Here is a 111,594-nt window from a genome sequence, read left to right as displayed (position 1 = left end):
GCAAGGCGGGCCGCAAGCGGTGGCTGGGCGTTCGCCCGACCGTCCGTGGTGTGGTCATGAACCCGGTTGACCACCCGCACGGTGGTGGTGAGGGCCGGACCTCCGGTGGTCGCCACCCCGTGTCCCCGTGGGGCAAGAAGGAAGGCCGTACTCGTTCGCCCAAGAAGGCGTCGAACAAGTACATCGTCCGCCGCCGCAAGACGAACAAGAAGCGCTAAGGACGGGTTGAGATGCCTCGTAGCTTGAAGAAGGGGCCCTTCGTCGACGACCACCTGATGAAGAAGGTGGACGCCCAGAACGAAGCGGGCACCAAGAACGTCATCAAGACCTGGTCCCGTCGCTCGATGATCGTGCCGGCCATGCTCGGCCACACGCTCGCGGTGCACAACGGCAAGACCCACATCCCGGTGTTTGTCACCGAGTCGATGGTCGGCCACAAGCTCGGCGAGTTCTCGCCGACCCGCACCTTCCGGGGCCACGTCAAGGACGACCGGAAGTCGAAGCGCCGCTAGTCGGCGGGGTGCAATCGACCATGACAGACACTGAAGGGACAACCATGGAAGCCAGGGCCCAGGCGCGGTACATCCGCGTCACGCCCATGAAGGCCCGCCGCGTGGTGGACCTCATCCGTGGCCTGAACGCCACGGAGGCTCAGGCGGTCCTGCGTTTCGCCCCGCAGGCCGCGAGCGTGCCGGTCGGCAAGGTGCTGGACAGCGCCATCGCCAACGCCGCGCACAACTACGACCACACCGATGTCGACAGCCTCTTCGTCTCCGAGGCCTACGTCGACGAGGGCCCGACCCTGAAGCGGTTCCGGCCGCGCGCCCAGGGCCGCGCCTACCGGATCCGCAAGCGGACCAGCCACATCACCGTGGTCGTCAGCAGCAAGGAAGGAACCCGGTAATGGGCCAGAAGGTAAACCCGCACGGGTTCCGGCTCGGTGTCACGACCGACTTCAAGTCGCGTTGGTACGCCGACAAGCTGTACAAGGACTACGTCAAGGAAGACGTCGCCATCCGCCGGATGATGACGTCCGGCATGGAGCGCGCCGGCATCTCCAAGGTCGAGATCGAGCGCACCCGTGACCGCGTGCGTGTGGACATCCACACCGCTCGTCCGGGCATCGTCATCGGCCGCCGCGGCGCCGAGGCCGACCGCATCCGCGGTGACCTCGAGAAGCTCACCGGCAAGCAGGTCCAGCTGAACATCCTCGAGGTCAAGAACCCCGAGACGGATGCTCAGCTCGTGGCCCAGGCCGTCGCCGAGCAGCTCTCCTCCCGCGTCTCCTTCCGCCGTGCCATGCGCAAGAGCATGCAGTCGGCGATGAAGGCCGGCGCCAAGGGCATCAAGATCCAGTGCGGTGGCCGCCTCGGTGGCGCCGAGATGTCCCGCTCGGAGTTCTACCGCGAGGGCCGCGTGCCCCTGCACACGCTCCGCGCGAACGTGGACTACGGCTTCTTCGAGGCCAAGACGACCTTCGGCCGCATCGGTGTGAAGGTCTGGATCTACAAGGGCGATGTCAAGAACATCGCCGAGGTCCGCGCCGAGAACGCCGCCGCCCGTGCGGGCAACCGCCCGGCCCGCGGTGGCAACGACCGCCCGGCCCGTGGTGGCCGCGGTGGCGAGCGGCGCGGTCGCAAGCCGCAGCAGGCTGCCGGCGCCGAGGCCCCCAAGGCCGAGGCTCCCGCCGCCGCTCCGGCTGAGAGCACCGGAACGGAGGCCTGACCGTCATGCTGATCCCCCGTAGGGTCAAGCACCGCAAGCAGCACCACCCCAAGCGCAACGGCATGTCCAAGGGTGGCACGCAGGTTGCGTTCGGCGAGTACGGCATCCAGGCGCTGACCCCGGCGTATGTGACGAACCGTCAGATCGAGGCCGCTCGTATCGCCATGACGCGTCACATCAAGCGTGGTGGCAAGGTCTGGATCAACATCTACCCGGACCGCCCCCTCACCAAGAAGCCTGCCGAGACCCGCATGGGTTCCGGTAAGGGTTCCCCGGAGTGGTGGGTGGCCAACGTCAAGCCCGGACGCGTGATGTTCGAGCTGTCGTACCCCAACGAGAAGATCGCGCGCGAGGCCCTGACCCGTGCGGCTCACAAGCTGCCGATGAAGTGCAAGATCGTCAAGCGCGAGGCAGGTGAAGCGTGATGTCGGCCGGTACCAAGGCGTCGGAGCTGCGCGAGCTGGGCAACGAGGAGCTTCTCAACAAGCTCCGCGAGGCCAAGGAAGAGCTGTTCAACCTCCGCTTCCAGGCGGCGACGGGTCAGCTCGAGAACCACGGTCGGCTCAAGGCCGTCCGCAAGGACATCGCGCGGATCTACACCCTGATGCGTGAGCGCGAGCTGGGCATCGAGACGGTGGAGAGCGCCTGATGAGCGAGAGCAACGTGACTGAAGAGACCAAGACGGACCGCGGTTTCCGCAAGACCCGTGAGGGTCTGGTCGTCAGCGACAAGATGGACAAGACCGTCGTCGTCGCCGTCGAGGACCGCGTCAAGCACGCGCTGTACGGCAAGGTCATCCGTCGTACGAACAAGCTCAAGGCCCACGACGAGCAGAACGCCGCGGGTGTCGGCGACCGCGTCCTCCTCATGGAGACCCGGCCGCTGTCCGCGACCAAGCGCTGGCGCGTCGTCGAGATCCTCGAGAAGGCCAAGTAATTCCTGCGGGGCAAACCCCGCAGGTCAGTTCCGCCAGGCTCCGGGGGACCGCTCGGTGAGCGGCCCCCGGGGAACCGGCAGACGATCAGGAGATAGACGTGATCCAGCAGGAGTCGCGACTGCGTGTCGCCGACAACACGGGTGCGAAGGAGATCCTCTGCATCCGTGTGCTCGGCGGCTCCGGTCGCCGCTACGCGGGTATCGGTGACGTCATCGTCGCCACCGTCAAGGACGCGATCCCCGGTGGCAACGTGAAGAAGGGTGACGTCGTCAAGGCGGTCATCGTTCGCACCGTCAAGGAGCGCCGCCGTCCGGACGGCTCGTACATCCGCTTCGACGAGAACGCCGCCGTCATCCTCAAGAACGACGGCGACCCTCGTGGCACCCGTATCTTCGGCCCGGTCGGCCGTGAGCTGCGCGAGAAGAAGTTCATGAAGATCATCTCCCTCGCGCCGGAGGTGCTGTGAGCATGAAGATCAAGAAGGGCGACCTGGTCCAGGTCATCACCGGTAAGGACAAGGGCAAGCAGGGCAAGGTCATCGCGGCCTTCCCCCGTGAGGACCGTGTCCTGGTCGAGGGTGTCAACCGGGTCAAGAAGCACACCAAGGCCGGTCCGACGGCTCGCGGTTCGCAGGCCGGCGGCATCGTCACCACCGAGGCGCCGATCCACGTCTCCAACGTCCAGCTGGTCGTGGAGAAGGACGGCAAGAAGGTCGTGACCCGCGTCGGTTACCGCTTCGACGACGAGGGCAACAAGATCCGCGTTGCCAAGCGGACGGGTGAGGACATCTGATGGCTACCACCACCACTCCGCGTCTGAAGCAGAAGTACCGCGAGGAGATCGCGGGCAAGCTGCGTGACGAGTTCAAGTACGAGAACGTCATGCAGATCCCCGGCCTCGTCAAGATCGTGGTCAACATGGGTGTGGGCGACGCCGCCCGCGACTCCAAGCTGATCGAGGGCGCCATCCGCGACCTCACCACGATCACCGGTCAGAAGCCGGCCGTCACCAAGGCCCGCAAGTCCATCGCGCAGTTCAAGCTGCGTGAGGGTCAGCCGATCGGTGCCCACGTCACGCTCCGTGGCGACCGCATGTGGGAGTTCCTGGACCGCACCCTGTCGCTGGCGCTCCCGCGCATCCGCGACTTCCGCGGCCTGTCCCCCAAGCAGTTCGACGGCCGTGGCAACTACACCTTCGGTCTCACGGAGCAGGTCATGTTCCACGAGATCGACCAGGACAAGATCGACCGCGTCCGGGGTATGGACATCACCGTGGTCACCACGGCGACCAACGACGAAGAGGGCCGCGCGCTCCTCCGTCACCTCGGCTTCCCCTTCAAGGAGGCGTGAGCGAGATGGCGAAGAAGGCTCTCATCGCGAAGGCTGCTCGCAAGCCCAAGTTCGGTGTGCGCGCGTACACCCGCTGCCAGCGCTGCGGCCGTCCGCACTCCGTGTACCGCAAGTTCGGCCTGTGCCGCGTGTGCCTGCGTGAGATGGCTCACCGTGGCGAGCTGCCGGGCGTGACCAAGAGCTCCTGGTAATCCCCACTTCAGGGATTCCGGAAGACTCTCGGTAAGCATCTGGGTGGACAGGAGCCCTCCCCGCATGGCTTAGGCTTGTGGGGTTGGGCGCCTGTCGCCGCCCGTACGACTTACTACGCCGTAGGTCCACCGCGCCGCACCCGTCCCGTCTCGGATCGGGGAGAGGGATGGCGCACCAGGAAACCCCGGCGAGAGAGGCCGAAGGCCAATTCATGACCATGACTGATCCGATCGCAGACATGCTTACGCGTCTGCGGAACGCGAACTCGGCGTACCACGACTCGGTGTCGATGCCGCACTCCAAGATCAAGTCTCACATCGCGGAGATCCTCCAGCAGGAGGGCTTCATCACGGGCTGGAAGGTCGAGGACGCCGAGGTCGGCAAGAACCTCGTCCTGGAGCTGAAGTTCGGCCCCAACCGTGAGCGCTCCATCGCGGGCATCAAGCGGATCTCCAAGCCCGGTCTCCGGGTGTACGCGAAGTCCACCAACCTGCCGAAGGTGCTCGGCGGCCTCGGCGTGGCGATCATCTCCACGTCGCACGGGCTCCTCACCGACAAGCAGGCCGGCAAGAAGGGCGTGGGTGGGGAAGTCCTCGCCTACGTCTGGTAGCGGAAGGGAACGGAGGAAACAGCTATGTCGCGCATCGGCAAGCTCCCCATCGCGGTTCCCGCCGGCGTGGACGTCACCATCGACGGCCAGACGGTCTCGGTCAAGGGCCCCAAGGGCACGCTGACCCACACCGTCGTGGCGCCGATCGAGATCGCCAAGGGCGAGGACGGCGTGCTGAACGTCACCCGCCCCAACGACGAGCGTCAGAACAAGGCCCTGCACGGCCTGTCCCGCACGCTGGTGGCGAACATGATCACCGGCGTGACCGAGGGTTACGTGAAGAAGCTCGAAATCAGCGGTGTCGGTTACCGCGTTGTCGCCAAGGGTTCGAACCTGGAGTTCTCCCTCGGTTACAGCCACCCGATCCTGGTCGAGGCGCCCGAGGGCATCACCTTCAAGGTGGAGGCCCCCACCCGCTTCTCGGTCGAGGGCATCGACAAGCAGAAGGTCGGCGAGGTTGCGGCCAACATCCGCAAGCTGCGCAAGCCCGACCCGTACAAGGCCAAGGGCGTCAAGTACGAGGGCGAAGTCATCCGCCGCAAGGTCGGAAAGGCGGGTAAGTAAGCCATGGCATACGGGCAGAAGATCCTCAAGGGCGACGCCTACAAGCGCGCCGCGATCAAGCGCCGTCACATCCGGATCCGCAAGCGGATCAACGGTACGGCGGAGCGTCCCCGTCTGGTCGTGACCCGCTCCAACCGCCACATCGTGGCGCAGGTGATCGACGACTTGAAGGGCCACACCCTGGCGTCGGCGTCCACCCTGGACAGCTCGATCCGCGGTGGCGAGGGCGACAAGTCCGCGCAGGCCAAGCAGGTCGGCGCCCTGGTCGCCGAGCGTGCCAAGGCCGCCGGTGTCGAGGCCGTCGTGTTCGACCGTGGTGGCAACCAGTACGCCGGGCGCATCGCCGCCCTGGCGGACGCCGCCCGCGAAGCCGGGCTCAAGTTCTGAGCCGCTTGTAGCTAGCGGAAAGAGAGAGGTAATCCAATGGCTGGACCCCAGCGCCGCGGAAGCGGTGCCGGTGGCGGCGAGCGGCGGGACCGGAAGGGCCGTGACGGCGGCGCTGCTGCCGCCGAGAAGACCGCGTACGTTGAGCGCGTTGTCGCGATCAACCGCGTCGCCAAGGTTGTGAAGGGTGGTCGTCGCTTCAGCTTCACCGCGCTGGTCGTGGTGGGCGACGGTGACGGCACCGTGGGTGTCGGCTACGGCAAGGCCAAGGAGGTGCCGGCCGCCATCGCCAAGGGCGTTGAGGAGGCCAAGAAGCACTTCTTCAAGGTCCCCCGTATCCAGGGCACCATCCCGCACCCCATCCAGGGTGAGAAGGCTGCCGGCGTCGTGCTGCTCAAGCCCGCGTCCCCGGGTACCGGCGTTATCGCCGGTGGTCCGGTGCGCGCCGTGCTCGAGTGCGCCGGTATCCACGACGTGCTGTCGAAGTCGCTCGGCTCCGACAACGCGATCAACATCGTGCACGCGACCGTGGCGGCCCTGAAGGGCCTGCAGCGTCCCGAGGAGATCGCGGCCCGCCGTGGTCTGCCGCTGGAGGACGTCGCCCCCGCGGCTCTGCTGCGCGCTCGTGCCGGGGCGGGTGTGTGATCATGGCGCAGCTCAAGATCACGCAGGTCAAGTCCTACATCGGCAGCAAGCAGAACCACCGTGACACCCTGCGCTCCCTTGGTCTCAAGGGGATCAACACGCAGGTCGTCAAGGAGGACCGCCCCGAGTTCCGCGGCATGGTGCACACCGTCCGCCACCTCGTGACGGTCGAGGAGGTCGACTGATCATGGCGGAGCAGAACCCGCTCAAGATCCACAACCTCCGTCCCGCCCCGGGCGCCAAGACCGCCAAGACCCGTGTCGGTCGTGGTGAGGCGTCGAAGGGTAAGACGGCCGGTCGTGGTACCAAGGGCACCAAGGCCCGTTACCAGGTTCCGGAGCGCTTCGAGGGTGGGCAGATGCCCCTCCACATGCGCCTCCCGAAGCTGAAGGGCTTCAAGAACCCGTTCAAGACCGAGTACCAGGTCGTGAACCTCGACAAGCTGGCCGCGCTCTACCCCGAGGGTGGCGAGGTCACCGTCGAGGGTCTGGTGGCCAAGGGCGCCGTTCGCAAGAACGCGCTCGTCAAGGTCCTCGGCCAGGGCGAGATCTCCGTGGCGCTGCAGGTGACGGTCGACGCCGTCTCCGGCTCCGCCAAGGAGAAGATCACCGCCGCCGGCGGTTCCGTCACCGAGCTCGTCTGAACTCCACAGGCGTCTCGATGACCTGAGCGATCCCGACCGGGGATACCCCACAAATGGGGTATCCCCGGTTGGTCGTTCCTAGGGCGGCAGTCGCGCCGGTAAGGTGGCCTGCACTGCCCTCTTTTCACAGGGTGCTGCACTTCCGGCACTCTGAGCGGCAGTTGACCGTTACCTATTCGTCGAACCTCAAGACCGTCACCCTTGACGCAGTTGCGCGGGGGTCGCAGGAGGCACCGTGCTCACCGCGTTCGCCCGGGCGTTCAAGACGCCCGACCTGCGCAAGAAGCTGCTCTTCACGCTCGGCATCATCGTGGTCTACCGGGTCGGTACGCACATCCCGATCCCAGGCGTCGACTACCGGAACGTCCAGACCTGCATCGACGCGGCCCAGGCCAACCAGGGCCTGTTCGGTCTGGTGAACATGTTCAGCGGCGGCGCGCTGCTGCAGATCACGATCTTCGCGCTGGGCATCATGCCGTACATCACGGCGAGCATCATTCTGCAGCTGCTGACCGTGGTGATCCCGCGCCTGGAAGCCCTGAAGAAGGAGGGCCAGGCCGGTACGGCGAAGATCACGCAGTACACCCGTTACCTGACGATCGCCCTCGCCGTCCTCCAGGGCACCGGCCTCGTCGCCACCGCCCGCAGCGGCGCCCTGTTCTCGGGCTGCCCGGTGGCCAGCCAGATCGTCCCGGACCAGTCGATCTTCGTCACCGTCACCATGGTCATCACCATGACCGCCGGTACGGCGACCGTGATGTGGCTCGGTGAGCTCATCACGGACCGCGGCATCGGCAACGGCATGTCGATCCTGATGTTCATCTCGATCGCCGCCACCTTCCCGTCCGCCCTGTGGGCCATCAAGGAGCAGGGTTCGCTGGCCGACGGCTGGATCGAGTTCGGCACGGTCGTCGCGGTCGGTCTCGTCGTGATCGGCCTGGTGGTCTTCGTCGAGCAGGCTCAGCGCCGCATTCCGGTCCAGTACGCCAAGCGGATGATCGGCCGCCGTTCCTACGGCGGTACGTCGACGTACATCCCGCTGAAGGTCAACCAGGCCGGCATCATCCCTGTGATCTTCGCCTCGTCCCTGCTCTACATCCCGGCGCTGATCGCTCAGTTCGCCGGCGGGAACTCCGGCTGGAAGATCTGGATCGAGAAGAATCTCGCGCTGCCGGACGCCCCGGCGCACATCGTCCTCTACTTCCTCCTGATCATCTTCTTCGCCTTCTTCTACGTGGCCATCTCGTTCAACCCCGAGGAAGTCGCGGACAACATGAAGAAGTATGGTGGCTTCATCCCGGGCATCCGGGCTGGCCGACCGACCGCTGAGTACCTGAGCTACGTGCTCAACCGGATCACCTGGCCGGGTTCGCTGTACTTGGGTCTGATCGCTCTCGTGCCGACGATGGCGTTGGCAGGTTTCGGGGCAAACCAGAACTTCCCGTTCGGCGGGACCAGCATCCTGATCATCGTGGGTGTCGGTCTCGAGACGGTGAAGCAGATCGAGAGCCAGCTCCAGCAGCGCAATTACGAAGGGTTCCTCCGCTGATGCGTATCGTCCTCGTCGGGCCGCCGGGTGCCGGTAAGGGAACGCAGGCCGCGTTCCTGGCCCAGAACCTGTCGATCCCGCACATCTCCACGGGCGACCTGTTCCGGGCCAACATCAGCCGGCAGACGGAACTCGGCAAACTGGCGAAGTCCTACATGGACGCGGGCAATCTCGTGCCCGACGAGGTCACCATCGCCATGGCGAAGGACCGCATGGAGCAGCCGGACGCCGAGAACGGTTTCCTGCTGGACGGCTTCCCCCGCAACGTCTCCCAGGCCGAGGCGCTCGACGAGCTGCTGGAGTCCGAGCAGATGCAGCTCGACGCGGTGCTCGACCTGGAGGTCCCCGAGGACGAGGTGGTCAAGCGGATCGCCGGCCGCCGCGTCTGCCGCAACGAGTCGGGGCACGTCTTCCACGTGACGTACAAGCCGCCGGCCAAGGAAGGCGTCTGCGACCTCTGCGGCGGCGAGCTCTACCAGCGGGACGACGACTCCGAGGAGACCGTCCGCAAGCGGCTGGAGGTCTACCACACCCAGACCGAGCCGATCATCGACTACTACAAGGCCCAGGGCCTGGTGGTCACGATCTCGGCGCTCGGCAAGGTGGAGGACGTCACGACGCGCGCCATGGAGGCGCTCAAGCGTGGCGAGGGCGACAAGTAGTCGTTCGCACGCAGCTACGGCCGCGGTTCCCCTCGGGGGCCGCGGCTGCTGCGTGGGCGGGGCCACCGCCCGGCCCCGTATCGTTGAAGGCGTTCACCGCCGCCGAAGGTCCAGAAAGGCCGTAGCCCCCATGGTGCAGATCAAGACCCCCGAGCAGATCGCCAAGATGCGTGAGGCGGGGCTGGTCGTCGCAGCCATCCACGCGGCGACCCGTGAGGCCGCCGTCCCCGGGGCCACGACCAGGGACCTGGACCAGGTCGCGCGCAAGGTGCTCGCCGAGCACAACGCCAAGCCGAACTTCCTCGGCTACGGCGGCTTCCCCGCGACCATCTGCACGTCGGTGAACGAGGTCGTGGTCCACGGCATCCCCTCCGACGATGTCGTCCTCAAGGACGGGGACGTCATCTCCATCGACTGCGGCGCGATCATCGACGGCTGGCACGGCGACGCCGCCTACACGGCCTTCGTGGGCTCCGGCCACTCCCCGGAGCTGGTCGAGCTCTCCCGGGTCACCGAGGAGTCGATGTGGGCCGGCATCGCGGCCATGAAGCAGGGCAACCGGCTGGTCGACATCTCCCGGGCGATCGAGACGTACATCCGCCGGCAGCCCAAGCCGGGCGGCGGCAAGTACGGGATCATCGAGGACTACGGCGGGCACGGCATCGGCACGGAGATGCACATGGACCCGCACCTGCTGAACTACGTCGACCGCCGGCGCGGCAAGGGCCCGAAGCTGGTGCCCGGGTTCTGCCTCGCGATCGAGCCGATGGTGTCCCTGGGGACGCCGCGGACGGAGGTCCTGGAGGACGACTGGACGGTCGTCACCACGGACGGTACGTGGTCGTCGCACTGGGAGCACTCGGTCGCGCTGACCGAGGAGGGGCCCCTGGTGCTCACGTCTCCCGACGGGGGCAAGGCGAAGCTCGCCGAGCTGGGGATCCAGGCCGCGCCGGATCCGCTGGGCTGAGCGCCGTTCAGGGCGCGCTTAAAGGTCTTGCGATACGGGCAAGCTTCCTCGATTCGTGTTTCCGAGGGGCCTGACGTAGACTGACTCGTCGGCTCTTGTGTACCCGCATGCCTGCATGCGCTCGCACGGAGTCGATCAAGGTAGTCGATTCGAAGGGCGAAGCGTGGCCAAGAAGCAAGGTGCCATCGAGATCGAGGGCACTGTCGTCGAGTCTCTTCCGAACGCCATGTTCAAGGTCGAGCTCCAGAACGGCCACCAGGTCCTGGCACACATCAGCGGCAAGATGCGGATGCACTACATCCGTATCCTCCCTGACGACCGGGTCGTGGTGGAGCTGTCTCCGTACGACCTCACGCGTGGCCGGATCGTCTACCGCTACAAGTAGATCTTGCCTGTGACCCGGCGCCTCGTGCGTTCGGGCTGCCGGCACTGACCCGGAGAACCTCACCCCATGAAGGTCAAGCCGAGCGTCAAGAAGATCTGCGACAAGTGCAGGGTGATCCGCCGTCACGGCCGGGTCATGGTCATCTGCGAGAACCCGCGCCACAAGCAGCGCCAGGGCTGACGCACGACCGATCCCTCTGCATCCATCGCAGAGATTCGCGCGACGCAAGCTGAATAGTTCATACGCAGGGCCCAGGCGGGCGCCGATCCGCCTGACACCCCCGGTCGGAGGCCGGGGACCCAGTTCGTACCTGGTACGGCGGCTGGGAGTCGGTTCTGTGGAAGACCTCCGACAAGCAACTGGAGCCATTGAATGGCACGCGTTTCCGGTGTTGACATCCCGCGCGACAAGCGCGTGGAGATCGCCCTCACCTACGTGTTCGGCATCGGCCGGACCCTCTCGCAGCAGACGCTGGCCGCCACCGGCGTCGACCCGAACACCCGCGTTCGCGACCTCTCCGAGGAGCAGCTCGTCGCGATCCGCGAGTACGTCGACAACAACATCAAGACCGAGGGTGACCTCCGTCGTGAGATCCAGGCCGACATCCGCCGCAAGGTGGAGATCGGTACCTACCAGGGTCTGCGTCACCGTCGCGGTCTGCCCGTCCGCGGTCAGCGCACCAGCACCAACGCGCGTACCCGCAAGGGCCCGCGTCGCGCCATCGCCGGCAAGAAGAAGCCGGGCAAGAAGTAGTCCACAGCGGACGCCTGTCCACGGTCTTCGCTGTAGGACCGACCACCTCCCGTAGGAGTTATAGATGCCCCCCAAGGGTCGTCAGGGCGCTGCCAAGAAGGTGCGCCGCAAGGAAAAGAAGAACGTCGCTCACGGCCACGCGCACATCAAGAGCACGTTCAACAACACGATCGTCTCGATCACGGACCCGTCCGGCAACGTGATCTCCTGGGCCTCCGCCGGCCACGTCGGCTTCAAGGGCTCCCGGAAGTCCACGCCGTTCGCCGCGCAGATGGCCGCCGAGTCGGCTGCCCGCCGCGCCCAGGAGCACGGCATGCGCAAGGTCGACGTGTTCGTGAAGGGCCCGGGTTCCGGTCGTGAGACCGCGATCCGCTCCCTGCAGGCCACGGGCCTCGAGGTCGGCTCCATCCAGGACGTCACCCCGACCCCGCACAACGGCTGCCGTCCGCCGAAGCGCCGCCGCGTCTGACGCGAGGCTGCTGCACGCAGACTGTGGTTCCGGGCGGTACGGCTCCGTAAAAGGGCCGTATCGCCCGTACCCTTGCAGTACCCGCACTCTTCCCGGTGCGGTTTCCGTCGGGCGTCATATAGCGGGCGTCCACGAAAGAAGGATCTGATCCACACATGCTGATCGCTCAGCGTCCCTCGTTGACCGAAGAGGTCGTCGACGAGTTCCGCTCCCGGTTCGTGATCGAGCCGCTGGAGCCGGGCTTCGGCTACACCCTCGGCAACTCCCTGCGCCGGACCCTCCTGTCCTCGATCCCGGGTGCGGCGGTCACGTCCATCCGCATCGACGGCGTGCTGCACGAGTTCACCACCGTGCCGGGCGTCAAGGAGGACGTCACCGACCTGATCCTCAACATCAAGCAGCTGGTCGTCTCCTCGGAGCACGACGAGCCGGTCGTGATGTACCTGCGCAAGCAGGGCCCGGGTCTGGTCACCGCCGCCGACATCGCGCCCCCGGCCGGTGTCGAGGTGCACAACCCCGACCTCGTCCTCGCCACGCTCAACGGCAAGGGCAAGCTGGAGATGGAGCTGACGGTCGAGCGCGGCCGCGGTTACGTCTCCGCCGTGCAGAACAAGCAGGTCGGCCAGGAGATCGGCCGGATCCCGGTCGACTCGATCTACTCGCCGGTGCTCAAGGTCACGTACAAGGTCGAGGCCACGCGTGTCGAGCAGCGGACCGACTTCGACAAGCTGATCGTCGACGTCGAAACCAAGCAGGCCATGCGCCCGCGCGACGCCATGGCGTCGGCCGGAAAGACCCTGGTCGAGCTGTTCGGTCTCGCCCGCGAGCTGAACATCGACGCCGAGGGCATCGACATGGGCCCGTCCCCCACGGACGCCGCCCTGGCCGCCGACCTGGCCCTGCCGATCGAGGAGCTGGAGCTCACCGTTCGGTCGTACAACTGCCTCAAGCGCGAGGGCATCCACTCCGTGGGTGAGCTCGTGGCGCGGTCCGAGGCGGACCTGCTCGACATCCGCAACTTCGGTGCGAAGTCGATCGACGAGGTCAAGGCGAAGCTGGCCGGCATGGGCCTGGCCCTGAAGGACAGCCCGCCCGGATTCGACCCGACCGCCGCCGCGGACGCGTTCGGTGCCGATGACGACGCGGACGCGGGCTTCGTCGAGACCGAGCAGTACTAAGAGCTCGGGTTCGACGGGTCGTTCCAGGCTGCCGTCCGGCTGTGGCTGGTCGCGCAGTTCCCCGCACCCCTTTGGGGCGCGGATCCTCCGGGGTGTCGAAAGGCGCCCCGGATCTCCGACAGGCGACCGCCTGCTCGGATACTGACCCCGGTACCTGATACGGCCGGGGCAGACACCTAGGAGAAACACCATGCCGAAGCCCACCAAGGGTGCCCGTCTGGGCGGCAGCGCCGCGCACGAGAAGCTGATGCTCGCGAACCTCGCGAAGTCGCTGTTCGAGCACGGTCGTATCACCACCACCGAGGCGAAGGCCCGCCGCCTGCGCCCGTACGCCGAGCGTCTGGTCACCAAGGCGAAGAAGGGCGACCTTCACAACCGCCGTCAGGTGCTCCAGGTCATCACGGACAAGAGCGTCGTCCACACGCTCTTCACCGAGATCGGCCCGCGCTACGAGAACCGTCCGGGTGGCTACACCCGCATCACCAAGATCGGTAACCGCCGTGGCGACAACGCGCCCATGGCCGTCATCGAGCTGGTCGAGGGTCTGACGGTGGCGCAGGAGGCGACCGGCGAGGCCGAGGCCGCGACCAAGCGTGCCGCGAAGGACAACGAGGCTGCCGAGGCCCAGGTCGACACGACCAAGGCCGACGAGGCTTCCGCCGAGGAGTCCAAGGACGCGTAAGCGTCTGCCGGGGACTGACGGTCGGCGGCTTGCGGTACGCCGTGGTCGTTCGCGCAGTTCCCCGCGCCCCTGAAGGGCGTCATGGACGGGTCCGTTCCCTTTCGAGGGGGCGGGCCCGTCTTCGTGTGGGTGAGAGGATCCTGGGGTGAGTGAGGAAGTAGCACCCGGTCACGTCCGGGTACGGCTGGATCTCTCCTATGACGGGAGCGAGTTCTCGGGCTGGGCCAAGCAGGCCGGGGGGCGGCGGACCGTGCAGGGGGAGATCGAGGACGCCCTGCGGACCGTGACGCGGTCCGGGGAGACCTACGAGCTGACCGTGGCCGGGCGGACCGACGCCGGTGTGCACGCCCGGGGTCAGGTCGCGCACGTCGATCTGCCGGAGGCCGTCTGGCGTGAGCACCACCAGAAGCTGCTCAAGCGGCTCGCCGGGCGACTGCCCCGGGACGTGCGGGTCTGGGCGCTGAGGGAGGCGCCCAGCGGCTTCAACGCCCGTTTCTCGGCGGTGTGGCGGCGGTACGCCTACCGGGTCACCGACAACCCCGGTGGCGTCGACCCGCTGCTGCGCAACCACGTGCTGTGGCACGACTGGCCGCTCGACGTGGACGCCATGAACGAGGCCGCCGGCGGGCTGCTGGGCGAGCACGACTTCGCCGCCTACTGCAAGAAGCGGGAAGGGGCCACCACCATCCGCACGCTCCAGGAGCTGAGCCTGGTGCGCGGCGACGACGGCATCATCACGGCCACCGTGCGGGCCGACGCCTTCTGCCACAACATGGTGCGTTCGCTCATCGGGGCGCTGCTGTTCGTGGGCGACGGGCACCGGCCGCCGGACTGGCCCGCGAAGGTACTGGCGGCCGGGGTGCGGGACTCGGCCGTGCACGTCGTACGGCCGCACGGGCTGACGCTGGAGGAAGTCGGCTATCCCGCCGACGAGTTGCTCGCCGCGCGCAGCAGGGAGGCGCGGAACAAGCGGTCGCTGCCGTCGGCCGGGTGCTGCTGAGCGCCCGCTACCCGTTCGCCGCGGCCGAGGCCTGGGCCTCGCCGCGGCGGCGGATCTGGTTGAACGTGAACTGCTGGAGGTCGCCGCTGGTGCGGAACACCTCGGCGTCCTTGGTGGTGACGTCCTCGCCGCTGGTGAAGCCCGCGTTGGCGAAGTAGGCGTAGCGGCCGTAGGAGTTGCTCGTCGTGTTGCAGACGGCGGACTCGCAGAAGCCCTTCACGCCGCCGCCCGAGAGCGACTTCACGAAGCTCTTCCTGTCGGTCTGGCTCTTGGCCCTGAGCGCCTGGGCCTCGGTGTCGAAGACCGCCACGCCCATGGTGACCGCGATACCGCCCTTGACGTACGTCACGCGTATCAGGCGCGTGCAGTCGTTGGCCGTGAGGACCTTGCGGAGGGTGCCGCCGGCGGCCGAGGCGCAGCTCCTGGTGTCGGCGGTGGGTCCCTTCTTGTAGACGGTGTCGCCCATCGTCAGCTGGGTGCCCGGGAAGAGCGTCTCCGGGCTGAGCGGGGCCTTGTCCTTCTTCGCGCTGGCGACGAAGTCCTTCGGGTCCAGCGGGGGAGGGGCGCTGGTCGGGGCGAACGACGGGGCCGAGGCCGTGCCGCTGGGGATGTCCGCCGAGGGCAGGGAGGCCGGGTTGTTGGACCGGTCGTCGCCGTTGGCCGAGACCACGGCCACCGCGACGGCGGTGCCGATCGCGACCGTGGCGAGCGCGCCGCCGCCGACGAGCAGCAGGCGGCGCCGCTTGTTGCGGGCCTCGGAGGCTTCAGCGAGCGCCGCCCAGTCCGGGGACTGGCCGACCCCGCTGCTCCAGGGCTGCTGCGACTGCGGTTTCCAGGGATCCCACTGGGACTGAGGTCCCCCCTGCCCATAGCTCATGGGGCGCATCTTAGACGGGACATGGGGCGTGCTGGTCCGCCTGGACGGGCCGCGCAGCCCCTAGCGTTCCTCCCATGCGCACGGGCAAAGGCGACATCTGCGGGTGGTTGGGGCGACTGCTGCCGGCCGTGCTGCTGCTGGTCTGTCTGGCGGTGGGACCGGCCGCGGCGGCCGGGGTGTGGCCGTCCGTCGTGGTCGGGGCGGTGCGGGCCCTCCGCCGGGCGCGCGGGGGCGTCTCCCCGGCGCGGTGGTGCGCCGGGGTGGTGGCCGATGTGGTGTTCCCGGCCGTGTTCCCGTACGCGCGGCCGGTGCGGCGGCGAACCCTGCGCAGGGCCGTCACGCTGTGTGCCGCGCTGTGCGCACGGAGGAGCGTCCGGCGGCGGTGATCCCGCGTTTTGACCCTTGTCGAACGCCCCGGTATTCTGCTTGTTCGTTGTGTATTGGCTTGCTCATTCTCACGGGACGGGCCCTTACACCGGTCCACCGGGCCGATGACCAGCGACCAGCACGCGGTTTGCGTCACCGCAGTGCGGTCAAGGCTGTCGTGATCGTTTCGGTGACCTGTTCAGGACCATTCACTCGAAGCGAAGGCTACGAACCGTGCGTACGTACAGCCCCAAGCCCGGCGATGTGACGCGCCAGTGGCACGTCATTGACGCTCAGGACGTCGTCCTGGGCCGTCTCGCCTCCACCGCAGCGACCCTTCTCCGGGGCAAGCACAAGCCGATCTACGCGCCGCACGTCGACGCTGGTGACTTCGTCATCATCATCAACGCCGACAAGGTGCACCTCTCCGGCAACAAGCGCACCCAGAAGATGGCGTACCGCCACTCCGGCTACCCGGGTGGTCTGCGCTCCGTCCGTTACGACGAGCTGCTCGACAAGAACCCCGAGAAGGCCATCGAGAAGGCCGTCAAGGGCATGCTCCCCAAGAACACTCTGGGCCGTCAGATGCTCTCGAAGCTGAAGGTCTACAAGGGTGACCAGCACCCGCACGGCGCGCAGCAGCCGCAGCCGTACGAGATCACCCAGGTCGCGCAGTAAGTCCGGCCACCCCCTAAGACTGAAGAGAATCTGAGGAGAATCGTGGCCGAGACCACTGCCGAGCAGCCGCTCGAAGAGCTTGACATCGACAGCTACACCACCGAGTCCGAGGTCCCCGTCGAGGGCGAGTACACCTCGGAGTCCATGGCGTCCCGCTTCGGCGAGCCCCAGCCGGCCGCCGGCCTGGGCCGTCGCAAGAACGCCATCGCCCGCGTCCGGATCGTCCCGGGCACCGGCAAGTGGAAGATCAACGGTCGCACCCTCGAGGACTACTTCCCGAACAAGGTGCACCAGCAGGAAGTCAACGAGCCGTTCAAGGTCCTCGAGCTCGAGGGCCGCTACGACGTCATCGCCCGCATCGCCGGTGGCGGTGTCTCCGGTCAGGCCGGTGCGCTCCGTCTCGGTGTCGCCCGCGCGCTGAACGAGGCCGACGTCGACAACAACCGCGGCCCGCTGAAGAAGGCCGGCTTCCTCCGCCGCGACGACCGTGCGGTCGAGCGCAAGAAGGCCGGTCTGAAGAAGGCCCGCAAGGCTCCGCAGTACAGCAAGCGCTAATCGCGTCGCCCGTCCTCGCGACTGGCTTCGCCTCGATCGCCCCGGCGGCACGGTTGTGCTGCCGGGGCGGTTCGTTTACACAACCCGTACCGGCCCCGGACGGTCTCAGGGGACGTACTCGGGAATGTGAGCCGCATTCCCTTCAGCAATACGGAGGACACCACTGTGGGACGACTCTTCGGCACGGACGGCGTGCGCGGTGTCGCCAACGCGGATCTCACGGCGGAGATGGCCCTGGGCCTGTCCGTGGCCGCGGCGCACGTACTGGCCGAGGCGGGCACGTTCGAGGGGCACCGGCCCACCGCTGTCGTCGGGCGTGACCCGCGCGCGTCCGGGGAGTTCCTGGAAGCCGCCGTGGTCGCGGGCCTCGCCAGCGCCGGTGTGGACGTCCTGCGCGTCGGTGTGCTGCCGACGCCCGCGGTGGCCTTCCTGACCGCGTCGCTCGGGGCCGACCTGGGGGTGATGCTCTCCGCGAGCCACAACGCCATGCCCGACAACGGCATCAAGTTCTTCGCCCGCGGCGGCCACAAGCTCGCCGACGAGCTGGAGGACCGGATCGAGTCCGTCTACGAGGAGCACCGCACCGGCGCCCCCTGGGACCGGCCGACCGGCGCCGGGGTGGGCCGGGTGCGCGACTACGACGAGGGCTTCGACCGGTACGTCGAGCACCTGCTGGGTGTCCTGCCGAACCGTCTCGACGGGTTGAAGGTCGTCCTCGACGAGGCGCACGGTGCCGCCGCCCGGGTCTCGCCCGAGGCGTTCCAGCGGGCCGGCGCCGAGGTCGTCACGATCGGGGCCGAGCCGGACGGGCTCAACATCAACGACGGGTGCGGCTCGACCCACCTGGACAAGCTCAAGGCGGCGGTCGTCGAGCACGGGGCCGACCTGGGCATCGCGCACGACGGCGACGCCGACCGGTGCCTCGCCGTGGACCACACCGGCGAGGAGGTGGACGGCGACCAGATCCTCGCCGTGCTGGCCCTGGCCATGCGGGAGCAGTCCGCGCTGCGGTCCGAGACGGTCGTGGCCACCGTGATGTCGAACCTCGGCTTCAAGCTCGCCATGGAGCGGGAGGGCATCCGGCTGGTGCAGACCGCGGTGGGCGACCGGTACGTGCTGGAGGAGATGAAGGAGCACGGGTTCGCGCTCGGCGGCGAGCAGTCCGGGCACGTGATCATCCTCGACCACGCGACGACCGGTGACGGCACGCTCACCGGCCTGCTGCTGGCGGCGCGGGTCGCCGGGAGCGGGCGTCCGCTGCGGGAGCTGGCCTCCGTGATGGAGCGGCTGCCGCAGGTGCTGGTCAATGTGCCGGACGTGGACAGGTCCCGGGTGAAGACGTCCGCGGAGCTGGCGGCGGCCGTCGCCGACGCGGAGCGGGAGCTCGGGTCCACCGGGCGGGTGCTGCTGCGGCCCTCCGGGACCGAGCCGCTGGTCCGGGTGATGGTGGAGGCGGCCGATATCGAGCAGGCCCGGTCCGTGGCGGGGCGGCTGGCCGATGTGGTGAAGTCCGCGCTGGGGTAGTGGGCCGGGCCGGGGCGGGGGCCGCGGTGGTGTGCGGGCTGCCCGCCGGGTGTGGCTTGCCGCGCCCACGCGGCGGAGCCGCACATCGAGACAGCCCCGCGCCCCTTCAGGCGGTGTCCCCCCGGCGTTGCACCGCCCACAGTCTCTTCTGGACCAGAAGGGTCAGCGTGCCGGCGACGACGATGCCCAGCAGGTTCAGCAGGAGCTGTTCCGTGGAGCCCCAGGTCTGTCTCGTGTCGCCGTAGCTGAGGGCCACGGCCGCGTTGGCGGCGGCGGGGATCGTCGTCACCGAGATGGCCACGCCCACCAGGGCGCCCGACTTGGCCGAGGTCAGGGAGAGGGTGCCGGCGATGCCGGCCAGGACCGCCACGACGAAGGAGAACCAGTCGGGGGCGTAGATGAAGCCGGTGTTGGGGCGGTCGGCTTTCAACTGGGCCTTGCTGAACAGGTCGACCGCGTCCATGAAGAGGCTGAAGGCGACCGTCACCGCCATCGCCGCGGCGAAGCCCACCACCAGGGCGATGAGCGAGCGTGCGGCCAGGCGCGGCCGGCGGCGGACGATCGCGGTGCTGATGCCGGCGAGCGGGCCGAACTCTGGGCCCACCGCCATGGCGCCGACGATCAGGATCGCGTTGTCCAGGACCACGCCGCAGGCGGCGATCATCGTGGCGAGCGTGATGAACGCGAGGTAGGTGACGGAGAGGGTGGACTCCTCGTGGGTCGCGTCGGACAGCTGCTCCCACAGGACCGCGTCCGACCCCTCGCCGGGCGCTTCGGCCTCGGCCTTCTCGGCCCGCTCCGACAGCGACAGGTCGATGGCCTCGACGGCGATGGAGCCGCTCGTGTCGAGTCCGGTCTCCCGCAGCCGGGCGAGGAGTTCGTCCCCCGCCTCGCGTGCCACGTCGCACATCACCACGTCCCCGGCCGGGTCGCGGGCGCAGTCCGGCAGGACGACGAGGTGCGTGGTGCCGACCGTCTCCTCGATCAGCCGCACCACTTCGCCGGTCTTCCGGTGCGGTGTGATCAGGCGCAGATGAAGCATGGCGACCATCTAACCGGTCCTCGCCCGGGTGTCACAGCTTGCGCAGGCTCAGGCGCTGCACCTTGTGGTCCGGGCCCTTGCGCACGACGAGGGTGGCGCGGCCGCGGGTGGGGGCGATGTTCTCCACCAGGTTCGGCCGGTTGATCGTGCGCCACATCGTGCGGGCGTAGTCGAGGGCCTCCTCCTCGGAGACCTGGGTGTACTTGCGGAAGTACGAGGACGGGTTCTGGAAGGCCGTCGCGCGCAGCTTGCGGAAGCGGTTGAGGTACCAGCGCTCGATGTCCTCGACGCGGGCGTCGACGTAGACGCTGAAGTCGAAGTAGTCGGCGAGGCCGACCCGGGTGCGGCCGTCCTTGCCGGGCAGGGCGGGCTGCAGGACGTTCAGGCCCTCGACGATCAGGATGTCCGGGCGGCGCACCGTCAGGCGCTCGTCGGGGACGATGTCGTAGATCAGGTGGGAGTAGACGGGGGCCGTGACCTCGTCCTTGCCGGCCTTGATGTCGGCGACGAAGCGGGTGAGGGCGCGGCGGTCGTAGGACTCTGGGAAGCCCTTGCGGGACATCAGGCCGCGGGCCTGCAGTTCCCGGGTGGGCAGCAGGAAGCCGTCGGTGGTGACCAGCTCGACGCGCGGGTGCTCGGGCCAGCGGGAGAGCAGGGCCTGCAGCAGGCGGGCGACCGTGGACTTGCCGACGGCGACCGAGCCGGCGACCCCTATGACGAACGGGGTGCCCGACTGGGAGCCCTGCTCGCCGAGGAAGGTGTTCAGGGCTCCTCTGAGACCGTCCGTGGCGCCGACGTAGAGGTTGAGGAGCCGGGACAGCGGGAGGTAGATGTCGCGTACCTCGTCCAGGTCGATCACGTCGCCGAGACCGCGCAGCTTCTCGACCTCCTCGGCCGTCAGGGGCAGCGGCGTCTTGTCACGCAGCGCGCTCCATTCGGCTCGGGTGAGGTCGACGTAGGGAGTCGCCTCCGGGCGGGGCCGGTGGGCGCTCCGGGGCATCGAGGAGACCGGAGAGATCACAGTCCATTGTTACGGGCGTACGAACGGACGGTGAGGTGGGATCCGTCACGCGTGCGCTTCAGGCCTCCCGGCGGGGGAGAAATCCGGCCAACGGGAGGAATGTCAGTGGCGTGCGTCACAGTTGTCGGAAGGGTGGGCCCAGTCCGGGGTCCACGGATCCCGAGGGGGTGACCCATGACGTACGCGATCGAGGCGGAAGGCCTGGTCAAACGGTTCCGGGAGACCGAGGCGCTGGCCGGTGTCGACCTCGCGGCCCGCAAGGGCACGGTGCTCGGGCTGCTGGGTCCCAACGGCGCCGGGAAGACGACCGCGGTGCGGATCTTCGCCACGCTGCTGCGGCCCGACGGGGGACGGGCCCGGGTGGCCGGGCACGACGTGGTCCGCGAGGCCGGGCTCGTGCGCTCCCTGGTCGGACTGACCGGGCAGTACGCGGCGGTCGACGAGAACCTCACCGGCACGGAGAACCTGCTGCTCATCGGGCGGCTGCTCGGGTTGCCGCGGCGGGAGGCCAAGGCCCGCGCCGGGGAGCTGCTGGAGCGCTTCCAGCTGACGCACGCGGCCGGGCGGGCAGCGAAGACCTACTCGGGAGGCATGCGCCGGCGCCTGGACCTCGCGGCCAGCCTGGTCGGCCGGCCCAGCATCCTCTTCCTCGACGAACCCACCACCGGCCTCGACCCGCGCAGCCGCGGCGAGCTGTGGGACCTGCTGCGCGGCCTGGTCGCGGACGGGGCGACCGCCCTGCTGACCACGCAGTACCTGAACGAGGCCGATGTGCTCGCCGACGACATCGTGGTGATCGACAAGGGCCGGGTGATCGCCGAGGGCACGCCCGACCGGCTGAAGGAGCAGGTCGGCGGGCAGGTGCTGGAGCTGCGGCCGATCCTCGGCCAGGATCTCGCGCGGGCGCACGCGCTGGTGGCCGCGGCCGCCGGGTCCGAGGCGCGGATCGAGGGCGAGACGGTCACCGCGCCCGTGAAGGACCCCGAGCTGATGCCGGCCGTCGTGCGCGCGCTCGACCGGGAGGGCATCGCCGTGGGGGAACTGGCCCTGCGCCGCTCCTCGCTGGACGAGGTGTTCCTCTCCCTGACCGGCCACCGCGCCGAACCGGGCGGGCAAGGGCAGGACGGTGAGGCGCACGCCCGCAACGAGGGCGAGGGCGAGCTGGAGCGGGCGGTGAGCCGGTCATGACCGCCACGACCGTCACGGCGCCGGTCACCTCCTCGGGCCGGGTGCCGGCCCTCGCCGGGGTGCGGCAGACCTTCACCATGGCCTGGCGGAGCCTGGTCGCCGTCAAGCACAACCCGCTCGAACTGGTCGACTACAGCATCACGCCGATCATGTTCGTGTTCCTGTTCACCTACGTGCTGGGCGGGCAGATGGCCGGGTCGCCCGAGGCGTACCTGAAGTACGCGCTGCCCGGGATCATCGTGCAGAACACCCTGTTCATGACGGTGTACACGGCGATGGCCCTCAACACCGACCTCACCAAGGGCGTCTTCGACCGGCTGCGCAGCCTGCCCATCGCCCGCTCCGCCCCGCTGGTCGGACGCATCACCGCCGACCTGGCCAAGCACGTCTGGGCGATGCTGCTGATGATCGCCCTCGGGCTCGCGCTCGGCTTCCGGGTCACCGGCGGCTTCGGCGGGTTCCTGCTCGGCGTGCTGCTGGTGGTGGTGTTCGCGGCGGCCGTCTCCTGGTGCGCGGTGCTGATCGGGATGCTGGCCGGTGACGCGGAGAAGGTGCAGGCGTTCGCCTTCACGCTGATCTTCCCGATCACCTTCACCAGCAGCGCGTTCGTCGTCGTCGACACCATGCCGGGCTGGCTCCAGGCGTGGAGCGACGTCAATCCGGTCACCCATCTGTCGGACGCGTTCCGCGGGCTGCTGGTCGGCGGGCCGGTGGCCGAGCCGGTGCTGTGGTCCCTGGTGTGGGCGGCCGGGATCGCCCTGGTCTTCTGCCCCCTGGCGATGAGGGCGTATCGCGCGAAGGTCTGACAGTGGGGGGCCGAGCCGTCGTACCCCGGCGGTAATTTCCGATTTCGGGCACGCAACGGCCCTTTCGGCGCGGGAATCGACCCTAAGCTGCCGCCCATGTGTGGAATCGTGGGATACGTGGGGCCGCAGTCGGCGCTCGAGGTCGTGATGGCCGGGCTGAAGCGGCTGGAGTACCGGGGCTACGACTCGGCGGGCGTCGCCGTCCTGGCCGACGGCGGGCTCGCGACGGCCAAGAAGGCCGGCAAGCTCCTCAACCTGGAGAAGGAACTGGACGGCAGGCCGCTGCCGACGGGCACGACGGGCATCGGCCACACCCGGTGGGCCACCCACGGCGGACCGACCGACGCCAACGCCCACCCGCACATCGACAACGCGGGACGCGTCGCGGTCGTCCACAACGGCATCATCGAGAACTTCGCCGCCCTGCGGGACGAGCTGCGGGAGCGCGGCCACGCGCTGTCCTCGGAGACCGACACCGAGGTCGTCGCGCACCTGCTCGCCGAGGAGTTCTCCTCCTGCGCGGACCTCGCCGAGGCGATGCGGCTGGTGTGCCGCCGGCTGGAGGGCGCGTTCACGCTGGTCGCCGTGCACGCCGACGAGCCCGACGTGGTGGTGGGCGCCCGGCGCAACTCGCCGCTGGTGGTGGGTGTCGGCGAGGGCGAGGCCTTCCTCGCCTCGGACGTCGCCGCGTTCATCGAGCACACCCGGTCCGCGATCGAGCTGGGGCAGGACCAGGTCGTGGAGCTGCGCCGGGACGGCGTGGTGGTGACGGGCTTCGACGGCCGCCCGGCCGACGTGCGCTCCTACCACGTGGACTGGGACGCCTCGGCCGCCGAGAAGGGCGGCTACGACTACTTCATGCTCAAGGAGATCGCCGAGCAGCCCAAGGCGGTCGCCGACACCCTGCTGGGCCGGATCGACGGCTCGGGTTCGCTGACCCTGGACGAGGTGCGCATCCCGCCGCGGGTGCTGCGCGAGATCGACAAGGTCGTCATCGTCGCCTGCGGGACGGCCTTCCACGCCGGGATGATCGCCAAGTACGCCATCGAGCACTGGACGCGCATCCCGTGCGAGGTGGAGCTGGCCAGCGAGTTCCGCTACCGGGACCCGATCCTGGACGCGCAGACCCTGGTCGTCGCCATCTCCCAGTCCGGCGAGACCATGGACACCCTCATGGCGCTGCGGCACGCCCGCGAGCAGGGTTCCAAGGTGCTGGCGATCTGCAACACCAACGGCTCGACGATCCCGCGCGAGTCCGACGCCGTGCTGTACACGCACGCCGGGCCGGAGGTGGCCGTCGCCTCCACGAAGGCGTTCCTGACGCAGCTCGTCGCCTGCTACCTGGTCGCCCTGTACCTCGGCCAGGTCCGGGGCACCAAGTGGGGCGACGAGATCCGGGCGGTGATCCGCGACCTGTCCTCCATCTCAGGGGCGGTCGAGCGGGTGCTCGGGACCATGGAGCCGGTGCGGGAGCTGGCGCGCACGCTCGCTTCGAAGAACACGGTGCTGTTCCTCGGACGCCACGTGGGCTACCCGGTGGCCCTGGAGGGCGCGCTCAAGCTCAAGGAGCTGGCGTACATGCACGCCGAGGGCTTCGCGGCCGGGGAGCTCAAGCACGGGCCGATCGCGCTGATCGAGGAGGACCTGCCGGTCGTCGTGGTCGTGCCGTCGCCGCGCGGGCGGTCGGTGCTGCACGACAAGATCGTGTCCAACATCCAGGAGATCCGGGCGCGGGGCGCGCGGACGATCGTCATCGCCGAGGAGGGCGACGAGGCGGTGGTGCCCTACGCGGACCATCTGATCCGGGTCCCGGCCACGCCGACCCTGCTGCAGCCGCTGGTGGCCACGGTGCCGTTGCAGGTGTTCGCGTGCGAACTGGCGACGGCCCGCGGCAACGAGGTGGACCAGCCGAGGAACCTCGCGAAGTCGGTGACCGTGGAGTGAGCGACGGGGGCGAACGGCCGCTGCCGTTCGCCCCCGTCCCAGCCGTCCGGCCGGGTGGCTACCAGTTGATGCAGGTCTTCGGGACCCAGCCGTCGACCTTGTCGCCGCCGTAGTACCACAGGTTGCTCTTCTTGCCGCAGGCCTTGTACGACCCGCCCTTGTAGGCCTTGCCGTCGTTGCAGACGGCGCCGCGCTCGCCCTTGCCCCAGATGCCGAGGGCCGTGGCGGAGGTCTTCGGCGTGGCGCGGACCTTGACGGTCTCCTTGGCCTTGACGTTCACGATGGCCTTGCTGCAGTCCCTCGGCGGCGCCGCGGCGGCGGTGCCGGCGGTGGCGACGGTGCCGGTGAGGGCCGTGGCGAGGAGAGCTGCCGAAGTGGCCGCGGTCCCCAGCGACGTGACCTTCATGGTGGTGCGTTCCTCCCGTTGTGCGCGATGCCGTGTGCACATCGCGGTCATCGCGAACTGTACAAGGGGGAGGGGGAGTTCGGGATCGTGGGTCAGTACGGGTAGGTCCAGAAGTTCCCGTGGTCTCCGTCCATCCGCGAGGTGCCGTTGACGTGCACCGTGTCCGCGTGCAGGCGGTAGCGGCCCGGTGGACATCGCGCGGGAGCGGGGCCACACGCATCTGCTGGAAGGAGCCGCCCGTCCCTGGTGCGCTGTGTGCGCCAGGCGCCGTGCGCGACCAGCCGGGAGACGACCCCGGCCGAGGCGCCGTGCCAGGCGGCCTGGTGCAGCGGGGCGAATCCGGTGCGGTTGCCGGGGCGGGCGGGGTTGACCCGCTCGGGATGGTCCGCCAGCTCCCCGGACACACCGTCCCACTGGGCGTCCCGGGCCAGGTCCGCGGACCGGTCGCGCTCCTTCGGGTTCCAGTCCCCGTAGCGCCCGCGGTCGGTGAGGCCGTCCCATTCCATGCCGGTCATGCCAGGTGGCGGGAAGGGGGCCGGTGCCGGCGGGGAACGCCCCCGGCTGACCGTAGGGTGCTGGGCATGAGCATCATCGGGGTCGGGATCGACGTCGCCGAGATCGATCGGTTCGCGGCGTCCCTGGAGCGTACGCCGGCACTGGCCGAGCGGCTGTTCGTGGAGCGGGAGTTGCTGCTGCCCAGCGGGGAACGCCGCGGTGTCGCCTCCTTGGCCGCCCGGTTCGCCGCCAAGGAGGCCCTGGCCAAGGCGCTCGGCGCGCCCGGCGGGCTGCTGTGGACCGACGCCGAGGTGTACGTGGAGGACAGCGGGCAGCCCCGGCTGCGGGTGACCGGGACGGTGGCCGCGCGGGCCGCCCAGCTCGGCGTACGGTCCTGGCACGTGTCCCTGAGCCATGACGCCGGGGTGGCCTCGGCCGTCGTCGTCGCCGAGGCGTGACGTGGGGCGACGGTCCAGCGCGTCGCCCCCGGGGAGCGACGGTACCCGGTGAGCCCGCCGCGCCCGGCGCCGTGCCCGTCGCCGAAGGTGCCGAGGGCCGGGAAACGCAGACGGGAGGTGTGACATGGTCACGGTGAAAGGGGTCGACCCGCGCGGTGGGCAGCACTGCGAGACGACGGCGCTGGGAGTGCTCCTGCGGCACCAGGGCATCGATCTGTCCGAGCCCATGCTCTTCGGCCTCGGTTCCGGCCTGTCGTTCGTCTACTGGGACGGCAGGAACATGGACTTCCCGTTCCTCGGAGGACGGGTCAAGCCCTTCGAGCTCACCCGGAACCTGGCCCGCAACCTCGGTCTGGACCTCGTGGTGCGGGAGACCGCGTCCGCCCGCAAGGGCTGGGAGAACGTGACGGCGGCCGTCGACGCCGGGCATCCCGTCGGACTCCAGCTCGACAGCCACCACCTGGACTACTTCACCTCCAAGGCGCACTTCGGCGGTCACGTCGTCGCCCTGTACGGCTACGACGACCGCGAGGCCCACCTCGTCGACACCGAGCAGCAGGGGGGTGCGGTGTCCACCTCCCTGGCCGGGCTCGCCCGGGCCAGGGCCGCGCGCGGCCCGATGACGGCCCGGCACCGGTCGTTCACCCTCACCGCCGCCGGGAAGCCGCCGGAACCGCGCGACCGCATCGCCCCCGCCGTCACCGCCTGCGCCGACGCCTTCCTCGCCCCGCCCATCGCCAACCTCGGCCACCGGGGCATCGAGAAGGCCGGCGGACTCGTGCCCGGCTGGCTGCGGCGCGCCCACGACCCGCGGCGGGACCTGCCGCAGGCCGCCCTCCTGATGGAGAAGGCCGGCACCGGCGGCGCCCTGTTCCGCAACCTGTACCGCGACTTCCTCGCCGAGTGCGGCCGGTGGCTCGACAGCCGGCCGCTGCGGACCGGGCACGCGCTCTACACCGAGGCGGCCGCCCTGTGGACGGAGGTGGCGGCGCTGATCGCGCGGGCCGGCGAGTCGGAGGACGGGCAGTGCCTCGTGCGGGCGGGTGCCCTCCTGTCCGACCTCGCCCGCATCGAACGCCAGGCCATGGAGGCGCTGAGCCGCCTGCGCGCGTGAAGCCCTCGCCCGGCGAGGACTTCACGCGGTGTGCGGTGTCAGCAGATCGACTGGCTGGTGTTGACCCGGGTGATGTTGCGGAACGTCGTGTTCTCGCCGCACGGGCTCTCCCTGATGGCCGAGTCGGTGACCGTCAGGTTCTGGATGGTGATGTCCCTGTTGTTCGGGAACTCCGAGCGCGCGGCCAGGCGCAGTTCACCGCCGCCGGTGATGGTGCCGCTCTGGGCGGCCAGATTGACGTTGTAGCAGTTCTCGATCAGGACCGAGTTGTTGCCGGTCCGGGTGAGCGTCAGCCGGTCGATGACGGCCCCGCCGCTCTCCGAGACGCAGAACACGCCGCGTCCGCCGCCGCGCGCGACGACCTCGCCGACCCGGATGTTGGTGGGGTAGCCGCTGCCGACCCGGCCGTTGCGGTTGGCCATGCGGAAGGCGGCGTAGCCGGTGCCCGTGCCCGCGTTCTCCGCGTCCACCTTGCCGACGGTGGCGTTGACGGTCTGGTTGAGCAGCAGGCCGGACTCGCCGACGTTGCGGGCCGTCACGGTGCCCACGGTCAGGCCGTCCACGCCGTACGTCTCGACCGCGTGGCTGGAGGCGCCGGAGACGTAGACGTTGTCGATGCGGACGTTGCGGGTCCACTGGCTGGTGTCGCCGCGGTTGTCGATGCGCACGCCCAGCCCGGCGGACAGGCGCATGTCGATCTGGCCCAGCACGACGTTCTGCACGTTGCGCAGGAAGATGCCGTACAGCGGCGTGCCCGTGAGCTTGAGGTTCTGGACCTCCACGTCCCGCGTGCCGCGCGAGTAGACCGGCGCCTGGTCGCCCGAGCCGCTGCCGGTGACGTTGATCGTGCCGCACACGTCGAGGACGGTGTAGCTGGGCAGCGAGATGCGGGAGCCCGCCGGGACGGAACCCGAGCCGCGGACCACGACCCGTTCCTTCGCGGTGCGCCCGGAGCTGAGGCTGTTGACGGCCGCCTGGACGGCCGCGCGCATGTCGGTGCCGGTGTAGACCGTGCTGCCGCCGCGCCGGGCGGTCCAGGTGCTGCCGCTCTGCACGGCCTCGGCCTGGAAGGAGCCGTCTCCGCAGGCCAGGGCGCGCGTGGGGGCGGCGGTGGCGGGGGTGTTCAGGGTGCCGGCGGCGGTGAGGAGGGCGGTGGCGCCGGCGGCGGCCAGTAATGCGGCTCTGCGTCCCATGGGGGCCTCGGTTTCGTCGAAACGTGGGGGGTGTGCAAGCGCTTTCTGCGCGGCCGGGAGTCTGGCAAAGGCCCGCCGGGGCGTCAATGGAGGCGACACGGAAAGCAGTTGCGCCGGGTGCGCGGGAGTGGCCGGGGGGTCGTACGGGAAACTCGACCCTCATGCGGAGTGCGTACAGCGTGGACACGGTCAGGACCGCCGAACGGGAGCTGATGGCCCGGCTGCCGGAGGGGGCGCTGATGCAACGCGCCGCCGCCGGGCTCGCCGCGGCCTGCGCCGACCTGCTGGGGCGGGTGTACGGCAGGCGGGTGGTGCTGCTGGTCGGCAGCGGGGACAACGGCGGTGACGCGCTGTACGCCGGGGCCCGGCTGGCCCGGCGCGGGGCCGGGGTCACGGCGGTGCTGCTCGCGCCGGAGCGGGCGCACGCGGCGGGGCTGGCGGCGCTGCGGCGGGCCGGGGGGCGGAGCGTCGGGGTCGGTGGGGCGGCCGGGGCCGGTGAGGCCGGAGGCGGTGACGGTGGTGCCGGAGGCGATGGCGGTGGTGCCGGAGCCGACGGCGGTGGTGGCGGTGGTGCCGGGGGTCGTGGGGTCGAGGAGTTGATCGAGCGGGCCGATCTCGTCGTCGACGGCATCGTCGGGATCGGCGGCAAGGGCGGGTTGCGGCCCGAGGCGGTACCGCTGGCCGCGGCCGCCGCGCGGTCGCGCGGGGCCGTGGTCGCCGTCGATCTGCCGAGCGGGGTGGACGCCGGCACCGGGGAGGTGCGCGGCGCCGCGATCCGGGCCGATGTGACGGTGACGTTCGGGACGCACAAGCCGGGTCTGCTCATCGACCCGGCGCGCGAGTACGCCGGGTCGGTGCGGCTGGTCGATATCGGCCTGGACCTGCCGGCGGAGCCGGAGCTGGAGGCGCTGCAGCACGCGGACGTGGCCCGGCTGCTGCCGGTGCCGCGGGCGGAGAGCGACAAGTACCGGCGGGGGGTCGTCGGCATCGCGGCCGGGTCGGCCCGGTACCCGGGGGCCGCGGTCCTCGCCGTCGCGGGGGCGCTGCGGGGCGGGGCCGGTGCCGTGCGGTACGTCGGACCGGCCGGGGACGCGGTGATCGCCCGGTTTCCCGAGACGCTCGTGTCGGACCGGGGACCGAAGCACGCCGGGCGGGTGCAGGCCTGGGTCGTCGGGCCCGGGGCGGGGGACGACGCGGCGACGGTCGGGGAGGTGCTGGCCGCTGACGTGCCGGTGCTGGTCGACGCGGACGGGCTGCGGCTGGCGGACGCGGAGGCCGTGCGGGGGCGCGGGGCGCCGACGCTGCTGACACCGCACGCCGGGGAGGCCGCGGCGCTGCTCGGGGTGGAGCGCCGGGAGGTCGAGGAGCGGCGGCTGGCCGCGGCGCGGGAACTGGCGGGGCGGTACGGGGCGACCGTGCTGCTGAAGGGGTCGACGACGCTGGTGACCGGGCCGGGGGGCGGTGCGGTGCGGGTGAATCCCACGGGCACGCCGTGGCTCGCCACGGCGGGCAGCGGGGACGTGCTGTCGGGACTGGCCGGGTCGTTGCTGGCGGCCGGGCTGTCCGCGGTGGACGCGGGCAGCGCGGGCGCGTACCTGCACGGGCTGGCCGGGCGGCTGGCGGCGGACGGGGCGCCGGTGGGGGCGCACGATGTGGCGGCGGCGATTCCGCAGGCCTGGCGGAACGTGCTGGGGTGAGGGCAGGCACCCGAACCGCCCGGCTTTGGAGGCTGCCGCCCCAGGGAGGTGTCCGGTGCGCGGCCACCCGGTGGTGCGCGTGGACCTCGACCGGCGGCTGACGTGGATGCGGAAGGGCAGGACGGTCGTGTGCGGGGCGGTGCCCGTCCGCAGCGGGCGGGCCGGGTACCGCACACGGGCCGGGTGGCGCAGGACCGACTGGCGGCACAGGCGCCACTGGCCGACGCGGTACCGCAACCCCGATGCCCTCCCTCCCGGTTCTTCAGCGGTGCGCCGCGGCCGGCGCGCGGCGGCCCGGGCGTAGCCGACCTGCTGGCGGGGCCGGTGCCCCGGGCGGGTGGGGGCCCTCTGAGACACTGGGCGCGATGAGCGAGAGAACAGCCCCGCGGACCGCGCCCCTGCGGGCCCGCGCCGAAATCGACCTGGCCGCCCTGCGGGCCAACGTGCGGGCCCTGCGTGCCCATGCCCCGGGCGCGGCCGTGATGGCCGTGGTGAAGTCCGAGGCGTACGGCCACGGGGCTGTGCCGTGCGCCCGCGCCGCCGTCGCCGCGGGAGCGAGCTGGCTGGGCACGGCCACGCCCGAGGAGGCCCTCGCCCTGCGGGCCGCCGGACTGCCGGGCCGCATCATGTGCTGGCTGTGGACGCCCGGCGGGCCCTGGCGCGAGGCCATCGAGGCCGACCTGGACGTCTCCGTCAGCGGCCTGTGGGCCCTGCGGGAGGTCACCGGGGCGGCCCGGCCGGCCGGCCGGCCCGCGCGGGTGCAGCTCAAGGCCGACACCGGGCTCGGGCGCAACGGCTGCCAGCCCGGGGAGGACTGGGCCGCCCTGGTCGGCGAGGCCCTGCGCGCCGAGGCCGAGGGGCTGCTGCGCGTCACCGGCCTGTGGTCGCACTTCGCCTGCGCCGACGAGCCCGGGCACCCCTCCATCGCCGCGCAGCTCGGCCTGTTCCGCGAGATGGTCGCCTACGCCGAGGGACAGGGCGTGCGGCCCGAGGTCCGGCACATCGCCAACTCGCCGGCCACGCTCACGCTCCCCGAAAGCCATTTCGACCTGGTCCGCACCGGCATCGCCACCTACGGCATCTCGCCCAGCCCCGAGCTGGGCACCCCGGCCGACTTCGGGCTGCGCCCGGTGATGACGCTGTCCGCCTCGCTCGCCCTGGTCAAGCAGGTCCCGGGCGGGCACGGCGTCAGCTACGGCCACCGGTACGTCACGCCCGGCGAGACCACCCTCGGCCTCGTCCCGCTCGGCTACGCGGACGGCATCCCGCGGCACGCCTCCTCGGCCGGCCCGGTGCTGGTCGAGGGCAAGTGGCGGACCATCGCGGGGCGGGTCGCCATGGACCAGTTCGTCGTCGACCTGGGCGGCGACGCGCCGGCGCCGGGCGCCGAGGCCGTCCTCTTCGGGCCCGGGGACCGCGGGGAGCCCACCGCCGAGGACTGGGCGCAGGCGGCCGGAACCATCGCCTACGAGATCGTGACCCGGATCGGAACGCGCGTTCCCCGCGTCTATGTGAATGAGGAACAGGACGGGTAACCCGCACCGGTAGGACGGGTCACGCGAGGAACGACAGGCACCCTGGTAACAGGGCCACCATCAGCCACACGGCATCATCCGGCCCGGCGAGTCACCCGACCGGCAGCCCGGCGAAGAGGAGCGGTACGTGAGCGAGAGCAGTGCGGAGGTCGTCGCGGACGTCGCCTCCGCGGCCGTCGCGGCCTCCGCCGCGGGGGCGGCGGGGGGCTGGCGCCGGGCGACCGGCCTCGCCGGCGTCGCGATAGGCGTGGTGGCCACGGGCGCGGCCGCCGGCGTCGCCCTGGAGCGGATGACGGTCGGCCGGGGCATGCGGCAGAAGGCCCGGCTCGCCCTCGACTCCGCGGGGCCCTACGGCTCGCTGCGCGGCATGCCCGGCAAGGCGTTCGCCGACGACGGCACGGAGCTGTACTACGAGGTCGACGACGTCGACCCGGAGGCCGCCCCGGCCATCGGGCCGCGCCGCCGCCGGCTCTTCGGCCGCAAGGCGCCCGCGCCCGTCACCGTCGTCTTCAGCCACGGCTACTGCCTCAGCCAGGACTCCTGGCACTTCCAGCGGGCGGCCCTGCGGGGCGTGGTGCGGACCGTGCACTGGGACCAGCGCAGCCACGGCCGCTCCGGGCGGGGCGTGGCCCAGGCGCGCGGCGAGTCGGTCACCATCGAGCAGCTGGGCCGGGACCTGAAGGCCGTCATCGACGCGGCCGTGCCCGAGGGGCCGATCGTGCTGGCCGGGCACTCCATGGGCGGCATGACGGTGATGGCGCTGGCCGGCCAGTTCCCGGAGCTGATCCGTGAGCGCGTCGTCGGGGTCGCGTTCGTGGGGACGTCGTCGGGCCGTCTCGGCGAGGTCAACTACGGGCTTCCCGTCGCGGGCGTCAACGTGGTGCGGCGGGTGCTGCCGGGGGTGCTGAAGGCGCTGGGACAGCGGGCCGAGCTGGTGGAGAAGGGCCGCCGGGCCACCGCGGACCTGTTCGCCGGGATCATCAAGCGGTACTCGTTCGCGTCCCGGGACGTCGACCCGGCCGTGGCGCGGTTCGCCGAGCGGATGATCGAGAGCACCCCGATCGACGTGGTCGCCGAGTACTACCCGGCGTTCAACGACCACGACAAGACCGAGGCCCTGGCGTACTTCGCGGACCTCCCGGTCCTCGTCCTGGCCGGGGTGCAGGACCTGGTCACGCCGAGTGAGCACAGCGAGGCCATCGCCGACCTGCTGCCGGACGCCGAGCTGGTGCTGGTGCCGGACGCGGGGCACCTGGTGATGCTGGAACACCCGGAAGTGGTCACCGACCGCCTCGCCGACCTGCTCACCCGCACGGGTGCCGTGCCCGCAGGGGCTACCGTGAAGGGCTATGGAAGCACCAGCAGCACCGCACAACCCGGCTGAGCCCGGATCCTCCGTCCAGATCGTCGTCACGTCCCCCGAGCAGATGCGGGAGCTGGGCCGCCGGCTCGCGAAACTGCTGCGCGCCGGTGACCTGGTGATGCTGAGCGGGGAGCTCGGCGCGGGCAAGACGACGCTGACCCGCGGCCTGGGCGAGGGGCTCGGCGTGCGCGGGGCCGTCACCTCGCCGACGTTCGTGATCGCCCGGGTGCATCCGTCGCTGGGCGACGGGCCGCCGCTGGTCCACGTCGACGCCTACCGGCTCTCCGGCGGGCTGGACGAGATGGAGGACCTCGACCTCGACGTCTCCCTGCCCGAGTCCGTGGTCGTCGTGGAGTGGGGCGAGGGCAAGGTCGAGGAACTGACCGAGGACCGGCTCCAGGTGGTCATCCACCGCGCGGTGGGCGACACGACCGACGAGGTCCGGCACATGACGATCACCGGTCTGGGCGAACGCTGGGCCTCGGCGGACCTGAGCGTGCTGACGGTGTGAGCCGGGCCCCGCGACGCGGACGCGTTCCGTCGCCGTGGTCATGCGACGGACGTTCCGACAAGGCGTCGGCAAGATGTTGCGTTCGGCGTCTTGTCCGTGGTCACATGGTACCCAGTCCGTAGTTAGGTGTACCTAACTACGTCCGCCCCCGGCCACCAGGAGGCGTCCATGTCGGCTACAGAGAGCAAGGGGCAGCCGCCGCCGTTCACGGTCGCCGGGGTGTCCATGCGCGAGCTGCTGGCGGCGGGCGAGGCCGCGGCGCTGGTCTCGACGCCCCCGCGCGCTCCCGAGCCGGAGCTGTCCGCGCCGGTGGAGGGGCACCGCGAGGCGGCCTGACCAGAGGGGCGCGGGCCCTAGCGAACCACCACCACCGGGCGGCCGATCGTGGCGAACGTCCACATCGCGTCACCGTCCGCGCGCGACTCGCGGATGCCGCCCGTGCGGATCCTCGGGTCCGGTGCGGTCCTGGTCTCGTCCACGGCCGAGCTGAACCCGACCACCACGCCGTCGACGCTGGTGAACCGCACGACGTGCTCCACGAGGACGCCGTCGGAGCCGGTGACCCGGTTCGAGCGGGACGTCACCGCGTAGCTGCCCGGGGCCGGATCCACCGCGCTCGGGTAGACCTCGAACGTACGGGCGACCTTGCCGTTCGCGCCGACCAGCCACACCCGGTCCCGGCGCAGCGAGTACACCACCCGGGCGCCCTTGCCCGACCCGTCGGGCAGCACGGCCGGGTCCCTCCTGGCCGGGGGCGCCTGCGAGGTGCCGGGCGCCGGGGTGGCGCCTGCCTGGGCCCGGCCCAGTCCCGCCGGGACGGCCGTGGACGCCTGGTGGGCGAGGTAGCCGACGGTCGCGAGGGCCGCGGCGGTGAGCCCGGCCACGACTGACGAGCTGCTGACTGCCACCGGCGGCCACCTCCGACGTTGCGACCCTGCGTACGTGTCTCGTGACGGTAGGCGACGGTAGCAGCAGGCGGCGACCCGGCGGGCGCGGCCGTGCCGGGCCCCGGGGAGCCGTAGGCTGTTTGCGTGCTCTTGCTCGCTCTGGATACCGCCACACCCGCCGTCACCGTCGCGCTGCACGACGGACACGACGTCATCGCCTCGTCGAGCCAGGTGGACGCCCGGCGGCACGGGGAACTGCTGCTGCCCGCGATCGACCGGGTGCTCGCGGAGGCCGGTCTGCGCCTCGACGCCGTCACGGGGATCGTCGCCGGGATCGGCCCCGGCCCCTACACCGGGCTGCGCGTCGGCCTCATGACCGCGGACACCTTCGGGCTCGCGCTCGGCGTCCCCGTGCACGGCGTGTGCACGCTGGACGGCCTGGCCTACGCCGCCGACCTGGAGGGCCCGTTCGTGGTCGCGACCGACGCCCGCCGCAAGGAGGTCTACTGGGCGCGTTACGCCGACTCGCGCACCCGTCTCACCGACCCGGCGGTCGACCGGCCCGCCGACATCGCCGAGCAGGTCGCGGGCCTGCCCGCGGTGGGCGCCGGCGCGCTGCTCTACCCGGACACCTTCCCCAAGGCGCACGCACCCGAGCACGTGTCCGCCGCCGCCCTGGCCCGCCTGGCCGCCGAGCGGCTGGCGGCCGGCGAGGAGCTGCCCGCGCCGCGGCCGCTCTACCTGCGCCGCCCCGACGCCCAGGTCCCCAAGAACTACAAGGTGGTCACCCCCAAGTGACCGATCCCGAGACCGATGCCGTGACGTGTGCGCTGCGCGAGATGCGCTGGTGGGACATCGACCCCGTGCTGGAGCTGGAGCGGGACCTGTTCCCCGACGACGCCTGGTCGCGCGGCATGTTCTGGTCCGAGCTGGCCCACGCGCGCGGGCCCGGGGCCAACCGGCGGTACGTGGTCGCCGAGGCCGGCTCCCGGATCGTCGGGTACGCCGGCCTGGTCTCCTCCGGTGAGCAGGCCGACGTCCAGACCATCGCCGTCGCCCGCGACCTGTGGGGCACCGGCCTCGGCGGCCGGCTGCTGGCCGAACTGCTGCGCGCGGCCACCGCCTTCGAGTGCGCCGAGGTGATGCTGGAGTGCCGCGTCGACAACGTGCGCGCGCAGAAGCTGTACGAGCGGTTCGGGTTCCAGCCCATCGGTGTCCGGCGGGGTTACTACCAGCCGGGCAACGTGGACGCCCTGGTGATGCGCCTGACCGCCCCCGAGAACTCCGTACAAGGAACCGAGATCCATGGCTGACGAACCCCTCGTTCTGGGGATTGAGACCTCCTGCGACGAGACCGGCGTCGGCATCGTCCGGGGCACGACCCTGCTGGCCGACGCCGTCGCCTCCAGCGTCGACGAGCACGCCCGCTTCGGCGGGGTCGTCCCGGAGGTCGCGAGCCGCGCCCACCTGGAGGCGATGGTCCCGACCATCGACCGCGCGCTGAAGGAGGCGGGCGTCAGCGCCCGCGACCTCGACGGCGTCGCCGTCACCGCCGGGCCCGGGCTCGCCGGCGCCCTGCTGGTCGGCGTCTCCGCGGCGAAGGCGTACGCGTACGCGCTGGGCAAACCCCTCTACGGCGTGAACCACCTCGCCTCCCACATCTGCGTGGACCAGCTGGAACACGGCCCGCTGCCCGAGCCGACGATGGCGCTGCTGGTCTCCGGCGGCCACTCCTCGCTGCTGCTGTCCTCGGACATCACCTCCGACGTCCGCCCGATGGGCGCCACCATCGACGACGCGGCCGGCGAGGCCTTCGACAAGATCGCCCGGGTGCTGAACCTCGGCTTCCCCGGCGGCCCGGTCATCGACCGGTACGCCAAGGAGGGCGACCCGGACGCGATCGCGTTCCCGCGCGGCCTGACCGGCCCGCGCGACCCGGCGTACGACTTCTCCTTCTCCGGGCTGAAGACGGCCGTGGCCCGCTGGATCGAGGCCAGGCGGGCGGCGGGCGAGGAGGTGCCGGTGCGGGACGTGGCGGCCTCGTTCCAGGAGGCGGTCGTCGACGTGCTGACCCGCAAGGCCGTCCGGGCCTGCAAGGACGAGGGCGTCGACCACCTGATGATCGGCGGCGGCGTGGCCGCCAACTCCCGGCTGCGCGCGCTCGCCCAGGAGCGTTGCGAGGCCGCCGGGATCCGGCTGCGGGTGCCGCGGCCCAAGCTGTGCACGGACAACGGCGCGATGGTCGCCGCGCTCGGCGCCGAGATGGTCGCGCGCAACCGCGCCGCCTCGGGCTGGGACCTGCCCGCCGACTCCTCGCTGCCGGTGACCGAGCCGCACGTGCCCGGCCACGGCCACGACCACGTGCACGAGGTGAGCAAGGAGAACCTCTACTCGTGACGGTCGCCCTGATGTGGGAGGCGCGGGCCGTGCCCGGGCGGGGCGAGGACCTGCTCGGCTGGGCCCGCGCCCAGGAACTGCCCCGCGCACCGCTGCGCCGCGAGACCCTGCGCGCCCCGCAGGACCGGGTCCTCGTCATCACCTGGTGGGACGCCCCCTACGACGCCGAGCTGCCCGAACTGCCCGACCCGGACGGCGAGCTGGTCACGCGGTCGGTGCACCGCTGGCGGTTCGAGTCGGTGGGCGACGGCTGACCGAGAGCTCCCAGGGCCTGCTGCCGACGCGGCCGCGCCACAGCAGCGGGCCCGTCGCGCAGGAAGCGGCCGGCGGGCAGGAGGCCGCCGGCGTCCTCGACGGGTACGGCCCGCTCGAAGTCCCGCACGTGGCTGAACCACTTGAGCCCGGTCGCCTTCAGGAGGGTCCACACCACCAGGAGGGCGAGCAGGCCGCCGAGGTGCAGCGCCAGTGCGCCGGGCCTGTCCGGTGCGGAGAACCCGCGCACGAGGCCCAGCGCGGTCAGGGCGAGGCCCAGGGCCGCCAAGACCGACAGCACGGCCCGCAACTCGTGGTGCAGCAGCCTGTCCATCCCGCCCCCCTGCGGTTCACCCCGCCTGCGACACCTCCGTCTCGCACCGCAGCCGCCGCCCGGTCCCGGTGACCCGGACCGGGCCGGTGAGCGTGAGGTGCGCCGTGTGGCGCACGTCCGTGCTGGACGCCGCCAACCGTAGTTCCAGCGCTCCCGGCTCGACCACCCTGCGGCCCGAACGGTCGGTGAACGCCGAGAGGTCCGTGTGGAAACGGAACGTCACCCGCGCGGCCTCGCCCGGGGCCAGCGCCACGCGCTGGTAGCCGACCAGCCGGACGTCGGGTCGGGTCACCGACGCCACGGGGTCGTGCAGGTACAGCTGGACGACCTCCGCGCCCTCGCGGTCACCGGTGTTGCGGACTGTCACGGCCAGGTCGTAGGCGCCGTCCGTGCCGATCTCCGTCTCGCCGCCCGTCACGTGCTCCCAGGTGAACGCCGTGTACGAGCGGCCGTGGCCGAAGGCGTACAGCGGCGTCGGGTCGAGGTTGCTGACCTCGCCGGCGAGTCCGAGGGGCGGCTGGAGGTAGGTCCAGGGCTGGCCGCCGGGCTCCCGCGGGACGCTCACCGGGAGGCGGCCGGAGGGGTTCACGCGGCCCGACAGCACTCCCGCCACCGCCGGGCCGCCCTCCTCCCCCGGGAAGAAGGCCTGGACGACCGCGCCCAGGCGGCCCTGCCAGCGGCCGAGCGCGTAGGGGCGGCCGGTCAGCAGGACCAGCACCACCGGCACGCCGGTGGCCACCAGGGCGTCCAGCAGCTCGCCCTGGGCGCCGGGCAGGCCGAGGTCGCTCACGTCGCAGCCCTCGCCCGAGGTGCCGCGGCCGAACAGGCCCGCCCGGTCGCCGAGCACGGCCACGCACACGTCCGCCTCGGCGGTGCGGGCGATGGCCTCCTCGAAGCCCGCGGTGTCCGGATCGGTCACGTCGCAGCCCTGCGCGAAGGTCACCTTCGCGTCGGGCAGTTCGCCGCGCAGCGCGTCGAGGACGGTCGGGATCTCGATGCCGGCCGGCACGCCGGGGTGGTGGGTCAGGACGTGCGACGGGAACGAGTAGCAGCCCAGCATGGCCAGGGCGTCGGCGGCCCGGGGGCCGACCACCGCGATCCGGGTGTCGGGCGCCAGCGGGAGCAGCCCGTCGGGATTGTCCAGCAGGACCACCGACTCCTCGGCCAGGCGGCGGGCCAGGATCCGGTTGCCCGTGGAGTCCAGGGTCACGGGGCCGGCGGGCTCGGGCGTCCAGTCCTCGTCGAGCAGGCCCAGTTCGCACTTCTGGAGCAGCACCCGGCGGGCCGCGCGGTCCACCAGCTCCTCGGGCACCTGCCCGGCGCGTACGGCGTCCAGCAGCGGCTGCCCGTAGCACTTGACGGTGGGCAGCTCGACATCGATGCCGGCGGCGAGGGCCGCGTGGGCCGCCTCGGCCGGGGTACCGGCGACGCGGTGCAGGGTCTGCAGGAAGCCGATGCCGAAGTAGTCGGCGACGACCGTGCCGGTGAAGCCCCACTCCTCGCGCAGCAGCCGGGTCAGCAGTTCGGGGTCGGCGGAGGCCGGGACGCCGTCGGTCTCGTTGTACGCGGCCATCACCGAACGGGCCCCGCCCTCGCGCAGCGCCATCTCGAAGGGCGGCAGGGTGACGTCCGCGAACTCGCGGATCCCGGCCCGCACGGGGGCCAGGTTGCGGGCGCCGGCCGAGGCGGCGTACCCGGCGAAGTGCTTCAGCGTGGCGACGACCCCGGCCGCCTCCAGGCCCCGCACATACGCGGTGCCGATCGTGCCGACCAGGTAGGGGTCCTCGCCGATCGTCTCCTCCACCCGGCCCCAGCGCGGATCGCGCACGACGTCCAGGACGGGGGCGAGGCCCTGGTGGACGCCGACCGAGCGCAGGTCCTCGCCGATGCGCCGGGCCATCTCCTCCACCAGCGGCGGGTCCCAGGCCGCGCCCCAGGCCAGCGGGACCGGGTACGCGGTGGCCTGCCAGGCGGTGAACCCGGCGAGGCACTCCTCGTGGGCGACCGCCGGGATGCCGAAGCGGCCCGACTCGGCGATCCGGCGCTGGGCACGGGCCAGGGCCCGCGCGCCGAGCGCCGGGTCCACGGGGGCGGTGCCGAAGGAGCGCGTGAGCTGGCCCAGGCCCCGGGTGATCAGCTCGGCCCATTCCTCGTCGGAGTAGTCGACGCTCATGTCGTGCTGGTGCGGCGCGACCCCGTCGCCGTCCGTCGCGGCCCCCACCCACACGCCGTACAGCTGGGCTGTCTTCTCCTCCAGGGTCATCCGGGAGAGCAGGTCGTCGACGCGGGCGGCGGCGGGCAGGGCGGGGTCACGCCAGGGCGCGGTGGTCATGAAGCTCCTGTCGGGTGGACGGGACGGCCCTCTCACGAATGGTGCGGGCGAGCACGTGAACGCCGCTGGAGACCGCTCCCGAGCCCGCCGTCTACGAATGTTTCGACACAGATATCGAATGTTCCGGGAACCTATGGCGCCGCGAGGACTTCGTCAAGAGGGTCCGCAGGGTTACGATCGCCGCCATGACATCCCCGGAGCCCGTTGAAAGCCGGACGCAAATCCGGACGCGGGGGCGCACCGCGCAGACCGCCACGCTCGCCGAGATCGCCCGGGAGGCGGGTGTGTCGGCGCCGACTGTTTCGAAGGTCCTCAACGGCCGGGCCGACGTCGCCCCCGCCACCCGGGCCCGTGTCGAGGAACTGCTGCGCGCCCACGGCTACCGGCGCCGACGGGCCGAGGCCACCCGTTCGCCGCTGATCGACCTGGTCTTCCACGAGCTGGAGAGCGCCTGGGCGATGGAGGTCATCCGGGGCGTGGAGAACGTGGCCCGGGACGCCGGACTGAGCGTGGTGCTGTCGGAGAGCGCGGGGCGGCTCACCCCCGGGCGGACCTGGGCCGACCAGGTCGCCGCCCGCCGCCCGCACGGCGTGGTGCTCGTCCTGTCCGGGCTCGACGAGTCGCAGCGGGCGCTGCTCACCAGCCGGTCCATCCCCTTCGTGGTGATGGACCCGGCGGGCGACCCGGGCGCCGACGTGCCCTCGATCGGCGCCACCAACTGGCAGGGCGGCCTCGCGGCCACCCGGCACCTGGTCGAGCTGGGGCACCGCCGCATCGGCGCGATCAGCGGGCCCTCGCAGATGATGTGCAGCCGCGCCCGCGTCGACGGCTACCGGGCCGCGCTGGAGACCGCCGGGCTGCCGGTGGACCCCTCCCTGATCGCGAACGGCGACTTCCACCACGAGGCCGGCTACCGCCGGGGCCTGGAACTGCTGCGCCGCCCCGACCGGCCCACCGCGGTCTTCGCCGGCAACGACCTCCAGGCGCTCGGCCTGTACGAGGCCGCGCGCGAGCTGGGGCTGCGCATCCCCGAGGACCTGAGCGTGGTCGGCTTCGACGACCTGCCGGTGGCCCCGCTGGTCGGACCCCCGCTGACGACCGTGCGGCAGCCGCTGACGGAGATGGCCGAGGCGGCGGCCAGGCTCGTCCTCGACCTGGGGCGGGACGACGACATCCCGGCGGCGACCCGGGTGGAACTGGCCACCAGCCTGGTGGTGCGCAGCAGCACGGCGGCGCCCGCGTAAGTCCTGTTGCTGTATTGACGGGTGGTGCCCACGCCTCCACACTGCACCGAAGCCAATCGGATGCACCACCGAAACTTTCGGAGGCACCCGCACATGAGATCGCTGCGATCGGGCTTGCTCACCTCCCTGCTGACCGGCGTCGTCGCGGCAGGCTCCCTGCTGCTCGCGGCCCCCGCGTCCCACGCCGCCGACACCCCGCTGCGCGACCTCGCCGCGGCCAAGGGCAAGGCCATGGGCACGGCGGTCACCGGCTCCAAGCTCACCGGCACCTACGGCGAGATCGCCGGCCGCGAGTTCAACTGGCTCACCCCCGGCAACGCCATGAAGTGGGGCTCGGTCGAGCCGAGCCGGGGCGGCTACGACTGGACCGAGGCCGACCGGATCGTGGAGTTCGCCGAGGCCCACGGCCAGCAGGTCCGCGGCCACACCCTGCTCTGGCACCAGCAGAACCCGGACTGGCTGACGAGCGGCAGCTGGACCCGCGAGCAGCTCGGCGCCGTCGTCCGGGACCACATCGCCACCGAGGTCGGCCGCTACAAGGGCCGCGTGGCCGCCTGGGACGTCGTCAACGAGCCCTTCAACGAGGACGGCACCCAGCGCCGGACCCTCTTCTCCACCGTCCTCGGCCAGGACTACGTCGCGCAGGCCCTCACCTGGGCCCGGGCCGCCGACCCGGACGCGAAGCTCTACGTCAACGACTACAACGTGGAGGGCGTCAACGCGAAGAGCACCGCCCTGTACAACCTGGTCAAGTCCCTGAAGGAGCGCGGGGTCCCGATCGACGGCGTCGGGCTGCAGGCCCACCTCATCGTCGGCCAGGTGCCCGCCACGCTCCAGCAGAACATCCAGCGCTTCGCCGACCTCGGCGTCGACGTGGCGATCACGGAGCTGGACATCCGGATGCAACTCCCGGCGACCGCGGCCAAGCTGGCCCAGCAGGCCGCCGACTACAAGGCCGTGGTGAGCGCCTGCGTGGCCGTCGCGCGCTGCACCGGCGTCACCGTCTGGGGCTTCACCGACTCCGACTCGTGGATCCCGGACACCTTCCCCGGCGAGGGCGCGGCGACCCCGTACGACGAGAACTACGCGCCGAAACCGGCCTACCGCGCCATCGTGGAGGCCCTGGGCGGGACGACGACGCCGCCGACGGGCGCCTGCACGGCGACGTACAGCGTCACCAGCCAGTGGCGCGACGGCTACACGGGCCAGGTGCGCATCGCCTGCTCGGGAGCCGCGCTGTCGTCGTGGAAGGCGAACTGGACGTTCGGCGCCGGGCAGCGGATCACCCAGGCGTGGAACGCGCACTGCACGCAGTCGGGCGCGGCGGTCAGTTGCGCCAACGCGACCTACAACGGGTCGGTTCCGGACGGCGGTTCGGTGACGTTCGGGTTCAACGCCTCGTGGAACGGGAGCAATCCGGTGCCCGTGGTGACACTGGGGTGAGTCCGGGCCGCGAAATCTGAGAATTTCCCAAGAAAACGCGTCCTGCATCCCCTGCCCGTAATAATTCGGACTTATGTTCCTGTCTGTGACGGGAGACGACGCGAACGGGGACGAGGGCGCGAGGACGGGCCGGCGGTCGATCGCCCTGCGGACCGCCGGCCTGACGCTGGCGGGACTGCTGGTGCTCGCCGCCGGTGCCGCGGGCTGGGCCTACTGGCACCTCAACGACAACATCACCAGTGTCGACATCGACAACGCCCTGGGTGACGACCGCCCGCCGAAGCCGGTGACCACCCCGTCGCCCTCGGCACCGGCCCCGCCCGGCGAGGCGCTCAACATCCTGGTGCTGGGCTCGGACACGCGCAGCGGCGAGGAGAACCGCAGGCTGGGCGGCGGCGACAGCGACGGCGCCCGCTCCGACACGGCGATGGTCGTCCACCTCGACGCCGGACGGACCGGCGCGACGGTGGTGAGCATCCCGCGCGACACCCTGGTCACCCGCCCGTCCTGCCCCCGCCCCGGCGGTGGTTCCACGGTGGTCTCCCGGTACTCGATGTTCAACAGCGCCTACGCGGTCGGAGGCCCGGTCTGCGCGGTGAAGACCGTCGAGTCGATGACCGGCGTCCGCATGGACCACTACATCGAGATCGACTTCTCCGGCTTCGCGAAGCTCGTCGACGCGCTCGGCGGGGTCACCGTCACCACGGACGAGGACATATCCGACGACGACAGCCACCTGCACCTCAAGGCCGGCACCCATCACCTGGACGGCACCCGGGCCCTGGGCCTGGCCCGCACCCGGCACGGCATCGGCGACGGCAGCGACCTCGGCCGCATCGGCCTGCAGCACACACTCGTGAAGGCCCTGCTGGACCGCATCGCCTCCCAGAACCTGCTCACCGACCCGGCCAAGCTCTACCGGGTCGCGGACGCGGTGACCGCCGGCCTCACCACCGACACCGGCCTGGACTCCCTGGGCGAGCTGACGAGCCTCGGCCAGAGCCTGCAAGGCCTGTCGTCGAGCCGGGTCCGGACGGTGACGATGCCGGTGGTCCGGGCGCCGTCCGACCCCAACCGGGTGGTGGCCGACGAGCCCGAGGCACGCGAGCTGTGGGAGTCACTGCGCTGACCTGGGACGACGCGGTCCGGAAAAACTCCTCGAAAAAAATTCGGCACGGGTGTCGATCCGGCGGTCCGCCGTTCGACGCAGGGGTGAGAGCGGGGAGAGGCCCCGCTCCGGCAGCACCGAGGAGTCACCGTGCCGCGCTTTCTCACCCTGATCCGCATCGACGAGAAGAACGCCCCCGCCGAGGGCCCCAGCCCGGAGCTGCAGGAGCGGATGGGCAAGCTCCTGGAGGAGATCACCAAGGCCGGGGTCATGCTCGACACCGCCGGGCTCACCCCGACCTCCGACGGCACCCGGGTGACCTGGGAGGGCGGGCGGTTGTCCGTCACCGACGGGCCGTTCACCGAGACCAAGGAGGTCATCGGGGGCTATTCGATCAGCCAGTGCAAGGACAAGGCCGAGGCCGTGGAGTGGACCAAGCGGTTCCTGTCCCTGCACGAGGACTACTGGACGATCACCGCGGAGGTCCGGCAGATCGCCGAGGCCTGACCGGCCCCGCTTGGCGGGGAGGTGCCAGGGGTGTCTGATGGTGGGCTGTGACACCGCAGCCCCCCGCCGGCCCCGGCACCTCCCGGACCGCCCAGGCGATCGAGACCCTCTTCCGCATCGAGTCGCCCCGGATCATCGCCGGCGTCACCCGTGTCGTGCGGGACGTCGGCATCGCCGAGGAACTCGCGCAGGACGCCCTGGTCGCCGCGCTGGAGCAGTGGCCGCGCGACGGCGTGCCCGACAACCCGGGCGCCTGGCTCATGGCCACCGCCCGCAACCGCGCCGTGGACCTGGTCCGCCGCCGGGAGAACTACGCGCGCAAGCTCGCCGAGATCGGCCGCGACCTGTCGGCCACCCCCGCCCCGGAGGAGCCCGCCGACCCCGACGACATCGACGACGACCTGCTCCGCCTGGTCTTCACCGCCTGCCACCCCGTGCTGTCCACCGAGGCCCGCACCGCCCTGACCCTGCGTCTGCTGGGCGGCCTGACCACGGCCGAGATCGCCCGCGCCTTCCTCGTCCCGGAGGCGACGGTGGCGCAGCGCATCGTGCGCGCCAAACGCACCCTGGCCACACGGAACATCGCCTTCGAGGTGCCCTGCGGCCCCGACCGCGCGGCCCGCCTCGGCTCGGTCCTCGACGTCATCTACCTGATCTTCAACGAGGGCTACGCCGCCACGGCCGGCGACGACTGGCTCCGGCCGGGCCTGTGCGAGGACGCCCTGCGGCTGGCCCGGGTGCTCGGCGCGCTCATGCCGAAGGAGCCCGAGGTCCACGGCCTGACGGCGCTCCTGGAGTTCCAGGCGTCCCGTACGGCGGCCCGCACCGGGCCCTCGGGCGAGCCGGTCCTCCTCGAGGACCAGAACCGCTCCCGCTGGAACCGCATGCTCATCGCCCGCGGCATCGACGCGCTGGGCCGGGCCGAGGCCGCCTCCGCGGGCGGCCCGGGGCCGTACACCCTCCAGGCCGCCATCGCCGCCTGCCACGCGCACGCCCACACCTACGAGGAGACCGACTGGTCCCGCATCGCCACCCTCTACGGCCTGCTGGCCGCGCGTTCCCCGTCCCCGGTCGTGGAGCTGAACCGCGCGGTGGCCGTGTCGATGGCGTCCGGTCCGCAGGCCGCCCTGCCCCTCGTCGACGCCCTGGCCGGCGATCCCGCGCTGCGCGACTACCACCTGCTGCCCAGCGTGCGCGGCGACCTCCTCGCCCGCCTCGGCCGGCGGGACCAGGCCCGGGCGGAGTTCGAGCGGGCGGCGTCCCTGACCCGCAACGAACGGGAGCGGGACCTGCTGCTGCGGCGGGCGGCGGAGCAGGCCTGAACGTCAGACGGGGTGCCCGAGCAGCATCGCCGGCGCTCCGGCCACCCGGGTCAGGAACACCGTCGCCGCGTGCGGCCCCTGCGGCCTGACCTTCCTGCGCAGCTCCTCCGGCTCGACCGCCGAGCCCCGCTTCTTCACCGTCAGCGTGCCGACCCCGCGCTCCCGCAGCAGGGCCCGCAGCTTCTTGACGTTGAAGGGGAGGTGGTCGGTGATCTCGTAGGCCGTGGCGTACGGCGTCGGGCGCAGGGCGTCGGCCGTGACGTAGGCGATGGTCGCGTCGAGGAGCCCGCCGCCGACCTCCTCGGCGACCTCGGCGACCAGGTGGGCGCGGATGACGGCGCCGTCGGGCTCGTAGAGGTAGCGGCCGGGCGGGCGGACGTGCGGGTCGGGCAGGCCCCGGGAGAGCAGGGTGCGCGGGCCCGGCAGCAGCGTGGCCCGGACGGCGCCCGGCGCGGTGCCGAACCACAGCACCGCCTCCTTCACGTCCCCGCCGTCGGAGATCCACTCGGCCTCGGCCTCCTCGGGGACCGCCTCGTGCGGGACGCCCGGGGCGATCTTCAGCGCGGCGTGCGGGGCCCGCAGCGCGGCCGAGACCGCCCAGGACAGTGGCGGCGAGTAGGCCTCCGGGTCGAAGATCCGGCCCCGGCCGCCGCGTCGCGCCGGGTCGACGAAGACGGCGTCGTAGCCGGCCGTGTCCACCTCGGTGACGTCCGCCTCGCGGACCTCGATCAGGTCCGCGAGTCCGAGCGCGTCGGCGTTGGCCCGGGCCGCCGCGGCCGTCAGCGGGTCCCGGTCCACGGCCAGTACCCGGATCCCGGCCCGGGCCAGCGCGATCGCGTCACCCCCGATGCCGCAGCACAGGTCGGCCACCGAGGTCACGCCCGCCCCGGCCATGCGCCGGGCCCGGTAGGCCGCCACGCTCGCCCGGGTCGACTGCTCCACCCCGTCGGGCGTGAAGAACATCCGGCCGGCGTCCTCGGGGCCGAACTTCGCCACCGCCCGCTGCCGCAGCCGCGCCTGTCCGAGCGCCGCCGACACCAGCCGCGCCGGGTGCTCGCGGCGCAGCCGGGTCGCCACGGCCAGCTCCCGTGCCGGGTCGGTGTCGCGCACCTCGTCGAGGAGGGCGCGGCCTTCGGGGGTGAGGAGGAGGGCGAGGTCGTTCACCGGATCATTGTCGGCCACGGCGCGCCGGGGGCGGCGTGTGGGCCAGTCGGTGGATGCCGGTCCGCGGGCCGTTGTGTCGGGGCGGGATCCCCGGGGCGGGCTGCGAGGATCCGGCACCATGCGAGCAGTCGTACAAAATGACAAAAGCCGGGCCTCGGGTGGTGCACGGATCGGCCTGGCCGTGCTCGCCCTCGCCGCCATCGCCTCGGGCTGTGCGCAGGGCGGCGACGACCGGGTCACCCCGGCGGGCGGGCAGCAGCCCCTCGACGCGGCCGAGGCCCGCGCGCTGGACTCCTACGCCTCCAAGCTGCGCGCCGCGCACGCCGCCCGGGTCGCCGCCGCGCACCGCTGGCAGCTGAAGCGGGTGCCGCTGCCCGCCCCGCCGCCCCCCGAGCGCAAGCCGAGGATCAAGACCCGCAAGGGCTTCCAGGTGGCAGGCCACCGGGAGTCCAACCTCCCGCCCGTCTTCACCCGGGTCCCCACCCGCGACAAGGTCGTCTTCCTCACCATCGACGACGGCGCCGAGAAGGACCGCACGTTCCTGCGGATGATGAGCGACCTCGACGTGCCCTACACCGCGTTCCTCAGCGGCTACCTGGTCAAGGACGACCCCCGCTACTTCAAGAAGATGCAGGCCAGGGGCGTCGTCCTGAACAACCACACCCTGTACCACCGCTACATGCCGGGTCTGTCCTACCGCGCGCAGAAGCGTGAGATCTGCGGCATGCAGCGCTACATGGAAAAGCGCTTCGGCAAACGCCCCGCCCTCTTCCGCCCGCCCTACGGCAGCTACAACCGCGCGACCCTGCGCGCCGCCAAGGCCTGCGGCATCACCCACGTCCCGCTCTGGAACGAGGAGGTCTTCGCCGACCACTGGGAGTACCGCGAGGCGGACCGCGAGCTGCGCCCGGGCGACATCGTCCTCACCCACTTCCGGGGCCCCGAGCAGTGGAAGGGCACGATGCCGGACATGATCCGCCGCTTCCTGAACAAGGTCACGGCCGAGGGATACGCGGTGGGGCGGCTGGAGGACTACCTGTGAGGCGGCCGGCCGCCGCGCTGCTGTGCGTGCTGCTGGTCCTGCTGACCGGGTGCGCCGGGGCGGCGGGGGAGCGGCCGGGCACCGCCGACGGCCGGGCCCGGGACGCGGTACCCGCGGCCCGCCGCCTCCCGCCCGTCGTCGACCACGTCCCCACTCGCGAGCCGGTCGTCTTCCTCACCTACGACGACGGCGCCGAACGCGACCCGCGCTTCGTCCGCCTGATCCGCGCACGGCGCCTGCCGGTCAGCATGTTCCTCACCGACAGCGTCGTGGGGCCCGGCTACGGCCACTTCGCCCGGCTGCGCGCGGTCGGCGCGTCCCTGCAGAACCACACCCTCGACCACCCGGCCCTGCGCGGCCTGCCCTACGCCGGCCAGCGCGCCGAGATCTGCGGCCAGCAGCACAAGCTCCACGCCCGCTTCGGCGTCCGCCCCCGCCTCTTCCGCCCGCCCTACGGCACCTACGACACCACGACCCTGCGCGCCGCCGCCGACTGCGGCATCGCGGCGGTCGTGCTGTGGCGCGCCTCCCTGGGCGCCGACGGCCGTCTGGCGTACACCCGCGGCGAGCCCGGGCTGCGCCCCGGCGACATCGTCTCGGTGCCGTCCGGGGACGCGTCCATGACCCTGACGGACCGGACGCTGCGGTTGCTGCGGGAGATCGACGGGAAGGGCCTGCGGGTGGGACGCCTGGAGGACCACCTGTGAGGGTCCGGACGCCCCCGCGCGGCAACCTGCCTGGCCGACGCGCCGCCCGCGATTAGCAGTCCGCTTGACCGAGTGCTAATCGCGGTCATAGTCTCGGCTCTGGCACTCGACGCAGGAGAGTGCCAACACAGCGACGGGCAGGTCCGGCACCCGCGACGACGGATCCACCTGGTCGCCACCTCAGACAGTTAACCCCGTGAGATCTCCGAAGGGGGAGGTCGGATCGTGACGACCACCAGCTCCAAGGTTGCCATCAAGCCGCTCGAGGACCGCATCGTGGTCCAGCCGCTCGACGCCGAGCAGACCACCGCCTCTGGCCTGGTCATCCCGGACACCGCCAAGGAGAAGCCCCAGGAGGGCGTCGTCCTGGCCGTGGGCCCGGGCCGCTTCGAGGACGGTAACCGTCTTCCGCTCGACGTCTCCGTCGGCGACGTCGTGCTCTACAGCAAGTACGGCGGCACCGAGGTGAAGTACAACGGCGAGGAGTACCTCGTCCTCTCGGCCCGCGACGTGCTCGCGATCATCGAGAAGTAATTCACCCGAAGCACCTTGCTTTGAACTGCGCCCCTGGCCCCCGCGATCGCTAAGAAGCCGGGCGCCCGGGGCGCAGTTGCCTTTATCCCAGATTCCGGAAGAGGGCTCACGCTCCCATGGCGAAGATCCTGAAGTTCGACGAGGACGCCCGTCGCGCCCTCGAGCGCGGCGTCAACAAGCTTGCCGACACGGTCAAGGTGACGATCGGCCCCAAGGGCCGCAACGTCGTCATCGACAAGAAGTTCGGCGCCCCCACCATCACCAACGACGGTGTCACGATCGCCCGCGAGGTCGAGATCGAGGACCCGTACGAGAACCTCGGTGCCCAGCTGGTCAAGGAGGTGGCGACCAAGACCAACGACATCGCGGGTGACGGTACGACCACCGCGACCGTGCTCGCCCAGGCGCTCGTGCGCGAGGGCCTGAAGAACGTCGCCGCCGGTGCCTCCCCGGCCGCCCTGAAGAAGGGCATCGACGCCGCCGTCAAGGCCGTCTCGGACGACCTGCTCGCCTCGGCCCGCCCGATCGACGAGAAGTCCGACATCGCCGCCGTCGCCGCGCTGTCCGCCCAGGACCAGCAGGTCGGCGAGCTCATCGCCGAGGCGATGGACAAGGTCGGCAAGGACGGTGTCATCACCGTCGAGGAGTCCAACACCTTCGGCCTGGAGCTGGACTTCACCGAGGGCATGGCCTTCGACAAGGGCTACCTGTCGCCGTACTTCGTGACGGACCAGGAGCGCATGGAAGCCGTCCTGGACGACCCCTACATCCTCATCACGCAGGGCAAGATCTCCGCCATCGCGGACCTGCTGCCGCTGCTGGAGAAGGTCATCCAGGCCAACGCCTCCAAGCCGCTGCTGATCATCGCCGAGGACGTCGAGGGCGAGGCGCTGTCCACCCTCGTCGTGAACAAGATCCGCGGCACGTTCAACGCCGTCGCGGTGAAGGCCCCCGGCTTCGGCGACCGCCGCAAGGCGATGCTGCAGGACATGGCCGTCCTCACCGGCGCCACGGTCGTCTCCGAGGAGGTCGGCCTCAAGCTCGACCAGGTCGGCCTCGACGTCCTCGGCTCCGCCCGCCGCGTCACCGTCACCAAGGACGACACCACCATCGTCGACGGCGCCGGCAACAAGGACGACGTGCAGGGCCGCGTCGCCCAGATCAAGGCCGAGATCGAGACCACGGACTCCGACTGGGACCGCGAGAAGCTCCAGGAGCGCCTCGCGAAGCTGGCCGGCGGCGTGTGCGTCATCCGCGTGGGTGCCGCCACCGAGGTCGAGCTCAAGGAGCGCAAGCACCGTCTGGAGGACGCCATCTCCGCGACCCGCGCCGCGGTCGAGGAGGGCATCGTCTCCGGTGGTGGCTCCGCCCTGGTCCACGCCGTCAAGGTCCTCGAGGGCAACCTCGACAAGACCGGCGACGAGGCCACCGGTGTCTCCGTGGTCCGCAAGGCCGCCGTCGAGCCGCTGCGCTGGATCGCCGAGAACGCCGGCCTGGAGGGCTACGTCATCGTCTCCAAGGTCGCCGAGCTCGACAAGGGCAACGGCTACAACGCCGCCACCGGCGAGTACGGCGACCTGATCAAGGCCGGCGTCATCGACCCGGTCAAGGTCACCCGCTCCGCCCTGGAGAACGCCGCCTCCATCGCCTCCCTGCTCCTCACGACCGAGACCCTGGTCGTCGAGAAGAAGGAAGAGGAGGAGCCGGCCGCCGCGGGCCACGGCCACGGCCACGCCCACTGAGGCACCGACCTCTGCCGCGAGCCCCCGTCCCGCCGCACGCGGGACGGGGGCTCGCGTCGTCCACGGGCCCGTTACCCGGACGCCGGTGTCACAGCTCCAGCGGGTCGAGCGCCCCGAGCCGCTGCATCAGCCCCAGCCGGTCGTACTGCCACCACCCCTCGGCGATCTTCCCGTCCGGGGTGCACCGGTGCACGGTCGTCCCGGTCATGGTGACGTCCTCGCCGGTCGGCGGAATGCCGAGGAACTCGCCCGTGTGACGCCCGTGGAACGTCCACCGGGTGCACACCCGGTCGCCCTGCGCCACCTGGTCCTCGATCGTGAACGTGAAGTCGAACCCGCCCCGCCAGACCTCCACCTCGCGCCGCACCGCGTCCAGCCCGATGACGTCCTGCACGTTCGCCGGGTCGTGGTCGTGGTAGTCCTCGACGAACACGTCGTTGAACGCCGGCGCGTCCCCCTGTCCGGGCGCCAGCTCGAAGAACCTGCGCGCGGTGGCCGCGTTGAGCTGCTCGTCCCGCACCACGTCGAGGTCCGTGAACGTCGGCGTCCCGTCGCAGAGCGCCACCATCTCCTGGAAGATCCGGTCGGTCTCCGGAAGCCCGGAGTTGCGCATCGCGTCCTCGTACGACGGGAACTCCACGATCTCGACGATGTGCGAGGCGTCGGCCCGGTCCTTCGCCACCACGCTGTGCGTCGCGGTCCGTTTCCCCTTGGTCTGCTCGACCCACCGGTCCATCAGCCGGTTCATCTCGTCGAGCCGGCTGGTCCTGCATTCGATGAGCTGTACGAAGGTCATGGTTCCGCCTCCGGGCCCCCCGGGGCTGGTCGGACAGCACCATTGTCCTCGCCCCCGGAACCCCGTGCCCGTCGGGCTCGACCGCGTGGGCCGCATGCGCGCACGGGGGGACCGGTCCCTCTCGGCCGGCGGCCCTCCGTCCTGGTGAGGCGGCTCGTCGGGCCCCGAGGCGGCGGTGGCCCCGGCCCTCCCGGTCCCCCCGGCGCAGCCCGCTCCCCGCTGATCCACGACTGTGCGGTACGGGGAGTGGCGGGCAGCCCTCCCCGCCGTCCTGCGCGGGGAACCCACTGCGGCGCCGTCGCTCACCGGTGCCTTCCGTCCGGCGCCTACTGCGGCCCGTACTTCCGCCCCGTCCTGGAGGACACCGCCCCCAGCACCCCCCGCGGCACCAGCTTCGCCGCCCCCATCAGGGCCTTGTACCGCGGGTCCGGAATGGACAGCGTCTTGCCGCGGGCCAGGTCGTGCAGGGCCGCCGCCACCAGCTTGTCCGCGTCGAGCCACATCCAGGCCGGGATGTTGTCCGTGCCCATGCCGGCCCGCTGGTGGAACTCGGTGCGGACGAAGCCGGGGCACAGCGCCATCAGGCGTACGCCGCTGCCGGCGAGGTCGCGGGCCGCGCCCTGGGTGAACTGCACGACCCACGCCTTGGACGCCCCGTAGGTGCCGCGCGGCAGGAACGCCGCCACGGAGGCGACGTTGACGACGCCGCCGCGGCCCCGCTCGCGCATGGCCTCGGCCGCCGCCGACGTCAGCCGCAGCACCGCCTCGCAGTGCACCTTCAGCATCCGCAGCTCGTCGGCCATGGCGACGTCGAGGTAGCGGCCCTTGTTGCCGAAACCGGCGTTGTTGATGAGGAGGTCGACGGGGTTCCTGCGGTCGCCGAGGCGGTCGGCCACCGCCTCGATGCCCTGGTCCTCGGCCAGGTCGGCCGTGAGCACCTCCGCCTCGATGCCGTGCCGGTCGTGCAGCTCGGTCGCCTGTTCCCGCAGCCGCTTGGTGTCGCGCGCGACCAGCACCAGGTTGTGCCCGTCGGCCGCCAGTCGCCGCGCGAACGCGGCCCCGATGCCTGCCGTCGATCCCGTAATCAGAGCCGTTGTCATGGCAGAAGGGTAGTGACACGGACCGCGTGCATCCGCTTGCCCGCGGGCCCCCGCCCGGTGAAGGGTCGGTGGAGACGGGCGCCCTGAGCGGCTGTCAGCTCCCGGACCGGCCGGCGTACTCCCGCGCCACCCGCAGCGCCTCCGGGTGCAGCGCCTCGCCCGCCGCCAGCAGCCGGGGCAGCAGCGTCCGCTCCGTGGTCAGGGCCCGGAACTGCAGGGCCACCGTCACGTCATGACCCGGGCGGTGCACGATCTCGACGGCGTCGCCGGCCCGGATCTCGCCCGGCTCGATCACCCGCAGGTACGCCCCGGGCGCGCCCCGCCGCGTGAACCGCTTCACCCAGCCCTTTTCCCCCAGATGGCCCTGGAAGGTGCGGCACGGAATGCGCCCGCAGGTGACCTCCAGCACCACCTCGGGCCCCACGCGCCAGCGCTCGCCGATCAGCGCGCCGGAGATGTCGAGGCCCGCGGTGGTGAGGTTCTCGCCGAACGCGCCGTCGGCCAGGGTCCGGCCCAGCTCGCGCTCCCACTCGTCCAGGTCCTCGCGTGCCATCGCGTACACCGCCTGGTCGTCACCGCCGTGGTGCTCCAGCTTGCACACCGCGTCCCCGGCGAGCCCGCTCCCGCCGACGCCCTTGGGGCCCGGCGCCGCCACCCGCACCGGCCCGGCCACCGGCCGCTTGTCGATCCCCGTGACCCCCTCCGGGTTGTCCGTGTACGGCACCGCCCGGGCCTGGCCCAGATTCACAGACAGAAGCCTCATGCCCGCACGGTAGGGGAGCCGCCCCCAAAGCGTCGACGCATTTTTCGGCGGAGATCAAAAGGCTCTCTTATCCTGGCTTATCCTCGAAGGGTGATCGAAGCTCGTCATCTCCGCGTCCTGCGCGCCGTCGCGGCCACCGGCTCCTTCTCCGCCGCGGGGCGGGAACTGGGCTGCACCCAGCCCGCCGTCAGCCAGCAGATGAAAGCACTGGAAACGTCCGTCGGCACCCCCCTGCTGATCCGGACCGGGCGGGAGATGCGCCTGACCCAGGCCGGTGAGGCGCTGGTGCGGCACGCCGCCGGGATCCTCGCCGGGCTCACCGCCGCGGAGGAGGAGGTCGCCGCCATCGCGGGGCTGCGCGCGGGCCGCGTCCGGCTCGTCTCCTTCCCCAGCGGCAGCTCCACGCTCGTGCCCACCGCCCTCGCCGCCCTGCGCGAGGCTCACCCCGGCACCCGCGTCTCCCTGGAGGAGGCCGAGCCCCCCGCCTCCGTCGGCCTGCTGCGCGAGGGCGACTGTGACGTGGCCCTCGCCTTCCGCTACGAGGGTGCGGCGGGTGCCGAGGAGTGGGACGACCTCGTCGTGCGGCCGCTGCTGTCGGACCGGCTCGTCGCGCTCGTGCCGGAGCGGCACCGGCTCGCGGGTGCCCAGTCCGTCGCCATCGGCGAACTCGCCGAGGAGTCGTGGATCGCGGGCTGCCCGCGCTGCCGCGGCCAGCTGGTCGAGGTCTGCGCGGCGGCCGGCTTCGCCCCGCGCATCGACTTCGCCACCGACGACTACCCGGCGGTGGTCGGCCTGGTCGGCGCCGGCCTCGGTGTGGCCGTGCTGCCCCAGCTGGCCGTCGAGTCCGTACGGCCCCGGGGCGTGCGCACCGTGACGCTGGAGCCGGCGGTGCGCCGGGAGATCGTCGCGCTCACACTGCCCGACCTCGCCCAGGTCCCCGCGGTGGCGGCCACCCTCGACCAGCTCGCCCGGGCCGCCCGCCGCTAGCCCCCGAGGGCGACTGCCGCAGACGACTGGCACACGCGCCAAAAACCAACGGCACGCATGCGCGTGCCTCCGAGCAGAAACGTTCCTTCAGTTGTTCGAGGCGGTGTGCCCGCCGGATGTCGACGCCGACACCAGCCGGTTGCGCGCCCGCCCCATCAGCTCCTCGCGCTCGTCCTCGGTCAGCCCGCCCCACACGCCGTACGGCTCTCGCACCGCCAGCGCGTGGGCGGCGCACTCGGCGCGCACCGGGCACCTCATGCAGACCTCCTTGGCCGAGTTCTCACGAGCGCTCCGAGCCGCACCGCGTTCGCCCTCCGGATGGAAGAAGAGCGAGCTGTCCACCCCGCGACAGGCGGCCAGCAGCTGCCAGTCCCACAGGTCCGCGTTCGGTCCGGGAAGGCGGGAGAAATCTGCCATTACGTGACCCCTTGTAGCCGTTCTTGGCGGATCCGGTGTCCACGACCGTATAACTACGATCTAAGGAGATGAAAATATGACTCATTGCGAATCTAGCTCCAGACACCACCAAACCGGAAGAAATAGGTCTGAATGGGGCATAGGTTGTGATGAAAGTTCGAGGGTCTGCGGCGCATATCTGCACCGTGTCCGTGCCCTCACGTACAGTGCCGAAGATGGCAGCCGGCCCCGTAACTCTTTCGAGTGACCGTCGTTGAGAGTGCGAGGCGGTTGAAGCAACAAGCGCTCGGGCAGGCGTCCGAGACGGTCGACCGCACAGGTGACGATTTCGTACCAGCCTGGAGGCTCAAGGTGACGCGCATCAGCTGCGGAGGGCGGCCATGACTTCCGTCCTCGTCTGCGACGACTCCCCGCTTGCCCGAGAGGCGCTCCGCCGCGCGGTCGCGACCGTGCCCGGCGTCGAGCGCGTGACGACGGCGGCCAACGGCGAGGAAGTCCTCCGCCGCTGGGGGGCCGACCGCTCGGACCTGATTCTGATGGACGTACGCATGCCCGGACTGGGCGGCGTCGAGACGGTCCGGCGGCTGCTGTCCGCCGACCCCGGTGCGCGCATCATCATGCTCACCGTCGCCGAGGACCTGGACGGCGTGGCCCTCGCGGTCGCCGCCGGGGCCCGCGGCTACCTGCACAAGGACGCCTCCCGCGCGGAGCTGCGCGCCACGGTGACGCAGGCCCTGGCCGACCCGACCTGGCGGCTGGCCCCGCGCCGGCTGCGCTCGGCCGAGATGGGCGCGGCGCCCACGCTCACGGCGCGTGAGATCCAGGTGCTCGAAGGCATGAGCCACGGCCGCTCCAACGCGGAGATCGGCCGCGAGCTGTTCCTCTCCGAGGACACGGTCAAGACGCACGCCCGGCGCCTGTTCAAGAAGCTGGGCGCCTCCGACCGGGCCCACGCCGTGGCGCTCGGCTTCCGGTGGGGCCTGGTGCGCTAGGGCCTGTCGTTCGGACCGGGCCGGCTCCGGCACGCGGCCTCCGGCACGGACCGGAGAGCGGGGGCACGCGGATGCCCCCGCGCGAGCCGCACCCGCACGGGCGGGAGCCGGCGGCCGACGGCGGCGCCGACGGGGGTCTCCACCCCCGGCCCGGGCGAGGTCGACAGCCGGGACGGGTGCGGGCGAGGGCCCACGTCCCCGGGACGATCCGAACGGCAGGTCCCGGCAGCGGCCCCGCGGGCCGCAGCGGTCGCGGTGAGGACGCGGAACGCCAGGTGGGCGGGGGTGGACCGGCGGTCCGCCCGGTGCCCGCTGCTGGTTTCGCCGCGGATGCCGCATCCTTGAGGGTGTGGAGTTCCTCGGGGACGAGTCGGTCGAGCGGAAGGGGAGGGCGCAGGGGATGAGTTCCGGCGCACCTGCTCATAACGCTTCGGTGCACAACAACGGGCGCGGTGCCGCGGACCCGTCGGCCGCAGGGCACCATGGACCGATGCGCGACGACGAGGCGACCCATGCCCCTGGGGCGATCGGCGCGCTCGTCCACCGCGCCGTCGACGGAGACGAGCAGGCCACGCACGACCTGCTCGCCCACGTCCACCCCCTGGCCCTGCGCTACTGCCGCACCCGGCTGTCCCGCCTCCCGGGCGACGCCCGGCACTTCGTGGAGGACCTCGCCCAGGAGGTCTGCGTGGCCGTGCTCCTGGCGCTGCCCCGCTACCGGGACACCGGGCGCCCCTTCGAGGCGTTCGTCTTCGCCATCGCCGCCCACAAGGTCGCCGACCTGCAGCGCGCGGCGATGCGCCACCCGGGCTCGACGGCGGTCCCCTCCGACGAGATGCCCGAGCGGCCCGACGACTCCCTGGGACCGGAGGAGCGCGCCCTGCTCAGCAGCGACGCGGAATGGGCCAAGAAACTGCTGGCCAACCTGCCCGAGAACCAGCGGGAACTGCTGCTGCTGCGGATCGCGGTGGGTCTCACGGCCGAGGAGACCGGCCAGATGTTGGGAATGTCACCCGGCGCCGTCCGGGTCGCACAGCACAGGGCGCTGAGCCGGCTGCGGGCGCTGGCCGAGCAGTAGGCCCTCGGCGGCCCTTCGTTGAACAGGCGGTGCGCCGCTGCCGTACGAACATACGAAGCCCCGTGCGGGCCGGAACCGTGGAATGAGACAGCCGTGCTTCCCGTTAGCATGGACATCCGCACCGATCAAGGCCATTTGGGGAAGGTGTCATGACTGCCAACGTCGACGGAGTGCCCGGTAAATTCGCGACACTCGGGCTGACCTACGACGACGTGCTGCTGCTGCCGGGTGCATCGGAAGTGCTCCCCAACGCGGTCGACACCTCGTCCCGCATCTCCCGCAACGTCCGGGTGAACATCCCGCTGCTGTCCGCCGCCATGGACAAGGTCACCGAGTCGCGCATGGCGATCGCGATGGCCCGCCAGGGCGGCGTCGGCGTCCTGCACCGCAACCTGTCCATCGAGGACCAGGTCAACCAGGTCGACCTGGTGAAGCGGTCCGAGTCGGGCATGGTCACCGACCCGATCACGGTGCACCCGGACGCCACCCTCGGCGAGGCCGACGCGCTGTGCGCCAAGTTCCGCATCAGCGGCGTCCCCGTCACCGACGGCAACGGCAAGCTGCTCGGCATCGTCACCAACCGCGACATGGCCTTCGAGTCCGACCGCACCCGTCAGGTGCGCGAGGTCATGACCCCCATGCCCCTGGTGACCGGGAAGGTCGGCATCTCCGGCCCCGACGCCATGGAGCTGCTGCGCCGCCACAAGATCGAGAAGCTGCCGCTGGTCGACGACGCGGGCGTCCTCAAGGGCCTGATCACCGTCAAGGACTTCGTCAAGGCCGAGCAGTACCCGAACGCGGCCAAGGACGCGGAGGGCCGGCTGATCGTCGGCGCCGCCGTGGGCGCCAGCCCCGAGGCCCTGGAGCGGGCCCAGGCACTCGCCGCCGCCGGTGTGGACTTCCTGGTCGTCGACACCTCGCACGGCCACAACAGCAACGCCCTCAGCTGGATGTCGAAGATCAAGTCGAGCGTGAACGTCGACGTGATCGGCGGCAACGTCGCCACGCGCGACGGCGCCCAGGCGCTGATCGACGCTGGTGTCGACGGCATCAAGGTCGGTGTCGGCCCCGGCTCCATCTGCACCACCCGCGTGGTCGCCGGCATCGGCGTCCCGCAGGTCACCGCCATCTACGAGGCCTCCCTGGCGGCCCGCCCGGCGGGCATCCCGCTGATCGGCGACGGCGGTCTGCAGTACTCCGGCGACATCGGCAAGGCCCTGGCCGCCGGCGCCGACACGGTGATGCTGGGCAGCCTCCTCGCGGGCTGCGAGGAGTCGCCGGGCGAGCTGCAGTTCATCAACGGCAAGCAGTTCAAGTCGTACCGCGGCATGGGCTCGCTCGGCGCGATGCAGTCCCGCGGCCAGGGCCGGTCGTACTCCAAGGACCGCTACTTCCAGGCCGAGGTCGCCTCCGACGACAAGCTCGTGCCCGAGGGCATCGAGGGCCAGGTGCCCTACCGCGGCCCGCTGGCCAACGTGCTGCACCAGCTCGTCGGCGGTCTGCGTCAGACCATGGGCTACGTGGGCGCGGCCACCATCGAGGAGATGGAGTCCAAGGGCCGCTTCGTCCGCATCACGTCGGCGGGTCTTAAGGAGAGCCACCCGCACGACATCCAGATGACGGTCGAGGCGCCGAACTACAGCCGCAAGTAGCGGCCAGGCCTTCCGAGGGCGGCCCCGGGGCATCCGGGGCCGCCCTCGGCGTGCCCGTCGGCGATACTGGAAGACGCTGAAACGCATCAGGGAAAGGCCACCAACGTGACTGAGATCGAGATCGGGCGCGGCAAGCGCGGCCGCCGGGCGTACGCCTTCGACGACATCGCCGTCGTCCCCAGCCGCCGTACGCGGGACCCGAAGGAGGTCTCGATCGCCTGGCAGATCGACGCCTACCGCTTCGAGCTGCCCTTCCTGGCCGCCCCCATGGACTCGGTCGTCTCCCCGGCCACCGCCATCCGCATCGGCGAGCTCGGCGGCCTGGGCGTGCTGAACCTCGAAGGCCTGTGGACCCGGTACGAGGACCCGCAGCCGCTGCTGGACGAGATCACCGGGCTCGACGCGGAGACCGCGACCCGTCGCCTGCAGGAGATCTACGCGGCCCCGATCAAGGAGGAGCTGATCGGGCAGCGCATCAAGGAGGTCCGCGACTCCGGCGTCGTCACCGCCGCCGCGCTCTCCCCGCAGCGCACCGCCCAGTTCTCCAAGGCGGTCGTGGACGCGGGCGTGGACATCTTCGTCATCCGCGGTACGACGGTCTCGGCGGAGCACGTCTCCGGTTCGCACGAGCCGCTGAACCTGAAGCAGTTCATCTACGAGCTCGACGTCCCGGTGATCGTCGGCGGCTGCGCCACGTACACCGCCGCCCTGCACCTGATGCGCACCGGCGCGGCCGGTGTGCTGGTCGGCTTCGGTGGCGGCGCCGCGCACACCACGCGCAACGTGCTCGGCATCCAGGTCCCCATGGCGACGGCGGTCGCCGACGTCGCCGCGGCCCGCCGCGACTACATGGACGAGTCCGGCGGCCGGTACGTGCACGTGATCGCGGACGGCGGTGTCGGCTGGTCCGGCGACCTGCCCAAGGCGATCGCCTGCGGCGCGGACGCGGTGATGATGGGCTCCCCGCTGGCCCGCGCGACCGACGGCCCGGGCAAGGGCCACCACTGGGGCATGGAGGCGGTGAACGAGGAGCTGCCGCGCGGCAAGAAGGTCGCCCTCGGCACGGTCGGCACGCTGGAGGAGATCCTCACGGGCCCGTCCCACACGCCCGACGGCTCGATGAACCTCTTCGGCGCCCTCCGCCGCGCCATGTCCACGACGGGCTACAGCGAGCTCAAGGAGTTCCAGCGGGTCGAGGTCACCGTGGCGGACTCGCAGCACCGGCGGTAACCCGCTCCGCACGCAAAAGGGCCCGGCCGCTCAGGGGAGTGGCCGGGCCTTTCGCATGCCCAAGTGGCTTTGCCGGGGCGCTTGTTGGCGCCAGGGGGCGCACGGTTGCCTTCGGGCCGTTCGGGTCGGTGAGGGGCGGTGGTGAGCCGCTAATGTCCGTGATCGGCGCCCCGGTTCTTCTGGGTGCCCCCTTCCAAGGACACGGTCCGGACCCCGCCCTCGGGGCCCGGCCCGACACCGACGAGCCGTTCACCGGGCCACTGGGCGGCGTCGTGGAAGGGGGCGCCCATGGGTCGCCACCGCAAGCCCACCCGCTGGGACCGACTCCGTCTTCGGATGGTGCAGTGCCGGAGGAGGTGGATCTTGCGGCTTTTCGGATGGTGAGCGGCCGCCCCCAAGAAAACTAGGGGCGGACACTCCGTGATCCATCCAGGAGCCTGCCGCAGTGGCCCCTGCGGTGGGCTCCACCCTTTTCGGATGGTGAGCGGCCGCCCCCAAAGAACCTAGGGGCGGACACTCCGTGATCCATCCAGGAGCCTGCCGCAGTGCCCCCTGCGGTGGGCTCCGTCTGTTCTCGTAAGGTACCCGGGCCGGGTGCCGCGTGCCAGCAGTCCCCGGCTCCCGCACCTCGCGCGCCCCCCTTCACAACCGGTGCGCCGCCCCCGTCGGAGCCGCTCCCCGGGTGTCCAGCAGGAGCTGGGCCTTCACCGACAGGCCCTGGAGGTCGTACGTGCGGTGCTGCTGGAGCAGGATCGTCAGGTCCGCGTCGGCCGCCGCCTCGTAGAGGGAGTCCGCGCGCGGGACGGGGCGGTCCAGGACGCTCCAGGCGGGGACGTGCGGGTCGTGGTAACTGACCGCGGCGCCCAGTTCCATCAGGCGCTGGGCGATCTCCTGTGCCGGGGTGCCCTGGAGGTCGGCGAGGTCGGGCTTGTAGGTGACGCCGAGCAGAAGCACGCGCGCGCCCCGGGCCGACTTGCCGTGCTCGTTGAGGAGCGTGGCGGCGCGCTGGACGACGTAACCGGGCATGCGGCTGTTGACCTGCTGGGCCAGCTCCACCATGCGCAGGCCGCGGCCGGCCCGGCCGGTCAGGTCCTGGGGGACCGAGTGGCCGCCCACGCCCGGGCCCGGGCGGAAGGCCTGGAAGCCGAACGGCTTGGTCTCCGCGCAGCGGATGACGTCCCACAGGTCGACGCCGAGGTCGTGGCAGAGGACCGCCATCTCGTTCACCAGGGCGATGTTCACGTGCCGGTAGTTCGTCTCCAGCAGCTGCACGGTCTCCGCTTCCCTGAGTCCACGCGCGCGTACCACCTTGTCCGTCAGCCTGCCGTAGAACGCCGCGGCCGACTCGGTGCAGGCCGGGGTGAGGCCGCCGATGACCTTCGGGGTGGTGGCGGGCGTGACGTCGCGGTTGCCGGGGTCGACGCGGCTGGGCGAGTACGCCAGGTGGAAGTCGCGGCCCGCGCGCAGGCCGGAGCCCTCTTCGAGCAGCGGGCGCAGGAAGTCCTCCGTCGTCCCCGGGCGCACCGGTGACTCCAGGATCACCGTGGTGTGCGGGCGCAGGTGCGCGGCCAGGGTGCGGGCGGCCGTCTCCAGCTGGCCGAGGTCGAGCGTGCCGTCCGCGCCCGGCGGGGTCGGCGGGCAGAGCACCGCCGTGCGGACCCGGCCCAGCTCGGCCGGGTCGGTGGCCGGCCGGAAGCCCCCCGAGAGCATCCGGCGCAGTTCGGCGGGGCTGAGGGAGCCGGGCTCGGGGCCGGTCCGGTAGCCCAGGGTGGGGATGCCTGCGGCGACGGCGGCCTGGGCCAGGGGCAGGCCGTACGGGCCGAGTCCGATGACGGCGAGATCTGCGGGCATGGCGTGGCCGTCCTTCCCGATAACCGAAGTGGGACAGGTGCGCAAGCCCGGTGGACAGGACGGGCGAGCGCAATGTCAGACTAGGAGTAAATATGACCGATATGCGGGATTGGTTGGCCGAGTTTCGGTGAGTGTTTCCGTGCCTGTTGTCCACAGGCTGAGGGTCCGTGGTGGCTGAAGTCGGGCATGCCGGTCAGAATTTGGGCAGGGGGATACGGACGGGGCTGCGCCCGACGGGTGCGGTCGGCGCGACCGATGAGCGGGAGGCAGCGGTGAGGACAGCGACACTCGGACCGGCGCAGCGCGCCGAGTCACTCGCAGCGATGGCCGAGCGCGAGCTGGACGTGCTGGTCGTGGGTGCAGGCGTGGTCGGCGCGGGCACCGCCCTCGACGCCGTCACCAGAGGTCTGTCCACGGGCCTGGTCGAAGCCCGGGACTGGGCGTCCGGCACCTCCAGCCGGTCCAGCAAGCTGATCCACGGCGGCCTGCGCTATCTGGAGATGCTGGACTTCGCGCTGGTCAGGGAGGCCCTCAAGGAGCGCGGCCTGCTGCTGGAGCGGCTCGCCCCGCACCTGGTGAAGCCCGTGCCGTTCCTGTACCCGCTGCAGCACAGGGGCTGGGAGCGGCTGTACGCCGGGTCGGGCGTGGCGATGTACGACGCCATGTCCATGGCGCGCGGGCACGGCCGGGGCCTGCCGATGCACCGGCACCTGACGCGTGGTCACGCCCTGCGGGTGGCGCCCTGTTTGAAGAAGGACGCGCTGGTCGGGGCGTTGCAGTACTACGACGCCCAGATGGACGACGCCCGCTACGTCGCGACGCTGGTGCGCACGGCGGTGGCCTACGGCGCGAAGGCCGCCAACCGCGCGCGGGTGACGGGATTCCTGCGCGAGGGCGAGCGGGTCGTCGGCGCGCGGGTGCAGGACGTCGAGGGCGGCGGCGAGTACGAGATCCGCGCCAAGCAGGTCGTCAACGCCACCGGTGTGTGGACGGACGACACGCAGGCCATGGTCGGCGAGCGCGGGCAGTTCCACGTCCGGGCGTCCAAGGGCATCCACCTGGTGGTGCCCCGCGACCGGATCCACTCCACGACCGGTCTCATCCTGCGCACGGAGAAGTCCGTGCTGTTCGTCATCCCCTGGGGCAGGCACTGGATCGTCGGCACCACGGACACCGAATGGGACCTCGACAAGGCCCACCCGGCCGCCTCCAGCGCGGACATCGACTACCTGCTGGAGCATGTGAACTCGGTCCTCGCGGTGCCTCTGACCAGGGACGACGTCCAAGGCGTCTACGCGGGCCTGCGGCCGTTGCTGGCGGGCGAGTCGGACGCCACCAGCAAGCTCTCGCGCGAGCACACCGTGGCGCATCCGGTGCCCGGGCTGGTCGTCGTGGCGGGCGGCAAGTACACGACGTACCGGGTCATGGCCAAGGACGCGGTGGACGCGGCGGTGCACGGACTGGACATGCGGGTCGCCGAGTGCGTCACCGAGGAGGTGCCCCTGCTGGGTGCCGAGGGCTACCGGGCGCTGTGGAACGCGCGGGCGCGGATCGCCGCCCGCACCGGCCTGCACGTGGTGCGCGTGGAACACCTGCTGAACCGGTACGGGGCGATGACGGAGGAACTCCTCGCGCTCATCGCCGAGGACCCGTCGCTCGGAGAGCCGCTGCCGGCGGCCGACGACTACCTGCGTGCCGAGATCGTCTACGCGGCCTCGCACGAGGGGGCGCGCCATCTGGACGACGTGCTGACGCGGCGCACGCGCATCTCGATCGAGACCTTCGACCGGGGCACGCGCAGCGCGCGGGACGCCGCCGAGCTGATGGCCCCGGTCCTCGGCTGGGACAAGGACCAGATCGAGCGCGAGGTGCAGCACTACGAGAAGCGGGTGGAGGCCGAGCGGGAGTCGCAGCGGCAGCCGGACGACCTGACGGCGGACGCGGCGCGGCTGGGGGCGCCGGACATCGTGCCGTTGTAGGCGGCCCGTCCCGGTGTGCGTCCGTCCGTCGCACATCACCCGAACGAGTGTCGGAGGGCGGGATCTCCGTTCGGTGCCCGGTCGTTTCACCAGGTGCGGGGGCAGAACTCGGCCGCGAGCACCGCGGGTTCGAGACCGGGATCGGCTATCGCGTCCGTGTTCACGCGGAAGGTGAGGACACGCCGGCCGTCGACGGTGGCCGCGCTGCGCACGTAGCTGCCGGATATGTGCCCGTTGTGCCCCCACACCGTCGTGCCGCACGGCAGCCTCTCGGATACAGCCCCATGCCGTACGCGCCGTGTGCGGCACGGGTGTCGAGCATCTCGCGCAGCCGCTGCGGGGACAGCAGCCGGCCGCCGAGCAGGGCCGCGTAGAAGCGGTCCAGGTCGGCCAGCGTGGTCACGATCTCGCCCGCGGCTCCGGCCGCCCGCGGGTCGAGATCGGTGACGTCGGTTCCGTCGGCGGCGTAGGAGCGGCCGTGCGGGGAGGGCAGTGAGGAGCGGGATCCGGGGAAGGAGGTGCCCGTCAGACCCAGGGGAGTGAGGATGCGGCGCTCCGTCTCGGTGGCGTACGAGGCGCCGGTGACCTGCTCGACGACCATGCCGAGCAGCACGTAGTTGGTGTTCGAGTAGGAGAAGCGGCCGCGTTCGGCCGGAGGGTGGGTGAGGGCTATGCGTACGGCCTGATCGGGTGTGAGGGGCACGGCTCCGTCGGTGACCGCGGTGAAGTCGTACAGGCCGCTGGTGTGGGTGAGCAGGGAACGCAGGGTCAGCGCGCGGCCGTCGTTGCCCGCGCCCGGCACCAGACCGGGCAGGTGCTGCTCCACCGTGTCGGACAGCGACAGCCGGTGTTCGTCGGCCAGTTGCAGCACGACCGTCGCGATGAACGTCTTCGTGACGCTGCCGGCGCGGAAGTGGTCCCACCGTGAGATGCCGTGCCCGGCCCCGGCATAGCGGGTGGTGGCCCCCTCCCGGGCCAGCAGGGCGGCGGCGGGCGCCCGGCCCCGGGTCACCAGCGACGGCAGTACGGCGTCCGCGGGCGGCACCGACAGGGCCGAGGAGTCGGCGGGCGGCAGTCCGAGCAGGGCCACGGACAGCGGCAGGGCCAGCAACGTCCGCAGCGACGGCATGCGGGCACCTCCCTCGTCGGGGCGTCGGGGCGTCGGGGCGTGGGCGGTTGGGGTGCGGTGTGGTCGAACCTCGCGGACGCCGGTGAGGGCGTCGAGGCGTGGGGTACCCGGGCACCGGGGCCGGAGAGGCCCTCGACGGCGGGGCCGGGGGCCCCATCATGCAGGGCGGTGCCGGGCGGGGCGCAGCCGGGTTCCGGTGGGGTGGGCCGGTGCGCCGCCTCGCCAGGGGGCCCCTGGGCACTGGGCACTTGTCGGGTGAGGGACAATGGAGGCTCTGTCAGGGCGGGTTGTATGAGGGGACGCATGTCGGAGGCGGAGCGGGCGGGCACATCTCGTCAGGACACTCGTCAGGACAGCAAGGAGCGTCTCCTCGCGGGGCGTTACCGGCTGGGCAAGGTGCTGGGCCGCGGGGGCATGGGCACGGTCTGGCGGGCCCAGGACGAGACCCTGGGACGGACGGTCGCCGTCAAGGAACTGCGGTTCCCGTCGAACATCGACGAGGACGAGAAGCGGCGGCTGATCACACGGACGCTGCGCGAGGCCAAGGCGATCGCGCGGATCCGCAACAACAGCGCCGTGACGGTGTACGACGTGGTCCAGGAGGACGACCGGCCCTGGATCGTCATGGAGCTCGTCGAGGGCAAGTCGCTCGCCGAGGTCATCCGGGAGGACGGCCTCCTCGAACCGAAGCGCGCCGCGGAGGTCGGGCTCGCCGTCCTGGACGTGCTGCGGTCCGCGCACCGCGAGGGCATCCTGCACCGCGACGTGAAGCCGTCCAACGTGCTGATCGCCGAGGACGGCCGGGTCGTGCTCACCGACTTCGGCATCGCCCAGGTCGAGGGCGACCCGTCCATCACCTCGACCGGCATGCTCGTCGGCGCGCCCTCCTACATCTCCCCGGAACGGGCGCGCGGGCACAAGCCCGGTCCGGCGGCCGACCTGTGGTCGCTCGGCGGGCTGCTGTACGCGGCGGTGGAAGGCGCGCCGCCGTACGACAAGGGCTCGGCCATAGCGACGCTGACGGCCGTGATGACCGAGCCGCTCGAGGAGCCGAAGAACGCCGGTCCGCTGAAGGACGTCATCCACGGTCTGCTCACCAAGGACCCCGCCCAGCGGCTCGACGACGCGGGCGCCCGGGCGATGCTGAACGCGGTCATCAAGGCGCCCGCCAAGGCGGAGGCCGAGCCGCTGGACGCGACGAAGGCCGTGCCGTTGCCCGCGCAGTCGGACAGGTCCTCGGGCAAGGGGAGCCCGGCCGGCTCCGGCGGCAAGCGGGGCGAGGAGGCGGGGGAGCGGCTGCGCGGAGCCCTGCGCTCCGTGCGCAAGGCCGCGACGGGATCGGCCGCCGCCGCGGCCAAGTCCGGGACCGCCGAGGCCGCTCCCGGCCCGGACGGCCGTGCGGAGCGGGCCGGTACCGCCGGCACGACCGCGGGCGCCACCGCCGGGTCGTCGTCGAGTCCGGTGCCGGGTCCGGCGCCGACCTCGAAGTCCGCCGCCGGGTCCGGTGAGAAGGAGACGAAGACGGGTTCCGCGGGCCGGAGTTCGGGGTGGCCCGTGGTGCCGCCGCCGGACCTGCCGCCGCGTCCCGCGCCCCGGGCGCCGCTCACCGACGTGGTGCCGCGGCGCACGCTGGTCATCATCGCGGTGGTCGTGGCGCTCGCCGTGATCGGTACCGTGCTCGCCCTCACGCTCGGCGGGGACGACAAGGGCTCGCAGGGCGCGGGCGAGGGCGGCGGCAAGACCGCGGCCACCGCGCCGGGCGGCGCCGACACCAGGGGCGACGAGAGCGACGGCACGCGCACGGACGGCGCGGAGAGCCCGGCCCCGTCCGGGCCGGCCTCGAACAGCACCCCGAGCGGCGGCTCCGGCGCCTCGGCCGGGAGCGGATCCTCCGACGGGGACGGCACCGCGGCCGAGTCGACGCACCAGGGGAACCAGGGGTACTCGATCGGTCTGCCGAAGGGCTGGAAGTACCAGTCCACGGGTGCGGCCGGTGACCGGTTCACCGGCCCCGGCGGGCAGAAGCTGCTCATCGCCTGGACGTCCACACCCAAGGGCGACCCGGTGGCGGACTGGGAGAGCCAGGAGCGCTACATGCAGCGCGCGCAGTACAAGAGGATCCGGATAGAGAAGGTGGACTACCGCGGCTGGAACACCGCCGACTGGGAGTTCACCTACACGGACGGCGGCACCAAGTACCGGACGATCGACCGCGGTTTCGTCGTCGACGACCGGCAGGGGTACGCGCTGATGTACACGGCGAAGGCGGCCGACTGGGACGGCGAGCTGCGCAAGGAGACCTGGCGGACGCTGACGAAGACCTTCGAACCCAAGTCCTGAGCATGAGCGGCCCCGGGTTTGGGGAGGCAGATCTGGCATCCCCGCATTGCGGGTTGCCTGCGGCACGTATCGTAAATGTTTGCGGACCGTGCGCAGCCGGAACGGACCGTGGGGCGAACGGATGTGACCGGCCGGGCCGACGGGGGAGGCAACGTGGACGACTATGCGGGACGGGTTCTCGCCGACCGCTACCGCCTGCCGCTGCCGCCGTCCGACGAGTACGAACTCACCGAGACCCGGGCCTTCGACACCTACAGCGGACAGGAAGTGCTGGTCCGGCAGATCCCGTTGCCCGAGGTGGTCGAGGCGGAGGTCCTGGACGCGGAAGGGCTGCCCGACGGTTTTACGGCACGTGACGGGGGAGCGCGGCGGCCCGGAGGGCGCGCGGGCGGGCGGCGGCCCGCGGATCCGGTGGTGCGGCGCGCGGTCGAGGCCGCGCAGGCGGCGGCCGCCATCCCCGACCATCCCCGGCTCGACCAGGTCTTCGACGTGTTCGCCGAGGGCGGTTCGCTGTGGATCGTCAGTGAGCTGGTGGCCGCGCGTCCGCTGGCGGCGCTGCTGGCCGAGAAGCCGCTGACGCCCTACCGGGCGGCCGAGGTGGCCTCCGACGTGCTCATGGCACTGCGCGTCCTGCACGCCCACGGCTGGGTGCACCGGAACGTCACCGCCCGGACGGTGCTCGTCTGCGACGACGGCCGGGTGATGCTGACCGGTCTCGCGGTGGGAGCGGCGGAGGAAGCGCTGTGCGGGTACGACCCGGTGCCGCCTCCGGCCTTCGAGGAGTCCGGGCCGGGGCAGGGCCCGGAGGACGGTAGCTCCCGGACCGGGCTGCTCAACGGCGCGGGTGGCCCTGGCCGCCACGGCGGCCCCGGGGGTTTCGCCGGCCCCGGTGGGCGGGGCGGTGCCGGCGGCCCTGGTGGGCCGGGGGGCATCGGTGCCTCGGGCGATCCCGAGGCGGCGCGGCGGGCCGCCATAGAGGCGCGGGAGGCCAGAGGACTGCCGGCGGCCGGGCTGGAGGCGGCGGGCGGCGGCCCGGCCGTGCCGGCGCGGCGGAGCCCGGACGACAGCGACCCGCGGGCCGCGCGCGCCGGGGCCATCGCGGCCTACCGGGCGGGCGCGCGGGCCGCCGCACGGGTCCAGGAGGCCCAGCAGAACACCCGGGCGCTGCCCGGCGCCCGGCCCGCCCCCGGCGGCGGCCCGGGTTCCCGCGGCGACGGCCCGGCGCACTCCCCGTACGTCCCCGGGCAGGGCACGCCGCCCGACGCGCCCCCGCCGGGGCGGATAGCCGACCCCTACGGCGTGGCGGGCAAGCCCCGCACCACCGCCTGGCACGGCGCCGCACCCCGCGGCGGAACCGGCGGCGCCCCCGCGCCGCGGGGCCAGGAGCAGACGGCTCTCCCGCCGTCCCCGGACCCCTCCGAGCCCGCCCGGTGGGACGACCTGGTCGCCCACAGCCCCGCACCCCGGCGCGGCCCGGCCACCGCCCTGGCAGCCGAGCGGGCGCGGCAGGCGCGGATGGCGGTCGTCGGGCCCGTCACCGAACGCTGGGCACCGGAGCAGGCCGGACCCGTCCACGAGAACTGGCAGCTGGCCGCGCCCATCGGCCCGGCCACCGACCTGTGGGCGCTGGGCGCGCTGCTGTTCCGCGCCGTGCAGGGCCACGCGCCCTACCCGGAGGAGTCGACGGCCGAGCTGGTGCAGATGGTGTGCGCGGAACCGCCCGCGTACGCCGAGGAGTGCGGGCCGCTGCGGCCGGTCGTGGAGTCGCTGCTGCGCCAGGACCCCACCGAGCGCCTCGACTTCGAGGAGCTGCGCGGCTGGCTGCGCTCGCTGGTGCGCTCGGCACCGGAGCCGGAGGCCGGGCTGCACGTGGTCCCCGCGCCCCCGGCCGACGCCGGCAGGCTGCCCGTCGTGCGCCGCCGGGGCGAGCTCGTGCGCAGGCGGCGCGCCGGGCTGCCCGCGCACCACGGGCGGCACAAGCGGGCCAGGCAGTCCGGCTCGCCGCACCGCCTGGGCCGCACCCTGCTCGTGCTGGTGCTGCTCGCGATGGCCGCGGCGATCGCCTACGCCATGCTCTTCATGCCCAAGTCGGACACCGGCGACGGGCAGGGCACGGACCGCACCGGTGTCGCCGGCGAGGTCGGCCAGATGCCCGAGCCGGACGCCGACGGCGAGCCGAGGCCCGAGCGGGCCTCACCCGCGCCGGAGGAGAGCCCGTCCACGTCGGCCGGTTCCTCCGAGACGCAGACCACCGGTCCCGACGTCGCCGACGGCTTCACGCTGCGCAAGGACCCGGCCGGTTTCCAGGTCGCCGTCGCCCAGGGCTGGGACCGCACCCCGCGGGGCGGCGACGGCCAGGTCGTCTACGCCAAGGGCGACTTCGAGCTCATCGTCGTACCGGGCCGGGACAAGGCGTCGGAGTACGGCAGTGACCCGATGGCCTACCAGCGGGAACGGGAGCGGGAGTTGCAGCCGTACCGCGACTCCAGCTGGGCCACCTCCACCGGGCTGAAGACGATCGAGGTGGGCGGACGGAAGATGGCGGAGGGGCAGTTCACCTGGACCGGCGACGACGGGGGCGAGCTGTACGTGCGCAACCTCGCGATGCTGGTCGAGGGGCGTTACCACGTGCTCCAGGTGCGCGGCCCGGAGGCCGACCGGGACGAGGTGACACGGCTGTACGAACAGGCGGCGGCAACCTACCGCGTGACGGGATGAGCGGCGGGCGGCCCTCCGTACGCCCCGGTACGCCGTAGTCCCACCTCCGGTCTCCTCCCGCCCCGGCGGGCGACAACCGTCACAGTGCGGTCACCGTGGCACCCCACTTGTTCCCTGGGGAAGGGCGGGTCCTTACGCTGACCCTGTCAAGACCATTGCGGGGCAACGTGAATCAGATGCAGGGCCGGCTCGTCGCGGGCCGCTACCGGCTGGCCGACGCCATCGGCAGCGGCGGGATGGGCCGGGTGTGGCGTGCGCACGACGAGGTGCTGCACCGTGCGGTGGCCATCAAGGAGTTGACGGCCGCCCTCTACGTCTCCGAGAGCGAGCAGGCCATCCTGCTGGCCCGCACCCGGGCCGAGGCCAGGGCCGCCGCGCGGATCAACCACTCCGCCGTCGTCACCGTGCACGACGTGCTGGAGCACGACGGACGGCCGTGGATCGTGATGGAGCTGGTCGAGGGCCGCTCACTGGCCGACGCGGTCAAGGAGGAGGGCCGCGTCGAGCCGCGCGAGGCCGCGCGCATCGGTCTGTGGGTGCTGCGGGCCCTGCGCGCCGCGCACACCGCCGGTGTCCTGCACCGCGACATCAAGCCGGGCAACGTCCTGCTCGGCCGTGACGGAAGGGTTCTGCTCACCGACTTCGGCATCGCCCAGATCGAGGGTGACACGACCATCACCCGCACCGGCGAGGTCGTCGGCTCGGTCGACTACCTGGCACCCGAGCGGGTGCGCGGCCACGACCCGGGCCCGTCCTCCGACCTGTGGGCGCTCGGCGCCACGCTCTACACGGCGGTCGAAGGGCGCTCGCCGTTCCGCCGCACCACACCCCTGACGACCATGCAGGCCGTGGTCGAGGAGGAGGCCGACGAGGCCCGGTACGCCGGTCCGCTCGCGCCGGTCATCACCGCGCTGCTGCGCAAGGACCCCGCCGCCCGGCCCGCCCCGTCCGAGGCGGAGCAGATGCTCGCCGAGGCGGCGGAGGGGCGCCGGCCGAACGGGGCGCAGGCGTACGTGCCGACGCGGTTCGGGGGCACGCGGCCGTACCGGGAGGACCAGGGCGGTGCGGGCACGGCCGGTCAGGACGCCCTCGGCACCCGACCGGAGGACACCGGTGCGAACGGTACCGGCCCGGCCGGCTCGGGCTCGCACGCCCGGACGCCGCTGCCGCCGCCGGCCGGTGCCCCGGCGACCGGAACAGCGACGTCCGGTGGCCTTGCCGCCGGCGCGTCGACCACCGGCCCCACCCCGCGCGGCCGGGCGGGCGCGTCGACGGCCGACGGCCCGCACCCGTACGGCCCGCACCGGCGGACCGGTACCGGACAGCCGCCCGGCGGGCCGCAGGAGCCCGGTGCCGGACACGCGCACGACGGGGCGCAGCCCTATGGCGCGGCGCAGACCTACGGCGCGGCACAGACGTACGGCGGGAGACGGCAGCCCGGCGCGGTTCAGACGTACGGCGGTGGTCAGCGGTCCGGGGCGGGGCGGACGTTCGGCGGTGGTCAGCAGTCCGGGGCGGACCAGACGTACGGCGGTGGACAGCAGTCCGGTGTGGGGCAGGTGCACGGCGGAGGGCGGCCGTCGGGCCCGGGCCGGGCGTCCGGGGCGGGGCGGCGGCGCCGGTTGCGCACCCTCGCCCTCGTCGTCGCGCTCGCGGCCGTCATCGGCGGGGGCACGGCCGTGGTGCTGCAGCGGTGGGACGACAGCCGGCGGCAGCCGGGCGTCGTGTCCGGTGCCGAGGGTGGCTCGGCCGAGCCGGGGAGTTCGGTGCCGGACGGCTGGACCCGCCGCGACGACCCCGCGGGTTTCAGCCTCTACCTGCCCAAGGGCTGGAAGCGCAAGCCCTTCGGCCCGCAGGGCGAGCTCCGGCAGATCGACTACACGCCGGACGGCGGACGGCAGTTCGTCAGGATCGCCGTCGACACCTCCCCCGACTTCGCCGACCCGTACGCCCACCAGCTCGACCTGGAGGAGCAGTTGAAGGGGCTGGCCGACTACCGGCGGGTCGCGCTGGAGCGCAACGTCTACCGTGACCGGAACGGCGCCCTGTGGGAGTACACCTGGACCGCACGGGCGAAGGACACCCCGTTCCCCGGCCCGCGCCGCGCCATCGAGGAGACGTACGTCGCCCGCGACGGCACCGAGTACGCGCTCTACATGTCGGCGCCCGCGGCGGACTGGGCGCAGGCGCGCAAGCAGTTCACCGCGCTGTTGCAGGGGTGGCAGGAGAAGACCTCCTGACCGGGTGCGGCCCCTGACCCGGGGACGTCTGTTTCGGCCACCCCGGTTTCACCGCCCCGGAGCGGTTCCGTCCGGTGGGGCATGATGGCCGTATGGGGACCGAGGGGCACAACATGCGTGTCATCGCGGGCCGTTACCGGCTCGAGGAGAGGCTCGGGCGCGGGGGCATGGGCGTGGTCTGGCGGGCGACGGACCAACTGCTCGGCCGGGGCGTGGCCGTCAAGGAACTCCCCTACGACGAGACACTCTCGGCGGCGGAGGCACGCCGCCAGCGGGACCGTACGCTGCGCGAGGCCCGGGCCGTTGCCCAGTTGAGCCACCCGCACATCATCGTCGTCCACGACGTCGTCGAGGACGACGAACGCCCTTACATCGTCATGGAGTTGATCGAGGGCGGCTCGCTCGCCGACCGGCTCGCGGGCCGGGGTCCGGTGGACCCCGCCGAGGCGGCGCGCATCGGCATCGACCTGCTCGGCGCGTTGCGCGCCGCGCACGCGGCCGGGGTCCTGCACCGGGACCTCAAGCCCGAGAACGTGCTGCTGGAGGAGGGCACCGACCGGGTCGTCCTCACCGACTTCGGCATCGCCCAGGTCCAGGGCGCCCCCACACTCACCGAGAACGGCTCCTTCGTCGGCTCGCCCGAGTACACCGCGCCCGAGCGCATGTCCGGTGTCAGGACCGGGCCCGAGTCCGACCTGTGGTCACTGGGCGCGCTGCTGTGCGCGGCCCTCAGCGGGGAGTCGCCGTTCCACCGCGACTCGCTGGGCGGCATCCTGCACGCGGTCGTCGTCGGCGACATCCAGCCGCCCCCGCAGGCCGGGCCGCTCCTGCCCGTCGTGCAGGGCCTGCTGGAACGGGACCCGGACCGGCGGCTGGACGCCGACCGGGCGGAGCGGATGCTGCGCGCCTTCCGCGCGACGGGCCGTACGCCGTCGGCGCCACCCCTCGGACACGGTCCGGCGCCCGGGTACGCGACACCACCCGGGCACCCCCGGTCGGAGCGGGACACACGGCGCGGACAGCCGCGCGGGGCCGCCGATCCGCGACCGTCCGGGCCGCCGGTGGGCGTGCTGGGCCCGCACCAGCGGGAGGAACCCCTCATGCGGCAGCCCGCCCGGCGTGTCTTCGTGGCCGCGCTGCTGGTCGCGGCGGTGGCGGGCGCCGGGGTGTCCGCCGCGGCCCTGCTCCGGGACCAGAACAACGGTGACGGCGTCACCCCGCCCACGAGTCCGGCCCCCTCGGCCCCCGGTACGCCCACGGCCCGGCCCTCGTCCCCGAGCCCCCCCGTTCCCACCCCGACCACGAGCCGGCCGCACAGCCCCGAAGCGCCTTGAGGGCACGGAGCCGCGGCCGGGAGTCACGGGCTCCCGGACGCCGGCGAGCGGGGTTCGAGGCGCCGCGCACGGCGGTCCGCAATCCGGACATCGAGGGAACCTGAACCGGCCTCGGCCCGTCCCGCGTCGACATACCCGCGTCCCGCAGGGTACTGATGGGGCATGAGCAACGACGGGGGCGGGCCGGACGCCGCCCAGGGCCGGCTGGTGGGCGGGCGGTACCGGCTGGTGGAGCGTATCGGCTCCGGCGGCTCCGGTACGGTCTGGCGGGCCCACGACGAGCTCGACCAGCGTGAAGTCGCCGTCAAGCAGCCCCGGTTGCCGGGCGACCCGGAGGACGGGGGCCACCGGCGGGCGGCCCACCGGCTGCACCGCGAGGCCCGTGCCGCCGCCCGGGTCGACCATCCCGCCGCCGTCACCATCCTCGACGTCGTCGTGGAGGCCGAGCAGCCGGGCGAGCGCCCGGGCCCGCAGGGCCCCGACGAGCTCGACGCGACCGAGCTGCTCGACGGACTCCCGTGGATCGTCATGGAGTTGGTGCCCGGCGAGTCCCTGCACGAGACGCTCCGGCGCGGTCCGGTCGACCCGCCCGAAGCCGCCCGTGTCGGCCTCGCCCTCCTCGGCGCCCTGCGCGCCGCGCACGCCGTGGGCATCGTGCACCGGGACCTGAAGCCGTCCAACGTGCTCCTCGCCGAGGGCGGCCGGGTCGTCCTGACCGACTTCGGCATCGCCGCCCAGGGCGAGGAGGCGCCCCCGGCCCCCGGGGAGCCCGTCGGCCCGCCCGCGTTCGTCGCCCCCGAGCGGTTGTCGGGCCGCATCGCCGGGCCCGCGTCCGACCTGTGGTCCCTGGGCGCGCTGCTGTACGCCGCCGTGGAGGGCTCGTCCCCGTTCCCGCGGGCCACCCCCGAGGACGCGTCCGCCGCCGTCCTCGCCGCCGAGCCGCCCCGGCCGCGGCGGTCCGGCCCGCTCGGACCGCTGCTCGGACGCCTGCTGGCGCCGGACCCCGACGCGCGGCCGGGCGCCGAGGAGGTCGCGAGGGAACTGGAGGCGATGGCGGGACCGAGCGCGGGGGAGACGGCTCACGATGGGGCCGGGCGTGCGCGGCCGTTCCCCGAGGCCGACCGGGCAGCGCGGCTGGAGCCCGTGACGGCGGTACGTCAGGGGTCCGCGACGACGGTATGGCAGGAGTCCGCACCGGCGGTACGGCAGGAGCCCGTGACGGCAGCGGGGCAGACGTCCCGGGCGGCAGCGGGGCAGAGCCCCGTACCGCCCGCGGCAGCGGAGGCGATACGGCCTCAACGGCAGGGAGCCGTAGGGCCCCTGAAGCGCCAGGTGACACCGCCCGTACGGCGGGGAGTGATACCGCCCGTAGGGCAGGAAGCAATACCAGCCGTGCGGCAGGAGGCGATACCGCCCGTACGGCAGGAAGTGACCCCACCCCTGCCGCAGGGAGTGACACGGCCCGTACCGCAGGAAGCGGCACCGCCCGCACGGCACGCGGCAGCACCGCCCTCCGAGCAGGAAGCGGCACCGCCCTCCCGGCAGGGAACCGCACCGCCCTCCCCCGAGGGAGCCAAGAAAGCCACCCTCCCCGGGGAGACGGCGCCCGCGTCCTCCAAGCGTCACATCCTCCTGCGCCCCGGCCCCCTCGCCCTTCTCAGCGTGCTGCTCGCCGGTGGCGTGGGGGCGGCCACCCACCTCGCCGACCCCCGCACCGCCGACCCCGGCACCGCCGAGACCGCCGAACACGCCGCGGACACCACCGACGCGTGGCTTCCGCACCCCGAGCCGGACATGGCGGCCGTCCTCCACCTCCCGCGCGGCTTCCGTCCCCTGGACCGGACCGGCGGCGGCACCGGCCACCCCCGCGCGGTGCGCTACGGCGACGACCGGGGCGGCACGATCCAGGTCCGTCTCCTGTTCTGGGAGCGGGCTCCGGCCTCCCCGATGCGGCAGGCCGGGAAGGCGCCCGGGGCCGGCGGGGAGACGCGCCGCACCCGTACCACCGTCCAGGGCCACGCCGCCGCCCTCGCCGACACGACGTACCACCGGGGCGAGTACCGCAGGCGCGCCCTGCGGGTGCTGGTCCGCACCGACGACGACCGCATGTACGAGCTGCGCGTCGACATGCCCGCGGGCTCGCCCGAGGAGCGGGAGGGCGCCGCCCTGTTCCGGGGCGCCCGGGACCGTCTCGGGATCGTAAAGCGCTGAAGCACCCCGGCGTCACCGGCCAACGCCCTGATCAGGCGGTTTGTTGCCAGCAGTCACTGGCGCCGTGTGTGCAGTCGGTGAAGCCGTATTACCGACGGGTACCCAAAGCCTGCGTCGCGGCATACCCTGCGCGTCATGACGGACGCGCAGGCCGTGGAGAAGACGGCAGAGACCGGCTCGGCACAGACCGGTACCAACCCCCTCGCCCCCGCCCCGGAGGGCGCCCGCACCGCCGCCGACGTGGTGACCCCCGAGCTGGTCGCCCAGCTGACCAAGGGCGTGGTCGGCTCCGGCCGGACGGCCAACCACACGCCGTTCACCGGTGAGAAGCTGGCCGACCTCCCGGAGGCGACGCCCGAGGACGTGGCCGAGGCCTTCGAACTGGCCCGCGCCGCCCAGCCGGTGTGGGAGCGGACGCCCGTACGGCAGCGCGCCGCGGTCCTGCTGCGCTTCCACGACCTGTTGCTGGAGCGCCAGGCCGAGGTGCTCGACCTGATCCAGCTGGAGACCGGCAAGGCGCGTCTGCACGCCCACGAGGAGGTCCAGGCCGTCGCGGTCGCCGCCCGGCACTACGGCCGCAAGGCCCCGGCCTACCTGCGCCCCAAGCGGCACGCCGGTGCCGTGCCGGCCCTGACGAAGGTCGTCGAACTGCGCCATCCGCGCGGTGTGGTGGGCCAGATCGCGCCCTGGAACTACCCCCTCGAACTCTCCGTCGGCGACGCCCTCCCGGCCTTCGCCGCGGGCAACGCGGTCGTCATGAAGCCCGACACGGAGACCTGCCTGACCGCCCTGTGGGCCCGGGACCTGCTCATCGAGGCCGGTCTGCCCGCCGACGCCTTCCAGGTCGTCCTCGGCGAGGGCCCGGTCGTCGGCCCCGAGGTCGTGCGCCACGCCGACTACGTCTCCTTCACCGGCTCCACCCGCACCGGCCGCGAGGTCGCCCAGGGCGCCGCCGCCCGGCTGGTCGGCGTCTCCCTCGAACTCGGCGGCAAGAACGCCATGCTGGTCCTGGAGGACGCCGACGTCGACAAGGCCGCGGCCGGTGCCGTGCGCGCCTGCTTCTCCTCCGCCGGCCAGCTCTGCATCTCCATCGAGCGGCTCTTCGTCCACGAGTCCGTCGCGGACGCCTTCCTGGAGCGCTTCGCCGCGCGGACCAGGGCGATGCGCCTCGGCACGTCCCTCGCCTACGGCGCCGACATGGGCTCCCTGGTGGGCGAGCGCCAGCTGGAGACCGTCACGCGGCACGTGGAGGAGGCCGTCGCCAAGGGCGCGAGGGTCGTGGCCGGAGGCGTGGCCCGCCCGGACATCGGCCCCTACTTCTTCGAGCCCACGATCCTCGACGGGGTCGGCACGGACATGTCCGTCTGCACGGAGGAGACCTTCGGCCCGGTCGTCTCGGTCTACCGCTTCGCCAGTGAGGACGAGGCGATCGAGCGCGCCAACGCCACGCCGTACGGCCTCAACTCCTCGGTGTGGACGGGGAACGGCCGCCGAGGCCAGGAGGTCGCCGCCCGCCTGCGCACCGGCACGGTCAACATCAACGAGGGCTACGCACCCGCCTACGGCAGCGTCCAGTCCCCCATGGGCGGCATGAAGGACTCGGGCCTCGGCCGCCGCCACGGCTCCGAGGGCATCCTCAAGTACACGGAGGCCCAGACGGTCGCCCACCAGCGGGTCCTCCCCATGGCCCCGTCCCTGGGCATGGACGACGAGCAGTACGCCCGGTTCATGAGCCGGAGCCTGCGCCTGATGAAGGCGCTGCGGTTCCGGTGACCGCCCCCCTGCCCGGGGGCGCGGGGAACCGCGCCTTCGACCACTGACGGCCCGCACGCGAGACTCAGCGAGGAGAACACGTGCCTCATCAGGACGCATACGACTACGACGTCATCGTGGTCGGCTCCGGCTTCGGCGGCTCGGTAACCGCCCTGCGCCTCACCGAGAAGGGCTACCGCGTGGGCGTCCTGGAGGCCGGCCGCCGCTTCACCCGCGAGACCCTCCCCAGGAACTCCTGGGACCTGAAGAACTACCTCTGGGCCCCCAAGCTCGGCATGTACGGCATCCAGCGCATCCATCTGCTGGGCAACGTCATGGTCCTGGCGGGCGCGGGCGTCGGCGGGGGCTCCCTCAACTACGCCAACACCCTGTACGTCCCGCCGAAGCCGTTCTTCGAGGACCCCCAGTGGCGTGACATCACCGACTGGCAGGACGAGCTCGCGCCGTACTACGACCAGGCCCGGCGCATGCTGGGCGTCCGCACCAACCCGACCATGACCCCCTCCGACGTGCACCTGAAGGCCGCGGCGGAGCGGATGGGCTGCGGCGACACCTTCCACCTCGCCCCCGTCGGGGTCTTCTTCGGCGACGGCAGGGACGCCGACGGCTCGGTGAAGGCGAAGCCGGGCGAGGAGGTGCCCGACCCGTACTTCGGCGGCGCGGGCCCGTCCCGCAAGGCCTGCGCGGAGTGCGGCGAGTGCATGACCGGCTGCCGCCACGGCGCGAAGAACACCCTCAACGAGAACTACCTGCACCTCGCCGAGAAGGCGGGCGCGGTCGTCCACCCGCTGACCACGGTCGTCTCGGTCACCGACGACTCGCGCGGCGGCTACGCGGTCGCCACCCTGCCCACCGACGACCGCCGCAGGTCCAGGGGCCGCACCTACACGGCCCGCCGGGTCGTCCTCGCGGCCGGCACCTACGGCACGCAGACCCTCCTGCACCGCATGAAGGCCGGAGGCCAGCTGCCGTACATCTCGGACAGGCTGGGCGAGCTGACCCGCACCAACTCCGAGGCCCTGGTCGGCGCCCAGACCGACGACCGGCGGTACCGCAAGGCCCACGGCGCGCCCAGGGCGGACTTCACCCGCGGCGTGGCCATCACGTCCTCGATCCACCCCGACGAGAACACCCACATCGAGCCGGTCCGCTACGGCCGGGGCTCCAACTCGATGGGCAGCCTGTCCATCCTCCAGGTCCCCTACGCCGGACGGAACTCGGGCACCTCCCGGGTGCTGGGCTTCCTCGCCCACGCGGCCCGCCACCCGGTGCTCGTGCTGCGCTCCCTGTCCAACCGCCGCTGGTCGGAGCGGACCATCATCGGCCTGGTGATGCAGTCGCTGGACAACTCCCTGACGACGTACCTGAAGCCGTCGGGTGTCGGCCGCGGCCTGCTCACCGCACGGCAGGGCCACGGCGCCCCCAACCCCAAGCAGATCAAGGCGGCCACGGAGGGCGCCTCGGCACTCGCCGCCGAGATCAACGGCTTCGCCGGCTCCAACGTGGGCGAACTGATGGGCACCCCGCTCACGGCCCACTTCCTCGGCGGCTGCTCCATCGGCGACTCCCGCGAGACCGGCGTGATCGACCCGTACCACCGCCTCTACGGCCACCCCGGCATCTCCGTCGTGGACGGCGCCGCGGTCTCCGCCAACCTGGGCGTCAACCCGTCCCTGACCATCACCGCCCAGGCCGAACGCGCCATGTCCTTCTGGCCCAACAAGGGCGAGCCCGACCCGCGCCCGCAGCAGGGCAGCGCCTACGAGCGGCTCAAGCCGGTCGAGCCGAAGTCCCCGGCGGTCCCGGCGGACGCGTTCGGCGCGCTGCGGCTGCCCTTCCTGGGGATGCCGGCCGTACCGCCCAAGAAGTGACCGGGCCGGCCCCCCCGCGTCCCGGCACACAGAAGAGGGACCTGCGCCCCCCTCCGAGCGCAGGTCCCTCTTCTTTCTGGTGCGACGGCCCGCGGGCCGCTGTGGCTTACGCCTCCGCGCCGGCCTTGCGGCGACGGACCACGAAGATCGCGCCGGCACCGGCGACGACCGCGGCACCGCCGACGAGGCTGATCATCGGCAGGGCGGAGCTGGAGCCGGTCTCGGCGAGGCTGCCGGTGACCTCCGGGGTGTCGCCGCTGGGCTTCTCGTCGGTGACGGGCGCCTTGCCGCCTTCCTGCGGCTTGGTGCCGTCGGTGTCGGTACCGGCGGCGACGATCTGGAACTTGTACGACACGTCACCGAAGCCGGTGCACTCGGCGTCGTTGTCGCCGTAGATGGTCGCGCCGAGCGAGAAGCCGGCGCCGACCGGGGCGGACTTGCTGACGTTCAGGCGCAGCGGGATGTTGACCTCGTACTCGGGCTTCAGCTCGTCCGTGTAGCCGACGTAACCGACCGCGTAGCCGCCCTCGTTGAGGTCGACCCAGATCTTGTCCTGGGGGTCCCAGGCCTGGAGCTGGACCTGCTTGCTGGAGAACAGCTCCTCGCCGTACTCGTCGGGGGAGGCCCCGGCGAAGAAGTCGAGGTCGTTGAGCGTGGAGTCGGAGTTGTTCAGCACGTTCAGCGAGAACTTGTGCCAGCCGCTGCCCGCCGCGATCTTGCCGGGCAGGCCGGTGATGCTGACGTCGACCTTGGTGTCCTCGCAGATCGAGGGCTCGGGGTCGGGGGACTCCGACTCCTCGGGCTCCGACGTCGAGGGCGACGGGGAGGACGGGGAGGACTCGGTCGCGGACGCGCTCGGCGAGCCCGACGTCTCCGGAGCCGACTCGCTCACGGACGTGCTCGGGGACGGCGACGTCTCCGGGGTGGTCTCGGTCGCCGACGGCGAGGCGGACGTCTCGGGAGCGGACTCGCTCACCGACGCGCTCGGCGTGGGCGTGGTTTCGTCGGTCGCGTACGCGGCCGGTGCCGCGAGCAGTGCCACCGGGGCTATGACCGCCGTGGCGGCCGCTGCTGCCATGGCGCGGCGAAGCTTCATGAAGACCTCGGAAAGTCCGGCGTACCGCGGGCTGCGGTACGAACGTTGGGGGAGGCCTCCGCGTGTGGGGCGCGGGTGTGGCCCATGGTTCGCCGGGTTTGATCCGTGAAACCTGTGAATGGTTGTGCCGACCTTCACAGGATTCTTATGTGGGCTGCGTCACACCCCCAATCCTCCCCGGGCGAGCGGACGGCGACGTCGAGCTCCCCGGCCCCACCCGCTACCGGGTCACCCCCGGCCGGCTCAGCGTCGAGGAGTACGACGAGGAGATCGGCAACTCCGCCTGCGACGTCCACGACGGCTGTCCGCACCCGCGTTTCCCGTCGGGCGACGACCGGGACGGTGCCACCGGCCCGACGATCGACCCCTGCGACCGCGGCCGCGGCGTCGACGGGGGCGGCGAATGCGGGACGGTGACCCGCACCTGACCGGGCGGGACGGCCGGCACAGAGCGAAGGGCCCCGCGGGGTGGAGCCGCGGGGCCCTCCTTCTCGTCAGCACCGACGTCAGGGCAGCGCCGGTGCCTGGAAGCGGCGCCGGGGGGTCGCGCCGCTGGTGTGTACCTCTGGCAATGGGGCAATGCGGGTGCCCGCGAGGGGACTTGGGGCTGTGTACGAATCGTGCTGGATGAACGCGGCGCCCGCAACCGTTCGGCCCAGCATTGTGCATTCTTGCACGGTCCGCCGGTCGGCCCCGGGCGTCCCCGGAGCCGACCGTTCTCTTGGGTGACCGGGCTGCTGTCCCCTGCCGTCCGGTCACTTCCCTGGAGCGAGGTCCCACGACGCACGGCACGATCCGTGCGTCTCATCGCCCCAGCGAGCCACGCGTGGTTCTCTCGGGCCCGCGCCTGGCTGGCACGGACACCGGGACCAACGAGACGGCCCGGGGGCGGTCACGCGCCGTACGGGTGAGGAGGATGCGCACGTCTGTCCCGCGAACGCCGATTCCCCGGGCCGGTCAGATCCTGCCCCGGCACAGCTCCAGCAGGGTCAGCGCGAGCGTCGTACCCGGCTTGCCCAGGGCCTCCCGGTAGTGGCCGAGGACCTCCATCTCGCGCGAGAGGTTCACGCGCCGGCCGCCGGAGGCGATCCGCGCCTGCTGGATGACGGCGGAGACGGCCGCCCGTTCCTGGATCAGCCCGATGATCCGGTCGTCGAGCGCGTCGATCCGCTCGCGGGCGCCGGTGATCACGTCGGCGGCCTCGGCGGTGCGGGCACCGGTCACGTCCGTGGCGTTCATGAAGGGCTCCTCGTCGTCAAGGGGTGCCCCGGTCCGGCAAGGCCCCGGCGACGGCAGACGCCCCGGGCCTTGTCGGCCCGGGGCGCCTGGGAAGTCGCTTGTCAGATGCTCAAGCAGCACGACCATGGCAGCCGGCGGGCCGGATGCCATAGGTAAAGACGAAGGTCGCGTGCGTGTGCATGGGGGCCAGTATGCCCCCGGGAGCGGGGGCCTCCAAACGGGTTCGCATGGTGAGACGCCGGGCCCGGAGCCCGGACGGCCCCGCGGCCGGGACGCCGCGCACGAGCACCTCGGTAGAATCGGGTGGCACAAGACCCCCGCCCCACCGCCGGAAGGCACCTCGTGTCATCAGCGTCTCCCGCTGCCAACGCCGCCGACACCGTCCTGGTCGTCGACTTCGGCGCGCAGTACGCCCAGCTCATCGCCCGTCGCGTCCGCGAGGCGCGGGTCTACAGCGAGATCGTGCCGAGCACCATGCCGGTCCAGGAGATCCTCGCCAAGAACCCCCGGGCGATCATCCTGTCCGGCGGCCCCTCGTCGGTCTACGAGGAGGGCGCCCCCCGCCTCGACCGCGCGCTCTTCGAGGCCGGCGTCCCCGTCTTCGGCATGTGCTACGGCTTTCAGCTCATGGCGCAGACCCTCGGCGGCACCGTCGACAACACCGGAGCCCGCGAGTACGGCCGCACCGACCTGCACGTCGCCAAGGTGTCCTCCACCCTCTTCGAGGGCACCCCCGCCGAGCAGGCCGTCTGGATGTCCCACGGCGACGCCTGCTCCGCCGCCCCGGAGGGCTTCTCCGTCACGGCCTCCACGGACGTCGTGCCCGTGGCCGCCTTCGAGAACGACGAGAAGAAGCTCTACGGCGTCCAGTACCACCCCGAGGTGATGCACTCCACGCACGGGCAGCAGGTGCTGGAGCACTTCCTCTACCGGGGCGCGGGCCTGAGCCCGTCCTGGACCACGGGCAACGTGATCGAGGAGCAGGTCGCCGCGATCCGCGAGCAGGTCGGCGACAAGCGCGCCATCTGCGGCCTGTCCGGCGGCGTGGACTCCGCCGTCGCCGCCGCCCTGGTGCAGAAGGCCATCGGCTCCCAGCTGACCTGCGTGTACGTCGACCACGGCCTGATGCGCAAGGGCGAGACCGAGCAGGTCGAGAAGGACTTCGTGGCCGCGACCGGCGTGCAGCTGAAGGTCGTGGACGCCGAGGAGCGGTTCCTCAAGGCGCTCGCCGGGGTCTCCGACCCCGAGGAGAAGCGGAAGATCATCGGCCGCGAGTTCATCCGCGTCTTCGAGCAGGCCCAGGCCGAGATCATCGCCGACGAGGGCCCGGCCGTGGAGTTCCTCGTCCAGGGCACGCTCTACCCGGACGTCGTCGAGTCCGGCGGCGGCACGGGCACCGCCAACATCAAGTCCCACCACAACGTGGGCGGCCTGCCCGAGGACCTCGAGTTCAAGCTGATCGAGCCGCTGCGCAAGCTGTTCAAGGACGAGGTCCGCATGGTCGGCCAGGAGCTCGGCCTGCCGGAGGAGATCGTCCAGCGCCAGCCGTTCCCCGGCCCCGGCCTCGGCATCCGCATCGTCGGCGAGGTCACCAAGGAGCGCCTGGACCTGCTGCGCGAGGCCGACGCCATCGCCCGCGAGGAGCTCACCGCGGCCGGCCTCGACCGGGACATCTGGCAGTGCCCGGTGGTCCTGCTCGCGGACGTCCGCTCCGTCGGCGTCCAGGGCGACGGCCGCACCTACGGCCACCCGATCGTCCTGCGCCCCGTCTCCTCCGAGGACGCCATGACGGCCGACTGGTCACGCCTGCCGTACGACGTCCTCGCGCGCATCTCCACCCGCATCACCAACGAGGTCCGCGACGTCAACCGCGTCGTCCTCGACGTGACCTCGAAGCCGCCGGGCACCATCGAGTGGGAGTGACCCCGGCGTCCCCCCGTGGGTGACTCCTAGGTGCGCTTGACCGTGCGCAGGGGTGCGCCGGGCGTCCAGACCTGGACGACGAGGTACGTGTCGTCCTCGACGTAGGTCCGCACGACCTCCGTCAGCTCGGTGCGGAAGAGGTGGAACGGCTCCGGCGGTTCCACCTCTTCGACGTATCCGGCCTTCGTCGCGACGTCGTCGACCTCGATCGCCCGGCCGCTGATGCGGACGTCGCCGCCGCCCATCCCCGTGCCCTCCCCGGGGTTCGCCTGGAGCGCGAAGCGCGGGTCGCGGCGCAGGTCCCGCGCCTTGAGCGAACCCGCCATCATGCCGAGCCACAGCTCGCCGTCGAGGAACCGCACCTCCAGGCCGCTGGTGCGGGGCGAGCCGTCCTTGCGGAGCGTGGCGAGGATGTGGTGCGTGTACGCGCCGAAGCGCTTCTCGACCGTGCCGGCCAGATCCGGTTCGGCGGTGGTGAATGCCGCCCAGTTCGTCGTCATACGGAGAGTGTGGCGCCCAATTCCGACATCCTCTGTCGGCTATTCGTGGGGTGGGGGAGCCCGGGGGCACGCGGGTGGGTGCGGGGTGCTCAGGGGGGCGCTCGGGCCATCTTTACGGAACGGTTCTGTTTTCCCGGCCACACCGGCGGTAACTTCCGCCCCTACGAGAGCGACGCTGGAGGACCTATGCACGGGCCCACCCCGCCCCTGCCGCTGCCCACCGACCGGCTGCGGTTCGCGATGCCGCCGATGCACGAGTCGGTCGAGGACGAGCGCCGGCACCGCAAGGAACGCCTCGCGGGCGCCATCAGGATCTTCGGCCGGCTCGGCTACGAGGACGGCGTCTCCGGGCACATCACCGCCCGCGACCCGGAGTACAGCGACTGTTTCTGGGTCAACCCCTTCGGCCTGCCCTTCCGGCACGTCACGGTGAGCGACCTGGTGCTCGCCAACCAGGACGGCCAGGTCGTCGAGGGGCAGTACCACGTCAACCAGGCGGCCTTCACGGTGCACGCCCAGGTCCACGCCGCCCGCCCCGACGTGGTCGCCGTCGCCCACTGCCACTCGGTGCACGGCCGGGCCCTGGCGGCCCTCGGTGAACTCCTGGAGCCGATCACCCAGGAGAGCTGCGCCTTCTACGAGGACCACGCCCTCTACGACACCTACACCGGTGTCGCCGTCGACGCCGAGGAGGGCCGGCGCATCGCGGGCGTGCTCGGCTCCCGCAAGGCGCTGGTGCTGCGCAACCACGGGCTGCTGACCGTCGGCGACTCGGTCGACGCGGCCGCCTGGTGGTTCGTGACGATGGAGCGGTCCTGCCAGGTGCAGCTGACCGCGCAGGCGGCCGGGCGGCCGGTCCGCATCGACCACCGCATGGCCGTGGCCACCCGCGAACAGCTCGGCGGCGACCTGGTGGCCTGGATCAACTACCAGCCCATGTGGCGGGACATCACCCGCAGCGAGCCGGATCTGCTGGGGTAGGCCGGGCCGAATCGGGCCGGGATCGTCAGAAGCCGCGCAGCACCGCCGCCTTGGTCATCGCGAACTCCTCGTCCGTCAGGACCCCGTCGCGGTGCAGCTCCCCCAACTCGCGCAGGCGGCGCAGCAGTACGTCGTGGTGGTCGGAGCCGGCCGACGGCAGCGAACGGGGGGACGCGGGGTGCGCGCCGGGCTCGTCGTCACCGGCGGCCGGGCGGGTGGACGGGTGCGGCAGCCGGGCCGTGACCGCCGTCGCGACCAGCGCGGTCAGCAGGTCGCGGCGCTTGCTGCCCCACAGGTCCAGGGCGTACGGGTCCTTCTCCGGCGGCAGTTTCGAGAACACCGTCTCGCGGGTCACGAAGCGCAGGAAGCCGTCCTCCTCGCTGGTGTTCGGCAGCCACTCGACCCGGACCAGCTCCTCCAGGCCGATGACCCGGGGGCCGGTGGCGCGCTTGACGCGCTCGGAGGTGTCGGACCAGTCGATCCGCACCTGGGTGCCGTCGAAGGAGACCGTGCCGTCCGAGGAGCGCACCGACACCGGAACGGGCGGGCCCGGCAGCAGATAGGCCTTCGCCGGTTCCTTCGGTACCCGGTCCAGGAGCAGCGCGCGGCGGATCTCCTCGGCGAGGTACTCGGCGACCCCCGTCCGGTCGGCGTCCACCGCCAGCCGGTACGGGTCGGCCGCGTCCGGCAGCCGCCCGCCGGTCGCCTGGAGCAGCGGGTCGGCGCCCTCCCGGAGCTGCAACCGGAGCCGCCCGCGCTTGCGTTCGGGCTCCAGGACGACACCTGCCACGGCCTCCAGCGGCACGGCGATCTCGCCGTACGTCTGCCGGAACAGCGGCACGGAGCGGTGCAGACCGGGGGTGATCCGGATCGTGCCGCCGTCGAAGGCCCAGGAGCCGTCACGCTGGTTGATCTCGGCCATGAGGGAATTCTCGCAGCCGGGTCAACACGGCACGCCGAACTTCACCCGTGTTGACCGGACGGGGCGGACGCGGACCGGGTGGTATAGGGCACAATTCGTCGTCGTCGCACGGGAGTTGCACAGCGGTGTTTCCGGGGTCCGGAAGACCGGCGGTGGTTGGGTCGCGGGAAGGCGGGCGTCGGGCGTGACGGTGCGCGAGGCGGGGCAGGGCGGCGGGGACGCGGGCGGATCCGCGGGCGCGGGCGGGCATGCGGGTGGACCCGCGAGTGGCTACACAGGCGGGTCCGCGGCCGCGTACCCGAGTACCTCCGCGGGTGCGTACCCGGGCGCGTCCGCGCGTGCGCGGGACGGCGGGTCCGCGAGCGGGTACCGGGGCGGGTACCCCGGCGGGTACCCGGCGGGGCACGCCGGTGGTCACACGAGTGGCCGCGACGACGGGGGCGGTCACGGGGGCGGGTGCGCCTGCGGGGACTGTCCGCACGGGGCCCGGGAAGGGCATCGGCGGGCCGTCGCCGCGTTCCTGCGCAGGCGCGACGAGTTCGCGGCCGGGCACGGGCTGCCGGCCGCGGTCGCCCACTCCGCCTCGGCCTCCCGGCAGTGGGTGTCGGAGGAACTGGCGCAGTCCGCGGCACTCGTCGCCGAGCGGGGTCGGGCCGAGGGCCAGGCCTGGCTGGCCGGCCTGTGGCGCCGCACCGTGGGCGCGGTCTGGGCGGGCGTCGTCCTGCTGCTGCTCGGGCAGGCCCTCACCGCGGTCGGGGCGGGCTGGACGTCGGCGCGTACGGCCGGGCTGGCCGCGGCGCTGGTGGTCGCCGGCGCGCTGACCGCGGCCTCGTGGTTCCACCGGGAGAAGGGCGGTGCGCTGGCGCCCCTGATCGGTGAGGACAACCGGCTGTCGACGTCCCGTACGGTCGCCGCGGTGTGGGTGGTCTTCGTGGCCTACGCGGTGCTCGTGCTGGCCGGGCGGCTCGCGGCCGCCTCCCGGCACCGCGAGCGGGACGCGCTGATCTCCGGGCTGGAACTCGCCCGGGGCGCCGGCGTCGTGACCGTGCTCGCCGTGGTGTGCGGGATCGCCGTGCTCGTGCGGCGGGTGGTCGGGCTGCGGGTGCTGGGGCAGCGGCTGCAGAAGGTCCGCGCCGACCGGCCCCGCGCGGCCGACCTGCTGACCGACGACGCAGGGCGGGGCACCTTCGCGGACATCCAGTACGTCGTGATCAGCGGGGTCGCGCTGCTCTTCGGGGCGGTACGGCTGGCCAGGCGGCCGGACCAGCTGCCGGATCTGCCGTGGGGGCTGGCGCTGGTGGTGCTGGTGTCGGCGGCGACGTATCTGGCCGGGAAGTACGCGGAGGGCGGCCGGCCGGTCATCCTCTCCGTGGTCCGGGCCCGGGAGGCGGGGGACCTGGACGCGCCGATCCGGACGGGTGACGACATCGAGATCCGGGGCGCGGGGTTCGTCCCGCCGGGGGCGCAGGGGGCGGACCGGCTGGCGCGGATGGTCGTGCGGGTGGGCGCGGTGCACGTCCATGTGCCGCTGGTGCCCGTGCCCGGGGGCTTCCGGAACCCCACGGACACGCTGCTGACCGTGCCGGTCCCGGCGGAGGTGGAGCCGGGGCGGGTGGAGGTGCAGGTCGTCACGGCGGCGGGGGTCGAGACGAACCGGTACGCGGTGGAGGTGACGGAATAGCGGTGGCGCGACGGCCCCCTGTGACCGAGTGACCGGCGTCGACGCGCCCACGGCTGCGGAAAAGCCGCACCCGCAGGATTGAGCCGGGTCTGATCGTCGTACGTATGGTCTGTTGAGGGGGTCTCGGCACCGGTGGGCGAGAGGCGGCTACGCAGCGATGACGCACGGTATGAGAACGGACACGCACACCCCCTACCCCGACGGCGGCGGAGACTGGCGGGACACCGCCGTCCGGTACGCCCTGCTCCCCCTGCGGATCTTCCTCGGCGTCACCTTCGTCTACGCGGGGTTGGACAAACTCACCGACAGCGCCTTCATGAACGAGGCCGGTTCCGGTTCGATCGGCGACATGATGCGTGCCGTCCGGGACTCCTCCGCCCTCCCGGCCCTGGTCGACCTCTCCCTGAAGAACCCCGTCGGCTTCGGTTACGCCATCGCCCTCGGCGAGCTGGCCGTCGGCGTCGGCACCCTGCTCGGCCTCCTGGCCCGTCTGGCCGCACTCGGCGGTGCGCTCATCTCCCTGAGCCTGTGGCTCACCGTGAGCTGGGCCTCGGACCCGTACTACTACGGCAACGACCTCGCCTACCTCATGGCCTGGATCCCGCTCGTCCTGGCGGGCGCACCCCTGTGGTCCGTGGACGCGGCCCTGCGGGCACGGCGACGGCAGCGCCGGGGTGAGTACCGCTAGGGCCTGTTGCCAGACAGGCCCAAGCGCCGTCAGCTCGCCGTGTCCGGGCCGTCGGCGGCGGCACGGGCCGACCGGCGCCGGCGCGCGCGGCCCGTCACGAACGCCACCGCGCCCGCCAGGCACAGGCCGCCGGTGACCAGGGGGATCGCCACGAACCACGGGATCCGCCAGGCGCCCCCGGCGTCCCCGGCGTACAGGACGCCGACCAGGGTCAGGACGGCGCCGGTGATCAGCCTTCCGGGCTGGATCTCATGACGCGGCACGGGTCACCTCCGCCTGTCCCAGGCCGACGTGGAGGTCCAGGTCGACGGTGCCGGACTCCTTGACGCCCCGGGCGGGGGAGAGGGTCATCTCCTTGTGCCGGCCCGGCTGCACGTCCACGTCCTTCTTGTCGTCGCCCGGCAGCTGGAGGTCGCCCATGCCCACGTCGACGCTCAGCCGCACGGTCACGTCCTCGGGCACCAGCACCCTCAGCCGGCCCACGCCGACGTCGGCACGGGTGGTCACGGTGGCGTCCGCGGCCAGGTTCAGCCGGGTCAGGTCCAATGTGCCGACGCCGGTCCCCAGGTCGTACCGCTGCCGTACGTCCGCCACCGCCGTGGGCTGCCAGGTCGTGCGGTTCCACTGGGTGCCGATGTCCTCGGGCACGGCCGCCGAGGCGGTGAGCAGACCGGCCGTGATGACCGCCAGGAGGATCGAGCCCGCCCCCGTCCGGCCCAGGAAGGCGCTGACCGCGATGCCCAGCCCGAAGACCGCCAGGGCGCAGGCCAGGCCGGTCTGCAGGCTCGTGCCGAGCGGGTGGGTGTCCCAGGTCCGGCTCGTGCCCAGCGCGCCCGCGAGCAGGGCCAGCAGGAAGACCCAGCCCCCGATCCAGCGGGGCCCGCGCGGCTCGGGCGGCCGGGAGTGCGGGGCCGGTATGTCCTCGCGGGCGCCGGGCCGGACGCCGAGGCTGATGTTGACGGCCGCCGCCACGTCGAGGTCGCGGGTGTCGCGCGGGCCCCAGAGGTAGCCCGTGCCCCCGATGTGCGTGCCGTCCTTGACGATGGGGTCGCGCCACCACGAGGGGTAGGTGGCCAGGACCGGCGGCGCCTGCGGCTCCGGCGGGGCGTCGGCGGCCGCCTGCGCGGCCAGCGGATCGGGGCTGGGGGCGCCGCGCCGGCGGGACCAGTACCCGGCGCCCGAGAGGAGGAGGGAGAGGACGACGGCGAAGGTCAGCACACCGCCGTTGCGCAGCATCGTCAGGAACACCCCGCAGCCGACCAGCGCGAACAGCACGGCCGCCAGGGCCTGGCCGTCGACGCGGCCGGTGAGCAGCTTGCGCACCTCGTTCTCGTCCTCGTCGTCGTACGGGACGAACAGCCAGGCGAAGCCGTAGAAGATGAGGCCGATGCCGCCGGTGGCGGAGAGCACCGCGAGGGTGATGCGGAAGATGACCGGGTCCATGTCGCACTGCCGCCCGAGCCCGGCGCAGACCCCCGCCAGCATCCTGTGGCGGCGGTCGCGTCGCAACGGGTGGGGCGGCCCGGGAGGGGCGGCTTCCGCGGACGGGCCGGAAGACCCTCCCTGATCCTCCGCCCGCTCCTCCGCGCCCGCCCGACCGGGTGCGCGCGGGGGCGCGGAGGAGCCCGCGGCGGGCGCGGCACCCTGCGGCCCGGCGCCCGGTGCGGGACGCGGGCCGGAGCCGGGTCCCGGACCCGCCGCGGCGTGCTCGTGATCGGTCATGGGTCCATGGTGACGGGCGCGGCGCCGCCGCGGCAGTCGGAACGACCCTGGCCGGACCCTGATATCGGCCCTGAGAGGCGGCCCGGGAAGCGTTCGACGGGCCGGGTCCGTGGATCAGGGGAGTCTCCGGGGCCGACCCTGATGCTCCGGCCTCCCGCACGTGTGACCATCAATGGCATGTCGGAAGCCGCAGCAGCGCCACTCGCCGAGCCGCGGCCGCCGCGCAAGCTCTACCGCAGCAGCGACGGACGCTGGCTGGGAGGCGTGGCGCGGGGGCTCGCCGGGCATCTCGGGCTGCCCGTGATCTGGGTACGGCTCGTCTTCGTCGGCCTGTTCATGGCCGACGGCCTCGGTGCGCTGCTGTACGCCGCGTTCTGGTTCTTCGTGCCGCTCGGCGTCGGCGGGGTCGACGCCCAGAAGCCGCCCTCGCTGGTCACCACGGAGACCTCGTCCGACGGACGGCGCAAGCTCGTCACGCGCCGCCCCGACAAGGGCCAGATCGTGGCCCTGCTGCTCATGGTCGTCGTGGCCATGGTCTTCGTGGGCAACGTGAACCTCGGCGGCGGGGCCCGCGCCTACCTCTGGCCGATGGTCCTCGTCGGCGCGGGCGTCGCCCTGGTCTGGCGGCAGGCGGACAACGCCCGCCGCGCCCGCTGGGCCGAGGTCGGCCGCCGCCGGCGCACGGTCACGCTGCTGCGCTCGGTGGGCGGCGTGCTGCTGGTGACGGCCGGCGTCTCCGGCATTTTCGTCCTGCAGGGCTCCGCCGCCCACCTCGGCTCGGTGCTGCAGGCGGCCCTGGCCGTCCTCGTGGGGATCACGCTGCTGGCCGGTCCGTATCTCGTGCGCATGACCCAGGACCTCTCCGAGGAGCGGCTGATGCGCATCCGCGCCCAGGAGCGCGCGGAGGTCGCCGCCCACGTGCACGACTCGGTGCTGCACACGCTCACCCTGATCCAGCGCAACGCGGAGAACGCGGGCGAGGTGCGGCGCCTCGCGCGCGCCCAGGAGCGCGACCTGCGCACCTGGCTCTACAAGCCCGAGGGCACGGGCAAGGACGAGGCCGACGAGCCCACGACCCTCGCCGACGCGGTCCGGCGCAACGCGGCCGAGGTGGAGGACAAGCACGGCGTCCCCATCGAGGTCGTGGTGGTGGGGGACTGCCCGCTCGACGAGCGGATCGCCGCGCAGATGCAGGCCGCGCGCGAAGCGATGGTGAACGCCGCCAAGTACGGTGGCGAGGGAGGGGCCGTACAGGTCTACGCCGAGGTCGAGGGGAAGACGGTCTTCGTGTCCGTCCGGGACCGCGGGCCCGGCTTCGACCTCGACTCGATACCCGCCGACCGGATGGGTGTCAGAGAATCGATCATCGGCCGCATGGAGCGCAACGGCGGTACGGCGCGGCTGCGCGCGGTGCCGGACGGCGGCACGGAGGTCGAGCTGGAGATGGAGAGGGCGGAGAAGACGTCATGAGCGACCCGACCGAGGCGAACGGTACGGCGGCAGCGGCGGAGGTGCCCGGGCCCGCGGAGTCGGGCGGGCGTCGCGTGCGCGTGGTCCTCGTCGACGACCACCGCATGTTCCGCACGGGTGTCCAGGCCGAGATCGGGCAGACCGAGCAGACCGGCGTCGAGGTCGTCGGCGAGGCGGCGGACGTCGACCAGGCGGTCACGGTCATCACCGCGACCCGGCCCGAGGTGGTCCTCCTCGACGTGCACCTCCCGGGCGGCGGCGGGGTGGAAGTGCTGCGCCGCTGCGCCCCGTTGATGGGCGACACCGAGCGGCCGGTCCGCTTCCTCGCGCTGTCCGTGTCGGACGCGGCGGAGGACGTGATCGGCGTGATCCGCGGCGGGGCCCGCGGGTACGTCACCAAGACGATCACCGGCACGGACCTCGTGGACTCCATCTTCCGCGTCCAGGAGGGCGACGCGGTCTTCTCGCCGCGGCTGGCCGGGTTCGTCCTGGACGCCTTCGCCTCCACGGACGCGCCGCCGGTCGACGAGGACCTAGACCGCCTCACCCAGCGCGAGCGCGAGGTGCTGCGGCTGATCGCCCGGGGATACGCGTACAAGGAGATCGCCAAGCAGCTGTTCATCTCCGTGAAGACGGTCGAGTCGCACGTCTCGGCGGTGCTGCGCAAGCTGCAGCTGTCCAACCGGCACGAGCTGACGCGCTGGGCGACGGCCCGCCGCCTTGTGTGACGCCCGCCCGCGCCCGGCCGACGGGGTCACACCACCCGGGTGGCACCCGCGTACGGCATCTCGTCGAGCGGGGCGACCCGGACCGGCGCCGAGGGGTTCGGGGCGTGGATCATGCGGCCGTTGCCCACGTAGATGCCGACGTGGCTGATGCCGGCGTAGAAGAACACCAGGTCGCCGGGGAGGAGTTCGGAGCGGGAGACGCGGCGGCCCGCGTCGATCTGGGAGTAGGTCGTGCGGGGCAGGGACACGCCGGCGGAGCGGTACGCGGCCTGGACGAGGCCCGAGCAGTCGAAGGCGTTCGGCCCGGTCGCGCCCCAGACGTAGGGGCTGCCGAGCTTCTGGTAGGCGTAGGAGACGGCCGCGGCCGCACGGGAGTTGGGCGCCTGCGAGGCGGCCGGCCCGGGTGCCGCCAGGGTCTCCCGCGGTCCGGAGGTGCGTGAGGCGCGGGGGGACGCGCCGAGCCGGGTGCGCTCCTCGGCCGTGAGCCGGGAGAGCAGCTGCCGTGCCGAGCCCAGCTTGCCGGTGACGGTCCTCTTGTGCCGCTTCAGCTCCGTCTGCCGCGACTTCAGGGAGGCCAGCTCGATGTGGGCGGCGCCGCGCAGCTGCTCGATCTCCCGGAGCTGCTTGCGCACGCCCGCGACGGCGGACCTCTGCCGGTTCCCGGCCCGCTCGACGAACTCGGCGTTCTCCAGGTAGCGGTCGGGGTCGTCGGACAGGGCGAGCTGCACGGCGGGGTCCAAGCCGCCGCCGCGGTACTGGGCGGCGGCGACCGTGCCGAGGGCCTCGCGGGCGGTGGCGAGTCGTTCCTCCTTGCGGGCCGCCTGGTCCTGGAGGGCCCGCAGCCGTTGCCCGGCCGCCTCGGCCTTCTCCTTGGCGCCGTTGTACTTCTCGGTGGCGACCTCCGCCTGCCGGTACAGCTTGTCCACCTCGGCCTTGACCTGGCCGGGGGTGAGCTGCGGTTCGGCGTGTCCGGTCCCGTCGAAGCCCGTCGCCGTCGCCGCGCCCGCGAGGGCGATGGTGGCGGCCGTGCGGGCCGTGCCGCCACCTGTCGAGCGCTGTCGGGGCTTGCGGTGCGCTGCCACTCTTCAGGCCACGTCCTTTCCTGGACCGCCGGTGGGTGCGTACGGCCGTCGGGGAGCGGACAGCGGCCTGCGCGCGTCCGGCGGCGGCCCGCACAGGGGAAGCGGGCCGCCGCCGGACCTTCTCGGCGGTGGTGTCCGACTGCCGCCCCTGGCCCGGGCGGCGGTGGGGAGCCGGTCACCTGGTGGAGGACGCTAAACCTCGGCGAGCGGGGCCGGGGGCCGGTGCGCGGAAGTGTCCTGAGAGGACCGGCGGTGACCGTATGCGACCGTGCCGCCCTTCCGGTGCCGTCCACTCAACTCAGCGTGATGACCGATACGTCGATTTCCTGGGTGAGTGACGGGGATCGGGTGCTATGGGGCCGCATATATGCGTCGATGGGCCGGTGTCCGAGGGCCGTGGGACGCTGATTAGGCTCCGGCCTCATGGACGTACTCATCCACCTCTTCGTCGGTCTGCACATCGTCGGCATCGCCGCGCTGCTGGGCGGCTTCCTCACACAGCTGAAGGCGATGGGCCAGGGCACCGCCCGCTACACCCCCGCGATGCTGCACGGCGCCCTGACGATGCTGGTCACCGGGGTGGTCCTGGTCGGTCTCAACCAGGCCGACGACCAGTCCGTGAACAACATCAAGATCGGCGTGAAGCTCGCCCTGCTGATCGTGATCCTCGGCCTGGTCTACGTCAAGCGCGACGAGGACAAGGTGGACAAGGGCCTGTTCGGTCTCGTCGGGCTGCTGACCACGGCCAACGTCTTCATCGCCGTGCTCTGGACCTGACCCCGGCGGACCGCGACCCGGCGCGGGCCGCGGCGGCCGTCCAGGCGGTGCACGCCAGCCACAGGGCCACCGCCGCCCACAGCAGCGCCTCCCCGACGGCGTCGAGCCAGGGCGCGTCCAGGGCGGCGGCGACGGCCGAGGCGGCCGCGGCCGTCACGGCCGCGCCGAACACACCGGTCCAGCGGCGCACGTCGTAGCCGTGCCGGGGCCACATCAGCTCGGCGGTGAGCAGGGCGACCCAGCACACCCCGGTGAGCACCAGCAGGGCGACCGTGACCCTGCCGAGGACGGCGTGGGCGTCGTGGTTCCACAGGTGGAGGCGGCCGCTGTCGGCGCTCAGCAGCCGCGCCCCGGCCAGTGCCGAGACGGCGAGCGCGCCGCCCGCGAGCCAGTGGTCCCCGGGCCCGTCGGTCACCTCGCGAGGGGCGAAGCGGAACAGGGCGGAGCAGTACAGGACCAACCCGAGCCAGAACAGCACCAGGGCCGCGTGGGCCGGCCAGGCCGCCGACTCGGCCGCGGCGAGCGTGGCGCCGAGCACGGCCAGCCCCTGGGTGGCCACGCAGCGCAGGAACACGGTCCCGCCGCGGCCCGGGTCCCCCGCGACGAGCAGCAGCGTCCAGAGCAGCGCCGCGAGCGCGAGCAGCGCCGCGGCCGACCGCTGCCAGCCGGCCGCGCAGAGACCGGCGCCGATCATCGCGGTCGCCGCCGTGAAGGTGAGCGCGACCGGTACCTGCGCCCGCCACGCCGCCGGCGGCAGCCGCAGTACGACGTACGCCGGCGTCCCCAGCCAGGCCGCGCCGGCCGGGAGGAGCGCGATGAGGGAGAGGACCTCGTACCCCGCCGAGTCGAGACCGGCCGACAGGGTGCCGGTGGTCAGCGCGTAGGTCGCCAGCAAGGTGGCATACGGGGAGGGTCCGGACACAGCGCCGATGCTAGGCAGCGGTGCCCGGGTTACGAGAGGGGCACGCGCGCGTGCCCCTCACAAACGTACGGGACCCTCGGTCAGGCCGGCCGGACCACGCTGTGGATCGCCGACTCGCCGTCGTAGTGGACCGGCTCCTCGCGCACGTAGGTGCCCGGCTTGGGGGCGTGGATCATCATGCCGTTGCCGGTGTAGATGCCGACGTGGGTGACGTCGTCGTGGAAGAACACCAGGTCACCGGGTTGGGCGTGGGCCAGGGGGACCGTGGTGCCGGCGTCGGCCTGGTCGTAGGTGGTGCGGGGCAGGGTCACCCCGGCGGCCTTCCACGCGGCCTGGGTGAGGCCGGAGCAGTCGTAGGAGCCGGGGCCGACGGCGCCCCACACGTACGGCTTGCCGATCTGGGCGCGGGCGAAGGCGAGCGCCTTGTCCGCCGTGGTGGTGTACGAGGAGTCGGCCGGGGCCGTGGAGGTGGTGCCCGGCAACGGGGTGCTGCTCTCCTGCCGCTGGGCGGCCTCCTGCCGGGCCTTCTCCTGGGCGGCCTGCTCGGCGGCCTCGCGGGCGGCGTCCCGCTGCCTCTCCTGCTCGGTCGCCGCGAGCCGTGCCTTCTCCTCGGCGGTCAGCCGCGACAGCAGGTCGCGGGCGTCGGCGAGCTTCCGCTGGACGGTGGCCTTGGCCGTCTTCAGGTCGCTCTGCGACTCGGTGAGCGCGCGCCGGGTCTCGGTGGCCTCCTGCCGCTTCGGCGTCGTCGCGGACCGCTGGGTGACGTGGTCGTCGACCGCCGCCTTCTGGCGGCCGGTCATCCGGTCCATCAGCTGGGACTGGCCGACGTGGTCCTGCGGGGTGTCCGCGAGCAGGAACGTGGCGGTGTCCGGGGCGGCCGCGCCGGTGCGGTACTGGGCGGCGGCGACGGAACCCAGCTTCTGACGCGCCTCGCCGGGCTTCTCGGTGCGCTGGGCGACGCCGTCGAGCAGGGCGCCGACGCGCTTGCGCTGCTTCGCGGTCTTCTCCTTGGCCGCGTTGTACTTGTCGGTCGCCGACTCGGCCTGGCGGTACAGGTCGTCGACCTTCTTCTCGACCTCCTCCAGGCTGGGCGTGCCGTCGGCCTCGGGGGCGGCGTCGGCCGACTGGGACAGCAGGGCCACGGACGTGAGGGCCGCCGTCGCGAGGGCGGGGGTCCGTATGCCTGCCACGCGCGTACCCGAAGGACGCGACTTACGGTGCGACGCCAAGGGAGGCGACTCCTTCCAAGGTTCCGCCTACCGGGTTAGCTGTCGGGTTCGGGCGGGTGGTTCGGAAGGGTTGCCCTACGGCCGTCCCGGGACGGGAGTCGGGCCGATTCACCCCAGGTCTCGGTGGGTCCCCGGCTCCGGCTGCCGCTGCGGCACACCGGACTCGGCGGAGGCCGCGCGGCCCGGCGACGTTCGCCGGTGGGGGTCATGCGGCCCGGTCGCACCGTAGCCAACGTGTGTGGCACCTGTGAAGGTTGATGGGTGATATGCCCGATACATTTTCGTGACCTTTCGCAAGAGCATCGCAGAGCGTGAGGGAATGGGGTGCTTTCATGGCGATTCATCCGGGAACGGAGCGTGTGTCGCGGGTGGTGATCGCGCCACTCCACCGGGCGACCGGCGGGTCGGTGACCGGCCGGGGAGGGCCCTCCGCCCGCCGATGTGCTCAGGGCAGCGGCGGGCTGTCAGTGGGGCGCCCTAGACTCGGAGAGCGATGAGCAGCCTCTTTGACGACAGCTTCCTGGCGAGCCTCCAGGCCCAGCGGGGCCCCGCGGACGAGCCCCCGCCGCCACCCGAGGACGATCACGGTCCGGAGCCGATCCCGGACGATCTGTTCGGCGGGAAGTTCGACGTGCCGCCGGACCGGGACGCCCACTACCGGGACGGCGCCCCGCGCCCGGTCGTGGACACGGCCGCCCTCCTGGAGGGGCTGAACGACAACCAGCGCGCCGCGGTCGTCCACTCCGGCTCCCCGCTGCTCATCGTGGCCGGCGCCGGCTCCGGCAAGACCCGCGTGCTGACGCACCGCATCGCCCACCTGCTCGCCGAGCGGGGCGTCCACCCGGGCCAGATCCTCGCGATCACCTTCACGAACAAGGCCGCCGGGGAGATGAAGGAGCGCGTCGAGCAGCTCGTCGGCCCGCGCGCCAACGCCATGTGGGTCATGACGTTCCACAGCGCGTGCGTGCGCATCCTCCGGCGCGAGAGCAAGAAGCTCGGCTTCACCTCCTCCTTCTCGATCTACGACGCCGCCGACTCCAAGCGCCTGATGGCCCTGGTCTGCCGCGACCTCGACCTCGACCCCAAGCGCTTCCCGCCGAAGTCCTTCAGCGCCAAGATCAGCAACCTGAAGAACGAGCTGATCGACGAGGAGGACTTCGCCGCGCAGGCCACCGACGGCTTCGAGAAGACCCTCGCCCAGGCCTACGCGCTCTACCAGTCGCGGCTGCGCGAGGCGAACGCCCTGGACTTCGACGACCTGATCATGACGACGGTCAACCTGCTGCGCGCCTTCCCGGACGTCGCCGAGCACTACCGCCGCCGCTTCCGGCACGTCCTGGTCGACGAGTACCAGGACACCAACCACGCCCAGTACGCCCTGGTCCGCGAGCTGGTCGGCACCGCCGGACACCCCGTCGACGTCCCGCCCGAGGCCGTGGTCCCGCCCGCCGAGCTGTGCGTCGTGGGCGACGCCGACCAGTCGATCTACGCCTTCCGCGGCGCGACGATCCGCAACATCCTCCAGTTCGAGGAGGACTACCCGGACGCGACGACGATCCTGCTGGAGCAGAACTACCGCTCCACGCAGACGATCCTCAGCGCCGCCAACGCCGTCATCGAGCGCAACGAGTCCCGCCGCCCCAAGAACCTGTGGACCAACGCCGGCTCCGGCGCGCTGATCACCGGCTACGTCGCCGACACCGAGCACGACGAGGCCCAGTTCGTCGCCGACGAGATAGACCGCCTCACGGACGCCGGCGAGGCGAAGGCGGGCGACGTCGCGGTCTTCTACCGCACCAACGCCCAGTCCCGCGTCTTCGAAGAGGTCTTCATCCGCGTCGGCCTGCCCTACAAGGTCGTCGGCGGCGTCCGCTTCTACGAGCGCAAGGAGGTCCGGGACGTCCTGGCCTACCTGCGCGTCCTGGCCAACCCCGAGGACTCGGTGCCGCTGCGGCGGATCCTCAACGTGCCCAAGCGGGGCATCGGCGACCGTGCCGAGGCGATGATCGACGCCCTCGCGCAGCGCGAGAAGATCAGCTTCCCGCAGGCGCTCAAGCGCGTCGACGAGGCCTACGGCATGGCCGCGCGCTCCACCAACGCGGTCAAGCGGTTCAACACGCTGATGGAGGACCTCCGCACGATCGTCGAGTCCGGCGCCGGACCGGCCACGGTGCTGGAGGCGGTGCTGGAGCGCACCGGCTACCTCGCCGAACTGCAGGCCTCCACCGACCCGCAGGACGAGACCCGGATCGAGAACCTCCAGGAGCTCGCCGCCGTCGCCATGGAGTTCGAGCAGGAGCGCGGCGAGGACGAGCGGGGCACCCTGGCCGACTTCCTCGAACAGGTCGCGCTGGTCGCCGACTCCGACCAGATCCCCGACGAGGAGGACGGCGACGGCGTCATCACCCTCATGACGCTGCACACCGCCAAGGGCCTGGAGTTCCCGGTGGTCTTCCTCACCGGCATGGAGGACGGCGTCTTCCCGCACATGCGCGCCCTCGGCCAGACCAAGGAGCTGGAGGAGGAGCGGCGCCTGGCGTACGTCGGCATCACCCGCGCGCGGGAGCGGCTGTACCTGACGCGGTCCACCCTGCGCAGCGCCTGGGGCCAGCCCTCGTACAACCCGCCCTCCCGGTTCCTGGAGGAGATCCCGCCCGCCCACGTGGAGTGGAAGCGCACCGGAGCGACCGCCCCCGCGTCCTCCGGCCCCGTCTCCGCCGTGGCGGCCTCGCTGTCGTCGTCCCGCTCGCGCTCGTCCGCCTCGGGCGCGTCCGGCTTCGCCACCCGCCGTACGTCCGAGAAGCCGGTGGTGTCGCTGGCGGTCGGGGACCGCGTCACGCACGACCAGTTCGGTCTCGGCACGGTCGTGGCGGTGAAGGGCACGGGCGCCAACGCCGAGGCGACGATCGACTTCGGCGACACGAAGCCGAAGCGCCTGCTGCTGCGGTACGCGCCGGTGGAGAAGCTGTAGCCCGGTGAGCCGGCAGGGGAAGGGCCCCGGCCGGTCCGCCCGGCGGGGGCCACCAGGCCTTCCGGCCCTCCGCCCGGTCCTGCGGCGAGGGGCCGGGTGTTACGTCGGGTCGACGCCGTGGCTGCGGAGCCACGAGAGCGGGTCGATGGCCGAGCCGCCCGCGGGGCGCACCTCGAAGTGCAGGTGCGGGCCGGTCGAGTTGCCGGAGTTGCCGGAGCGCGCGATCGGGTCCCCGGCCTTCACGGTCGTTCCCGAGGGGACGGTGTACGTGGAGAGGTGGCAGTACCACGTCTCCGTGCCGTCCTTCGCGGTCACGATCATCATGTTGCCGTACGCGCTGTTCCACTGCGTGCGCACGGTGCCGTCGGTCGCGGCCATCACCGTCGTGCCGTACGAGACGGGGAAGTCGATGCCGGTGTGCAGGGACATCCAGTTGATGCCCGACTGGCCGTAGTAGGCGCTCAGTCCGTGCTGCGCGACCGGCAGGGCGAACTTGGGCCGCAGCCGCTCCTTGCGGGCCGCTTCCTCCGCCGCCCGCTTGCGTTCGGCGGCCTGCTGGGCCTTGAGGTCGATGCGCTCCTGCGTGCGGCTGGCCCGGTCGGCGAAGTCGTCGGCGCCGGCGGCGAGGCTCTGCAACTGGGTGTCGAGCTTGTTGTTGGCCGCGGCCGGCTGGACCGGCTGCGCGTCCGCCGCGGTGGTGTGCGCCTCCGCGGCGCTGTCCTCGGTGAGGCTGCCCACGGAGGCGGCCGCGATCCCCGCCACACCCATCACGCACGCCGAGGGCACCGCGATGGTCATCAGCGCCGAGCGCCTGGGCGGCGTACGGCGGCGGGAGCGGGAACCGGCGCGCGAGGCCGCCCGGGAAGCGGGGGGCGCGACCTCTTCCTGGTCGTCCAGGAGCGAGGTGACGGTGGGCAGTTCGCCGGTGGCGGCCGGTTCGTGGGCGTCCGTGGCGGGGTCGTGGTACCCGGCCCCGGCGGACTCGTCGTAGGAGACCTGCTCGAACGTCGCGGTCTCGTGCTGCTCGAAGGGGGCCGTCTCGTGCTGCTCGAAGGTTTCGCCGTGCTGCTCGTAGGCGTCCGGGGCGGGTGCGGGCGTGCCGTCGGAGTTCCACTGCGTGGCGTCGAAGGCGCCCGTGTCGAAAGCCTGCGTGCCCCATTCCCACTGCTGGGTCCGGTCGGCCGGGTTGCCCGACTGGTCCGGCTGGAGCCAGGCGCCGGACTCCCACTGGCCGGTGGCGTCGGGGGACGCGGCCTGCGGCGGGATGGCGGAGAGCGGCTGCTGCTCGGTGTTCCAGGAGGCCGTGTCGTAGACGCCGGTGTCGTAGGCGGCGTGGTGCTGGGCCGCGTACGCGTCGTAGTGCGGGTTCTCGTGCGTCCCCGTGGGCCAGTGGCCGGTGTCGTACGCGCCCGTCCCGTGGCCGTCGCCCGGCATGTCGCCGAAGAGCGGGTCGGTGGCGAAGCTCGCCGTGGTGTGGCCGGTGGCGTCCATACCGGCGCCGTCCGTGCCGGTGGCGTCAAAACCGGTGGCGGCGTAGTCGCCGTACGTGGTGAAGTCGCCGTACTGGGCTTCCTGGGTGCCGTACGACGCGTAGGGCGCCGAGGCGGCGTCGGAAGCCGGAGCCGGGGTCATGGTCCCCGACGGGTGACGGTCGTTCACCAACTTCTCTTTCGCCTCGACAACAGGGGCTGCCAGAGCAGTGCGGCGACTGTACCCGGCGGTACGCGGGCACGACAATCTTCGGCAGGTTTCGCGTGCGCAGGAAACGGGCATTCGGCCGTGTTTTGGCGGACTGCGGGCGCAGGCTTGGCCCTGTGTTCGAGGTTTGTTCGAGGCTGTCGGGTGATGCGGAGCTGTGTGTCATCTGTATGACGAGTCCGCGCGCCCGGTGTGACGGCCACGGGCCGACTGTCGCCCGACCGGGTGGTGCGGCGGTCGCCGGGCGGACCGGTTCAGGCCACCGTGAGGCCTTCCGCCTGGCCGGTGGACGGTTCACCCGGGCGGGCCGTGTCGAGAACCTGCCGTATCCCATTGGCGACGGCGGGGTGTACGGGCAGGGCGAGATGGCCGATGCCGGTGACGCGTATGTTCTGCGCCGCCAGATCCGGGTGGTCGATGCAGGCCGACTCCAGCGGATCCATCACATGGTCGAGGTCGCTCCAGAAGCTCACGAAGTGCGTACGGCAGCCGGGGGCGGGCCGGGTGAGCTCCTCGAGCACCGGCGAGCCGGGGCGCATCTGGCGCACGATGGGGTGCGCGTTGGCCAGGGGCGCCACCCGGGTGCCCGAGTGCGGCGTGCCGAGGGTGACCAGGGTCCGCACGCGCGTGTCGCCGCCGAGCCGCTGCACGTAGTAACGGGCTATCAGGCCGCCGAGGCTGTGCCCGACGACGTCGACCCGCTCGGCGCCGGTGCGTGCGCAGATCTCCTCGATGTGCCGGCCGAGCAGCTCGGCCGCGGCCCGTATGTCGCAGGTCAGCGGCGAGTAGTTGAGGGACTCGATCTGCTGCCTGCCGTGCTGGGCGAGGCTGCGGCGCAACAGGACGAAGACCGAGCGGTTGTCGATGAAGCCGTGCAGCAGGACGACCGGGGGCTTGGCCTCCGTCGGCAGCTGGGCCGCGCCGTCGGCGGGCAGGGCCGGGGCGGGGGCGCGCCGCTCCTGTGCGATGCCGGACGGATAGAGCAGGAGGTGCCCGGCCAGGATCGCCATCTCCAGGGCGGTGGCCTTCAGGAGCGCCATGGAGAGTCCCGCCAGCCGGTTCGGCAGCAGGCGCCGGCAGAGCGGAAGAAGGGGCGGAGCAGCCCCGGTGACCTTCATGGCCGACCTCCTGTCGGCACGCGGCAGGACGGCGTCGCCCCCCGTGTGCACTCGTGGAAAGCAGCGGCGAAGACGGCCGACGACGACCGCGCGAGCAGCTTGAGCTGCGGGGAGTGAGCGCGGCGTGCGGCGGGTGTGACGCCGGTGGTGCGGCGAGGGCCACGGCCGATGCGCTGACCTGGCTTCCCGCTGGTGCGCCGTGCGTGTCCTGCGTGCTGTGCTTGTCCTGCGTGCCGTCGCCGAAGTGACGTACCGCCGCTGTGAGTGGTGGGTGGCCCGGCGGTGCGGCGGCCTGCTCGCGGCTCCCCTTGCGCTTGTCCCACCGTGTGATTTCCCCCTCGGTCGGCACCGCGAAACTGCCGGTTGCGGGATGCTGGAGATAACGTTCGTTCACTTCCCCGGGCGGTTCGGGGCGCGTCCGGGGCACGGTGACGTGTACGGCGTGCCGGATGTGTGCGGTACTTGTCCGTACCGATGGATGCAGTCGCTTCATGGAGGCAGTGATGGGTGTGGCAGCCGGTCCGATCCGCGTGGTGGTGGCCAAGCCGGGGCTCGACGGCCACGATCGCGGGGCCAAGGTGATCGCGCGGGCCCTGCGCGACGCCGGTATGGAGGTCATCTACACCGGCCTCCACCAGACTCCGGAGCAGATCGTCGACACGGCGATCCAGGAGGACGCCGACGCGATCGGCCTGTCCATCCTCTCCGGGGCGCACAACACGCTCTTCGCGGCGGTCATCGACCTGCTCCGGGAGCGGGACGCGGCGGACATCCTGGTCTTCGGCGGCGGGATCATCCCCGAGGCGGACATCGCCCCGCTGAAGGAGAAGGGCGTCGCGGAGATCTTCACGCCCGGTGCGACGACGCAGTCCATCGTGGACTGGGTCAAGGCGAACGTGCGCCAGCCCGCTGCCTCCGGGGGCTGAGCCGACGGGAACCGGGGCGAGGTGAGGGCCGCGGCTCGGGGCGGTGCGGAGGCGGCCCGGGTCGCTCTCGCACCTGAGCCTGCTGTCGCCTGCCCGGCCTCCGCCCGGGTGGCTCCCGGGGGCGGTGCCGGCGTGGCCCGCGTCGCCGTCGCGGTCCGGGCCGGCCGGGCGGCGGCCCGGAGCGCCGTACCGGTCTAGGGCGCGGTGCCGTTCTCCGGCGGGCCCAGCTCCTCGATCATCGCCGCGCGCAGCCGCAAGGTCGTGACCAGGCGCTGGAAGGCCTCCGCCCAGTAGCCGCCCGCTCCCGGGGACGCGTCCTCCGGCTCGTCCGGTACGGCCAGCAGGGCGTCGAGACGGCCGGACTCGGACGGGTCCAGGCAGCGCTCGGCCAGCCCCATGACTCCGCTGAAACTCCATGGATAACTCCCCGCGTCCCGCGCGATGTTGAGCGCGTCCACCACCGCACGGCCGAGCGGCGGGGCCCACGGCACCGCGCACACGCCGAGCAGCTGAAAGGCTTCGGACAGGCCGTGCGTCGCGATGAAGCCGGCCACCCACCCGGCCCGTTCGGCGGCGTCGAGCGTGGCGAGCAGCCTGGCCCGTTCGGCCAGGGACACCGCGCCCGGGCCGCCCGCCTCCGGTGCGGAGGGTTCGCCGAGCAGCGCGCGCGACCACTCCGCGTCCCGCTGGCGCACCGCCGCCCGGCACCACGCCGCGTGCAGTTCGCCCTGCCAGTCGTCCGCCACCGGCAGCGCCACGATCTCCCGGGGCGTCCGGCCGCCCAGCCGCCGTGACCACGTCCCGAGCGGCGCCGCCTCCACCAGCTGGCCGAACCACCAGGACCTCTCGCCCCGCCCCGCCGGGGCCTTCGGCACGACGCCGTCGCGCTCCATGTCCGGGTCGCACTCGTGCGGGGCCTCGACGACGATCGTGGGGAGGGCGGGCGTACCCGTGGTCCGGCTGGTCCGCGTGTGGTCGATGGCCACGCACGCCGCCGCCCGGACCGCCATCCGCGCGGCGAGCGCCGAGCCGGGCAGGGCCGACAGCAGTTCCGCCGCCGTCGCCCGGACGTTGCGGCTGCGGTCGGCCAGGGCCTGTTCCAGGAACGGCTCGTCGTCCGGGCCCAGGCCCGTGCGCAGGGAGTCGAGGAACATCAGCCGGTCCTCGGCCCGTTCCGTCGCCCAGGTCGTGGCGAGCAGCTCGCGTGCGGCGGCCGGGTCGCGCGAGCGCAGGGCGGACAGCAGGGCGACCCGCTCGGCGAACAGGCCCTCCTGCCACAACTGCCGTGTCCGGTCGTCGTCCTCGGTACGCGTCAGGGCCGCCGCGCCACCCTCGGCCGAACGCAGGGCGAACCGCCAGTCCGGGTTCAGCCGGGCCAGCCACAAGGCCCGCGGTCCCGCGAACTCCAGCGCCGCCGGGCGCAGGTCCGTCCGCCCCCGGGCCGCGTCCAGCAGCGCCGGCAGCACCTGGGCGGGCGGGGCGAACCCCCGGGCGTTCGCCGCGGCCAGCCACTGGGGCAGCAGCTCCATCAGGTCGGGCGCGGCGCCGCGGCGGCCCCCGCCGGACGGGCCGGGCCGGTCGGCCAGCAGCATCGCGAGTCTGCGGGCGGCAGCGGCGGGCAGCGGCGGACGCCGGTCCTCCGGGGCCCGCCGCGGACGCTGCGCGGCCCGCGCCGGACGCAGACCGGCCCGCCGCCGTACGGTCTGCACGGCCGCCGCGTCCAGCAGGGCCACCGGGGCGTCCCGCCCCGGGGCGGTGCCCGGCGGGGTGCGCCGGTCCGTGCCCAGCAGTGCCGTGGTGACGAGCCCCTCCCAGGCGCCCGGGGCGGGCGCGTCCACAGGAGCGGAGGTCCTGGTCATGAGCTTCCTTTCCGTGGGGCGCCCGGAGTTGGTTGAAGGCTCGCCCTTACCGGTTGTCCCGTGATGCCTGGAAAATGCGTGGATCTGTGAGAAGGGTGGGTCCGGCCGATGTCTCAGGAGGCGGGCTGCCGCCGTCCGGTCAGCACAGGGACACGGCGTCGCCCGGGCCCTCGGGCCAGGCCGTCAACGGCGTGAAGCCCTCGTGGCCGCACTCGCCGAACACCGTGACCGGGGCGCCGCCCGACAGGGCGACGAGCCGCCACAGACCGGGCCGCGACCGCGCGACCGGGGTCAGCGGAAGCGCCGCGTCCGCGTCGGCGTCCGCCAGCTGCCAGGAGTCCCCGTCCGGGGCCGGCACGACCCGGCCCAGCGTCACCGGGACGGACTCCAGCCACGGGTCGTCGCGCAGGGCGTCGCCGTACCGGGCGGCCGCCTCGGAGGTCGTGACCCCCGGCGGGCGTGTCGCCGCCGGTGCCGGAGGGGCGAACTGCTCGCCCAGCGCCACCCGCAGCTGCCCGGCGCCCGGGTAGGGGGCCACCTCGGCCTCCAGGGACAGCCCCACGGGCAGCGCCAGCTCCGGGGCTCGGCCGGCGGCGCCGTAGGAGAGGAGCAGTGCCGTGCGGTGCGAGTCGGCGCCGTACAGCCATATCCGGCGGGTTGTCAGGCGCGTGTCCGACGTGTCGTACTGGGCCAGCACCAGCCAGCGGTCCCGTACCGGCTCGCCGTCCGCGGAGGCCGGCAGGCCCATGCGGGAGCGGACCGTGGCGGCGAGACCGTCCGGGAGCCGCTCGCGGCGCAGCCAGCCCTGGCCGAGCAGATGCAGCAGCGCGCACTCCTCCAGCAGCCGCACCGGCCAGCCGGGTCCCGTGGCCGGGATGGCCCCGAGCTCCCGGACCCGGGCGGCGAGGCCCGGCGCCTGGGCGTCGACCATGCGGGCCGCCGTCTCCTCCCAGAGGCCGTACCCCGACCGCTCCGCCGTCGCCAGGCCGCCGCGCAACAGGTCCGCCAGCCGCTGCTCCAGCTCCACCGCGCCCGCCGTGACCCGCTCGGCCCGGCGCTCCGCCCGGCGCCGCGCCGCATCCGGATCAGCCGATGCGGCCGGCGGCCCCGCGCCCTGCCCGCTCCGCTTCTCCTCCGCGCGTCCGCGCCGCCCCGCTATCCACTGCCCGGCCCACTCGGGCGCCTCCCCCCGCGGCACCGCCGCGTCGCCGCCCGCCCAGAGCAGCAGCAGTCCCAGCGCGTGCTTGCACGGGAACTTGCGGCTCGGGCAACTGCACTTGTACGCGGGCCCGGAGGGGTCCGCCACGTCGACGACCGTCTGATACGGCTTGCTCCCGCTGCCCTTGCACAGCCCCCACACCGTCCCCTCGTCGGAACTGCCCGCCTCGGACCACGGCCCCGCCGCGCCGAGCCTGCCTCCCGCTTTGCGTGACGCGGCGTCAGGCGCCAAGGCCAGCACCTGGTCCGCCGTCCAGCGCACCCCCTGCTGAGTCATGCCATCGAAGGTAGATCCCACCACTGACAATCGGGTCAGCGCGCGATCCCGGCACGACGTTTGCGCAGGTCAGGGCCGATTGTCAGTGGTGTGGTGCACCGTTGGCGGCAGATCCGAACCGGCCGAGCTGGAGGGGGCCTCAGCCATGTCTGTGTCCGTTGAACCGACGCCCGTGGAAGCCGGGCAGGCAGAGCCGTCCGAGGCGTTGCGGCCGCACGCCGAGGACGCCTTCGCCCATGAACTCGCCGCGCTCGCCGCGCAGGACGACCACCCGCGCCCGGCCCGCTGGAAGCTGTCGCCCTGGGCCGTCGCGACGTACCTGCTCGGGGGCACCCTGCCGGACGGCACGGTGATCACGCCGAAGTACGTCGGTCCGCGCCGCATCGTCGAGGTCGCCGTCACCACCCTCGCCACCGACCGCGCCCTGCTCCTGCTCGGCGTGCCCGGCACGGCGAAGACCTGGGTGTCCGAACACCTGGCCGCGGCGGTCAGCGGCGACTCCACGCTGCTGGTGCAGGGCACCGCCGGCACGCCGGAGGAGGCCATCCGCTACGGCTGGAACTACGCGCAGCTGCTCGCCCACGGCCCGAGCCGCGACGCCCTCGTGCCCAGCCCGGTCATGCGGGCCATGGCCGAGGGCATGACGGCGCGCGTCGAGGAGCTGACGCGCATCCCGGCCGACGTGCAGGACACGCTCATCACCATCCTGTCGGAGAAGACGCTGCCGATACCGGAGCTGGGCCAGGAGGTGCAGGCGGTCCGCGGCTTCAACCTGATCGCCACGGCCAACGACCGCGACCGCGGCGTCAACGACCTCTCCAGCGCCCTGCGCCGCCGCTTCAACACGGTGGTGCTGCCGCTGCCGGAGACCCCCGAGGCCGAGGTCGGCATCGTCTCCCGCCGCGTCGACCAGATCGGCCGGTCCCTGGACCTGCCGGCCGCGCCCGACGGGCTCGACGAGATCCGCCGGGTCGTCACGGTCTTCCGGGAGCTGCGCGACGGGGTGACCACCGACGGCCGCACGAAGCTCAAGTCGCCCAGCGGCACGCTGTCCACGGCCGAGGCGATCTCCGTCGTCACCAACGGCCTCGCCCTGGCCGCCCACTTCGGCGACGGAGTGCTGCGGCCGAGCGACGTCGCCGCGGGCATCCTCGGCGCGGTGGTCCGCGACCCGGCGGCCGACCGCGTCATCTGGCAGGAGTACCTGGAGACGGTCGTCCGCGAGCGGGACGGCTGGAAGGACTTCTACCGGGCCTGCCGCGAGGTGAGCGTGTGAGTGACACCGGGTGGGGACCGCCCGCGGGGCCGGAGAGGGGATCGGGGGGAAGCACGTGACGGGTGTGGAAGGGCGTGCGGGCCGGGGGGCCGGGGCGTCCCCGGTGCTGCTCGGGGTGCGGCACCACGGGCCGGGATCGGCGCGGGCCGTGCGCGCGGCGCTGGAGCAGGCCGGGCCGGGGGTGGTGCTGATCGAAGGACCGCCCGAGGCGGACTCCCTGATCCCGCTCGCCGCCGACGAGGAGATGCGGCCGCCGGTCGCCCTGCTCGCCCACGCCGTGGACGAACCGGGCCGCTCGGCGTTCTGGCCGCTGGCCGAGTTCTCCCCGGAGTGGGTCGCCCTCCGCTGGGCCCTGGAGCACGGCGTCCCGGCCCGCTTCATCGACCTGCCGGCCACGCACACGCTGGCCCGGGGGCAGCGGGACGACGAGGGGAGCGCGGAGGGGGAGCCCTCGCCGGACGCCGGGAGGGCGCAGGGCGACGGCGAGCCGGGCGCGGGCCCCGCCCCCGGCCCGGACGCCGTGCGGATCGATCCCCTCGGCGTACTCGCCGACACGGCCGGATACGACGACCCGGAGCGCTGGTGGGAGGACGTCGTCGAGCACCGGGGCGCCGGGCGGGGGGGCGCGCTCGCGCCGTTCACCGCGCTGGAGGAGGCCATGACCGCCCTGCGGGAGACCTACGGCAGCGGCGGCCACGACCGGGACCTGGTCCGGGAGGCGTACATGCGGCTCCAGCTGCGGGCCGCGCAGCGGGAGTTCGACGCCGGCGTGGCCGTGGTCTGCGGCGCCTGGCACGTGCCCGCCCTGCGGCAGAAGACCACCGTCGCCGCCGACAGGGCCCTGCTCAAGGGCCTGCCCAGGGTCAAGACGGACATGACCTGGGTCCCCTGGACCCACCGCAGGCTGTCCCGGGTCAGCGGATACGGGGCGGGCATCGACTCGCCGGGCTGGTACGGCCACCTGTTCAGCGCCCCGGACCGGCCGGTCGAGCGGTGGATGACCAAGGTGGCGGGGCTGCTGCGCGCCGAGGACCGCATCGTCTCCTCCGCGCACGTCATCGAGGCGGTGCGGCTGGCCGAGACGCTCGCCGCGCTGCGCGGCCGTCCGCTGCCGGGCCTGAGCGAGGCGACCGACGCGGTGCGGGCGGTGATGTGCGAGGGCTCGGACGTGCCGCTGTCCCTGGTGCACGACCGGCTGGTCGTGGGCGACGTGCTGGGGGAGGTGCCGCCGACGGCCCCGGCGGTGCCGTTGCAGCGGGACCTCACCCGGCTGCAGCGCCGGCTGCGGCTGAAACCGGAGGCGCTGGAGCGGGAACTGGAGCTCGACCTGCGCAAGGAGAACGACGCCGAACGCAGCAGACTGCTGCACCGCCTGCGCCTGCTCGGCATCGCGTGGGGCGAACCGGCCGCCTCGCGGGGCAGCACGGGCACGTTCCGGGAGACGTGGCGGCTGCGCTGGGAGCCCGAGCTGGCCGTGCGGGTCGCCGAGGCAGGCGTGTGGGGGACGACCGTGCTGTCCGCCGCGACCGCCAGGGCCGAGGCGGACGCCGCCACCGCGGACGGTCTCGCCGACGTCACCGCGCTCGCCGAGCGCTGCCTGCTGGCCGAACTGCCCGGCGCGCTGCCGACGGTGATGCGGATCCTCGCCGACCGGGCGGCCCTCGACGCGGACGTCGGCCACCTCGCCCAGGCGCTGCCCGCCCTCGTCCGCTCCCTGCGTTACGGCGACGTCCGCGGCACCGACACCGGGGCCCTCGGCGAGGTCGCCGCGGGGCTGGCCGAGCGGGTCTTCGTCGGCCTGCCCCCCGCCTGCGCCGCGCTCGACGCCGACGCCGCGGAGGAGATGCGGCGCCATGTGGACGCGGTGCACGGGGCCGTCGGGCTCCTGGGCGACACCCCGGCAGCGGGACGCGGTCACCTCAGAGCACGCTGGCAGTCGGTGCTGCGGGTGCTGTCCGGGCGGGACACCGTGCCGGGGGTGATCCGGGGGCGGGCCGTGCGGCTGCTGCTGGACGACGGGGAGCTGGCGCAGGACGAGGCCGCGCGGCTCATGGGACTCGTCCTGTCGCCGGGCACACCGCCGGCGGACGCGGCCGCGTGGATCGAGGGCTTCGTCGGCGGAGGCTCCGGCGGCGGCATGCTCCTGGTGCACGACGAACGGCTGCTCGGGCTGGTCGACGCGTGGCTGACCGGCGTCCCGGCGGACGCCTTCACGGACGTGCTGCCCCTGCTGCGGCGGACGTTCTCGGCGTACGAACCGGGGGTGCGCCGGACCCTCGGCGAACTGGTCCGGCGCGGACCGGCCGCGGGGGGCGGCGCGGCGGCCGCGGGCTCGGCAACCCCCGGCTTCGCGGCGGAGCTCGACACGGCGCGCGCGGACGCGGTGCTGCCGGTCGTGCGGCTGCTGCTCGGCCTCGACGACAGAGACATGCGGAACGACCTGGTGGGGGTGGAGGGATGACGACCGGAGGACTGCGGGCGCAGGCGCCCGGAGCGGCGGAGCGGGACACCGTCCGGACGGGATCCGGGGCGGAAGGGCCGCCCCGGACGACCGCGCGAGTGATCCCGCTGTGGGAACGGTCACGCGGGGGAGGACACGGATGACGGCCGAGACGACGGACCCGGCGCAGGAGCGGCTGCGGCGGTGGCGGCTCGTGCTCGGCGGAGACGCGGCGGACGGCACCGGATGCACGCTGTCCGGGCAGGACGCGGCGATGGACGGCGCCCTCACCGCGCTCTACGGCAAGAAGGACGGCGCGAGACAGGGCGGCCGCGACCGCTCGGCGGGGCTCGGCGCGTCGGCACCGTCCGTGGCGCGCTGGCTCGGCGACATCCGCACGTACTTCCCCTCCTCGGTCGTGCAGGTCATGCAACGCGACGCCATCGACCGGCTCGGACTGGCCACGCTCCTGCTGGAGCCGGAGATGCTCGAGGCCGTGGAGGCCGACGTGCACCTGGTCGGCACGCTGCTGTCCCTCAACAAGGCGATGCCCGAGACCACGAAGGAGACGGCACGCGCCGTCGTGCGCAAGGTCGTCGAGGACCTGGAGAAGAGGCTCGCCACGCGCACCCGGGCCACCCTGACCGGCGCGCTCGACCGCAGCGCCCGGATCAGCCGGCCGCGCCACCACGACATCGACTGGAACCGCACGATCGCCGCCAACCTCAAGCACTACCTGCCCGAGTACCGGACCATCGTGCCGGAGCGGCTCATCGGCTACGGGCGGGCGACCCAGTCGACGAAGAAGGAGGTCATCCTCTGTATCGACCAGTCGGGATCCATGGCGGCATCGGTCGTGTACGCGTCGGTGTTCGGGGCGGTGCTCGCCTCGATGCGGACGATCTCCACGCGACTCGTCGTCTTCGACACGGCGGTCGTCGACCTCACGGACCAGCTCGACGACCCGGTGGACGTCCTGTTCGGCACGCAGCTGGGCGGCGGCACCGACATCAACCGGGCCCTCGCCTACTGCCAGTCGCAGATCACCCGGCCCGCGGAGACGGTGGTCGTACTGATCAGTGACCTCTACGAAGGGGGCATCCGCAACGAGATGCTCAAGCGGGTCTCGGCGATGAAGGCGTCGGGGGTGCAGTTCGTGACGCTGCTGGCGCTCTCGGACGAGGGAGCACCGGCCTACGACCGGGAACACGCCGCCGCGCTCGCGGCGTTGGGGGCGCCGGCGTTCGCCTGCACGCCCGACCTGTTCCCGGAGGTGATGGCGGCGGCGATCGAGAAGCGGCCGCTGCCGATACCGGAGACCGACTGAGGGCGCATCGTCGACCGGCTGGACCGACCTGCTGGGGCAGGCCGACGGGATCGGCGGGGCCGACTGAACGGGTTGACCGGGCCGGTTGACCGGGGGGCATCCCACCGGCTTGAGCGGCTGTTGGGCCACGCGGTGAAGCGGACCTGACGGTGCGTCGATCGGCAAGGGCTTGCGGGACCTCCGTACTCCTGTGCGAGGATCGGCGCCTGCTCGGCGCTGCGTCGCGCCGTATCGGGCGGAACCGCGTCGTGCCGACTCGTCGCCCGTGATGTGTGACGCGTTCCGAGCGTGTCCCGTCGCACAGAGGAACTCTCCCGTTGACCTGGTCAGCAGCCCTGTCCGGTGCCGCGTCGCGCGTGCTGCGCACGGCGGCGGGACGGCGTGCGCTGCAAGTGGCGCTGCTGGTGGGCGGATTGCTGATGACCGGGCTGCTGTGCGGGGAGCGGGCCGATGCGACGGACGGCGTGGCCGGGCGGGCCACCGGCGAGCAGAGGACCCTGACCCGGCAGGACGCGCACGCGCCCGCCGCGGTGGTGGTGGCGGGGCGGGGGACCCGGCCCCGGCTCGTGTCCGGGGGTGAG

Annotated in this window: 109 protein-coding genes, 1 pseudogene and 1 riboswitch (2 of these 111 running past the window's edge); of the genes and pseudogenes, 81 read left to right on the top strand and 29 right to left on the bottom strand. The window is 72.5% G+C overall.

Going from position 1 to position 111,594, the window contains the following annotated elements; translation table 11 throughout:
- From rplB to truA, 27 genes are all read left to right on the top strand, one after another.
- Positions 1 to 218, top strand: the 3' end of a protein-coding gene (rplB, locus tag AC07DA_RS22080; protein WP_142193687.1) for a 50S ribosomal protein L2. The gene continues 619 nt to the left of window position 1, outside the view; the window shows 218 of its 837 coding nt (coding positions 620-837); its start codon lies beyond the left edge, outside the window; it ends in the stop codon at positions 216 to 218.
- 12 nt (positions 219 to 230) lie between these two features.
- Entirely contained in the window at positions 231 to 512 is a 282-nt protein-coding gene (rpsS, locus tag AC07DA_RS22075) for a 30S ribosomal protein S19 (protein ID WP_053759516.1), read from the top strand.
- 44 nt (positions 513 to 556) lie between these two features.
- A complete protein-coding gene (gene rplV, locus AC07DA_RS22070) occupies positions 557 to 904 on the top strand; it encodes a 50S ribosomal protein L22 (RefSeq protein ID WP_466094609.1) in 348 nt (115 codons plus the stop codon).
- Positions 904 to 1,725 (top strand): 30S ribosomal protein S3, encoded by an 822-nt coding sequence (gene rpsC / locus AC07DA_RS22065; protein WP_369195975.1) that lies wholly within the window; start codon positions 904 to 906, stop codon positions 1,723 to 1,725. Before rplV ends, rpsC begins: the two co-directional genes overlap by 1 nt.
- A 5-nt stretch (positions 1,726 to 1,730) precedes the next feature.
- Positions 1,731 to 2,150, top strand: a complete 420-nt coding sequence (rplP, locus tag AC07DA_RS22060; RefSeq protein WP_004984526.1) for a 50S ribosomal protein L16 — start codon at positions 1,731 to 1,733, stop codon at positions 2,148 to 2,150.
- Complete coding sequence (gene rpmC / locus AC07DA_RS22055; protein ID WP_010036720.1) at positions 2,150 to 2,374, top strand: 50S ribosomal protein L29; 225 nt, start codon at positions 2,150 to 2,152, stop codon at positions 2,372 to 2,374. Before rplP ends, rpmC begins: the two co-directional genes overlap by 1 nt.
- Positions 2,374 to 2,661: a 30S ribosomal protein S17 gene (rpsQ, locus tag AC07DA_RS22050; protein ID WP_010036717.1), complete on the top strand. Its 288-nt coding sequence runs from the start codon at positions 2,374 to 2,376 to the stop codon at positions 2,659 to 2,661. Before rpmC ends, rpsQ begins: the two co-directional genes overlap by 1 nt.
- Before the next feature lie 98 nt (positions 2,662 to 2,759).
- A complete protein-coding gene (gene rplN / locus AC07DA_RS22045) occupies positions 2,760 to 3,128 on the top strand; it encodes a 50S ribosomal protein L14 (protein WP_003998823.1) in 369 nt (122 codons plus the stop codon).
- A gap of 2 nt (positions 3,129 to 3,130) precedes the next feature.
- The gene (gene rplX, locus AC07DA_RS22040; RefSeq protein ID WP_010036713.1) at positions 3,131 to 3,454 is read left to right on the top strand and encodes a 50S ribosomal protein L24; all 324 of its coding nucleotides are present in this window, start codon (positions 3,131 to 3,133) and stop codon (positions 3,452 to 3,454) included.
- Entirely contained in the window at positions 3,454 to 4,011 is a 558-nt protein-coding gene (gene rplE / locus AC07DA_RS22035) for a 50S ribosomal protein L5 (protein WP_309095770.1), read from the top strand. Before rplX ends, rplE begins: the two co-directional genes overlap by 1 nt.
- A gap of 5 nt (positions 4,012 to 4,016) precedes the next feature.
- Positions 4,017 to 4,202 carry a type Z 30S ribosomal protein S14 gene (locus AC07DA_RS22030; protein ID WP_003956452.1) on the top strand — a complete coding sequence of 62 codons (186 nt, stop codon included), beginning with the start codon at positions 4,017 to 4,019 and terminating at the stop codon, positions 4,200 to 4,202.
- A 212-nt stretch (positions 4,203 to 4,414) separates the two neighbouring features.
- A complete protein-coding gene (gene rpsH, locus AC07DA_RS22025; RefSeq protein ID WP_014674378.1) occupies positions 4,415 to 4,813 on the top strand; it encodes a 30S ribosomal protein S8 in 399 nt (132 codons plus the stop codon).
- A gap of 24 nt (positions 4,814 to 4,837) precedes the next feature.
- The gene (rplF, locus tag AC07DA_RS22020; protein ID WP_356442904.1) at positions 4,838 to 5,377 is read left to right on the top strand and encodes a 50S ribosomal protein L6; all 540 of its coding nucleotides are present in this window, start codon (positions 4,838 to 4,840) and stop codon (positions 5,375 to 5,377) included.
- Between the two features lie 3 nt (positions 5,378 to 5,380).
- Positions 5,381 to 5,764: a 50S ribosomal protein L18 gene (gene rplR / locus AC07DA_RS22015; RefSeq protein WP_010036704.1), complete on the top strand. Its 384-nt coding sequence runs from the start codon at positions 5,381 to 5,383 to the stop codon at positions 5,762 to 5,764.
- 36 nt (positions 5,765 to 5,800) lie between these two features.
- Positions 5,801 to 6,406, top strand: a complete 606-nt coding sequence (gene rpsE / locus AC07DA_RS22010) for a 30S ribosomal protein S5 (RefSeq protein WP_094054455.1) — start codon at positions 5,801 to 5,803, stop codon at positions 6,404 to 6,406.
- 2 nt (positions 6,407 to 6,408) lie between these two features.
- Positions 6,409 to 6,591, top strand: a complete 183-nt coding sequence (rpmD, locus tag AC07DA_RS22005) for a 50S ribosomal protein L30 (RefSeq protein WP_003974250.1) — start codon at positions 6,409 to 6,411, stop codon at positions 6,589 to 6,591.
- A gap of 2 nt (positions 6,592 to 6,593) precedes the next feature.
- Positions 6,594 to 7,049, top strand: coding sequence for a 50S ribosomal protein L15 (gene rplO, locus AC07DA_RS22000; RefSeq protein ID WP_094054456.1), 456 nt, complete (start codon positions 6,594 to 6,596; stop codon positions 7,047 to 7,049).
- A gap of 235 nt (positions 7,050 to 7,284) precedes the next feature.
- The gene (gene secY, locus AC07DA_RS21995; protein WP_479129863.1) at positions 7,285 to 8,598 is read left to right on the top strand and encodes a preprotein translocase subunit SecY; all 1,314 of its coding nucleotides are present in this window, start codon (positions 7,285 to 7,287) and stop codon (positions 8,596 to 8,598) included.
- Positions 8,598 to 9,260, top strand: a complete 663-nt coding sequence (locus tag AC07DA_RS21990) for an adenylate kinase (RefSeq protein WP_479129862.1) — start codon at positions 8,598 to 8,600, stop codon at positions 9,258 to 9,260. The genes secY and AC07DA_RS21990 overlap by 1 nt, the downstream gene beginning before the upstream one ends.
- Positions 9,261 to 9,390: 130 nt before the next feature.
- On the top strand, positions 9,391 to 10,227 hold the full coding sequence (gene map / locus AC07DA_RS21985) for a type I methionyl aminopeptidase (RefSeq protein WP_479129861.1): 837 nt from the start codon (positions 9,391 to 9,393) through the stop codon (positions 10,225 to 10,227).
- 163 nt (positions 10,228 to 10,390) lie between these two features.
- On the top strand, positions 10,391 to 10,612 hold the full coding sequence (gene infA, locus AC07DA_RS21980; RefSeq protein ID WP_003948620.1) for a translation initiation factor IF-1: 222 nt from the start codon (positions 10,391 to 10,393) through the stop codon (positions 10,610 to 10,612).
- Between the two features lie 66 nt (positions 10,613 to 10,678).
- Complete coding sequence (rpmJ, locus tag AC07DA_RS21975; protein ID WP_003998809.1) at positions 10,679 to 10,792, top strand: 50S ribosomal protein L36; 114 nt, start codon at positions 10,679 to 10,681, stop codon at positions 10,790 to 10,792.
- A 192-nt stretch (positions 10,793 to 10,984) separates the two neighbouring features.
- Positions 10,985 to 11,365 carry a 30S ribosomal protein S13 gene (rpsM, locus tag AC07DA_RS21970; RefSeq protein WP_010036675.1) on the top strand — a complete coding sequence of 127 codons (381 nt, stop codon included), beginning with the start codon at positions 10,985 to 10,987 and terminating at the stop codon, positions 11,363 to 11,365.
- A gap of 64 nt (positions 11,366 to 11,429) precedes the next feature.
- Entirely contained in the window at positions 11,430 to 11,834 is a 405-nt protein-coding gene (gene rpsK, locus AC07DA_RS21965; RefSeq protein ID WP_003956432.1) for a 30S ribosomal protein S11, read from the top strand.
- Positions 11,835 to 11,989: 155 nt separating this feature from the next.
- Positions 11,990 to 13,012: a DNA-directed RNA polymerase subunit alpha gene (locus AC07DA_RS21960; protein WP_003966937.1), complete on the top strand. Its 1,023-nt coding sequence runs from the start codon at positions 11,990 to 11,992 to the stop codon at positions 13,010 to 13,012.
- A gap of 190 nt (positions 13,013 to 13,202) precedes the next feature.
- Complete coding sequence (gene rplQ, locus AC07DA_RS21955) at positions 13,203 to 13,694, top strand: 50S ribosomal protein L17 (RefSeq protein WP_479129860.1); 492 nt, start codon at positions 13,203 to 13,205, stop codon at positions 13,692 to 13,694.
- A 145-nt stretch (positions 13,695 to 13,839) separates the two neighbouring features.
- The gene (truA, locus tag AC07DA_RS21950; protein WP_479129859.1) at positions 13,840 to 14,694 is read left to right on the top strand and encodes a tRNA pseudouridine(38-40) synthase TruA; all 855 of its coding nucleotides are present in this window, start codon (positions 13,840 to 13,842) and stop codon (positions 14,692 to 14,694) included.
- A 7-nt stretch (positions 14,695 to 14,701) separates the two neighbouring features.
- Here the strand turns inward: truA and AC07DA_RS21945 are convergent, their stop codons facing one another.
- A complete protein-coding gene (locus AC07DA_RS21945; RefSeq protein ID WP_479129858.1) occupies positions 14,702 to 15,571 on the bottom strand; it encodes a hypothetical protein in 870 nt (289 codons plus the stop codon).
- A 74-nt stretch (positions 15,572 to 15,645) separates the two neighbouring features.
- Here AC07DA_RS21945 and AC07DA_RS21940 point away from each other — a divergent pair, with 74 nt between their 5' ends.
- The 4 genes from AC07DA_RS21940 (at position 15,646) to glmM (ending at position 18,694) form a co-directional block, all read left to right on the top strand.
- A complete protein-coding gene (locus AC07DA_RS21940) occupies positions 15,646 to 15,957 on the top strand; it encodes a hypothetical protein (RefSeq protein WP_479129857.1) in 312 nt (103 codons plus the stop codon).
- Between the two features lie 214 nt (positions 15,958 to 16,171).
- On the top strand, positions 16,172 to 16,615 hold the full coding sequence (rplM, locus tag AC07DA_RS21935) for a 50S ribosomal protein L13 (RefSeq protein ID WP_019754543.1): 444 nt from the start codon (positions 16,172 to 16,174) through the stop codon (positions 16,613 to 16,615).
- Between the two features lie 42 nt (positions 16,616 to 16,657).
- Positions 16,658 to 17,170 (top strand): 30S ribosomal protein S9, encoded by a 513-nt coding sequence (gene rpsI / locus AC07DA_RS21930; protein ID WP_019526966.1) that lies wholly within the window; start codon positions 16,658 to 16,660, stop codon positions 17,168 to 17,170.
- Between the two features lie 165 nt (positions 17,171 to 17,335).
- On the top strand, positions 17,336 to 18,694 hold the full coding sequence (gene glmM / locus AC07DA_RS21925) for a phosphoglucosamine mutase (protein ID WP_479129855.1): 1,359 nt from the start codon (positions 17,336 to 17,338) through the stop codon (positions 18,692 to 18,694).
- 106 nt (positions 18,695 to 18,800) lie between these two features.
- On the opposite strand, the gene AC07DA_RS21920 is transcribed toward glmM, so the two are convergent.
- Positions 18,801 to 19,736 carry a DUF389 domain-containing protein gene (locus AC07DA_RS21920; RefSeq protein ID WP_479129896.1) on the bottom strand — a complete coding sequence of 312 codons (936 nt, stop codon included), beginning with the start codon at positions 19,734 to 19,736 and terminating at the stop codon, positions 18,801 to 18,803.
- 31 nt (positions 19,737 to 19,767) lie between these two features.
- Positions 19,768 to 20,736: a type I pantothenate kinase gene (gene coaA / locus AC07DA_RS21915; RefSeq protein WP_479129895.1), complete on the bottom strand. Its 969-nt coding sequence runs from the start codon at positions 20,734 to 20,736 to the stop codon at positions 19,768 to 19,770.
- Positions 20,737 to 20,931: 195 nt separating this feature from the next.
- On the opposite strand from coaA, the gene AC07DA_RS21910 reads away from it, so the two are divergent.
- From AC07DA_RS21910 to glmS, 3 genes are all read left to right on the top strand, one after another.
- Positions 20,932 to 21,945, top strand: coding sequence for an ATP-binding cassette domain-containing protein (locus tag AC07DA_RS21910; RefSeq protein ID WP_479129854.1), 1,014 nt, complete (start codon positions 20,932 to 20,934; stop codon positions 21,943 to 21,945).
- Positions 21,942 to 22,751, top strand: a complete 810-nt coding sequence (locus AC07DA_RS21905) for an ABC transporter permease (protein WP_479129853.1) — start codon at positions 21,942 to 21,944, stop codon at positions 22,749 to 22,751. Before AC07DA_RS21910 ends, AC07DA_RS21905 begins: the two co-directional genes overlap by 4 nt.
- 96 nt (positions 22,752 to 22,847) lie before the next feature.
- Positions 22,848 to 24,695, top strand: coding sequence for a glutamine--fructose-6-phosphate transaminase (isomerizing) (gene glmS, locus AC07DA_RS21900; RefSeq protein ID WP_479129852.1), 1,848 nt, complete (start codon positions 22,848 to 22,850; stop codon positions 24,693 to 24,695).
- A 58-nt stretch (positions 24,696 to 24,753) separates the two neighbouring features.
- Here the strand turns inward: glmS and AC07DA_RS21895 are convergent, their stop codons facing one another.
- A complete protein-coding gene (locus tag AC07DA_RS21895) occupies positions 24,754 to 25,101 on the bottom strand; it encodes a hypothetical protein (protein WP_479129851.1) in 348 nt (115 codons plus the stop codon).
- A gap of 92 nt (positions 25,102 to 25,193) precedes the next feature.
- Entirely contained in the window at positions 25,194 to 25,607 is a 414-nt protein-coding gene (locus AC07DA_RS21890; protein ID WP_479129850.1) for a hypothetical protein, read from the bottom strand.
- A 75-nt stretch (positions 25,608 to 25,682) separates the two neighbouring features.
- Here AC07DA_RS21890 and AC07DA_RS21885 point away from each other — a divergent pair, with 75 nt between their 5' ends.
- Together AC07DA_RS21885 and AC07DA_RS21880 are read left to right on the top strand one after the other, a co-directional pair.
- A complete protein-coding gene (locus tag AC07DA_RS21885) occupies positions 25,683 to 26,054 on the top strand; it encodes a holo-ACP synthase (protein WP_479129849.1) in 372 nt (123 codons plus the stop codon).
- A gap of 124 nt (positions 26,055 to 26,178) precedes the next feature.
- Positions 26,179 to 27,168 (top strand): BtrH N-terminal domain-containing protein, encoded by a 990-nt coding sequence (locus tag AC07DA_RS21880; protein WP_479129848.1) that lies wholly within the window; start codon positions 26,179 to 26,181, stop codon positions 27,166 to 27,168.
- A 38-nt stretch (positions 27,169 to 27,206) separates the two neighbouring features.
- Here the strand turns inward: AC07DA_RS21880 and AC07DA_RS21875 are convergent, their stop codons facing one another.
- Positions 27,207 to 28,361 (bottom strand): hypothetical protein, encoded by a 1,155-nt coding sequence (locus tag AC07DA_RS21875; RefSeq protein ID WP_479129847.1) that lies wholly within the window; start codon positions 28,359 to 28,361, stop codon positions 27,207 to 27,209.
- Between the two features lie 161 nt (positions 28,362 to 28,522).
- Between AC07DA_RS21875 and AC07DA_RS21870 the strand changes: the two genes are divergently transcribed.
- The 5 genes from AC07DA_RS21870 to AC07DA_RS21850 all read left to right on the top strand — a co-directional run bounded on the left by AC07DA_RS21870 (position 28,523) and on the right by AC07DA_RS21850 (position 33,803).
- On the top strand, positions 28,523 to 30,058 hold the full coding sequence (locus AC07DA_RS21870; protein WP_479129846.1) for an NAD(P)H-hydrate dehydratase: 1,536 nt from the start codon (positions 28,523 to 28,525) through the stop codon (positions 30,056 to 30,058).
- Between the two features lie 365 nt (positions 30,059 to 30,423).
- Positions 30,424 to 31,593 carry an alanine racemase gene (alr, locus tag AC07DA_RS21865; RefSeq protein WP_479129845.1) on the top strand — a complete coding sequence of 390 codons (1,170 nt, stop codon included), beginning with the start codon at positions 30,424 to 30,426 and terminating at the stop codon, positions 31,591 to 31,593.
- Between the two features lie 127 nt (positions 31,594 to 31,720).
- Positions 31,721 to 32,977 (top strand): alpha/beta fold hydrolase, encoded by a 1,257-nt coding sequence (locus AC07DA_RS21860; protein WP_479129844.1) that lies wholly within the window; start codon positions 31,721 to 31,723, stop codon positions 32,975 to 32,977.
- On the top strand, positions 32,943 to 33,467 hold the full coding sequence (gene tsaE, locus AC07DA_RS21855) for a tRNA (adenosine(37)-N6)-threonylcarbamoyltransferase complex ATPase subunit type 1 TsaE (RefSeq protein WP_479129843.1): 525 nt from the start codon (positions 32,943 to 32,945) through the stop codon (positions 33,465 to 33,467). Before AC07DA_RS21860 ends, tsaE begins: the two co-directional genes overlap by 35 nt.
- A 168-nt stretch (positions 33,468 to 33,635) precedes the next feature.
- The gene (locus AC07DA_RS21850) at positions 33,636 to 33,803 is read left to right on the top strand and encodes a hypothetical protein (RefSeq protein ID WP_479129841.1); all 168 of its coding nucleotides are present in this window, start codon (positions 33,636 to 33,638) and stop codon (positions 33,801 to 33,803) included.
- A gap of 17 nt (positions 33,804 to 33,820) precedes the next feature.
- Here the strand turns inward: AC07DA_RS21850 and AC07DA_RS21845 are convergent, their stop codons facing one another.
- The gene (locus AC07DA_RS21845) at positions 33,821 to 34,375 is read right to left on the bottom strand and encodes a hypothetical protein (RefSeq protein ID WP_479129840.1); all 555 of its coding nucleotides are present in this window, start codon (positions 34,373 to 34,375) and stop codon (positions 33,821 to 33,823) included.
- A 123-nt stretch (positions 34,376 to 34,498) separates the two neighbouring features.
- On the opposite strand from AC07DA_RS21845, the gene tsaB reads away from it, so the two are divergent.
- Genes tsaB through AC07DA_RS21825 form a run of 4 tightly spaced genes read left to right on the top strand, consistent with a single transcriptional unit; the run spans position 34,499 to position 37,005 of the window.
- Complete coding sequence (gene tsaB / locus AC07DA_RS21840; RefSeq protein ID WP_479129839.1) at positions 34,499 to 35,152, top strand: tRNA (adenosine(37)-N6)-threonylcarbamoyltransferase complex dimerization subunit type 1 TsaB; 654 nt, start codon at positions 34,499 to 34,501, stop codon at positions 35,150 to 35,152.
- A gap of 41 nt (positions 35,153 to 35,193) precedes the next feature.
- A complete protein-coding gene (rimI, locus tag AC07DA_RS21835) occupies positions 35,194 to 35,667 on the top strand; it encodes a ribosomal protein S18-alanine N-acetyltransferase (protein WP_479129893.1) in 474 nt (157 codons plus the stop codon).
- Positions 35,660 to 36,751, top strand: coding sequence for a tRNA (adenosine(37)-N6)-threonylcarbamoyltransferase complex transferase subunit TsaD (gene tsaD / locus AC07DA_RS21830; protein ID WP_479129838.1), 1,092 nt, complete (start codon positions 35,660 to 35,662; stop codon positions 36,749 to 36,751). Before rimI ends, tsaD begins: the two co-directional genes overlap by 8 nt.
- The gene (locus tag AC07DA_RS21825) at positions 36,748 to 37,005 is read left to right on the top strand and encodes a hypothetical protein (protein WP_479129837.1); all 258 of its coding nucleotides are present in this window, start codon (positions 36,748 to 36,750) and stop codon (positions 37,003 to 37,005) included. The genes tsaD and AC07DA_RS21825 overlap by 4 nt, the downstream gene beginning before the upstream one ends.
- Here AC07DA_RS21825 and AC07DA_RS21820 read toward each other — a convergent pair.
- Both AC07DA_RS21820 and AC07DA_RS21815 read right to left on the bottom strand, forming a co-directional pair.
- Entirely contained in the window at positions 36,909 to 37,337 is a 429-nt protein-coding gene (locus AC07DA_RS21820; protein WP_479129836.1) for a hypothetical protein, read from the bottom strand. The genes AC07DA_RS21825 and AC07DA_RS21820 overlap by 97 nt on opposite strands.
- 16 nt (positions 37,338 to 37,353) lie before the next feature.
- Positions 37,354 to 39,669, bottom strand: a complete 2,316-nt coding sequence (locus AC07DA_RS21815) for a beta-xylosidase/alpha-l-arabinosidase (protein WP_479129835.1) — start codon at positions 39,667 to 39,669, stop codon at positions 37,354 to 37,356.
- Positions 39,670 to 39,854: 185 nt separating this feature from the next.
- Here AC07DA_RS21815 and AC07DA_RS21810 point away from each other — a divergent pair, with 185 nt between their 5' ends.
- The 5 genes from AC07DA_RS21810 (at position 39,855) to AC07DA_RS21790 (ending at position 45,293) form a co-directional block, all read left to right on the top strand.
- The gene (locus tag AC07DA_RS21810; protein ID WP_479129834.1) at positions 39,855 to 40,913 is read left to right on the top strand and encodes a LacI family DNA-binding transcriptional regulator; all 1,059 of its coding nucleotides are present in this window, start codon (positions 39,855 to 39,857) and stop codon (positions 40,911 to 40,913) included.
- A 93-nt stretch (positions 40,914 to 41,006) separates the two neighbouring features.
- On the top strand, positions 41,007 to 42,356 hold the full coding sequence (locus tag AC07DA_RS21805; protein ID WP_479129833.1) for an endo-1,4-beta-xylanase: 1,350 nt from the start codon (positions 41,007 to 41,009) through the stop codon (positions 42,354 to 42,356).
- Positions 42,357 to 42,429: 73 nt separating this feature from the next.
- Positions 42,430 to 43,485 carry an LCP family protein gene (locus tag AC07DA_RS21800; RefSeq protein WP_479129832.1) on the top strand — a complete coding sequence of 352 codons (1,056 nt, stop codon included), beginning with the start codon at positions 42,430 to 42,432 and terminating at the stop codon, positions 43,483 to 43,485.
- 129 nt (positions 43,486 to 43,614) lie between these two features.
- Positions 43,615 to 43,971: a YciI family protein gene (locus tag AC07DA_RS21795; protein WP_479129831.1), complete on the top strand. Its 357-nt coding sequence runs from the start codon at positions 43,615 to 43,617 to the stop codon at positions 43,969 to 43,971.
- A gap of 47 nt (positions 43,972 to 44,018) precedes the next feature.
- Positions 44,019 to 45,293, top strand: coding sequence for an RNA polymerase sigma factor (locus tag AC07DA_RS21790; RefSeq protein ID WP_479129830.1), 1,275 nt, complete (start codon positions 44,019 to 44,021; stop codon positions 45,291 to 45,293).
- 3 nt (positions 45,294 to 45,296) lie between these two features.
- Here the strand turns inward: AC07DA_RS21790 and AC07DA_RS21785 are convergent, their stop codons facing one another.
- The gene (locus AC07DA_RS21785) at positions 45,297 to 46,457 is read right to left on the bottom strand and encodes a class I SAM-dependent methyltransferase (protein ID WP_479129829.1); all 1,161 of its coding nucleotides are present in this window, start codon (positions 46,455 to 46,457) and stop codon (positions 45,297 to 45,299) included.
- 118 nt (positions 46,458 to 46,575) lie between these two features.
- Here AC07DA_RS21785 and AC07DA_RS21780 point away from each other — a divergent pair, with 118 nt between their 5' ends.
- The 4 genes from AC07DA_RS21780 (at position 46,576) to groL (ending at position 50,482) form a co-directional block, all read left to right on the top strand.
- Entirely contained in the window at positions 46,576 to 47,499 is a 924-nt protein-coding gene (locus AC07DA_RS21780; RefSeq protein WP_479129828.1) for a polysaccharide deacetylase family protein, read from the top strand.
- Complete coding sequence (locus tag AC07DA_RS21775; RefSeq protein ID WP_479129827.1) at positions 47,496 to 48,206, top strand: polysaccharide deacetylase family protein; 711 nt, start codon at positions 47,496 to 47,498, stop codon at positions 48,204 to 48,206. Before AC07DA_RS21780 ends, AC07DA_RS21775 begins: the two co-directional genes overlap by 4 nt.
- A gap of 225 nt (positions 48,207 to 48,431) precedes the next feature.
- Positions 48,432 to 48,740: a co-chaperone GroES gene (groES, locus tag AC07DA_RS21770; RefSeq protein WP_053135717.1), complete on the top strand. Its 309-nt coding sequence runs from the start codon at positions 48,432 to 48,434 to the stop codon at positions 48,738 to 48,740.
- Between the two features lie 116 nt (positions 48,741 to 48,856).
- On the top strand, positions 48,857 to 50,482 hold the full coding sequence (gene groL / locus AC07DA_RS21765; protein ID WP_479129826.1) for a chaperonin GroEL: 1,626 nt from the start codon (positions 48,857 to 48,859) through the stop codon (positions 50,480 to 50,482).
- Positions 50,483 to 50,570: 88 nt separating this feature from the next.
- Here groL and AC07DA_RS21760 read toward each other — a convergent pair whose 3' ends face one another.
- The 3 genes from AC07DA_RS21760 to AC07DA_RS21750 all read right to left on the bottom strand — a co-directional run bounded on the left by AC07DA_RS21760 (position 50,571) and on the right by AC07DA_RS21750 (position 53,141).
- A complete protein-coding gene (locus AC07DA_RS21760) occupies positions 50,571 to 51,278 on the bottom strand; it encodes an ester cyclase (RefSeq protein WP_479129825.1) in 708 nt (235 codons plus the stop codon).
- A 326-nt stretch (positions 51,279 to 51,604) separates the two neighbouring features.
- Positions 51,605 to 52,378 carry an SDR family NAD(P)-dependent oxidoreductase gene (locus AC07DA_RS21755; RefSeq protein WP_479129824.1) on the bottom strand — a complete coding sequence of 258 codons (774 nt, stop codon included), beginning with the start codon at positions 52,376 to 52,378 and terminating at the stop codon, positions 51,605 to 51,607.
- A gap of 94 nt (positions 52,379 to 52,472) precedes the next feature.
- The gene (locus tag AC07DA_RS21750; RefSeq protein ID WP_479129823.1) at positions 52,473 to 53,141 is read right to left on the bottom strand and encodes an MOSC domain-containing protein; all 669 of its coding nucleotides are present in this window, start codon (positions 53,139 to 53,141) and stop codon (positions 52,473 to 52,475) included.
- Positions 53,142 to 53,231: 90 nt separating this feature from the next.
- On the opposite strand from AC07DA_RS21750, the gene AC07DA_RS21745 reads away from it, so the two are divergent.
- The gene (locus tag AC07DA_RS21745) at positions 53,232 to 54,128 is read left to right on the top strand and encodes a LysR family transcriptional regulator (RefSeq protein WP_479129822.1); all 897 of its coding nucleotides are present in this window, start codon (positions 53,232 to 53,234) and stop codon (positions 54,126 to 54,128) included.
- A gap of 87 nt (positions 54,129 to 54,215) precedes the next feature.
- Here AC07DA_RS21745 and AC07DA_RS21740 read toward each other — a convergent pair whose 3' ends face one another.
- On the bottom strand, positions 54,216 to 54,545 hold the full coding sequence (locus AC07DA_RS21740) for a WhiB family transcriptional regulator (RefSeq protein ID WP_062928626.1): 330 nt from the start codon (positions 54,543 to 54,545) through the stop codon (positions 54,216 to 54,218).
- 380 nt (positions 54,546 to 54,925) lie between these two features.
- On the opposite strand from AC07DA_RS21740, the gene AC07DA_RS21735 reads away from it, so the two are divergent.
- From AC07DA_RS21735 to AC07DA_RS21720, 4 genes are all read left to right on the top strand, one after another.
- Positions 54,926 to 55,537, top strand: coding sequence for a response regulator transcription factor (locus AC07DA_RS21735; protein WP_003948568.1), 612 nt, complete (start codon positions 54,926 to 54,928; stop codon positions 55,535 to 55,537).
- 490 nt (positions 55,538 to 56,027) lie between these two features.
- A complete protein-coding gene (locus AC07DA_RS21730; RefSeq protein ID WP_479129821.1) occupies positions 56,028 to 56,615 on the top strand; it encodes a sigma-70 family RNA polymerase sigma factor in 588 nt (195 codons plus the stop codon).
- Between the two features lie 149 nt (positions 56,616 to 56,764).
- Positions 56,765 to 58,267 carry an IMP dehydrogenase gene (gene guaB / locus AC07DA_RS21725; RefSeq protein ID WP_383335064.1) on the top strand — a complete coding sequence of 501 codons (1,503 nt, stop codon included), beginning with the start codon at positions 56,765 to 56,767 and terminating at the stop codon, positions 58,265 to 58,267.
- Positions 58,268 to 58,372: 105 nt separating this feature from the next.
- Positions 58,373 to 59,497 (top strand): GuaB3 family IMP dehydrogenase-related protein, encoded by a 1,125-nt coding sequence (locus tag AC07DA_RS21720; protein WP_094054497.1) that lies wholly within the window; start codon positions 58,373 to 58,375, stop codon positions 59,495 to 59,497.
- 642 nt (positions 59,498 to 60,139) lie between these two features.
- On the opposite strand, the gene AC07DA_RS21715 is transcribed toward AC07DA_RS21720, so the two are convergent.
- On the bottom strand, positions 60,140 to 61,348 hold the full coding sequence (locus AC07DA_RS21715) for a nucleotide sugar dehydrogenase (RefSeq protein ID WP_479129820.1): 1,209 nt from the start codon (positions 61,346 to 61,348) through the stop codon (positions 60,140 to 60,142).
- 272 nt (positions 61,349 to 61,620) lie between these two features.
- Between AC07DA_RS21715 and AC07DA_RS21710 the strand changes: the two genes are divergently transcribed.
- The gene (locus AC07DA_RS21710; protein WP_479129819.1) at positions 61,621 to 63,327 is read left to right on the top strand and encodes a glycerol-3-phosphate dehydrogenase/oxidase; all 1,707 of its coding nucleotides are present in this window, start codon (positions 61,621 to 61,623) and stop codon (positions 63,325 to 63,327) included.
- A gap of 86 nt (positions 63,328 to 63,413) precedes the next feature.
- Here the strand turns inward: AC07DA_RS21710 and AC07DA_RS21705 are convergent.
- A pseudogene (locus AC07DA_RS21705) lies at positions 63,414 to 64,456 on the bottom strand (serine hydrolase domain-containing protein).
- A gap of 303 nt (positions 64,457 to 64,759) precedes the next feature.
- On the opposite strand from AC07DA_RS21705, the gene AC07DA_RS21700 reads away from it, so the two are divergent.
- From AC07DA_RS21700 to AC07DA_RS21670, 7 genes are all read left to right on the top strand, one after another.
- On the top strand, positions 64,760 to 66,796 hold the full coding sequence (locus AC07DA_RS21700) for a serine/threonine-protein kinase (protein WP_479129818.1): 2,037 nt from the start codon (positions 64,760 to 64,762) through the stop codon (positions 66,794 to 66,796).
- A 153-nt stretch (positions 66,797 to 66,949) separates the two neighbouring features.
- Positions 66,950 to 69,514 carry a protein kinase gene (locus AC07DA_RS21695; protein WP_479129817.1) on the top strand — a complete coding sequence of 855 codons (2,565 nt, stop codon included), beginning with the start codon at positions 66,950 to 66,952 and terminating at the stop codon, positions 69,512 to 69,514.
- 176 nt (positions 69,515 to 69,690) lie between these two features.
- Entirely contained in the window at positions 69,691 to 71,754 is a 2,064-nt protein-coding gene (locus tag AC07DA_RS21690; RefSeq protein WP_479129892.1) for a serine/threonine-protein kinase, read from the top strand.
- 92 nt (positions 71,755 to 71,846) lie between these two features.
- Positions 71,847 to 73,088, top strand: coding sequence for a serine/threonine-protein kinase (locus AC07DA_RS21685; RefSeq protein ID WP_479129816.1), 1,242 nt, complete (start codon positions 71,847 to 71,849; stop codon positions 73,086 to 73,088).
- A 162-nt stretch (positions 73,089 to 73,250) separates the two neighbouring features.
- Complete coding sequence (locus tag AC07DA_RS21680) at positions 73,251 to 75,299, top strand: serine/threonine-protein kinase (RefSeq protein WP_479129815.1); 2,049 nt, start codon at positions 73,251 to 73,253, stop codon at positions 75,297 to 75,299.
- Positions 75,300 to 75,434: 135 nt separating this feature from the next.
- Entirely contained in the window at positions 75,435 to 77,072 is a 1,638-nt protein-coding gene (locus AC07DA_RS21675; protein WP_479129814.1) for a succinic semialdehyde dehydrogenase, read from the top strand.
- An 80-nt stretch (positions 77,073 to 77,152) separates the two neighbouring features.
- A complete protein-coding gene (locus AC07DA_RS21670; RefSeq protein WP_479129813.1) occupies positions 77,153 to 78,943 on the top strand; it encodes a GMC family oxidoreductase N-terminal domain-containing protein in 1,791 nt (596 codons plus the stop codon).
- Between the two features lie 106 nt (positions 78,944 to 79,049).
- On the opposite strand, the gene AC07DA_RS21665 is transcribed toward AC07DA_RS21670, so the two are convergent.
- Complete coding sequence (locus AC07DA_RS21665; RefSeq protein ID WP_479129812.1) at positions 79,050 to 80,039, bottom strand: LAETG motif-containing sortase-dependent surface protein; 990 nt, start codon at positions 80,037 to 80,039, stop codon at positions 79,050 to 79,052.
- A gap of 149 nt (positions 80,040 to 80,188) precedes the next feature.
- Here AC07DA_RS21665 and AC07DA_RS21660 point away from each other — a divergent pair, with 149 nt between their 5' ends.
- Entirely contained in the window at positions 80,189 to 80,467 is a 279-nt protein-coding gene (locus AC07DA_RS21660) for a hypothetical protein (RefSeq protein ID WP_479129811.1), read from the top strand.
- Between the two features lie 529 nt (positions 80,468 to 80,996).
- Here AC07DA_RS21660 and AC07DA_RS21655 read toward each other — a convergent pair.
- On the bottom strand, positions 80,997 to 81,278 hold the full coding sequence (locus AC07DA_RS21655) for a chorismate mutase (protein WP_479129810.1): 282 nt from the start codon (positions 81,276 to 81,278) through the stop codon (positions 80,997 to 80,999).
- A gap of 342 nt (positions 81,279 to 81,620) precedes the next feature.
- Here AC07DA_RS21655 and guaA point away from each other — a divergent pair, with 342 nt between their 5' ends.
- A complete protein-coding gene (guaA, locus tag AC07DA_RS21650) occupies positions 81,621 to 83,201 on the top strand; it encodes a glutamine-hydrolyzing GMP synthase (protein ID WP_479129809.1) in 1,581 nt (526 codons plus the stop codon).
- 26 nt (positions 83,202 to 83,227) lie between these two features.
- On the opposite strand, the gene AC07DA_RS21645 is transcribed toward guaA, so the two are convergent.
- Positions 83,228 to 83,701: a pyridoxamine 5'-phosphate oxidase family protein gene (locus tag AC07DA_RS21645; RefSeq protein ID WP_479129808.1), complete on the bottom strand. Its 474-nt coding sequence runs from the start codon at positions 83,699 to 83,701 to the stop codon at positions 83,228 to 83,230.
- Between the two features lie 186 nt (positions 83,702 to 83,887).
- Here AC07DA_RS21645 and AC07DA_RS21640 point away from each other — a divergent pair, with 186 nt between their 5' ends.
- Positions 83,888 to 84,682, top strand: a complete 795-nt coding sequence (locus AC07DA_RS21640; RefSeq protein ID WP_479129807.1) for a class II aldolase/adducin family protein — start codon at positions 83,888 to 83,890, stop codon at positions 84,680 to 84,682.
- A gap of 25 nt (positions 84,683 to 84,707) precedes the next feature.
- On the opposite strand, the gene AC07DA_RS21635 is transcribed toward AC07DA_RS21640, so the two are convergent.
- Positions 84,708 to 85,604: a DUF4429 domain-containing protein gene (locus tag AC07DA_RS21635; RefSeq protein WP_479129806.1), complete on the bottom strand. Its 897-nt coding sequence runs from the start codon at positions 85,602 to 85,604 to the stop codon at positions 84,708 to 84,710.
- Between the two features lie 601 nt (positions 85,605 to 86,205).
- Here AC07DA_RS21635 and AC07DA_RS21630 point away from each other — a divergent pair.
- Both AC07DA_RS21630 and AC07DA_RS21625 read left to right on the top strand, forming a co-directional pair.
- Entirely contained in the window at positions 86,206 to 87,285 is a 1,080-nt protein-coding gene (locus AC07DA_RS21630) for a hypothetical protein (RefSeq protein WP_479129805.1), read from the top strand.
- A gap of 157 nt (positions 87,286 to 87,442) precedes the next feature.
- Complete coding sequence (locus tag AC07DA_RS21625) at positions 87,443 to 87,973, top strand: DoxX family membrane protein (protein ID WP_479129804.1); 531 nt, start codon at positions 87,443 to 87,445, stop codon at positions 87,971 to 87,973.
- A gap of 29 nt (positions 87,974 to 88,002) precedes the next feature.
- Here the strand turns inward: AC07DA_RS21625 and AC07DA_RS21620 are convergent, their stop codons facing one another.
- Positions 88,003 to 88,236, bottom strand: coding sequence for a hypothetical protein (locus tag AC07DA_RS21620; RefSeq protein WP_479129803.1), 234 nt, complete (start codon positions 88,234 to 88,236; stop codon positions 88,003 to 88,005).
- Positions 88,223 to 89,695, bottom strand: a complete 1,473-nt coding sequence (locus AC07DA_RS21615) for a PspC domain-containing protein (protein ID WP_479129802.1) — start codon at positions 89,693 to 89,695, stop codon at positions 88,223 to 88,225. Before AC07DA_RS21615 ends, AC07DA_RS21620 begins: the two co-directional genes overlap by 14 nt.
- Positions 89,696 to 89,872: 177 nt before the next feature.
- Between AC07DA_RS21615 and AC07DA_RS21610 the strand changes: the two genes are divergently transcribed.
- Together AC07DA_RS21610 and AC07DA_RS21605 are read left to right on the top strand one after the other, a co-directional pair.
- Positions 89,873 to 91,165, top strand: a complete 1,293-nt coding sequence (locus AC07DA_RS21610) for an ATP-binding protein (RefSeq protein WP_479129801.1) — start codon at positions 89,873 to 89,875, stop codon at positions 91,163 to 91,165.
- A complete protein-coding gene (locus tag AC07DA_RS21605; protein WP_479129800.1) occupies positions 91,162 to 91,893 on the top strand; it encodes a LuxR C-terminal-related transcriptional regulator in 732 nt (243 codons plus the stop codon). Before AC07DA_RS21610 ends, AC07DA_RS21605 begins: the two co-directional genes overlap by 4 nt.
- 26 nt (positions 91,894 to 91,919) lie before the next feature.
- On the opposite strand, the gene AC07DA_RS21600 is transcribed toward AC07DA_RS21605, so the two are convergent.
- A complete protein-coding gene (locus tag AC07DA_RS21600; protein WP_479129799.1) occupies positions 91,920 to 92,975 on the bottom strand; it encodes a C40 family peptidase in 1,056 nt (351 codons plus the stop codon).
- 423 nt (positions 92,976 to 93,398) lie between these two features.
- On the opposite strand from AC07DA_RS21600, the gene AC07DA_RS21595 reads away from it, so the two are divergent.
- Positions 93,399 to 93,752, top strand: coding sequence for a hypothetical protein (locus AC07DA_RS21595; protein ID WP_479129798.1), 354 nt, complete (start codon positions 93,399 to 93,401; stop codon positions 93,750 to 93,752).
- Here AC07DA_RS21595 and AC07DA_RS21590 read toward each other — a convergent pair.
- Positions 93,730 to 94,674 (bottom strand): TDT family transporter, encoded by a 945-nt coding sequence (locus tag AC07DA_RS21590; protein ID WP_479129797.1) that lies wholly within the window; start codon positions 94,672 to 94,674, stop codon positions 93,730 to 93,732. The genes AC07DA_RS21595 and AC07DA_RS21590 overlap by 23 nt on opposite strands.
- Before the next feature lie 80 nt (positions 94,675 to 94,754).
- On the bottom strand, positions 94,755 to 95,903 hold the full coding sequence (locus tag AC07DA_RS21585) for a C40 family peptidase (RefSeq protein ID WP_479129796.1): 1,149 nt from the start codon (positions 95,901 to 95,903) through the stop codon (positions 94,755 to 94,757).
- Between the two features lie 8 nt (positions 95,904 to 95,911).
- A riboswitch (cyclic di-AMP (ydaO/yuaA leader) is annotated at positions 95,912 to 96,082 on the bottom strand.
- 314 nt (positions 96,083 to 96,396) lie between these two features.
- Between AC07DA_RS21585 and pcrA the strand changes: the two genes are divergently transcribed.
- Positions 96,397 to 98,874 carry a DNA helicase PcrA gene (pcrA, locus tag AC07DA_RS21580; RefSeq protein ID WP_479129795.1) on the top strand — a complete coding sequence of 826 codons (2,478 nt, stop codon included), beginning with the start codon at positions 96,397 to 96,399 and terminating at the stop codon, positions 98,872 to 98,874.
- A gap of 99 nt (positions 98,875 to 98,973) precedes the next feature.
- Here the strand turns inward: pcrA and AC07DA_RS21575 are convergent, their stop codons facing one another.
- Positions 98,974 to 100,533, bottom strand: coding sequence for a M23 family metallopeptidase (locus AC07DA_RS21575; protein WP_479129794.1), 1,560 nt, complete (start codon positions 100,531 to 100,533; stop codon positions 98,974 to 98,976).
- 293 nt (positions 100,534 to 100,826) lie between these two features.
- The gene (locus AC07DA_RS21570; protein WP_479129793.1) at positions 100,827 to 101,690 is read right to left on the bottom strand and encodes an esterase/lipase family protein; all 864 of its coding nucleotides are present in this window, start codon (positions 101,688 to 101,690) and stop codon (positions 100,827 to 100,829) included.
- Between the two features lie 503 nt (positions 101,691 to 102,193).
- Here AC07DA_RS21570 and AC07DA_RS21565 point away from each other — a divergent pair.
- Positions 102,194 to 102,616 (top strand): cobalamin B12-binding domain-containing protein, encoded by a 423-nt coding sequence (locus tag AC07DA_RS21565; protein WP_479129792.1) that lies wholly within the window; start codon positions 102,194 to 102,196, stop codon positions 102,614 to 102,616.
- A gap of 194 nt (positions 102,617 to 102,810) precedes the next feature.
- On the opposite strand, the gene AC07DA_RS21560 is transcribed toward AC07DA_RS21565, so the two are convergent.
- Positions 102,811 to 104,475: a DUF5691 domain-containing protein gene (locus AC07DA_RS21560; RefSeq protein WP_479129791.1), complete on the bottom strand. Its 1,665-nt coding sequence runs from the start codon at positions 104,473 to 104,475 to the stop codon at positions 102,811 to 102,813.
- 139 nt (positions 104,476 to 104,614) lie between these two features.
- Positions 104,615 to 105,970 (bottom strand): SWIM zinc finger family protein, encoded by a 1,356-nt coding sequence (locus tag AC07DA_RS21555; RefSeq protein WP_479129790.1) that lies wholly within the window; start codon positions 105,968 to 105,970, stop codon positions 104,615 to 104,617.
- Positions 105,971 to 106,115: 145 nt separating this feature from the next.
- Between AC07DA_RS21555 and AC07DA_RS21550 the strand changes: the two genes are divergently transcribed.
- The 4 genes from AC07DA_RS21550 to AC07DA_RS21535 form a co-directional block, all read left to right on the top strand.
- Positions 106,116 to 107,246, top strand: coding sequence for an ATP-binding protein (locus tag AC07DA_RS21550; RefSeq protein WP_479129789.1), 1,131 nt, complete (start codon positions 106,116 to 106,118; stop codon positions 107,244 to 107,246).
- Positions 107,247 to 107,301: 55 nt separating this feature from the next.
- On the top strand, positions 107,302 to 109,707 hold the full coding sequence (locus AC07DA_RS21545; protein WP_479129788.1) for a DUF5682 family protein: 2,406 nt from the start codon (positions 107,302 to 107,304) through the stop codon (positions 109,705 to 109,707).
- A 139-nt stretch (positions 109,708 to 109,846) separates the two neighbouring features.
- Positions 109,847 to 111,013 (top strand): VWA domain-containing protein, encoded by a 1,167-nt coding sequence (locus tag AC07DA_RS21540; RefSeq protein ID WP_479129787.1) that lies wholly within the window; start codon positions 109,847 to 109,849, stop codon positions 111,011 to 111,013.
- A 317-nt stretch (positions 111,014 to 111,330) separates the two neighbouring features.
- On the top strand, positions 111,331 to 111,594 hold the 5' portion of the coding sequence (locus tag AC07DA_RS21535) for a hypothetical protein (RefSeq protein ID WP_479129786.1). Its footprint extends 1,149 nt past the window's final position; 264 of the gene's 1,413 nt are visible here — the first part of the coding sequence; it begins with the start codon at positions 111,331 to 111,333; its stop codon lies off the right edge, out of view.

The organism is Streptomyces sp. NPDC044921, assembly GCF_056432865.1.
Note: the sequence above shows the minus strand (reverse complement) of the source record. Positions and strands in the feature narration are given on the sequence as shown.

Bases quoted from the DNA above. Each gene is read 5' to 3' on its own strand.
- rpsS (WP_053759516.1), top strand. From the start codon at position 231: ATGCCTCGTAGCTTGAAGAAGGGGCCCTTCGTCGACGACCACCTGATG.
- rplV (WP_466094609.1), top strand. From the start codon at position 557: ATGGAAGCCAGGGCCCAGGCGCGGTACATCCGCGTCACGCCCATGAAG.
- rpsC (WP_369195975.1), top strand. From the start codon at position 904: ATGGGCCAGAAGGTAAACCCGCACGGGTTCCGGCTCGGTGTCACGACC.
- rplP (WP_004984526.1), top strand. From the start codon at position 1,731: ATGCTGATCCCCCGTAGGGTCAAGCACCGCAAGCAGCACCACCCCAAG.
- rpmC (WP_010036720.1), top strand. From the start codon at position 2,150: ATGTCGGCCGGTACCAAGGCGTCGGAGCTGCGCGAGCTGGGCAACGAG.
- rpsQ (WP_010036717.1), top strand. From the start codon at position 2,374: ATGAGCGAGAGCAACGTGACTGAAGAGACCAAGACGGACCGCGGTTTC.
- rplX (WP_010036713.1), top strand. From the start codon at position 3,131: ATGAAGATCAAGAAGGGCGACCTGGTCCAGGTCATCACCGGTAAGGAC.
- rplE (WP_309095770.1), top strand. From the start codon at position 3,454: ATGGCTACCACCACCACTCCGCGTCTGAAGCAGAAGTACCGCGAGGAG.
- AC07DA_RS22030 (WP_003956452.1), top strand. From the start codon at position 4,017: ATGGCGAAGAAGGCTCTCATCGCGAAGGCTGCTCGCAAGCCCAAGTTC.
- rpsH (WP_014674378.1), top strand. From the start codon at position 4,415: ATGACCATGACTGATCCGATCGCAGACATGCTTACGCGTCTGCGGAAC.
- rplF (WP_356442904.1), top strand. From the start codon at position 4,838: ATGTCGCGCATCGGCAAGCTCCCCATCGCGGTTCCCGCCGGCGTGGAC.
- rplR (WP_010036704.1), top strand. From the start codon at position 5,381: ATGGCATACGGGCAGAAGATCCTCAAGGGCGACGCCTACAAGCGCGCC.
- rpsE (WP_094054455.1), top strand. From the start codon at position 5,801: ATGGCTGGACCCCAGCGCCGCGGAAGCGGTGCCGGTGGCGGCGAGCGG.
- rpmD (WP_003974250.1), top strand. From the start codon at position 6,409: ATGGCGCAGCTCAAGATCACGCAGGTCAAGTCCTACATCGGCAGCAAG.
- rplO (WP_094054456.1), top strand. From the start codon at position 6,594: ATGGCGGAGCAGAACCCGCTCAAGATCCACAACCTCCGTCCCGCCCCG.
- AC07DA_RS21990 (WP_479129862.1), top strand. From the start codon at position 8,598: ATGCGTATCGTCCTCGTCGGGCCGCCGGGTGCCGGTAAGGGAACGCAG.
- map (WP_479129861.1), top strand. From the start codon at position 9,391: ATGGTGCAGATCAAGACCCCCGAGCAGATCGCCAAGATGCGTGAGGCG.
- rpmJ (WP_003998809.1), top strand. From the start codon at position 10,679: ATGAAGGTCAAGCCGAGCGTCAAGAAGATCTGCGACAAGTGCAGGGTG.
- rpsM (WP_010036675.1), top strand. From the start codon at position 10,985: ATGGCACGCGTTTCCGGTGTTGACATCCCGCGCGACAAGCGCGTGGAG.
- rpsK (WP_003956432.1), top strand. From the start codon at position 11,430: ATGCCCCCCAAGGGTCGTCAGGGCGCTGCCAAGAAGGTGCGCCGCAAG.
- AC07DA_RS21960 (WP_003966937.1), top strand. From the start codon at position 11,990: ATGCTGATCGCTCAGCGTCCCTCGTTGACCGAAGAGGTCGTCGACGAG.
- rplQ (WP_479129860.1), top strand. From the start codon at position 13,203: ATGCCGAAGCCCACCAAGGGTGCCCGTCTGGGCGGCAGCGCCGCGCAC.
- AC07DA_RS21945 (WP_479129858.1), bottom strand. From the start codon at position 15,571: ATGAGCTATGGGCAGGGGGGACCTCAGTCCCAGTGGGATCCCTGGAAA.
- AC07DA_RS21940 (WP_479129857.1), top strand. From the start codon at position 15,646: ATGCGCACGGGCAAAGGCGACATCTGCGGGTGGTTGGGGCGACTGCTG.
- AC07DA_RS21920 (WP_479129896.1), bottom strand. From the start codon at position 19,736: ATGCTTCATCTGCGCCTGATCACACCGCACCGGAAGACCGGCGAAGTG.
- coaA (WP_479129895.1), bottom strand. From the start codon at position 20,736: ATGCCCCGGAGCGCCCACCGGCCCCGCCCGGAGGCGACTCCCTACGTC.
- AC07DA_RS21910 (WP_479129854.1), top strand. From the start codon at position 20,932: ATGACGTACGCGATCGAGGCGGAAGGCCTGGTCAAACGGTTCCGGGAG.
- AC07DA_RS21905 (WP_479129853.1), top strand. From the start codon at position 21,942: ATGACCGCCACGACCGTCACGGCGCCGGTCACCTCCTCGGGCCGGGTG.
- glmS (WP_479129852.1), top strand. From the start codon at position 22,848: ATGTGTGGAATCGTGGGATACGTGGGGCCGCAGTCGGCGCTCGAGGTC.
- AC07DA_RS21895 (WP_479129851.1), bottom strand. From the start codon at position 25,101: ATGAAGGTCACGTCGCTGGGGACCGCGGCCACTTCGGCAGCTCTCCTC.
- AC07DA_RS21890 (WP_479129850.1), bottom strand. From the start codon at position 25,607: ATGGAATGGGACGGCCTCACCGACCGCGGGCGCTACGGGGACTGGAAC.
- AC07DA_RS21885 (WP_479129849.1), top strand. From the start codon at position 25,683: ATGAGCATCATCGGGGTCGGGATCGACGTCGCCGAGATCGATCGGTTC.
- AC07DA_RS21880 (WP_479129848.1), top strand. From the start codon at position 26,179: ATGGTCACGGTGAAAGGGGTCGACCCGCGCGGTGGGCAGCACTGCGAG.
- AC07DA_RS21875 (WP_479129847.1), bottom strand. From the start codon at position 28,361: ATGGGACGCAGAGCCGCATTACTGGCCGCCGCCGGCGCCACCGCCCTC.
- AC07DA_RS21870 (WP_479129846.1), top strand. From the start codon at position 28,523: ATGCGGAGTGCGTACAGCGTGGACACGGTCAGGACCGCCGAACGGGAG.
- alr (WP_479129845.1), top strand. From the start codon at position 30,424: ATGAGCGAGAGAACAGCCCCGCGGACCGCGCCCCTGCGGGCCCGCGCC.
- tsaE (WP_479129843.1), top strand. From the start codon at position 32,943: ATGGAAGCACCAGCAGCACCGCACAACCCGGCTGAGCCCGGATCCTCC.
- AC07DA_RS21850 (WP_479129841.1), top strand. From the start codon at position 33,636: ATGTCGGCTACAGAGAGCAAGGGGCAGCCGCCGCCGTTCACGGTCGCC.
- rimI (WP_479129893.1), top strand. From the start codon at position 35,194: ATGCGCTGGTGGGACATCGACCCCGTGCTGGAGCTGGAGCGGGACCTG.
- tsaD (WP_479129838.1), top strand. From the start codon at position 35,660: ATGGCTGACGAACCCCTCGTTCTGGGGATTGAGACCTCCTGCGACGAG.
- AC07DA_RS21820 (WP_479129836.1), bottom strand. From the start codon at position 37,337: ATGGACAGGCTGCTGCACCACGAGTTGCGGGCCGTGCTGTCGGTCTTG.
- AC07DA_RS21815 (WP_479129835.1), bottom strand. From the start codon at position 39,669: ATGACCACCGCGCCCTGGCGTGACCCCGCCCTGCCCGCCGCCGCCCGC.
- AC07DA_RS21810 (WP_479129834.1), top strand. From the start codon at position 39,855: ATGACATCCCCGGAGCCCGTTGAAAGCCGGACGCAAATCCGGACGCGG.
- AC07DA_RS21805 (WP_479129833.1), top strand. From the start codon at position 41,007: ATGAGATCGCTGCGATCGGGCTTGCTCACCTCCCTGCTGACCGGCGTC.
- AC07DA_RS21800 (WP_479129832.1), top strand. From the start codon at position 42,430: ATGTTCCTGTCTGTGACGGGAGACGACGCGAACGGGGACGAGGGCGCG.
- AC07DA_RS21780 (WP_479129828.1), top strand. From the start codon at position 46,576: ATGCGAGCAGTCGTACAAAATGACAAAAGCCGGGCCTCGGGTGGTGCA.
- groL (WP_479129826.1), top strand. From the start codon at position 48,857: ATGGCGAAGATCCTGAAGTTCGACGAGGACGCCCGTCGCGCCCTCGAG.
- AC07DA_RS21760 (WP_479129825.1), bottom strand. From the start codon at position 51,278: ATGACCTTCGTACAGCTCATCGAATGCAGGACCAGCCGGCTCGACGAG.
- AC07DA_RS21755 (WP_479129824.1), bottom strand. From the start codon at position 52,378: ATGACAACGGCTCTGATTACGGGATCGACGGCAGGCATCGGGGCCGCG.
- AC07DA_RS21750 (WP_479129823.1), bottom strand. From the start codon at position 53,141: ATGAGGCTTCTGTCTGTGAATCTGGGCCAGGCCCGGGCGGTGCCGTAC.
- AC07DA_RS21740 (WP_062928626.1), bottom strand. From the start codon at position 54,545: ATGGCAGATTTCTCCCGCCTTCCCGGACCGAACGCGGACCTGTGGGAC.
- AC07DA_RS21735 (WP_003948568.1), top strand. From the start codon at position 54,926: ATGACTTCCGTCCTCGTCTGCGACGACTCCCCGCTTGCCCGAGAGGCG.
- AC07DA_RS21730 (WP_479129821.1), top strand. From the start codon at position 56,028: ATGCGCGACGACGAGGCGACCCATGCCCCTGGGGCGATCGGCGCGCTC.
- guaB (WP_383335064.1), top strand. From the start codon at position 56,765: ATGACTGCCAACGTCGACGGAGTGCCCGGTAAATTCGCGACACTCGGG.
- AC07DA_RS21715 (WP_479129820.1), bottom strand. From the start codon at position 61,348: ATGCCCGCAGATCTCGCCGTCATCGGACTCGGCCCGTACGGCCTGCCC.
- AC07DA_RS21700 (WP_479129818.1), top strand. From the start codon at position 64,760: ATGTCGGAGGCGGAGCGGGCGGGCACATCTCGTCAGGACACTCGTCAG.
- AC07DA_RS21690 (WP_479129892.1), top strand. From the start codon at position 69,691: ATGCAGGGCCGGCTCGTCGCGGGCCGCTACCGGCTGGCCGACGCCATC.
- AC07DA_RS21685 (WP_479129816.1), top strand. From the start codon at position 71,847: ATGGGGACCGAGGGGCACAACATGCGTGTCATCGCGGGCCGTTACCGG.
- AC07DA_RS21680 (WP_479129815.1), top strand. From the start codon at position 73,251: ATGAGCAACGACGGGGGCGGGCCGGACGCCGCCCAGGGCCGGCTGGTG.
- AC07DA_RS21675 (WP_479129814.1), top strand. From the start codon at position 75,435: ATGACGGACGCGCAGGCCGTGGAGAAGACGGCAGAGACCGGCTCGGCA.
- AC07DA_RS21665 (WP_479129812.1), bottom strand. From the start codon at position 80,039: ATGAAGCTTCGCCGCGCCATGGCAGCAGCGGCCGCCACGGCGGTCATA.
- AC07DA_RS21655 (WP_479129810.1), bottom strand. From the start codon at position 81,278: ATGAACGCCACGGACGTGACCGGTGCCCGCACCGCCGAGGCCGCCGAC.
- AC07DA_RS21645 (WP_479129808.1), bottom strand. From the start codon at position 83,701: ATGACGACGAACTGGGCGGCATTCACCACCGCCGAACCGGATCTGGCC.
- AC07DA_RS21640 (WP_479129807.1), top strand. From the start codon at position 83,888: ATGCACGGGCCCACCCCGCCCCTGCCGCTGCCCACCGACCGGCTGCGG.
- AC07DA_RS21635 (WP_479129806.1), bottom strand. From the start codon at position 85,604: ATGGCCGAGATCAACCAGCGTGACGGCTCCTGGGCCTTCGACGGCGGC.
- AC07DA_RS21625 (WP_479129804.1), top strand. From the start codon at position 87,443: ATGACGCACGGTATGAGAACGGACACGCACACCCCCTACCCCGACGGC.
- AC07DA_RS21615 (WP_479129802.1), bottom strand. From the start codon at position 89,695: ATGACCGATCACGAGCACGCCGCGGCGGGTCCGGGACCCGGCTCCGGC.
- AC07DA_RS21610 (WP_479129801.1), top strand. From the start codon at position 89,873: ATGTCGGAAGCCGCAGCAGCGCCACTCGCCGAGCCGCGGCCGCCGCGC.
- AC07DA_RS21605 (WP_479129800.1), top strand. From the start codon at position 91,162: ATGAGCGACCCGACCGAGGCGAACGGTACGGCGGCAGCGGCGGAGGTG.
- AC07DA_RS21595 (WP_479129798.1), top strand. From the start codon at position 93,399: ATGGACGTACTCATCCACCTCTTCGTCGGTCTGCACATCGTCGGCATC.
- pcrA (WP_479129795.1), top strand. From the start codon at position 96,397: ATGAGCAGCCTCTTTGACGACAGCTTCCTGGCGAGCCTCCAGGCCCAG.
- AC07DA_RS21570 (WP_479129793.1), bottom strand. From the start codon at position 101,690: ATGAAGGTCACCGGGGCTGCTCCGCCCCTTCTTCCGCTCTGCCGGCGC.
- AC07DA_RS21565 (WP_479129792.1), top strand. From the start codon at position 102,194: ATGGGTGTGGCAGCCGGTCCGATCCGCGTGGTGGTGGCCAAGCCGGGG.
- AC07DA_RS21560 (WP_479129791.1), bottom strand. From the start codon at position 104,475: ATGACCAGGACCTCCGCTCCTGTGGACGCGCCCGCCCCGGGCGCCTGG.
- AC07DA_RS21555 (WP_479129790.1), bottom strand. From the start codon at position 105,970: ATGACTCAGCAGGGGGTGCGCTGGACGGCGGACCAGGTGCTGGCCTTG.
- AC07DA_RS21550 (WP_479129789.1), top strand. From the start codon at position 106,116: ATGTCTGTGTCCGTTGAACCGACGCCCGTGGAAGCCGGGCAGGCAGAG.
- AC07DA_RS21540 (WP_479129787.1), top strand. From the start codon at position 109,847: ATGACGGCCGAGACGACGGACCCGGCGCAGGAGCGGCTGCGGCGGTGG.